Annotated in this window: 98 protein-coding genes, 1 tRNA gene and 3 pseudogenes (2 of these 102 cut by a window edge); 54 read left to right on the top strand and 48 right to left on the bottom strand. The window is 71.0% G+C overall.

Translation table 11 applies throughout. The features are described 5' to 3' along the window. The 4 genes in view from CRP56_RS11140 to CRP56_RS11125 are tightly spaced (at most 8 nt apart) and all read right to left on the bottom strand, a layout consistent with a single transcriptional unit that may run on beyond the window. On the bottom strand, nt 1-1,189 hold the 5' portion of the coding sequence (locus tag CRP56_RS11140; protein ID WP_097262792.1) for an ADP-ribosylglycohydrolase family protein. Its footprint begins 278 nt before the window's first position; the window shows 1,189 of its 1,467 coding nt (coding positions 1-1,189); it begins with the start codon at nt 1,187-1,189; its stop codon lies beyond the left edge, outside the window. Next, a complete protein-coding gene (locus CRP56_RS11135) occupies nt 1,177-2,373 on the bottom strand; it encodes an ADP-ribosylglycohydrolase family protein (RefSeq protein ID WP_097262790.1) in 1,197 nt (398 codons plus the stop codon). Before CRP56_RS11135 ends, CRP56_RS11140 begins: the two co-directional genes overlap by 13 nt. 8 nt (nt 2,374-2,381) lie before the next feature. After that, nucleotides 2,382-3,701, bottom strand: a complete 1,320-nt coding sequence (locus tag CRP56_RS11130) for an ADP-ribosylglycohydrolase family protein (protein ID WP_257040576.1) — start codon at nt 3,699-3,701, stop codon at nt 2,382-2,384. Beyond that, nucleotides 3,698-4,741 carry an ADP-ribosylglycohydrolase family protein gene (locus CRP56_RS11125; protein WP_097262788.1) on the bottom strand — a complete coding sequence of 348 codons (1,044 nt, stop codon included), beginning with the start codon at nt 4,739-4,741 and terminating at the stop codon, nt 3,698-3,700. The genes CRP56_RS11130 and CRP56_RS11125 overlap by 4 nt, the downstream gene beginning before the upstream one ends. A 274-nt stretch (nt 4,742-5,015) precedes the next feature. Between CRP56_RS11125 and CRP56_RS11120 the strand changes: the two genes are divergently transcribed. The 3 genes from CRP56_RS11120 to CRP56_RS11110 all read left to right on the top strand — a co-directional run bounded on the left by CRP56_RS11120 (nt 5,016) and on the right by CRP56_RS11110 (nt 12,164). Next, nucleotides 5,016-5,747, top strand: coding sequence for a VIT1/CCC1 transporter family protein (locus tag CRP56_RS11120; RefSeq protein WP_097262785.1), 732 nt, complete (start codon nt 5,016-5,018; stop codon nt 5,745-5,747). Nucleotides 5,748-6,118: 371 nt separating this feature from the next. Then, nucleotides 6,119-10,711, top strand: a complete 4,593-nt coding sequence (gene gltB, locus CRP56_RS11115; RefSeq protein WP_097262783.1) for a glutamate synthase large subunit — start codon at nt 6,119-6,121, stop codon at nt 10,709-10,711. Next, nucleotides 10,704-12,164: a glutamate synthase subunit beta gene (locus CRP56_RS11110; protein WP_097262782.1), complete on the top strand. Its 1,461-nt coding sequence runs from the start codon at nt 10,704-10,706 to the stop codon at nt 12,162-12,164. The genes gltB and CRP56_RS11110 overlap by 8 nt, the downstream gene beginning before the upstream one ends. Nucleotides 12,165-12,294: 130 nt before the next feature. Here the strand turns inward: CRP56_RS11110 and CRP56_RS11105 are convergent, their stop codons facing one another. The 3 genes from CRP56_RS11105 to CRP56_RS11095 all read right to left on the bottom strand — a co-directional run bounded on the left by CRP56_RS11105 (nt 12,295) and on the right by CRP56_RS11095 (nt 15,481). Continuing rightward, nucleotides 12,295-12,957, bottom strand: coding sequence for a calcium-binding protein (locus tag CRP56_RS11105; protein ID WP_179850985.1), 663 nt, complete (start codon nt 12,955-12,957; stop codon nt 12,295-12,297). Then, nucleotides 12,954-14,156: a non-hydrolyzing UDP-N-acetylglucosamine 2-epimerase gene (gene wecB, locus CRP56_RS11100; protein WP_097262777.1), complete on the bottom strand. Its 1,203-nt coding sequence runs from the start codon at nt 14,154-14,156 to the stop codon at nt 12,954-12,956. The genes CRP56_RS11105 and wecB overlap by 4 nt, the downstream gene beginning before the upstream one ends. Nucleotides 14,157-14,281: 125 nt before the next feature. After that, nucleotides 14,282-15,481, bottom strand: a complete 1,200-nt coding sequence (locus CRP56_RS11095; RefSeq protein WP_257041908.1) for a glycosyltransferase family 2 protein — start codon at nt 15,479-15,481, stop codon at nt 14,282-14,284. A 558-nt stretch (nt 15,482-16,039) separates the two neighbouring features. Between CRP56_RS11095 and CRP56_RS11090 the strand changes: the two genes are divergently transcribed. Together CRP56_RS11090 and CRP56_RS11085 are read left to right on the top strand one after the other, a co-directional pair. After that, on the top strand, nt 16,040-17,863 hold the full coding sequence (locus tag CRP56_RS11090) for a polysaccharide deacetylase family protein (protein ID WP_257040569.1): 1,824 nt from the start codon (nt 16,040-16,042) through the stop codon (nt 17,861-17,863). Next, nucleotides 17,860-18,894, top strand: a complete 1,035-nt coding sequence (locus tag CRP56_RS11085) for a glycoside hydrolase family 113 (RefSeq protein WP_097262770.1) — start codon at nt 17,860-17,862, stop codon at nt 18,892-18,894. Before CRP56_RS11090 ends, CRP56_RS11085 begins: the two co-directional genes overlap by 4 nt. Nucleotides 18,895-18,922: 28 nt before the next feature. On the opposite strand, the gene CRP56_RS11080 is transcribed toward CRP56_RS11085, so the two are convergent. Both CRP56_RS11080 and CRP56_RS11075 read right to left on the bottom strand, forming a co-directional pair. After that, on the bottom strand, nt 18,923-19,837 hold the full coding sequence (locus CRP56_RS11080; RefSeq protein ID WP_097262768.1) for a chitosanase: 915 nt from the start codon (nt 19,835-19,837) through the stop codon (nt 18,923-18,925). Continuing rightward, nucleotides 19,834-20,757, bottom strand: coding sequence for a rhomboid family intramembrane serine protease (locus CRP56_RS11075; protein ID WP_097262766.1), 924 nt, complete (start codon nt 20,755-20,757; stop codon nt 19,834-19,836). The genes CRP56_RS11080 and CRP56_RS11075 overlap by 4 nt, the downstream gene beginning before the upstream one ends. A 98-nt stretch (nt 20,758-20,855) precedes the next feature. On the opposite strand from CRP56_RS11075, the gene CRP56_RS11070 reads away from it, so the two are divergent. Next, complete coding sequence (locus CRP56_RS11070) at nt 20,856-21,584, top strand: vWA domain-containing protein (RefSeq protein ID WP_097262764.1); 729 nt, start codon at nt 20,856-20,858, stop codon at nt 21,582-21,584. On the opposite strand, the gene CRP56_RS11065 is transcribed toward CRP56_RS11070, so the two are convergent. Continuing rightward, nucleotides 21,565-22,419: an aldo/keto reductase gene (locus CRP56_RS11065; RefSeq protein WP_097262762.1), complete on the bottom strand. Its 855-nt coding sequence runs from the start codon at nt 22,417-22,419 to the stop codon at nt 21,565-21,567. The genes CRP56_RS11070 and CRP56_RS11065 overlap by 20 nt on opposite strands. Nucleotides 22,420-22,478: 59 nt before the next feature. On the opposite strand from CRP56_RS11065, the gene CRP56_RS11060 reads away from it, so the two are divergent. Together CRP56_RS11060 and qcrB are read left to right on the top strand one after the other, a co-directional pair. After that, nucleotides 22,479-22,820, top strand: coding sequence for a MerR family transcriptional regulator (locus CRP56_RS11060; RefSeq protein WP_097262760.1), 342 nt, complete (start codon nt 22,479-22,481; stop codon nt 22,818-22,820). A 49-nt stretch (nt 22,821-22,869) separates the two neighbouring features. Next, nucleotides 22,870-24,519, top strand: coding sequence for a cytochrome bc1 complex cytochrome b subunit (gene qcrB, locus CRP56_RS11055; protein WP_097262757.1), 1,650 nt, complete (start codon nt 22,870-22,872; stop codon nt 24,517-24,519). Here the strand turns inward: qcrB and CRP56_RS11050 are convergent. Both CRP56_RS11050 and CRP56_RS11045 read right to left on the bottom strand, forming a co-directional pair. Further along, the gene (locus CRP56_RS11050) at nt 24,494-25,438 is read right to left on the bottom strand and encodes an acyl-CoA dehydrogenase family protein (protein ID WP_097262756.1); all 945 of its coding nucleotides are present in this window, start codon (nt 25,436-25,438) and stop codon (nt 24,494-24,496) included. The two genes, qcrB and CRP56_RS11050, sit on opposite strands and share 26 nt — an antisense overlap. Further along, nucleotides 25,438-26,577 (bottom strand): acyl-CoA dehydrogenase family protein, encoded by a 1,140-nt coding sequence (locus CRP56_RS11045; RefSeq protein ID WP_097262753.1) that lies wholly within the window; start codon nt 26,575-26,577, stop codon nt 25,438-25,440. The genes CRP56_RS11050 and CRP56_RS11045 overlap by 1 nt, the downstream gene beginning before the upstream one ends. A 60-nt stretch (nt 26,578-26,637) precedes the next feature. Here CRP56_RS11045 and CRP56_RS11040 point away from each other — a divergent pair, with 60 nt between their 5' ends. The 3 genes from CRP56_RS11040 to CRP56_RS11030 are packed head-to-tail and all read left to right on the top strand — an operon-like array spanning nt 26,638 to nt 29,242. Beyond that, entirely contained in the window at nt 26,638-27,423 is a 786-nt protein-coding gene (locus tag CRP56_RS11040) for an SDR family oxidoreductase (protein WP_097262751.1), read from the top strand. Nucleotides 27,424-27,438: 15 nt separating this feature from the next. Continuing rightward, nucleotides 27,439-28,050 (top strand): TetR/AcrR family transcriptional regulator, encoded by a 612-nt coding sequence (locus CRP56_RS11035; protein WP_097262748.1) that lies wholly within the window; start codon nt 27,439-27,441, stop codon nt 28,048-28,050. Between the two features lie 34 nt (nt 28,051-28,084). Beyond that, nucleotides 28,085-29,242 (top strand): acetyl-CoA C-acetyltransferase, encoded by a 1,158-nt coding sequence (locus tag CRP56_RS11030; protein ID WP_097262746.1) that lies wholly within the window; start codon nt 28,085-28,087, stop codon nt 29,240-29,242. 4 nt (nt 29,243-29,246) lie between these two features. On the opposite strand, the gene CRP56_RS11025 is transcribed toward CRP56_RS11030, so the two are convergent. Genes CRP56_RS11025 through CRP56_RS11010 form a run of 4 tightly spaced genes read right to left on the bottom strand, consistent with a single transcriptional unit; the run spans nt 29,247 to nt 32,574 of the window. Beyond that, entirely contained in the window at nt 29,247-30,296 is a 1,050-nt protein-coding gene (locus CRP56_RS11025) for an NAD(P)H-dependent flavin oxidoreductase (RefSeq protein WP_097262745.1), read from the bottom strand. Beyond that, a complete protein-coding gene (locus CRP56_RS11020) occupies nt 30,296-31,012 on the bottom strand; it encodes a CoA-transferase subunit beta (protein WP_097262742.1) in 717 nt (238 codons plus the stop codon). Before CRP56_RS11020 ends, CRP56_RS11025 begins: the two co-directional genes overlap by 1 nt. Then, nucleotides 31,009-31,815, bottom strand: a complete 807-nt coding sequence (locus CRP56_RS11015) for a CoA transferase subunit A (protein WP_097262740.1) — start codon at nt 31,813-31,815, stop codon at nt 31,009-31,011. The genes CRP56_RS11020 and CRP56_RS11015 overlap by 4 nt, the downstream gene beginning before the upstream one ends. Then, nucleotides 31,816-32,574 (bottom strand): enoyl-CoA hydratase family protein, encoded by a 759-nt coding sequence (locus CRP56_RS11010; protein WP_097262738.1) that lies wholly within the window; start codon nt 32,572-32,574, stop codon nt 31,816-31,818. A 54-nt stretch (nt 32,575-32,628) separates the two neighbouring features. On the opposite strand from CRP56_RS11010, the gene CRP56_RS11005 reads away from it, so the two are divergent. Next, nucleotides 32,629-33,369, top strand: a complete 741-nt coding sequence (locus CRP56_RS11005) for an SDR family oxidoreductase (RefSeq protein ID WP_097262736.1) — start codon at nt 32,629-32,631, stop codon at nt 33,367-33,369. 43 nt (nt 33,370-33,412) lie between these two features. Continuing rightward, nucleotides 33,413-34,321: an SDR family oxidoreductase gene (locus CRP56_RS11000; protein ID WP_097262734.1), complete on the top strand. Its 909-nt coding sequence runs from the start codon at nt 33,413-33,415 to the stop codon at nt 34,319-34,321. Nucleotides 34,322-34,327: 6 nt separating this feature from the next. Here CRP56_RS11000 and CRP56_RS10995 read toward each other — a convergent pair whose 3' ends face one another. Then, nucleotides 34,328-34,858: a MarR family winged helix-turn-helix transcriptional regulator gene (locus CRP56_RS10995; protein WP_097262732.1), complete on the bottom strand. Its 531-nt coding sequence runs from the start codon at nt 34,856-34,858 to the stop codon at nt 34,328-34,330. A 116-nt stretch (nt 34,859-34,974) separates the two neighbouring features. On the opposite strand from CRP56_RS10995, the gene CRP56_RS10990 reads away from it, so the two are divergent. Next, the gene (locus tag CRP56_RS10990; RefSeq protein WP_097273923.1) at nt 34,975-36,423 is read left to right on the top strand and encodes an MFS transporter; all 1,449 of its coding nucleotides are present in this window, start codon (nt 34,975-34,977) and stop codon (nt 36,421-36,423) included. An 80-nt stretch (nt 36,424-36,503) separates the two neighbouring features. Here CRP56_RS10990 and CRP56_RS10985 read toward each other — a convergent pair whose 3' ends face one another. Further along, nucleotides 36,504-37,385 (bottom strand): hypothetical protein, encoded by an 882-nt coding sequence (locus tag CRP56_RS10985; RefSeq protein WP_097273921.1) that lies wholly within the window; start codon nt 37,383-37,385, stop codon nt 36,504-36,506. Between the two features lie 45 nt (nt 37,386-37,430). Beyond that, the gene (locus CRP56_RS10980; protein ID WP_097262730.1) at nt 37,431-39,164 is read right to left on the bottom strand and encodes a glycoside hydrolase family 35 protein; all 1,734 of its coding nucleotides are present in this window, start codon (nt 39,162-39,164) and stop codon (nt 37,431-37,433) included. Between the two features lie 162 nt (nt 39,165-39,326). Between CRP56_RS10980 and CRP56_RS10975 the strand changes: the two genes are divergently transcribed. The 6 genes from CRP56_RS10975 (at nt 39,327) to CRP56_RS10950 (ending at nt 46,740) form a co-directional block, all read left to right on the top strand. Then, the gene (locus CRP56_RS10975; RefSeq protein WP_097273919.1) at nt 39,327-40,202 is read left to right on the top strand and encodes a helix-turn-helix domain-containing protein; all 876 of its coding nucleotides are present in this window, start codon (nt 39,327-39,329) and stop codon (nt 40,200-40,202) included. Nucleotides 40,203-40,213: 11 nt separating this feature from the next. Beyond that, nucleotides 40,214-40,564, top strand: a complete 351-nt coding sequence (locus CRP56_RS10970; protein ID WP_097262728.1) for a chorismate mutase — start codon at nt 40,214-40,216, stop codon at nt 40,562-40,564. A gap of 142 nt (nt 40,565-40,706) precedes the next feature. After that, a complete protein-coding gene (locus CRP56_RS10965; RefSeq protein WP_097262726.1) occupies nt 40,707-41,258 on the top strand; it encodes a response regulator in 552 nt (183 codons plus the stop codon). A gap of 56 nt (nt 41,259-41,314) precedes the next feature. Beyond that, entirely contained in the window at nt 41,315-43,810 is a 2,496-nt protein-coding gene (gene pepN, locus CRP56_RS10960; protein WP_179850983.1) for an aminopeptidase N, read from the top strand. A 111-nt stretch (nt 43,811-43,921) separates the two neighbouring features. Next, complete coding sequence (locus tag CRP56_RS10955) at nt 43,922-45,319, top strand: pyridoxal phosphate-dependent decarboxylase family protein (RefSeq protein WP_097262722.1); 1,398 nt, start codon at nt 43,922-43,924, stop codon at nt 45,317-45,319. Further along, nucleotides 45,316-46,740 carry a lysine N(6)-hydroxylase/L-ornithine N(5)-oxygenase family protein gene (locus CRP56_RS10950; RefSeq protein WP_097262719.1) on the top strand — a complete coding sequence of 475 codons (1,425 nt, stop codon included), beginning with the start codon at nt 45,316-45,318 and terminating at the stop codon, nt 46,738-46,740. The genes CRP56_RS10955 and CRP56_RS10950 overlap by 4 nt, the downstream gene beginning before the upstream one ends. Before the next feature lie 66 nt (nt 46,741-46,806). On the opposite strand, the gene CRP56_RS10945 is transcribed toward CRP56_RS10950, so the two are convergent. Then, nucleotides 46,807-48,612, bottom strand: coding sequence for a bifunctional metallophosphatase/5'-nucleotidase (locus CRP56_RS10945; protein ID WP_097262718.1), 1,806 nt, complete (start codon nt 48,610-48,612; stop codon nt 46,807-46,809). A gap of 150 nt (nt 48,613-48,762) precedes the next feature. Here CRP56_RS10945 and CRP56_RS10940 point away from each other — a divergent pair, with 150 nt between their 5' ends. Beyond that, complete coding sequence (locus CRP56_RS10940) at nt 48,763-49,479, top strand: SIMPL domain-containing protein (RefSeq protein ID WP_097262715.1); 717 nt, start codon at nt 48,763-48,765, stop codon at nt 49,477-49,479. A gap of 101 nt (nt 49,480-49,580) precedes the next feature. Then, nucleotides 49,581-51,017, top strand: a complete 1,437-nt coding sequence (pyk, locus tag CRP56_RS10935) for a pyruvate kinase (protein ID WP_097262713.1) — start codon at nt 49,581-49,583, stop codon at nt 51,015-51,017. A 493-nt stretch (nt 51,018-51,510) separates the two neighbouring features. Here pyk and CRP56_RS10925 read toward each other — a convergent pair. After that, nucleotides 51,511-51,585: transfer RNA gene (locus tag CRP56_RS10925), tRNA-Leu, on the bottom strand. Between the two features lie 101 nt (nt 51,586-51,686). On the opposite strand from CRP56_RS10925, the gene CRP56_RS10920 reads away from it, so the two are divergent. After that, nucleotides 51,687-52,343, top strand: a complete 657-nt coding sequence (locus tag CRP56_RS10920; RefSeq protein WP_079310942.1) for an ANTAR domain-containing response regulator — start codon at nt 51,687-51,689, stop codon at nt 52,341-52,343. A 70-nt stretch (nt 52,344-52,413) separates the two neighbouring features. Here the strand turns inward: CRP56_RS10920 and CRP56_RS10915 are convergent, their stop codons facing one another. From CRP56_RS10915 to CRP56_RS10875, 9 genes and pseudogenes are all read right to left on the bottom strand, one after another. Next, nucleotides 52,414-53,130 (bottom strand): ABC transporter ATP-binding protein, encoded by a 717-nt coding sequence (locus CRP56_RS10915; protein ID WP_097262711.1) that lies wholly within the window; start codon nt 53,128-53,130, stop codon nt 52,414-52,416. After that, nucleotides 53,127-54,008, bottom strand: a complete 882-nt coding sequence (locus CRP56_RS10910; RefSeq protein WP_097262709.1) for an ABC transporter ATP-binding protein — start codon at nt 54,006-54,008, stop codon at nt 53,127-53,129. The genes CRP56_RS10915 and CRP56_RS10910 overlap by 4 nt, the downstream gene beginning before the upstream one ends. Nucleotides 54,009-54,011: 3 nt before the next feature. Beyond that, a complete protein-coding gene (locus CRP56_RS10905) occupies nt 54,012-55,838 on the bottom strand; it encodes a branched-chain amino acid ABC transporter permease (RefSeq protein ID WP_097262706.1) in 1,827 nt (608 codons plus the stop codon). Between the two features lie 5 nt (nt 55,839-55,843). Next, entirely contained in the window at nt 55,844-56,776 is a 933-nt protein-coding gene (locus CRP56_RS10900) for a branched-chain amino acid ABC transporter permease (RefSeq protein WP_097262704.1), read from the bottom strand. A 140-nt stretch (nt 56,777-56,916) separates the two neighbouring features. Then, nucleotides 56,917-58,146, bottom strand: coding sequence for a branched-chain amino acid ABC transporter substrate-binding protein (locus CRP56_RS10895; RefSeq protein ID WP_097262701.1), 1,230 nt, complete (start codon nt 58,144-58,146; stop codon nt 56,917-56,919). Between the two features lie 286 nt (nt 58,147-58,432). Further along, nucleotides 58,433-59,041, bottom strand: coding sequence for a Tat pathway signal sequence domain protein (locus tag CRP56_RS48335; RefSeq protein WP_097262699.1), 609 nt, complete (start codon nt 59,039-59,041; stop codon nt 58,433-58,435). Beyond that, the gene (locus CRP56_RS10885) at nt 59,038-59,439 is read right to left on the bottom strand and encodes a hypothetical protein (RefSeq protein WP_097262696.1); all 402 of its coding nucleotides are present in this window, start codon (nt 59,437-59,439) and stop codon (nt 59,038-59,040) included. Before CRP56_RS10885 ends, CRP56_RS48335 begins: the two co-directional genes overlap by 4 nt. A 48-nt stretch (nt 59,440-59,487) precedes the next feature. Beyond that, nucleotides 59,488-59,976 carry a hotdog fold thioesterase gene (locus CRP56_RS10880; RefSeq protein ID WP_079310936.1) on the bottom strand — a complete coding sequence of 163 codons (489 nt, stop codon included), beginning with the start codon at nt 59,974-59,976 and terminating at the stop codon, nt 59,488-59,490. Nucleotides 59,977-60,034: 58 nt separating this feature from the next. Next, nucleotides 60,035-62,313: pseudogene (locus CRP56_RS10875) on the bottom strand (FdhF/YdeP family oxidoreductase). 470 nt (nt 62,314-62,783) lie between these two features. Here CRP56_RS10875 and polA point away from each other — a divergent pair. Together polA and CRP56_RS47500 are read left to right on the top strand one after the other, a co-directional pair. Then, nucleotides 62,784-65,510: a DNA polymerase I gene (gene polA / locus CRP56_RS10870; RefSeq protein WP_097262693.1), complete on the top strand. Its 2,727-nt coding sequence runs from the start codon at nt 62,784-62,786 to the stop codon at nt 65,508-65,510. 178 nt (nt 65,511-65,688) lie between these two features. Beyond that, nucleotides 65,689-66,234 (top strand): hypothetical protein, encoded by a 546-nt coding sequence (locus CRP56_RS47500; RefSeq protein WP_179850981.1) that lies wholly within the window; start codon nt 65,689-65,691, stop codon nt 66,232-66,234. Here CRP56_RS47500 and CRP56_RS10860 read toward each other — a convergent pair. After that, a complete protein-coding gene (locus CRP56_RS10860; protein WP_097262691.1) occupies nt 66,164-67,009 on the bottom strand; it encodes a DUF4184 family protein in 846 nt (281 codons plus the stop codon). The two genes, CRP56_RS47500 and CRP56_RS10860, sit on opposite strands and share 71 nt — an antisense overlap. 299 nt (nt 67,010-67,308) lie before the next feature. Between CRP56_RS10860 and CRP56_RS10855 the strand changes: the two genes are divergently transcribed. The 3 genes from CRP56_RS10855 (at nt 67,309) to CRP56_RS10850 (ending at nt 70,335) form a co-directional block, all read left to right on the top strand. Next, nucleotides 67,309-69,033: a lytic transglycosylase domain-containing protein gene (locus CRP56_RS10855; RefSeq protein WP_097262688.1), complete on the top strand. Its 1,725-nt coding sequence runs from the start codon at nt 67,309-67,311 to the stop codon at nt 69,031-69,033. 156 nt (nt 69,034-69,189) lie between these two features. After that, entirely contained in the window at nt 69,190-69,324 is a 135-nt protein-coding gene (locus CRP56_RS47000) for an SPW_0924 family protein (protein ID WP_107484044.1), read from the top strand. Nucleotides 69,325-69,345: 21 nt separating this feature from the next. Beyond that, nucleotides 69,346-70,335, top strand: coding sequence for a DUF3068 domain-containing protein (locus CRP56_RS10850; protein ID WP_097262685.1), 990 nt, complete (start codon nt 69,346-69,348; stop codon nt 70,333-70,335). Here CRP56_RS10850 and hrpB read toward each other — a convergent pair. Then, on the bottom strand, nt 70,325-72,841 hold the full coding sequence (hrpB, locus tag CRP56_RS10845; protein WP_097262682.1) for an ATP-dependent helicase HrpB: 2,517 nt from the start codon (nt 72,839-72,841) through the stop codon (nt 70,325-70,327). The genes CRP56_RS10850 and hrpB overlap by 11 nt on opposite strands. Before the next feature lie 35 nt (nt 72,842-72,876). Here hrpB and CRP56_RS10840 point away from each other — a divergent pair, with 35 nt between their 5' ends. Beyond that, entirely contained in the window at nt 72,877-73,356 is a 480-nt protein-coding gene (locus CRP56_RS10840; protein WP_143664895.1) for a hypothetical protein, read from the top strand. A gap of 9 nt (nt 73,357-73,365) precedes the next feature. On the opposite strand, the gene CRP56_RS10835 is transcribed toward CRP56_RS10840, so the two are convergent. Continuing rightward, the gene (locus CRP56_RS10835; protein ID WP_097262678.1) at nt 73,366-74,211 is read right to left on the bottom strand and encodes a class I SAM-dependent methyltransferase; all 846 of its coding nucleotides are present in this window, start codon (nt 74,209-74,211) and stop codon (nt 73,366-73,368) included. Between the two features lie 366 nt (nt 74,212-74,577). On the opposite strand from CRP56_RS10835, the gene rpsA reads away from it, so the two are divergent. The 4 genes from rpsA (at nt 74,578) to CRP56_RS10810 (ending at nt 78,386) form a co-directional block, all read left to right on the top strand. Then, nucleotides 74,578-76,077, top strand: a complete 1,500-nt coding sequence (rpsA, locus tag CRP56_RS10825; RefSeq protein WP_097262676.1) for a 30S ribosomal protein S1 — start codon at nt 74,578-74,580, stop codon at nt 76,075-76,077. Nucleotides 76,078-76,332: 255 nt separating this feature from the next. Continuing rightward, the gene (locus CRP56_RS10820; RefSeq protein ID WP_097262674.1) at nt 76,333-77,271 is read left to right on the top strand and encodes a PAC2 family protein; all 939 of its coding nucleotides are present in this window, start codon (nt 76,333-76,335) and stop codon (nt 77,269-77,271) included. Nucleotides 77,272-77,316: 45 nt separating this feature from the next. Continuing rightward, entirely contained in the window at nt 77,317-77,955 is a 639-nt protein-coding gene (coaE, locus tag CRP56_RS10815) for a dephospho-CoA kinase (protein ID WP_097262673.1), read from the top strand. Between the two features lie 50 nt (nt 77,956-78,005). Next, the gene (locus tag CRP56_RS10810) at nt 78,006-78,386 is read left to right on the top strand and encodes a tetratricopeptide repeat protein (protein WP_097262669.1); all 381 of its coding nucleotides are present in this window, start codon (nt 78,006-78,008) and stop codon (nt 78,384-78,386) included. Nucleotides 78,387-78,465: 79 nt separating this feature from the next. Here CRP56_RS10810 and CRP56_RS10805 read toward each other — a convergent pair. After that, nucleotides 78,466-78,726 (bottom strand): annotated as a pseudogene (locus tag CRP56_RS10805) (DUF6343 family protein); the annotation flags it as partial. Between the two features lie 56 nt (nt 78,727-78,782). On the opposite strand from CRP56_RS10805, the gene CRP56_RS10800 reads away from it, so the two are divergent. The 3 genes from CRP56_RS10800 to CRP56_RS10790 all read left to right on the top strand — a co-directional run bounded on the left by CRP56_RS10800 (nt 78,783) and on the right by CRP56_RS10790 (nt 81,130). After that, entirely contained in the window at nt 78,783-79,784 is a 1,002-nt protein-coding gene (locus tag CRP56_RS10800) for an acyltransferase domain-containing protein (RefSeq protein WP_179850980.1), read from the top strand. A 61-nt stretch (nt 79,785-79,845) separates the two neighbouring features. Then, nucleotides 79,846-80,568, top strand: coding sequence for a class I SAM-dependent methyltransferase (locus CRP56_RS10795; protein WP_097262666.1), 723 nt, complete (start codon nt 79,846-79,848; stop codon nt 80,566-80,568). A 91-nt stretch (nt 80,569-80,659) separates the two neighbouring features. Beyond that, a complete protein-coding gene (locus tag CRP56_RS10790) occupies nt 80,660-81,130 on the top strand; it encodes a DoxX family protein (RefSeq protein WP_097262663.1) in 471 nt (156 codons plus the stop codon). 272 nt (nt 81,131-81,402) lie between these two features. Here the strand turns inward: CRP56_RS10790 and CRP56_RS10785 are convergent, their stop codons facing one another. Then, on the bottom strand, nt 81,403-81,996 hold the full coding sequence (locus tag CRP56_RS10785) for an RNA-binding S4 domain-containing protein (protein WP_373559751.1): 594 nt from the start codon (nt 81,994-81,996) through the stop codon (nt 81,403-81,405). Between the two features lie 212 nt (nt 81,997-82,208). Between CRP56_RS10785 and CRP56_RS10780 the strand changes: the two genes are divergently transcribed. Then, complete coding sequence (locus CRP56_RS10780) at nt 82,209-82,886, top strand: uracil-DNA glycosylase (RefSeq protein ID WP_097262661.1); 678 nt, start codon at nt 82,209-82,211, stop codon at nt 82,884-82,886. A gap of 6 nt (nt 82,887-82,892) precedes the next feature. On the opposite strand, the gene CRP56_RS10775 is transcribed toward CRP56_RS10780, so the two are convergent. Then, nucleotides 82,893-83,552 carry a GntR family transcriptional regulator gene (locus CRP56_RS10775; protein ID WP_097262658.1) on the bottom strand — a complete coding sequence of 220 codons (660 nt, stop codon included), beginning with the start codon at nt 83,550-83,552 and terminating at the stop codon, nt 82,893-82,895. A gap of 164 nt (nt 83,553-83,716) precedes the next feature. On the opposite strand from CRP56_RS10775, the gene CRP56_RS10770 reads away from it, so the two are divergent. The 3 genes from CRP56_RS10770 (at nt 83,717) to CRP56_RS10760 (ending at nt 87,337) form a co-directional block, all read left to right on the top strand. Next, nucleotides 83,717-85,180 (top strand): NCS1 family nucleobase:cation symporter-1, encoded by a 1,464-nt coding sequence (locus tag CRP56_RS10770; protein ID WP_097262656.1) that lies wholly within the window; start codon nt 83,717-83,719, stop codon nt 85,178-85,180. Nucleotides 85,181-85,185: 5 nt separating this feature from the next. After that, the gene (locus CRP56_RS10765; RefSeq protein ID WP_097262654.1) at nt 85,186-85,905 is read left to right on the top strand and encodes an aspartate/glutamate racemase family protein; all 720 of its coding nucleotides are present in this window, start codon (nt 85,186-85,188) and stop codon (nt 85,903-85,905) included. Between the two features lie 445 nt (nt 85,906-86,350). Further along, on the top strand, nt 86,351-87,337 hold the full coding sequence (locus CRP56_RS10760) for a glycoside hydrolase family 6 protein (RefSeq protein ID WP_257040536.1): 987 nt from the start codon (nt 86,351-86,353) through the stop codon (nt 87,335-87,337). A 15-nt stretch (nt 87,338-87,352) separates the two neighbouring features. Here CRP56_RS10760 and CRP56_RS10755 read toward each other — a convergent pair whose 3' ends face one another. Both CRP56_RS10755 and CRP56_RS10750 read right to left on the bottom strand, forming a co-directional pair. Then, entirely contained in the window at nt 87,353-87,826 is a 474-nt protein-coding gene (locus tag CRP56_RS10755) for a GNAT family N-acetyltransferase (protein WP_097262650.1), read from the bottom strand. After that, complete coding sequence (locus CRP56_RS10750) at nt 87,823-88,233, bottom strand: RidA family protein (RefSeq protein ID WP_097273915.1); 411 nt, start codon at nt 88,231-88,233, stop codon at nt 87,823-87,825. Before CRP56_RS10750 ends, CRP56_RS10755 begins: the two co-directional genes overlap by 4 nt. A 694-nt stretch (nt 88,234-88,927) precedes the next feature. Here CRP56_RS10750 and CRP56_RS10745 point away from each other — a divergent pair. Then, nucleotides 88,928-89,305: a hypothetical protein gene (locus CRP56_RS10745; protein ID WP_097262648.1), complete on the top strand. Its 378-nt coding sequence runs from the start codon at nt 88,928-88,930 to the stop codon at nt 89,303-89,305. Between the two features lie 33 nt (nt 89,306-89,338). Here CRP56_RS10745 and CRP56_RS10740 read toward each other — a convergent pair whose 3' ends face one another. Further along, nucleotides 89,339-89,938: a hypothetical protein gene (locus tag CRP56_RS10740; RefSeq protein WP_097262646.1), complete on the bottom strand. Its 600-nt coding sequence runs from the start codon at nt 89,936-89,938 to the stop codon at nt 89,339-89,341. 38 nt (nt 89,939-89,976) lie between these two features. On the opposite strand from CRP56_RS10740, the gene CRP56_RS10735 reads away from it, so the two are divergent. The 6 genes from CRP56_RS10735 (at nt 89,977) to CRP56_RS10710 (ending at nt 98,258) form a co-directional block, all read left to right on the top strand. Further along, the gene (locus CRP56_RS10735) at nt 89,977-91,938 is read left to right on the top strand and encodes a toll/interleukin-1 receptor domain-containing protein (protein WP_097262644.1); all 1,962 of its coding nucleotides are present in this window, start codon (nt 89,977-89,979) and stop codon (nt 91,936-91,938) included. Nucleotides 91,939-92,058: 120 nt separating this feature from the next. Next, nucleotides 92,059-92,850, top strand: coding sequence for a nucleotidyltransferase domain-containing protein (locus CRP56_RS10730; RefSeq protein WP_097262642.1), 792 nt, complete (start codon nt 92,059-92,061; stop codon nt 92,848-92,850). A 14-nt stretch (nt 92,851-92,864) separates the two neighbouring features. Then, nucleotides 92,865-93,911 carry a hypothetical protein gene (locus CRP56_RS10725; protein ID WP_097262639.1) on the top strand — a complete coding sequence of 349 codons (1,047 nt, stop codon included), beginning with the start codon at nt 92,865-92,867 and terminating at the stop codon, nt 93,909-93,911. Between the two features lie 315 nt (nt 93,912-94,226). Next, nucleotides 94,227-94,940, top strand: a complete 714-nt coding sequence (locus CRP56_RS10720; protein ID WP_097262637.1) for an ABC transporter ATP-binding protein — start codon at nt 94,227-94,229, stop codon at nt 94,938-94,940. After that, a complete protein-coding gene (locus tag CRP56_RS10715) occupies nt 94,937-96,133 on the top strand; it encodes an FtsX-like permease family protein (protein ID WP_097262635.1) in 1,197 nt (398 codons plus the stop codon). Before CRP56_RS10720 ends, CRP56_RS10715 begins: the two co-directional genes overlap by 4 nt. 262 nt (nt 96,134-96,395) lie before the next feature. Beyond that, nucleotides 96,396-98,258, top strand: coding sequence for an FUSC family protein (locus tag CRP56_RS10710; RefSeq protein WP_097262633.1), 1,863 nt, complete (start codon nt 96,396-96,398; stop codon nt 98,256-98,258). Here the strand turns inward: CRP56_RS10710 and CRP56_RS10705 are convergent. After that, a complete protein-coding gene (locus CRP56_RS10705; protein ID WP_097262630.1) occupies nt 98,255-99,205 on the bottom strand; it encodes an endonuclease/exonuclease/phosphatase family protein in 951 nt (316 codons plus the stop codon). The two genes, CRP56_RS10710 and CRP56_RS10705, sit on opposite strands and share 4 nt — an antisense overlap. A 125-nt stretch (nt 99,206-99,330) precedes the next feature. Here CRP56_RS10705 and CRP56_RS10700 point away from each other — a divergent pair, with 125 nt between their 5' ends. The 3 genes from CRP56_RS10700 (at nt 99,331) to CRP56_RS10690 (ending at nt 101,856) form a co-directional block, all read left to right on the top strand. Beyond that, nucleotides 99,331-100,686: an amidohydrolase gene (locus tag CRP56_RS10700; protein WP_097262628.1), complete on the top strand. Its 1,356-nt coding sequence runs from the start codon at nt 99,331-99,333 to the stop codon at nt 100,684-100,686. Between the two features lie 112 nt (nt 100,687-100,798). Further along, nucleotides 100,799-101,488, top strand: coding sequence for a DUF899 domain-containing protein (locus CRP56_RS10695; RefSeq protein ID WP_097262626.1), 690 nt, complete (start codon nt 100,799-100,801; stop codon nt 101,486-101,488). Nucleotides 101,489-101,664: 176 nt separating this feature from the next. Then, nucleotides 101,665-101,856 (top strand): hypothetical protein, encoded by a 192-nt coding sequence (locus CRP56_RS10690; protein ID WP_079083477.1) that lies wholly within the window; start codon nt 101,665-101,667, stop codon nt 101,854-101,856. On the opposite strand, the gene CRP56_RS10685 is transcribed toward CRP56_RS10690, so the two are convergent. The 3 genes and pseudogenes from CRP56_RS10685 to CRP56_RS10675 form a co-directional block, all read right to left on the bottom strand. Then, nucleotides 101,834-103,765: an ABC transporter ATP-binding protein gene (locus CRP56_RS10685; protein WP_097262624.1), complete on the bottom strand. Its 1,932-nt coding sequence runs from the start codon at nt 103,763-103,765 to the stop codon at nt 101,834-101,836. The genes CRP56_RS10690 and CRP56_RS10685 overlap by 23 nt on opposite strands. Nucleotides 103,766-103,918: 153 nt before the next feature. Further along, on the bottom strand, nt 103,919-104,359 hold the full coding sequence (locus CRP56_RS10680; protein ID WP_179850979.1) for a hypothetical protein: 441 nt from the start codon (nt 104,357-104,359) through the stop codon (nt 103,919-103,921). A 392-nt stretch (nt 104,360-104,751) separates the two neighbouring features. Further along, a pseudogene (locus CRP56_RS10675) lies at nt 104,752-105,354 on the bottom strand (ATP-binding protein); the annotation flags it as partial. A gap of 251 nt (nt 105,355-105,605) precedes the next feature. Here CRP56_RS10675 and CRP56_RS10670 point away from each other — a divergent pair. Then, nucleotides 105,606-106,466: a helix-turn-helix domain-containing protein gene (locus CRP56_RS10670; protein ID WP_097262621.1), complete on the top strand. Its 861-nt coding sequence runs from the start codon at nt 105,606-105,608 to the stop codon at nt 106,464-106,466. Further along, nucleotides 106,467-106,721: a DUF397 domain-containing protein gene (locus CRP56_RS10665; protein ID WP_059197394.1), complete on the top strand. Its 255-nt coding sequence runs from the start codon at nt 106,467-106,469 to the stop codon at nt 106,719-106,721. 76 nt (nt 106,722-106,797) lie between these two features. On the opposite strand, the gene pdxR is transcribed toward CRP56_RS10665, so the two are convergent. Then, nucleotides 106,798-108,228 carry a MocR-like pyridoxine biosynthesis transcription factor PdxR gene (pdxR, locus tag CRP56_RS10660; protein ID WP_097262619.1) on the bottom strand — a complete coding sequence of 477 codons (1,431 nt, stop codon included), beginning with the start codon at nt 108,226-108,228 and terminating at the stop codon, nt 106,798-106,800. 47 nt (nt 108,229-108,275) lie between these two features. On the opposite strand from pdxR, the gene CRP56_RS10655 reads away from it, so the two are divergent. Further along, on the top strand, nt 108,276-108,755 hold the full coding sequence (locus CRP56_RS10655) for a carboxymuconolactone decarboxylase family protein (RefSeq protein ID WP_097273911.1): 480 nt from the start codon (nt 108,276-108,278) through the stop codon (nt 108,753-108,755). Nucleotides 108,756-108,831: 76 nt separating this feature from the next. On the opposite strand, the gene CRP56_RS10650 is transcribed toward CRP56_RS10655, so the two are convergent. The 4 genes from CRP56_RS10650 to CRP56_RS10635 all read right to left on the bottom strand — a co-directional run bounded on the left by CRP56_RS10650 (nt 108,832) and on the right by CRP56_RS10635 (nt 112,570). Further along, nucleotides 108,832-110,319, bottom strand: a complete 1,488-nt coding sequence (locus CRP56_RS10650; protein ID WP_097262617.1) for a glutamate synthase subunit beta — start codon at nt 110,317-110,319, stop codon at nt 108,832-108,834. Nucleotides 110,320-110,468: 149 nt separating this feature from the next. Further along, nucleotides 110,469-110,948 (bottom strand): anthrone oxygenase family protein, encoded by a 480-nt coding sequence (locus CRP56_RS10645; protein WP_097262615.1) that lies wholly within the window; start codon nt 110,946-110,948, stop codon nt 110,469-110,471. Between the two features lie 156 nt (nt 110,949-111,104). Further along, entirely contained in the window at nt 111,105-111,779 is a 675-nt protein-coding gene (locus CRP56_RS10640; RefSeq protein ID WP_097262612.1) for a DUF2293 domain-containing protein, read from the bottom strand. A gap of 92 nt (nt 111,780-111,871) precedes the next feature. Next, complete coding sequence (locus CRP56_RS10635; RefSeq protein ID WP_097262610.1) at nt 111,872-112,570, bottom strand: NAD(P)-dependent oxidoreductase; 699 nt, start codon at nt 112,568-112,570, stop codon at nt 111,872-111,874. Between the two features lie 99 nt (nt 112,571-112,669). Between CRP56_RS10635 and CRP56_RS10630 the strand changes: the two genes are divergently transcribed. Then, a protein-coding gene (locus CRP56_RS10630; protein WP_097262608.1) for a winged helix-turn-helix transcriptional regulator crosses the window boundary here: on the top strand, nt 112,670-112,672 show its beginning. It continues 369 nt past the right edge of the window; 3 of the gene's 372 nt are visible here — the first part of the coding sequence; its start codon is at nt 112,670-112,672; the stop codon falls past the right edge of the window.

The raw sequence follows: 112,672 nt of genomic DNA, 5'->3' as shown, positions 1-112,672 counted from the left end.
GGGCGGTGTTGGGGATCGCGTGGACCCAGTGGTGGGTGGGGGAGTAGGTGGCGTGGAGTTCGTCCACGACCGTGTCGAAGTCGGGGGTGGAGCGGGCGAGTTGAATCGCGTGGTGGATTGCTTTTGCCAGGCGGGAGTGCGGGGGGACGACGGTCAGGCCGGTGCGGAGGCAGGCGTGGATGTCGTGGGTGCCGGTCGCCGCGGTGGCGATCGTCGCGGCCGTGAACATCGCCGCGTAGACGCCGTTGGCGGTGTGGGTGAGGGTGGCGTCCCGGTGGGCCTGTTCCGCCGCGGTGGCCGGGTCGCCGGGGTTGGTCCAGCCGTGGACGTCGGCGCGGATCAGGGCGCCGATCCATTCGCGGAAGGGGTTGCGGTGGCGGGCGGTGTGCGGGGGTTCCAGGCCGAGGAGGAGGTTGCGGTAGGCGATGCGTTCCGCTGTGAACGTGCGGCCTGCGGGGAGTTCGTCCAGCCAGAGGGTGGCCACGTCCGGGGTGGTGAAGTTCCTGCCGTGGCGTTGGAGCAGGAGGAGGTTGAGGAGGGGGTAGTTGAGGTCGTCGTCCTCGGGCATGCCGTCGATGTTCTCGGCGAGGGAGGTGGGGGCTGAGCGGCGGTTCCAGGGGTGTGATCGGAGGAGGGGTTCTGGGACTCCTCGGGCTGTGAAGTAGGTGGTCAGGGGCCAGTTGCCGGTGGACTTGGCCAGTTGGCGAATGGCGTGGAGGGGGAGTTTCTCTACCGGTTTGCCCAGGAGGCAGCCGATTGCTCGGCCTAGCCAGGCTGCTTCGTAGGCTGCGGGGGGTGGGGGTTGCCGTAGGGGGGTTTCGCTCGCCCGCGCTTGCGGGGTGCCGCTGCGCCCACCCGTGCCGCCCAAGCGGCACGACTGCCCGCAGCTGGGTGGCCGGAGGCTGACCGGCCAGGCCGGGCACACCGCCTTGATCCTCGCCAGGTCCGTCGGCTCCTGTTCCGCCAACTTGCTTGGCAGGTCCGCCAGTTCGTCCAGCAAGTCCTTTGCCAGCAGGCGGAGGTAGCGGGACGGGGGGTGGGGGGAGGCGCCTGCTCTCAGGGGGGCCTCCATGCCGCCTGCCGCCTTCCATCTTGCGGCGATCACAGCGGGTTCTCTGCCGTCCAGTGCCGCCTGGTGGAGTTCGTGGCCCACGAGGTCTTCCGGTTGGACCCAGGTCAGTCGGAGCATCTCAGGCCTCCGATCTCCGTGAACGCGGCCTCGTGGGCTCGGCGGCGGTGGATGTCGTGGTCGTGGATCTCGCGGGTCACCTCGGTGAGCGTCCTCGCCGGTTCCCACAGGTCCAGGCGGCTGGCCTCCGCGACCGTCTTGGACCAGGCCTCCGGGACCGGCGAGCCCAGGGCGCCCGCGATCGCGCCGGCCATCGTCGCGATGGAGTCGCAGTCGCGGCCGTAGTTCACGGCGCCCAGGACCGCGTCGCGGTAGTCGCCGTTCGCCACGAGCAACATGCCCAGGGCGATGGGGAGTTCCTCGATCGCGTGGAGGCGGGAGGGGCGGCGGGCGCCGAGGGAGGGGGCCCGGTACTCGGGGCCGACCGTGTCGTAGGGGGCGACCGCTTCGCGGAGGGGGGTCAGGGCCGACTCGAAGGTGGTGTGGTGCGTTGCCGCTTCGCAGACCTTCTCGATTGCTGTTCTCGTGCCGTCCTTTGCCAGGGACAGGCAGTGGGAGACCACTGTTTCCGGCGTCGCGTTCGGTGTGCAGGCCGCCGCCACGGCCGCCGCGAAGACTCCCGCCGCCTCGCGGCCGTACGACGACTGGTGGGCGCCCGCGATGTCCAGGGCCTCGGCGTAGGCGCCCCTCGGGTTCGCCGCGTTGACCAGGCCCACCGGGGCCATGTACATCGCCGCACCGCAGTTGACGATGTTGCCGACGCCGGCCTCACGAGGGTCGGCGTGGGCATAGTGGAGGCGCGTGACCAGCCATTTCTCCGCCAGGAAGAGACGGTGGAGGGGGAGTGCCTCCTGTTCGAGTTCGGGGATCCAGCGGGGGTTCGTCATCAGGTCGGGGACCAGGTGGTCGGCGACGGCGTAGGCGTCCAGGTGGTCGCGGACCTCGGCGTAGACCCTGACCAGGGCGTGCGTCATCAAGGTGTCGTCGGTGACGTGGCCGTCGCCCTTGTGGTACGGGGCGATCGGGCGGGCCGTGCGCCAGGCGTCGCCGTTCCAGGGGCCGACGATGCCGTGGACGCGGCCGGCGTGGCGTTCCAGGATCTGGTCGGGGGAGTAGCCCTCCACCGGGCCGCCGAGTGCGTCGCCGACGGCGGCGCCCACGAGGGCGCCGGTGATGCGGTCCTCCAGGCTGGGGGTGGCCGAGGTGGGGGTGTGTTGTGGGGGTTTGGGTGAGATCGGTGGCATGAACCGAATCATCCTCCTGGCAGGGGCGGTTGCGTCGCTTCCAGGAGTTCGGCGAGTTCCACCAGGTCGGTGCCGGTGAGGCGGGGGAGGGCGCAGCCGGAGAGGGTGCGGCAGGTGTCCCGCCAGGAGGCTGGGAGCGCGGCGCCGCCGGTCAGGGCTCCGGTGAGGGCGCCGGTCAGGGCGGGGGCCGAGTCCGCGACGCGGGACAGGCAGGCGGCGGCGGGTACGGCGGCCGAGATGTCGCCGTGCGCCGCGGTCGCCAACGCGAGGGCCACCGGGACCGTTTCGGCGGCCGCGATGCCGTAGCTGTAGACGTGGTCGACGATCTGGTGTTCCAGGAGGGGGATCAGGGCGAACGCGGTGGGGGTGGTGCGGGCGAGGGCCAGGGCGTGACGGGCGTTGCGGCCGATCTCCGTGGACTCCGGGAGTTCGGTGAGGGCGGCGTCGGCGCAGGTGTGTACGTCGGCTCCGGTGAGGGCGAGGGAGAGGGCCGCGGCCATGGCCCGGGCGCCGTGGACTCCGTCGCCGTCCTGGGTGTAGCGGGCGTCGAACTCGGCCAGGTCCGCGGCGAGTTGGGGGTTGCCCGGGTGGGTGATGGCCAGGACGCAGGCTCTGACGCAGGCCGCGTCGTCGAAGTAGTGGGGGTTGTCGTGGCCGGTGGCGGGCGGGCGTAGGCCGGTGGCGAGGTTGCCGAGGCCGGCGCGGACCGAGATGCGGGCGCGCAGGGGGAGTACGGCGGACTCGATCTCGGGGGCGCGGTGCGCCGCGGCGGCCACTTCGGCGGCGAGGGCGGTCCAGGTGAGGTCGATCGCGGCTCGGATACGGCGGTCTCGGCTGAGGTCGGGGAGGGCGGTGTCGTCGCCTGCGCGGAGGAGGGCTTCTGCGGTGAAGGCTGCCCATTCCGCGTCGTCGGAGGGGCCGAGGCGGAGGGGTTCGGGGGGTTGGTTGAGGGCGATGGGGACGGGGAGGGTGGTGGTGGCGTTCTGCTCGGCGAAGGTGTCCAGTTCGCGGGTGAGGCGGCGGGTCCAGTCGGGCATGCGGGCGGCTCTGTGGCGGGCGGCCGGCCAGCCGGCGGCGTCGCCTGCGGCGAGGCCCAGGAGGAGGCCTTCGATGCGATGAGGGTTTGGGGTGGGGGTGTCGGCGGTTGCTTCTTTCGCCCCCGCCGCCCCTACCCGTCCCCTCACCAGGGGCGCTGCCCCTTCGACCCCGCCAGGGGGCTCCGCCCCCTGGACCTCCGTCGGCCCCGAAAGGGCCTCGTCCTCAAACGCCGGACGGGCTGGGATGTGCGGACCGGCGTTGAGAGGTGCCGGTTCGTCCGAGATGGTCATCGCGTCGCCTCCATCTCGCCGCCCTCCGCCGCCAGTACGTACTCCCCGCCCGGCGTCAGCAGGTCCGCCACGTCCAGTACGTGATGGCCCGCCATCGACGGCAGACAGCTGCCCCTGGCCGGGCCGATCGCCGCCGCCCACTCCGTCGGGATCGCGGACGCCCCCCTCGTCGCGCCTGCCAGTGCGCCCGCCACCGCTGCCGTCGTGTCCGCGTCGCGGCCCATGTTGACGGCTGTCAGGACCGCCTCCACGAAGTCGCCGTCCGCCGCCGCGTACGCGCCGAATGCGAGGGCCACCGCCTCCGGGGCCAGGTCGGTCCAGGGGTAGCCGCCGATGACCACCGCGGAGCGGACCGCTCGTTCGCCTCGGTGGGCCACCGCCACCGCGCGGCGCAGGGAGCGGGCCGTCCAGGAGTCGTCCGGGATCACCGCCAGGGCCGAGGCGACCACCGCGACCGTGGGGGCGCCTGCCATCGCCGCCGCCACTCCTGCCGCTACCGCCTGGCCGCCGTAGATGCCCTCGCCGTCGTGGCTCACGGAGCCGTCGATCGCCGCCAGGCGCGCCGCCTCCGCCGGGCGGCCGGACGCGTAGACGCCGAAGGGGGCCGCGCGCATCGCCAGGCCGTCGCTCCAGGCGTGGCGGTGCTGGGCGGAGATGGGGGCCGCCAGGCCCCGGCGCAGGTTCTCCAGCGTGCCTCGTTCGCTGAAGCCCGCTCCCCGGAACGGACCTTCCTCGCGGTCCGCGATCCACTCGTGCCAGGCCGCCTCCACATGGGCCGGGGTGAGTGCCGAGCCGTGGCGGGCCAGGAGGAGGCCCGAGAAGATCGCGTACTCGGTGTCGTCCGTGCCGGCGGGCTTCTCCGCCACGTAGCCCGTGATGCGGCCCCAGCGGGCTCGGATCTCCGACGGTTTCAGGTTCTCCGCGGGGGCGCCCAGGGCGTCTCCCACCGCCAGGCCCAGGAGGGCGCCGCGGCCCCGCTCGCGGAGTTCGGCGGCGTTCCCGGGTGCCGGGGCCGAGGGGATGCAGGCGATCGATGCCATACGGCGGGCCTCTCCTCCGGGGGCTCCGCACAGGGCGCGGGGCCTTTGCGGATGTGTCCCACGGGGCGGTCACGACAAGAGCATCACTTGCCGCAGCATCACCCGGTCGACATTTGAGCAGGCCCGCGATCGTATGCGCATTCGGAGGTAAAGGTGCAGGTTAGCCCAGCCTTTCCTTCGTGGCGGGGCGGAATTTCTCGTCGTACAGTCTGGTTGTCGGTAATTAGAATCTGTCTAAAGTTAGCTTTGGCTTAGCTTCCTTGGGGGACCCCTGATGGCCATCATCGAGACCGAGGCGTCGCTGCACGAGGCGCACCGTGACAACCACACCCACCGCGATGTGAACGGGGGATGGCTGCGGCCCGCCGTCTTCGGGGCCATGGACGGGCTGGTCTCCAATCTCGCGCTGATGACCGGCGTCGCCGGGGGTGCCGTGGGGCAGCAGGCCATCGTGCTCACCGGGCTCGCGGGGCTTGCCGCCGGGGCCTTCTCCATGGCCGCCGGTGAGTACACCTCCGTCGCCTCCCAGCGCGAGCTCGTCGAGGCCGAGCTGGACGTCGAGCGGCGGGAGCTGCGCAAGCATCCGCAGGACGAGGAGGCCGAGCTCGCCGCCTTGTACGAGGCTCGGGGGGTCGAGCCGGCGCTCGCGCGGGAGGTCGCCAGGCAACTGTCCCGTGATCCTGAGCAGGCCCTGGAGATTCACGCCCGGGAGGAGCTGGGGATCGATCCCGGGGATCTGCCCTCGCCGCTCGTCGCCGCCGTCTCGTCCTTCGGGGCCTTCGCGCTCGGTGCGCTGCTTCCCGTACTGCCTTATCTGCTGGGGGCCAGTGCCCTGTGGCCTGCGGTTCTCGTCGCCCTCGTCGGCCTGTTCGGATGCGGTGCCGTCGTGGCCAAGGTGACGGCGCGGACCTGGTGGTTCAGCGGTCTGCGGCAGCTCGCTCTCGGTGGTGCGGCGGCCGGTGTGACGTACGCCCTGGGCAGCTTCTTCGGAACGGCCGTAGGATAGGTCGACCGCTACTTATGCGTTGGGCCGCATAAGTAGCCGTTACTCACTGGTTTCGAATGCTTAACCACTGGGCATGAGCCGTAAGCGCTGTGGGCAATGACGCCTGCCGCGCACCCGCGAGGTGAGCGACGCCGCCTGCCTTGCCCCTGGAGCGACGGACATCGATCTGTCCCGTTCGGTCCCCACACACTTCAAGCCACGTGCGCGATACCCCTGTCGCCACCGCGTGGCGTCCGCATGCTGGAACGCGGTATCCGGTTCCCGAGAACCGCTCCATCATGTAACCTGCACGAAATTTTGCGCACACGCAGAGGGCCAACGTCGTCCCTCGGCACGCAGATATGCCACTTGAGACGACGACGGGAGAGCCGATGCGTACGCCGCGCCAGCCGTCCCAGCATTCCGCGAATGGCCAGAAGTGGTCCTTCATGGATGCTCGCCCTGCTGCGCAGGGTATGTACGACCCCCGCAACGAAAAGGACGCCTGTGGCGTCGGTTTCGTGGCCACCCTCACCGGCGAGGCGAGCCATGCGCTGGTCGAGCAGGCGCTCACCGTTCTGCGCAACCTGGAGCACCGCGGTGCCACCGGCTCCGAGCCCGACTCGGGTGACGGCGCGGGCATCCTGACCCAGGTTCCGGACGCCTTCTTCCGTGAGGTGGCCGGCTTCGAGCTGCCCGAGGCCGGCGCCTACGCCGTCGGCATCGCCTTCCTCCCGGAGGACGGCACCGACGACGCCGTCTCGCGGATCGAGACGATCGCCGCCGAAGAGGGCCTCACCGTCCTCGGCTGGCGCGAGGTCCCGGTCGCGCCCGAGCTCCTCGGCGCCACCGCCCGGTCGACCATGCCCGCCTTCCGCGAGATCTTCGTCGCCGACGGCGCCGGCTCCGGCATCGAGCTCGACCGCAAGGCCTTCGTGCTGCGCAAGCGCGCCGAGCGCGAGGTCGACGTCTACTTCCCGTCGCTGTCCGCGCGGACCATCGTCTACAAGGGCATGCTGACCACCGGCCAGCTGGAGCCCTTCTTCCCGGACCTGTCCGACCGCCGCTTCGCCTCGGCCATCGCGCTCGTCCACTCGCGCTTCTCCACGAACACCTTCCCGTCGTGGCCGCTCGCGCACCCGTACCGCTTCGTCGCGCACAACGGTGAGATCAACACCGTCAAGGGCAACCGCAACTGGATGGCCGCGCGCGAGTCGCAGCTGGTCTCCGACCTCTTCGGCGACAAGGGCCTGGAGCGGGTCTTCCCGATCTGTACGCCGGACGCCTCCGACTCGGCGTCCTTCGACGAGGTGCTCGAACTCCTGCACCTGGGCGGGCGTTCGCTGCCGCACTCCGTGCTGATGATGATCCCGGAGGCGTGGGAGAACCACGACTCCATGGACCCGGCCCGGCGCGCCTTCTACCAGTTCCACTCCACGATGATGGAGCCCTGGGACGGCCCGGCCTGTGTCACCTTCACCGACGGCACCCAGGTCGGCGCGGTCCTCGACCGCAACGGTCTGCGCCCCGGCCGCTACTGGGTCACCGACGAGGGCCTCGTCGTCCTCGGCTCCGAGGTCGGCGTCCTCGACATCGACCCCGCGAAGGTCGTCCGCAAGGGCCGCCTCCAGCCCGGCAAGATGTTCCTCGTCGACACCGCCGAGCACCGCATCATCGAGGACGACGAGATCAAGGCCGGCCTCGCCGCCGAGAAGCCGTACGCCGACTGGCTGGAGGCCGGCGAGATCGAGCTGTCCGACCTGCCCGAGCGCGAGCACATCGTGCACACGCACGCCTCGGTCACCCGCCGCCAGCAGACCTTCGGCTACACCGAGGAGGAGCTGCGCGTCATCCTCGCGCCGATGGCCAAGGCCGGTGCCGAGCCCATCGGTTCGATGGGCACCGACTCGCCGATCGCCGCGCTGTCCTCGCGCCCGCGCCTGCTCTTCGACTACTTCACCCAGTTGTTCGCGCAGGTCACCAACCCGCCGCTGGACGCGATCCGCGAGGAGCTCGTGACCTCGCTGCGCTCGTCCCTCGGTCCCGCGAGCAACCTCCTGGAGCCGACGGCCGCTTCCTGCCGTAGCGTCACCCTGCCCTTCCCGGTGATCGACAACGACGAGCTGGCCAAGCTCATCCACATCAACGCCGACGGCGACATGCCCGGCTTCAAGGCCGCGACCCTGTCCGGTCTGTACCGGGTCTCCGGCGGCGGCGACGCCCTCGCCGCGCGCATCGACGAGATCTGCGCCGAGGCCGACGCCGCCATCGAGAACGGCGCCCGGCTGATCGTCCTGTCGGACCGCCACTCCGACGCCGAGCACGCGCCGATCCCGTCGCTGCTGCTCACCGCGGCCGTCCACCACCACCTCATCCGCACCAAGCAGCGCACCCAGGTGGGCCTGCTGGTCGAGGCCGGTGACGTCCGCGAGGTCCACCACGTCGCCCTGCTGATCGGCTTCGGCGCCGCGGCCGTCAACCCCTACCTGGCGATGGAGTCCGTCGAGGACCTCGTCCGCGCGGGCACCTTCCTCTCGGACATCGAGCCCGAGCAGGCCATCCGCAACCTGATCTACGCCCTGGGCAAGGGCGTTCTGAAGGTCATGTCGAAGATGGGCATCTCGACCGTCGCCTCCTACCGCGGCGCCCAGGTCTTCGAGGCCGTCGGCCTGGAGGAGACCTTCGTCGAGAAGTACTTCAACGGCACCGCCTCCAAGATCGGCGGCGTCGGCATCGACGTCGTCGCCAAGGAGGTCGCCGCCCGGCACGCCAAGGCGTACCCCGCCTCCGGCATCGCTCCCGCGCACCGCGCGCTGGACATAGGCGGCGAGTACCAGTGGCGCCGTGAGGGCGAGCCGCACCTGTTCGACCCGGAGACGGTCTTCCGCCTCCAGCACTCGACGCGTGCCAACCGCTACGACATCTTCAAGAAGTACACGGACCGCGTGAACGAGCAGTCCGAGCGGCTGATGACGCTCCGCGGGCTCTTCGGCTTCAAGTCGGACCGTCCGTCGATCTCCGTCGACGAGGTCGAGCCGGTCAGCGAGATCGTCAAGCGGTTCTCCACCGGTGCCATGTCCTACGGCTCCATCTCGCGCGAGGCCCACGAGACCCTCGCCATCGCCATGAACCAGCTGGGCGGCAAGTCCAACACCGGTGAGGGCGGCGAGGACCCGGACCGTCTGTACGACCCGGCGCGCCGGTCGTCCATCAAGCAGGTCGCCTCCGGCCGCTTCGGTGTGACCTCCGAGTACCTGGTCAACGCGGACGACATCCAGATCAAGATGGCCCAGGGCGCCAAGCCCGGCGAGGGCGGTCAGCTGCCCGGCCACAAGGTCTACCCGTGGGTCGCGAAGACGCGTCACTCGACGCCGGGCGTGGGCCTCATCTCCCCGCCGCCGCACCACGACATCTACTCCATCGAGGACCTGGCCCAGCTGATCCACGACCTGAAGAACGCGAACCCGCAGGCGCGGATTCACGTGAAGCTGGTCTCGGAGGTCGGCGTCGGCACGGTCGCGGCCGGTGTGTCGAAGGCCCACGCGGACGTCGTGCTCATCTCCGGCCACGACGGCGGTACGGGCGCCTCGCCGCTGACGTCGCTCAAGCACGCCGGCGGTCCCTGGGAGCTCGGTCTCGCCGAGACCCAGCAGACGCTGCTGCTCAACGGCCTGCGCGACCGCATCGTCGTGCAGACCGACGGCCAGCTCAAGACCGGCCGTGACGTCGTCATCGCCGCGCTGCTCGGCGCCGAGGAGTTCGGTTTCGCGACCGCGCCGCTCGTCGTCTCCGGCTGCGTCATGATGCGCGTCTGCCACCTGGACACCTGCCCGGTCGGCATCGCCACCCAGAACCCGACGCTCCGCGACCGGTTCACCGGCAAGGCCGAGTACGTCGTGAACTTCTTCAAGTTCATCGCCGAAGAGGTCCGCGAGATCCTCGCCGAGCTGGGCTTCCGCTCCATCGAGGAGGCCGTCGGCCACGCCGAGACCCTCGACGTCGAGCGGGCCGTCGACCACTGGAAGGCGCAGGGCCTGGACCTGTCCCCGCTCTTCTACGTGCCCGAGCTGCCCGAGGGCACCCCGCTGCACCAGGTCATCGAGCAGGACCACGGCCTGGAGAAGGCGCTCGACAACGAGCTCATCAAGCTCGCCGCCGACGCCCTGGCCGCCGACTCGGCGACCGACGCCCAGCCGGTGCGCGCCCAGGCCGCCATCCGCAACATCAACCGCACGGTCGGCACCATGCTCGGCCATGAGGTGACGAAGAAGTTCGGTGGCGCGGGCCTGCCCGACGACACCATCGACATCACCTTCACCGGTTCCGCGGGCCAGTCCTTCGGCGCCTTCCTCCCGCGCGGCATCACGCTGCGCCTGGAGGGCGACGCCAACGACTACGTCGGCAAGGGCCTCTCCGGCGGCCGGGTGATCGTCCGTCCCGACCGGGGCGCCGACCACCTCGCCGAGTACTCGACGATCGCGGGCAACACGATCGCGTACGGCGCGACCGGCGGCGAGCTCTTCCTGCGCGGCCGTACCGGCGAGCGGTTCTGCGTCCGCAACTCCGGTGCCCTGGTGGTCTCGGAGGGCGTGGGCGACCACGGCTGCGAGTACATGACCGGCGGTCACGCGGTGGTGCTCGGTCCGACGGGCCGCAACTTCGCGGCCGGCATGTCCGGTGGTGTCGCGTACGTCATCGACCTCGACCGGGACAACGTCAACGTCGGCAACGTGGACGCCGTGGAGGCGCTGGACGACACCGACAAGCAGTGGCTGCACGACGTGGTGCGCCGCCACGCCGAGGAGACCGCATCGACGGTCGCCGAGAAGCTGCTCGTCGACTGGGACGCGTCCGTGGAGCGCTTCAGCAAGATCATCCCCAGCACGTACAAGGCAGTGCTCGCCGCCAAGGTCGCCGCCGAGCAGGCCGGTCTCTCCGAGACCGAGATCACCGAGAAGATGATGGAGGCGGCGATCAATGGCTGACCCGAAGGGCTTCCTGAACCACGGCCGTGAGGTCGCCAAGTCCCGCCCTGTCGACGTCCGGCTGAAGGACTGGAACGAGGTCTACGTCCCCGGCTCCCTGCTGCCGATCATCAGCAAGCAGGCCAGCCGCTGCATGGACTGCGGCATCCCGTTCTGTCACAACGGCTGTCCGCTGGGGAACCTCATCCCCGAGTGGAACGACTACGCCTACCGCGAGGACTGGGCCGCCGCCAGCGAGCGGCTGCACGCGACCAACAACTTCCCGGAGTTCACCGGTCGCCTCTGCCCCGCGCCCTGCGAGGCGGCGTGCGTGCTCGGCATCAACCAGCCGCCGGTCACCATCAAGAACGTCGAGGTCTCGATCATCGACAAGGCGTGGGACACCGGTGACGTCGCGCCGCAGATCCCCGAGCGCCTGTCCGGCAAGACCGTCGCCGTCATCGGCTCAGGACCGGCCGGCCTCGCCGCCGCGCAGCAGCTCACCCGGGCCGGTCACACGGTCGCGGTGTACGAGCGCGCCGACCGCATCGGTGGTCTCCTGCGGTACGGCATCCCCGAGTTCAAGATGGAGAAGCGGCACATCAACCGCCGCATCGAGCAGATGCGCGCGGAGGGCACCCGCTTCCGCACCGGCATCGAGATCGGCCGCGACCTCAAGGCGACCGACCTGAAGAAGCGGTACGACGCGATCGTCATCGCCGCCGGTGCGACCACCGCGCGCGACCTGCCCGTCCCGGGCCGCGAGCTCAAGGGCATCTACCAGGCCATGGAGTACCTGCCCCTGGCCAACAAGGTGCAGGAGGGCGACTACGTCACCGCCCCGATCACCGCCGAAGGCAAGCACGTCGTCGTCATCGGCGGTGGCGACACCGGCGCCGACTGCGTGGGCACCGCCCACCGGCAGGGCGCGGCCTCGGTCACGCAGCTGGAGATCATGCCCCGCCCGGGCGACGAGCGGAACGCCGGCCAGCCCTGGCCGACCTTCCCGATGCTCTACAAGGTCACGTCCGCGCACGAGGAGGGCGGTGAGCGGGTCTACTCCGTCTCCACCACCCACTTCGAGGGTGACGAGGACGGCAACGTCCAGTGGCTGCACCTCACCGAGGTCGAGTTCATCGACGGCAAGCTGACCCCGAAGCCGGGCACGGAGCGCAAGATCCCCGCCCAGCTGGTCACCCTCGCCATGGGCTTCACCGGCACCGACCGGGAGAACGGCCTGGTCGACCAGTTCGGCCTGGAGCTCGACGAGCGCGGCAACATCGCCCGCGACGCCGACTTCCAGACCAACGTCCCCGGTGTCTTCGTCGCCGGTGACGCGGGCCGTGGCCAGTCGCTCATCGTGTGGGCGATCGCGGAGGGCCGCTCGGCCGCCCGCGGCACCGACCGGTTCCTGACCGGCACCAGCGACCTGCCGGCGCCGATCCGCCCGACGGACCGCGCGCTGACGGTCTGACGGCCCATCAAAGAACGTCCCGTACAACGGCGTACGGAACGCTGACGGCGCCTTCCCATCTCGTCCCCGACCGGACGATGGGGAGGCGCCGTCGCCTTTTCCCTTCAACCGGAGGGCGCCTGCGCGTCCTTCAGCCGGAGGACGCCTTCAGGCCCTCGAACTCCACCGTCGCGTCCTCCGAGTAGGCGCCCACCCGGCCCTGGCCGTACGGCAGTTCGGCGTCCGCGAACTTCACCAGCGGGGTGCCGTCGACCGCCACGGACAGCGCCGCCCCGCGCTGCTCGACCCGCACGTCGTACCAAGGACCCACTGGGTACTTCGTCCGTCCCGTCGCCAGGAAGCGCTGGCCGCCCGGGTAGGCGGGATCGCGCTTGCCGAGCTCCCAGCCGTTCGGCTTGAGGGTGATGTAGTAGAAGTGCTCCGGGTCGGTGTACGCCCAGACCAGCCACGGCACTTCCCACGGGTTCGGCTTCGGCGAGCGCAGCTGCTTCAGCGTGCGCATCCGGGCCTCGTACCGTACGTCCGTGTAGTCGGCCGTGCTCACCACCAGACCGGCGTGGGTGGTGCCCGGGTCCTCGGCGGCCTTGGGGGAGAGGGTGAGCGAGGAGTCGTCGCCGTGGTTGGCGCCCATGCCGTTGAACACCGACAGCCAGCGGCCGTGGATCGTGCCGTCGATCCAGGGCTTCGGGGGCGGGGCGTCGTCGCCCCGGCACTGGCTCACGGTGAGCGCGACGAACGCGGCGAGGGTGAGAGCCAGTGCCAGTCCGGTGACGCGGCGGCCCCTGCGTGTCATGCCGTCGAGTATGGCCCGGACGCGGTCAGCCCGACCGGGACATCGGCGGCGAAGTCCTCGGCCAGCTGGCCCAGGATGCGGCGCGCGGCCTCGCCGTCACCGAAGGGATTGCCGGCGGTCGCCATCCGCCGGTACTCGGCCGGGTCGTCCAACAGCCGTTCCGCCCAGGTGACGATCGCGTCGGGGTCCGTGCCGATCAGCCGGGCCGCGCCGGCCTCCACCGCCTCGGGCCGCTCGGTCGTCGTCCGCAGCACCAGCGAGGGCTTGGCGAGGCTCGGGGCCTCCTCCTGGATGCCGCCGGAGTCGGTGAGCACGAGGTCGCACTCGGCCAGCGTCGCCGCGAAGTCCAGGTAGTCGAGCGGCTCGACGAGCTTGATGCCCCGCTGGCCGTCGAGTTCGGGCAGCAGCGCGTCCCGTACGGCCGGACTCTTGTGCAGCGGCAGCACGATCTCCACGTCCCCGCGCCGCGCGAGCCGGGTCAGTGCCCGCCCCATGCCGCGCATCCGCTCGCCCTGGTTCTCCCGGCGGTGCAGGGTGACCAGGATGCGCTTGGGGCCTGCCCGGCGGATCATGTCGGCGTCGCGGGCGCCGGCGTCGGTGCGGAACGCGGAGGTGCCGCTGCCCTCGGCCAGCACCCACAGCAGGTTGTCGATGACCGTGTTGCCGGTGGTGAACACCTGCTCGTCCGGGACGCCCTCGTCGGTCAGATGCCGGGCGGCGGCCGGGGTCGGGGCGAAGTGCCAGCGGGCGATCCGGCCGATGAGGCTGCGGTTGAGCTCCTCCGGGAACGGGTTGTCGATGACGCCGGTGCGCAGGCCCGCCTCGACATGGGCGACCGGGATCTTCTCGTAGAAGGCGGCCAGGGCACCCGCCAGCGCGGTGGTGGTGTCCCCCTGCACCACCACCAGGTCCGGCCGCTGTTCGCGCAGTACCGTGCCGAGTTCCCGGACCAGCCGGGCGGTCAGGTCGGAGAGCTGCTGCCGGGTGCGCATCACGTCGAGGGCGATGCGGACGTCGACGCCCAGCATGCCGAGCATCTGGTGGAGCATCTCGCGGTGCTGGCCGGTGGTGACGACGATCGGCTCGAACTGCGGGCCGGCGGCCATCGCCCGTGCCACGGGCGCCAGTTTGATCGCTTCCGGCCGGGTGCCGAGCACCAGCATGGCGTGCACGGGCATGGTTGTCGCAGGTGTGGACATGGGTGCCCCCCTTGGGCATGCGTGATCGGCGCAGCGATCACGTGAGGGTGATGAGAGATGAGGCGAGGACCCGCGCCGGGACCCGGCGCGGCCTGAATGTCCTCAGTGGAGCGGTACGGGTGTCGTCAGGTGCGTGCCGTCTTCAGCCAGCCCCGCTGGCCGGTGAGCATCCGCCAGAAGCCCCACCAGCCGGCCGCGAACCAGATGTAGCCGTAGAAGACGAAGACATGGGCGAGCAGGACCGACCGCACCAGGCCCAGCTCGCGCTCCCGCTTGGCGTACACGTAGCCGTACGCGTAGGCGGCGGTGAACGACAGCAGGTACGGGCCCAGCAGCCACATGGGCGAGACCAGCGGGTGTCCGACCTGGACGGAGGCCACGGTGGTGGCGCCGACGGCGACGAGGAAGGACAGCGGCAGCAGCGAGGTGAGCAGGATCAGCACCGGGCTGGAGAGGTGGTACAGCAGGTCGACCGCGGCCTTCGTGGGGACGTCCCTGAGGATGAGCGGGACGAGTCCGGCGGACTGCAAGTGGCCCTGGAACCAGCGGGATCGCTGGCGGATCAGGCGCCGCAGGCTGAGCACGGCCTGCTGGGAGACCGCGGCGGTGGTGCAGTGCTGGTTGGTCCAGCCCTTGGCGATCAGCCGTACGCCGAGGTCGAGGTCCTCGGTGAGGCTGTCGCTCCACGGGCCGTCGCCGTCCAGGGTGTCGAGCGCCGACAGCCGCATGAACTGCCCGTTGCCGCCCATGCCGACGCTGCCGATGTAGCGGCGGGCGCTCTGGAAGACGTCGCCGTAGACGACGAACTCCATGTCCTGCATGCGGGCGAGCAGCCCGAGGTGCCGGTTGTACATCCGGACGCAGACCTGGACCGCGCCCGTCCTCGGGTCGTCGAAGTACGGGTCGACCGACTGCACGACATGCGGATCGAGCCGTCCGTCGGCGTCGACCACGCACAGGACCACGTCCGCCGGGTCGTGGCCGGCGAGCAGGCCGGACGCGCGCAGATGCCGGACCCCGTCGTTGAGGGCGGCGCCCTTGCCCTTGCGGCAGTTCGGCGGGGTACGCCGATGCACGCGGACCAGGCTCGGATGGGCGGCCCGAGCGATCTGGAAGGTGCGGTCGTCCGAGCCGTCGTCGATGACCAGTGCCATGAAATTCCGGGCGGGCAGCGAAGTGATCCGCGCCAGGCTTTCGGAAAGCACTTTCTCCTCGTTGAGGCAGGCGAGAAGAAATACGTAGAGCCGATCTCTCCGGTCGGTCCGGGAACGGCGAATTCTGCGCCTCGACAACACAAAGAGACTCGTGTTGTAGCACCCGGCCATAATGATCAGAGTGATGCTCGACCACAGGAGCAGTTCAGTGATCATGACCGCTCCCGGCGCCGACCTGCATCCTTTCTCCGGCCCGCGTTCTTTGTGCCTGGCGGCGCAGTCGTATCCGGGCCAGCAATATCAGGCAAGCCGTCAGGCAATAGAACAGAAATCCGACTCCCGCCGTTGCCTGTAGCGCTTTGGCCAAAGGTAGGCCCGGTACAGCTTCTGGCGCGGCCATCGCCCCTGCCAGGGGCAGCAGAGCCCCCAGGGCGGGTCGTCCGTACATTGTCCCCCCACATTTCACAGCGCGTCCCCATCGCGCCGAGGTGAACGTAGCAGACGTCGAGGGCGACTCAGAAGTCATTCCGAAAAAGGACAAGTCCGATCTTCCGGTAGGGTCTGCCGGCACTCGGGAATTCACCCTTCGGTCCATTGACACCGTTCTGGCCGGTCAGAAGAATCGGTGACTTCCCATTGGAAAAACCTTTGCCAAGAAAAGGCAAAGTGGGGGGAATGATCGTGAGACCGTTGATCCGTCCTCGGCGACGAGGAATCTCGAAGTTTTCCGTGCTCCTGCTGCTGATCGCCGCCCTGTTGAGCGGCACTTTCCTGGCCGCCGGCGCGCAGGCCGCGCCCAAAGGTCATGGACATGGCCATGAAAGCGTCGGCGGGAAATCCGGACTGAATCGCATCGACCTCAAAGGCTGGGCGAAGGCCCAGCTCAAGGCCGACGACGCCCGCCGTGCCAAGGCCCCCGCGAAGGCCTCTGCGACCACGCTGTCGACCACCGCGGTCTTCCCGGCCCGCACCGCCACGGCCGTCACCCGCCAGGCCGCCCTGCTCCGGGCCGCCGACGCCGACGTCGCCGCCGCGGCCGACCCGAGCACCCTCGTGCTCTATGACACGGCAGGCCCCTACGGGCAGTTGGGCGAGCTGTACGCCATGGCCGCGGCCAACCTCGCGGGCCACTTCGGCACCGTGACCGCCAAGCCGGTCCAGCAGTACACGGCCGGCCTCGTCGACTCGTACACGGCCGTGATCTACATCGGCTCGACCTACTACTGCTGCGACATCCCGGACGCCATCCCGGCCGCCTTCTACCAGGACGCCGCCACCACGACCAAGCCCGTGCTGTGGATGGGCGCCAACATCTGGAACATGGCGAACTCGGTGGGCGTAGCCCAGTTCACGCAGAAGTACGGCTGGGACCCGACGACGTCGTACTACGAGGACGGCGGATCGATCGGCACCGTGACGCAGGTGACGTACAAGAACCAGGCCCTCACCAGGAAGATCCCGGCGGGCCAGGACGGCGGAGTGCTGCGCCCCAACGTCCTCACCGGCCCCGGCTACCCCGCCGTCACCCGGCTCGCGGAGGGCCTCGACGCCTCCAACGGGCACACCTTCGGATGGGCGGTCCGCTCCTCCAACCTCACCTACATCGGTGAGATCCCGTTCGCGTACGTCTCCGAGAGCGACCGGATCATCGCCCTGGAGGACCTCCTCTTCGACGCCCTCGCCCCGGCCACCGCCGAACGGCACCGCGCGCTGCTGCGCCTGGAGGACATCAGCCCCGACTCGGACCCGACCGAGCTGCGCGCCACGGCCGACTACCTCAAGTCCCAGAACATCCCGTACGGCATCAACGTGATCCCGGTCTACAAGGACCCCAACGGCACCTACAACAACGGCGTCCCGCAGACGATCACACTCGCCCAGCGCCCGCAGGTCGTCAGCGCCCTCAAGTACATGCTCGCCAGGGGCGCGGTCCTGATGGACCACGGCTACACGCACCAGTACGGCAACGTCGCCAACCCCTACAACGGCGTCACCGGCGACGACTTCGAGTTCTACCGGGCCCACGTCGACGCCTCCGACAACGTCGTCTACGACGGCCCCGTCGCCGAGGACTCCACCGTCTGGGCGCAGGGCAGAGTGACCAGCGCGCTGGCCGCGTTCGCCGCCGTCGGACTGCCGAAGCCGACGCTGTGGACCACCCCGCACTACGCGGGCTCGGCCACCGACTACAAGGCCATCAGCGCCAACTTCGCGGCCCGCCTGGAGCGTTCGCTGTACTTCTCCGGAACGCTCAGCGGCAACTCCGCCGGACCCAACGTGTTCATCGGCCAGTTCTTCCCGTACGTCGTCAAGGACGTCTACGGCACCAAGGTGCTGCCCGAGAACATCGGCAACTACGAACCCGACGCCTTCAACAACCACCCGCCGAGGCTGCCGGCCGACCTGATCGCCTCGGCCAAGGCCAACCTGGCCGTCCGGGACGGGTTCGCCAGCTTCTTCTACCACCCGTACTACCCGACCCAGCCGCTCAAGGACACGGTCAACGGCATCAAGGCCCTGGGCTACACCTTCGTCAGCCCGACGAGCCTGTGAGGGGCACCACCATCAGGGGAAGGGTCGTCGCCGCGGCAGCGGCGGCGGCCCTCCTCGCCGCCGCGGGCTGTACCACCACCGGCGCCTCCGACCACAAGAAACCGGCGGCCGGCATGCGCGGCATCACCCTGCCCTCCTGGTACCGCACCGACTACGACAGCCCCGCCGCCCCCCGCTACCTCCAGGACATCAAGGCCACCGGCGCCCGCTGGGTCACCTTCACCCCCACCTGGTACCAGCGGCTGCGCAGCGACACGGAGATGCACCGCACCGAGGAGACCGCGAGCGACGCGAGCCTCACCCGGATCGTGCACCGTGCGCATCGGCTCGGCCTGAAGGTGATGATCAAGCCGCACGTGGACCTGCCCGGCGACGGCGACCGCGCCGAGATCCGCCCCCGCGACCGGGCCGCCTGGTTCACCTCGTACCGCCGCTTCATCGCCCACTATGCCGACCTCGCGGCGGACACCGGCGCCGAGCAGTTCGCGGTCGGCACCGAACTCGCCGGGGTCTCCGGCGACCGCGAGGACTGGACCCGCGTCATCGCGGCGGTCCGCGACCGCTACGACGGCACCCTGACCTACGCCGCCAACTACGACGAGTACGCCAAGGTCCGCTTCTGGAAGCGGCTCGACCTCATCGGCATCGACGCCTACTGGCCGCTCGCGGAGAAGCCCACCACCGACGTCGGCCGACTGCGCCGCGCCTGGCGGCCGATCACCGAGGAACTCGCCGCGTTCGCCGAACGGTACGACCGGCGCGTGCTGTTCACCGAGGCGGGTTACGTCAGCCAGCGAGGCACGACCACGGCACCGTACGCCTGGGACCTCAGCGACCACACCGGCGACGCCGAACAGGCCGCCGCCTACCGGGCGTTGCTGGACACCTTCACCGGGCGCCGCTGGTGGGCCGGCGTCTGCTGGTGGATGTGGGACGACTGGCCGGACAGCGGCGAGACACCGGCGAAGCTGGCGTATTCGCCGCACGGGAAGGCGGCGGAGGGGGTGTTGCGGGAGGAGTGGGGCTCCTGAGGCACCTTGCTCCTGAGGAACCTTGCTCCTAAGGCACCCGGTACGTCTCCCCGTACACCGCCCACGTCAACGGTGTCTCCAGCTCCAGCTTGCCCTCGCGCAGGAAGCGGCGCTGGGCGGTGTCGACGCGGGACGTGTCGATGTCCGCCTTGCGGGTCCTCATCGCGGCCTTGCGGACGTCGAGGAACGCGCTCAGGTAGGCCTCCTCGGAGCCGCCCTCGGAGGGCGGGTCGGCCTTCTTCATGGCGGCCTCGCGCAGGCCGTAGAAGCTGGTGGCGTCGGTGCCGGGGCCGTGGAAGACCATGGCGTCGTAGTAGATGAACTGGCCCAGCGCGCCCAGGCCGTCGAGCTTGGCCACGCGGACCGCGGGGTCGAAGTAGACGCGGTCGCGTTCGGCGTCCTGGGCCTCGCGGAACGCCTCGACCTTCGCCTCCGCCTTCCACGCCGCGGTGAAGCCGGGGTCCAGGCCCTCGTGCGAGTCCGTGCCGTCGACCTCGCGCAGGGCGGGGAGGTAGCGGGCGAGGCCGTTGTCCGGGTGGTCCTTCGTGTAGCGCTCGACCAGGGTGAGCAGGTCGTGCGTGCCGGTGCAGAAGCCGATGACGCCGGCCGTGTAGCCCTGGCCGTCGCCGATGTCCTCGATGTAGGCGTAGGCGGTGCGCCAGTCGAGGGTGGAGTTCTCGGCGCTGGCCACGATCTGCTGGGCCAGCTCCTTCTTGGCGGGGGCGGCGAGGCCGGGCGGGAGGGCGGCGATGGCCTTGTCGTCGGCCGAACGTTTCTCCTCGGCGCGGCCCTTGGCCGCCTCGCCGTCCTCGCCGACAGCCGACTGCGAGGTGGTGTCGGGCTCCTCCGACGAGCCGGACGAGTCCGAGGGGGACAGGAAGAAGATCCCCGCCGCGATGGCGACGGGTACGGCCGCGAGCAGCGGCACACCGATGCGTCTCACCGGGTCAGCTCCGAGACGCGCACGAGCGTCAGGACCACGAGCAGCGCCAGCAGCGCCAGACAGGCGGCCGCCTGGATCAGATCGCGCCGCGGCCCCCGCGGAGCGTACGCGTAGGCGAGCGCGACCACGCAGCCCGTGAGCAGCCCGCCGAGGTGGCCCTCCCAGGACGTGACCCAGGCCGAGCCGACCAGCCAGATCAGCATGTACGCCATGAAGCGGTTCACGCCGCTCATGTTCGAGCCCGCGCGGCGGGCCAGCACGTAGTAGGCCCCCGCGAGGCCGAAGACCGCCCCCGACGCGCCCAGCGACTCCGTGCCGGGCTCGGCGAGCAGTGCCTCGGCGACGGAGCCCCCGACCGTCGCGAGGAGGTACAGCGCCAGGTAACGGATCCGGCCCAGCGCGGGTTCCACGACCCGGCCCAGCTGCCACAGCGCGAGCATGTTCATCACGATGTGCAGCAGCCCGAAGGTGCCCTCGGTCGGCTCCTGGTGCAGGAAGCCGCTGGTCAGCAGGCGCTCCCACTGCCCGGCGACCAGGCCCACGGCGTGGAAGTCGGACGGGTAGGAGGACTGGTAGACGTAGTGGCCGCCGTCCGGGCCGTCGAGGCCCGCGGTGAGCATCGCGAAACGGTCGACGATCGCCGGGCGGACCAACTCGCCGACGTACGCGAGCACGTTCAGGCCGATCAGGACGTACGTGACCAGCGGCACCGCCGACACCCGCCCGCCGACGATCGTGCGGGCCTGCCGCACCGACTTCGCGCCCTCCTTCACGCACTCCACGCAGTGGTGGCCGACCGCCGCCTCGCGCATGCAGTCCGGGCATATGTACCGGTCACAGCGGGTGCAGCGGACATGGGACTCCACCTTGGGATGGCGGAAGCAGGTGGTGACGGCGGACTCGGTGGCGTCGGGTTCCACGGCCGGCTCCTCGGGAGATGGGACGATCTGTGAGCCGGTGGGGACGGCGGCGATCAAAATAGCCAATGCCCGTGAACAGAGAGACGGTGGGGGAACGAATGGCGGCGATCAGCCTCAGCAAGGTCGAGGAGAAGGCGCCCGCGCTGGTGAGCCTGTACAAGAGCGCCGGGGTCTCGCTGAGCAAGCACGGCCTGGACGGCCTGCGGGCCGCCGTCTACCTCGTCGTCGACTACTCCGGGTCGATGAAGCCGTATTACCAGGACGGCAGTGTGCAGGCGCTCGCCGACCGGGTGCTGGGGCTGTCCGCGCACCTCGACGACGACGGCCGTGTCCCGGTCGTCTTCTTCTCGACGGACGTCGACGCCGAGACCGAGATCGCCCTCGCCGACCACGAGGGGCGTATCGACCGGATCGTGGCCGGGCTCGGCCACATGGGCAAGACCAGCTACCACCTCGCGATGGACGCGGTCATCGACCACTACCTCGACAGCGGCTCCAAGGAACCCGCCCTCGTCGTCTTCCAGACCGACGGCGGCCCGATCAACAAGCTCGCCGCGGAACGGTACTTGTGCAAGGCGGCCCGGCTGCCGCTGTTCTGGCAGTTCATCGGGTTCGGGGACGCGCAGAGCAAGCAGTTCGACTATCTCCGCAAGCTCGACGACCTGTCCGTGCCGGACAAGCGGGTCATCGACAACGCCGGGTTCTTCCATGCCGGTTCGGAGCCGCGGAAGGTGTCCGACGCCGAGCTGTACGACCAGCTGGTCGGCGAGTTCCCGAAGTGGCTGGTGGCCGCGCGGGCGCAGGGGATCATTCCGCCAGGCGCTTGAACTGCGCCTCGGTGAGGGCGAGTTCGAGGGCGCCGGCGTTCTCCGCCAGATGGGCCGGTGACGAGGTCCCCGGGATCGGGAGGACGTTGGGGGAGCGGTGCAGCAGCCAGGCCAGCGCGGTCTGCGAGGGCGTCGCGCCCAGTTCCGCGGCGACCTCGGACAGCGCCTCCTGATCACCCCCGCTGACCGGGAAGTACGGCACGAAGGCGATCCCGCGCCCCGCGGTGTGGTCGATCACCGGGTCGTGGCCGCGCTCGGCCAGGTTGTACACGTTCTGCACGCTCGCGATCGGCACGATGCGCGCGGCCTCCTCGATCTCCGCGACGGACACCTCGGAGAGCCCGATGTGCCGCACCTTGCCCTCCTCCTGGAGCTGCCGGAGCGCGCCGATCTGGTCGGCGAGGGGATAGGCCGGGTCGATGCGGTGCAGGTACAGCAGGTCGAGGCGGTCGGTGCGCAGCCGGCGCAGGCCGAGCTCGGCCTGCTGGCGCAGATAGGCGGGGTGGCCGTGGGTGATCCACTCGGCGGGGCTCGGGCGCAGGACGCCGACCTTCGTCGCGATGACGACGTCGTCGCGGTGCGGCTGGAGGGCTTCGGCGAGCAACTCCTCGTTCGCGCCGAGGGCGTAGGCGTCGGCGGTGTCGAAGAGGTTCACGCCGAGATCGACGGCCTTGCGCAGCAGGGCGATCGACTCCGCGCGGTCGGTGGGCGCGGTCCAGATGGGGGCCGTCATGCCGGAACGCTCGTGCGGGGCGTTCGCCAGTCGCATCGCGCCGTAGCCGATGCGCCGTACCGCGAGGTCGCCGCCGAGTCGGAATACCTGGGTGTTCGTCATGGCTGCGACGCTATGAGCTCACATGGATGTGAGGTTCAAGGGCCTGTGAGGGGGGTCACATGAAGATCGGGGAGCTGGCCGGGGAGACCGGCGTCAGCGTGCGGCTGCTGCGCTACTACGAGGAGCAGGGGCTGCTCGACGCCGGGCGCACCCCGGGCGGGCAGCGGGTGTACGACGCCGGCGCGCCCGTGACCGTACGCCGGATCCGTGCCCTCCTCGACGCCGGGCTGCCCACCCGGGTGATCCGTGAGGTGCTGGACTGCGTGTGCGGCAGCGAGGCCGAGGTCGAGCCCTGCCTGACACCCCTGTTGCTGGAGCAACTCCAGGGCATCGAGGAGCGGATCGCCGATCTGGAGGGCTCACGCCGGTCGCTCACGCGACTGCTCGCCCCGTTGGCTTAGCCGTACGACCGTGCCACCCTGAGGTTGATCCGACGGGAGGCGACGACGTATGGACGGCGCGCGATCGGTGAACGGACGGGCGGGCGGCCGGAGTTCGGGGCCGCCCGGCAGCGGCGAGAAGCTCGCCGACTGGGCGGACGGGCGGCTCGGTCTGTACGGGCTGGCCAAGGCCAACATGCGCAAGCTGTTCCCGGACCATCCGTCCTTCATGCTGGGCGAGATCTGCCTCTACAGCTTCATCGTCATCATCCTGACCGGCATCTATCTCACCCTGTTCTTCGAACCGAGCGGCGTCGAGGTCGTCTACCACGGCCCCTACGAACCCCTCAACGGGGTCGTGATGACCCGGGCGTTCGAGTCCACGCTCGACATCAGCTTCGAGGTGCGCGGCGGGCTGCTGATCCGGCAGATCCACCACTGGGCCGCGCTGGTCTTCGTCACCGGCATGCTCGTGCACATGATGCGGGTGTTCTTCACCGGCGCCTTCCGCAAGCCTCGCGAGGTCAACTGGGTGTTCGGCTGGACCCTGTTGATGCTCGGCATCATCACCGGCCTCACCGGCTACTCGCTCCCCGACGACCTGCTGTCCGGCACCGGCATCCGCTTCGCGCAGGGCGCCATCCTGTCCGTGCCGATCGTCGGCACGTATCTGTCGTTCTTCCTGTTCGGCGGGGAGTTCCCGGGGCACGACATCATCCCGCGGCTGTTCCCCATCCATGTCCTGCTGCTGCCGGGAATCATGCTGGGCCTGGTGACCGCGCATCTGATCCTGGTCTTCTACCACAAGCACACACAGTTCCCGGGGCCCGGCCGCGACGAGAAGACGGTCGTCGGCATGCCGCTGCTGCCCGTCTACACCGCGAAGGCCGGCGGGTTCTTCTTCCTCGTCTTCGGCATGCTGGCGTTCATGGGCGGCATCGCCCAGATCAACCCCGTGTGGGCCTTCGGACCGTACCGCCCCGACCTCGTCACCACCGGTGCCCAGCCCGACTGGTACCTCGGCTTCTCCGAGGGACTGATCCGGGTGATGCCGGGATGGGAGATCAACGCCTGGGGCCACACACTCCAGTTGGGCGTCTTCATCCCCTTCTCGCTGTTCCCGCTGATCCTGGCCGCCATCGGCGCCTATCCGTTCATCGAGGCCTGGATCACCGGCGACAAACGCGAGCACCACATCCTGGACCGGCCGCGCAACGTCCCCGTCCGCACCGGCCTCGGCGTGGCCTGGCTGAGCCTGTACGCGGTGCTGCTGATCGGCGGCGGCAACGACGTCGTGGCCATGCATCTGCATCTGTCCATCAACGCGATCACCTGGTTCGTGCGGATCGCCGTCTTCGTGGTGCCGGTGCTGTCCTTCGTCGTCACCAAACGGGTCTGTCTGGGGCTCCAGCGCCGGGACCGGGACAAGGTGCTGCACGGCAGGGAGTCCGGCATCATCAAGCGGCTGCCGCACGGCGAGTACGTCGAGGTCCACGAGCCGCTCGGGCAGGCGCAGTTGCACACCCTCACCCAGCACGAACAGAACGGCCACTACGAGATCGGCCCGCTCGTCGACACCAACGGCGTCCGCCGCCCGGTCACCGCGTCCATGCGGGTACGGGCGCGGCTGGCGCGGGCGATGTTCGGACCGGAGACGCGGATCCCGAAGCCGACGGTGGAGGAGTACCGGCAGATCACGAGCGGGGATCACCAGCACTGAGGACCACGTTGCGGCACTCCTCGGGGCTGCCCCAGGCCGTGCGCAGGGCGCGGGCCTTGGTCAGCCACAGGGACAGGTCGTACTCCGCCGTGTAGCCGATCGCGCCGTGCAGTTGGAGGGCGGTACGGGCGGTGGCGTACGCCGCCTCGCAGGCCGTGACCTTGGCGGCGGCGACGTCGGCCGGGTCCAGGGTGACGGCGGCGGCGAGAACGAGGGGCCGGGCGAACTCCAACGCGGTCTTCGCGTCGGCCAGTTGGTGCTTGACGGCCTGGAACGAGCCGACGGGGACGCCGAACTGGGTGCGCTGCCTGACGTAGGAGACCGTCCGGTCGAGGAGGGCCAGCCCGACGCCGAGGGCCTGCGCGGCGGTGGTGAGACGGGCCAGGAGGAGGGCTTTCGCCAGGGGTGGCTCGGCGGTGAGAAGGTCGTCGGGGGTGAGGGGTGTCAGCCGTCGGGCCGGGTCGAGGGACGGGCGCACCGGGCCGTGGCCGGTGGCGGCGTGCAGGCCGTCGGGGGTGAGGACGAGACGCAGGTCGGCCGCGTCGCCGTCGAGCGCGTACGGGCCGCCGTACGCCACCGTCGCCAGGGTCTCGCCCGACACGAGCCGCTTGACGAGGTCGGGCGTGGGCAGCAGTACGGCGGCGGCTACGGTCTCGACGAGCGGGCCGGGGACGACATGACGCCCCAACGCCGAGAAGGCCAGGGCGAGTTCGACCGGGCGGACGCCGACACCGTCGTACTCCTCCGGGGCAGCCAGCGCGAACACGCCGGCCGCCGCGAGCCGGCCCCACAGCGCGCGCCCGCTCCCGTGCTCGCCGCGACTCCACTCCCGTACGACGGACGGGGTGTCCGCGCCGGTCAGCATCGCCTCCAACGAGTCGGTGAACGCCCGCTGTTCGTCGTCGAGCGCGAGCCGCATCATCGTCGCCCCTTCGGCAGGCCCAGCAGGCGCTCGGCGATGATGTCCCGCTGGATCTCGTTCGTCCCCGCGTAGATCGGACCGGCCAGCGCGAAGACGTACCGCTCCGCCCACTCCGTGTCCGCCAACTCGCCCTCCGCGCCCAGCAGATCGAGGGCCGTCTCGGTGAGCGCGATGTCGTACTCGGACCAGAAGACCTTGTTCAGGCTGGACTCCGGGCCGAGGGACGCGCCGTCGAGGAAGCGGGAGGCGGCGGCGTAGGTGAACACCTGGTAGGCGCGGGCGCCGATCAGGGCGTCGGCGACCCGGGCCCGCATGCCGTCCGGGCCGCCCTGCGTGCGCCACAGGGCGTGCAGCCGGTCCGCCGCCGCCAGATAGCGGCCGGGGGAGCGGAGCGTGAGCCCGCGTTCGTTGCCCGTCGCCGCCATCGCGATCCGCCAGCCCTGACCCGGTTCCCCGATCACGTCCGCGTCCGGCACGAACACCTCGTCCAGGAACAGCTCGGCGAACGCCGGCTTGCCGTCGAGACGGGCGATCGGACGGACCGTGACACCGGGCGCCCGCAGGTCGAACATCAGGTACGTCAGGCCCTGATGGGGCTTCGCGGCATCCGGATCGCTGCGGAACAGTCCGAAGGCGCGGTCCGCGAACGCGGCCCGGGACGACCACGTCTTCTGGCCGCTCAGCAGCCAACCCCCGTCCGTACGGACCGCCTTGGAGCGCAGTGCCGCCAGATCCGAACCCGCCTCAGGCTCGGACCACGCCTGCGCCCAGACCACCTCACCGCGAGCCATCGGCGGCAGCACCCGCGCCCGCTGCTCCTCGGTGCCGTGGTCGAAGAGCGTCGGTGCGAGCAGGCTGATCCCGTTCTGCCCGACCCGGCCCGGCGCGCCCGCCGCCCAGTACTCCTCCTCGAACAGCAGCCAGCGCACCAGCCCCGCGTCCCGCCCGCCGTACTCCATCGGCCAGTCGACCACCGACCAGCGGTCCGCGGCCAGTTCGGCCTCCCACGCGCGATGGGCCGCGAAGCCCTCCGCCGTCTCCAGGGAGGGCAGCGGAGCGGCCGGGACATGGGCCGCGAGCCACGCCCCGGCCTCCTCCCGGAACGCCTGCTCCCCGGGCGTGAACGCGAGATCCATCGCCGAACCCTCCCGCCACCGACCTTCCCTAACAAGTGTTTGGTAGGTTAGCGTGCCCCCATGACAGGCGTCGAGAGTCCGGTGTACGAGCCGGGGCACGGGCTGCTGAAGGGCCGCACCGCCGTCATCACCGCCGCGGCCGGCGCCGGCATCGGCGGGGCGACCGCGCGGCGCTTCCTGGAGGAGGGCGCCCGTGTGCTCGTCAGCGACGCGCATGTGCGCCGGCTCAAGGAGTACGAGGCCGAGCTGACCCGGGAGTTCCCGGGCGCGGTGACGGCCGTGCCGTGCGATGTCACCGACGAGACGCAGGTGACGGCGTTGTTCGAGGCCGCGGTGCGGGAGCACGGCCGGCTCGACGTCGTCGTCAACAACGCGGGGCTCGGCGGGACGTCGGACCTCGTCGACATGAGCGACGAGCAGTGGGCGCGGGTGCTGGACGTGACGCTGAACGGGACCTTCCGGTGCACGCGGGCGGCGCTGCGGCTCATGAAGGAGACCCGCAGCGGTGTCATCGTCAACAACTCCTCCGTCGTCGGCTGGCGCGCCCAGGCCGGGCAGGCGCACTACGCCGCCGCGAAGGCCGGCGTGATGGCGCTGACCCGGTGCGCGGCGATCGAGGCCGCCGGGTTCGGGGTGCGCGTCAACGCGGTCGCGCCCAGCCTCGCCATGCACCCGCACCTCGTGAAGGTGACGTCGGCGGAGCTCCTGGAGGAGCTGACCGCGCGGGAGGCGTTCGGGCGGTACGCCGAGCCCTGGGAGGTGGCCAACGTGATCGTGTTCCTGGCGTCGGGCTACTCGTCGTACATGACCGGTGAGATCGTCCCCGTCAGCTCCCAGCACCCGTAGGACGACAATGGATCTGTGCCGACCAAGAAGAAGCCCCAGGTGACCGCCGCCCCCGCCCGGCGGCGCGAACTCCTCGACACCGCCGCCGAGGTCTTCGCCGAGCAGGGCTACAACGCCACCACCGTCCGCAAGATCGCGGACCACGCGGGCATGCTCGCGGGCAGCCTCTACTACCACTTCGACTCCAAGGAGTCGATGCTGGAGGAGATCCTGCGGACCTTCCTCGACGAGCTCTGGGCGGGCTACGACACCGTCCTGGAGGCCGAGTCGGGCCCGCGCGAGACCCTCGAAGCCCTCGTCACCGAGTCCTTCCGGGAGATCGACCGGCACCGCGCCGCCGTCGCGATCTACCAGAAGGAGAGCAAGCAGCTCGTCGCGCAGGAGCGGTTCGGCTTCCTCGTCGAGTCGCAGCGCAGGTTCGAGAAGGCGTGGCTGTCCACGCTGGAACGCGGGGTCGCCGCCCGGGTCTTCCGGGCCGACCTCGACATGCGGCTGACGTACCGCTTCGTGCGCGACACCGTCTGGGTCGCCGCGTCCTGGTACCGGCCCGGCGGACAGCACAGCCCGGAGGAGATCGCCCGGCAGTACCTGTCGATGGTGCTGGACGGGATCGCCGTACGCGAGTAACCCATCAAGTGCCCTTTGATCCGAGGGAGTTGTCATGGCCGAGGCCTACATCGTCGAAGCGGTGCGGACGCCTGTCGGGCGGCGCAAGGGAGGACTGAGCGCGGTCCACCCGGCCGACCTGGGGGCGCATGTGCTCAAGGCGCTCGTCGCGCGGGCGGGCGTCGATCCGGCCGCCGTCGAGGACGTCGTCTTCGGATGTCTGGACGCGGTGGGGCCGCAGGCCGGGGACATCGCGCGGACCGCGTGGCTGGCGGCCGGGCTGCCCGAGGAGGTGCCGGGCGTGACCGTGGACCGGCAGTGCGGCTCCTCCCAGCAGGCCGTGCACTTCGCGGCGCAGGGCGTGCTGTCCGGGACGCAGGACCTCGTCGTCGCCGGTGGCGTGCAGAACATGTCGATGATCCCGATCGCCTTCGCGACCCGGCAGGCCGCCGAGCCGCTCGGGCTGACGCAGGGGCCGTTCGCGGGCAGCGAGGGCTGGCAGGCGCGGTACGCGGGCAAGCCGGTGAACCAGTTCGTCGGCGCCGAGATGATCGCCGCGAAGTGGGGGATCAGCCGGCAGGACCAGGAGGAGTTCGCGCTGCGCTCCCATCAGCGGGCGGTCCGGGCGATCGACGAGGGGCGCTTCGCGCGGGAGACCGTGGCGTACGGGGACGTCGACGTCGACGAGGGGCCGCGCCGGGACACCTCGCTGGAGAAGATGGCCGGGCTGAAGCCGGTCGTCGAGGGCGGCACCATCACGGCCGCCTGCTCGTCCCAGGTCTCCGACGGCGCCGCGGCGATGCTGCTGGCCTCCGAACGGGCGGTACGGGAACACGGGTTGCGGCCCCGCGCCCGCGTGCACCACCTGTCCGTCCGCGGCGAGGACCCCATCCGCATGCTCACCGCGCCCATCCCGGCCACCGCCCACGCCCTGAAGAAGACCGGCCTGTCCATCGACGCCATCGACCTCGTCGAGATCAACGAGGCCTTCGCGCCGGTGGTGTTGGCGTGGCTGAAGGAGACGGGCGCCGACCCGGAGAAGGTCAACGTCAACGGTGGCGCGATCGCGCTGGGGCATCCGCTGGGGGCGACGGGCGTGAAGCTGATGACGACGCTGTTGCATGAACTGGAGCGCACGGGTGGGCGGTTCGGGCTTCAGACCATGTGCGAAGGCGGCGGGCAGGCCAACGTGACGATCATCGAGAGGCTCTGAGGCTTCACGGAGTGGCGGGGAGGCCCGAGATGACCTCCTCGGCCTCCTTCATGACCCGCTCCACCAGCTCCGCGCACGACGGCAGGTCGTCGATCACCCCGGCGACCTGCCCCGAGGCCATCACGCCGAGGTCCGTACGCCCGTCCACCATCGCGGACTTGAGCAGCATCGGAGTGTTGGCGGCGAGCAGCACCTGGCTCCAGGTGAGCTCCTTGCCGTGCTTCAGGGCGAGACCGTCGCGCAGCATCCGTCGCCAGGTGAGCCCGGACAGGGCGCGAAAGCCGGCCGCGCTGCGCACCGCGCGCAGCAGCCGCCGCGAACGGCCCGACTGCTCCAGGGAGTCCACCAGGTCCGTGCGGAGCATACGGTGCGGCAGTCCGTCCACCGCGCGGGTCACCGCCACGTCCTTGACGCCGGCCGCGAGATAGCGCTGCTTCACCGCGTCCGGCACCGTCGAGTCCGACGTCAGCAGGAACCGCGTCCCCATCGCCACGCCCGCCGCCCCGTACGCCAGCGCCGCGACCAGCCCGCGCCCGTCGAAGAAGCCGCCCGCCGCGATGACCGGGATGCCGACCGCGTCGACGACCTGGGGGAGCAGCACGGTCGTCGCCACGTCGCCGGTGTGCCCGCCGCCCTCGCCGCCCTGGACGAGTACCGCGTCGGCTCCCCATGCCGCGACCTTCTCGGCATGGCGGCGGGCCCCGACGGACGGGATGACCACGACGTCCGCCGCCTTGAGCGTGGCGATCAGGTCGGGGGAGGGCGCCAGCGCGAACGACGCCACCCGGACGCCCTCGGCGAGCATGATCGACACGCGCTCCCCGGCGTCCGCCGCGTCCGCCCGCAGATTCACGCCGAAAGGTGCGTCCGTGCGGCACTTGACCTCCCGTATCGCGTCCCGCAGCTGGTCGAGTGTCATCGTCGCGGAGGCCAGGATGCCCAGCGCGCCCGCGTTCGCCGTGGCCGACACCAGGCGGGGGCCCGCGACCCAGCCCATGCCGGTCTGCACGATCGGGTGGCGGATGCCGACGAGCCGGGTCAGTGCCGTGTCCATCAGACGGCGACCTCCCGGGTGCGGGCGCCGGCCGGGTCGAGCACCTCGCGGATCAACTTCAGTTCCTGAGCGGTCGGTTCGCGGGTGGACGGCACCTCGGAGGGGAGCGTGAGCGTGAAGCCCGTCGCCTCCGTCACCTGCTCGACCGTCACCCCGGGATGCAGCGAGGCCAGCCGCATCGAGTGGTCCGGCGTCGCGAAGTCGAAGACGCCGAGATCGGAGACGACCCGCGGGACGCGGTGATGACGCGCGCCGGCGGCATGGTCGTACCCCACCCCGCACACCATGTCGACCTTCTCCACGAACACCCGCCGGGAGTGCTTCGGCACCCAGTAACTCGTCGGGTTGTTCAGGGTGTTGACCGGCGCGCCCCGCACCCCCAGCAACTGCCGTTTGGGGCGCTCCCAGTCGCCGATGCAGGAGATGTTCTGGTTGCCGTACCGGTCGATCTGGCTGGCCCCCATCATCACGTGCCTTCGGCCGCCAGTGACCAGGGTCAGATGCTGCCGGTACGGCAACCAGCCCTCGACAGTGCCCTCGGGGTCCACGATCATCGCCTCGCCGTCGGTGAGCAGCAGGTCCGGTGCGAAGGTGAGGCGGGCCAGCCGGGCGCCCACGGAGGGGATCAGGCCCATGGGGCTCGCCAGGATCTCGCCGGCGTCGCGCCAGGCCTCGGCGCAGGCGATCACACAGTACTCGGCGCGGGTCGCGGTCATGTCGTCCTCCCGGCGAGGTATTCCGCGGCGAACTCCGGCCAGGGGGTGGTCGCGTACGCGCGCTGGGCGTCCTCGTCGCGGCCGTAGTCGGGTGCGCAGGACGTGAAGTGCGCGCCGCCCGGCGCCTCGACGACTCCGCTCACCACGTTTCGTTTGAGCAGCAACGACTGGGGTGGTCCCTCCTTCGCGAACTCGGCCGTCTCGACGATCCGTTCGCAGGAGACGTACGCCGCGTCGGCCGCCTCGCAGAAGAGGTCGTCGAAGTAGGGGTCCGGGCCCAGGTACTGCCCGTTGCCCTGCCGGTCGGCGCGGTTGACGTGCACGAGGGCCGCGTCGAGCCGCAGGGCGGGCACGGCGACGAACGTCTCTCCGTCCTCGTACGGCGAAGTCACCGTCCGCAGGCCGGGGTTGACCCGCATGACATCCGAGCCGAGACCGGCCCGCACCGGCAGGAACGGCAGCCGGTTGGCGGCCGCGTGCAGTCCCCACATGAACATCGCCTCGTCGATCTCGGTCAGTGCGAAGGCGCCGCTCTCGCGGGCGGCCCGGTAGTGGGGTTCGAGGGGGATGGAGTCGAGGGTGACGAAGGGGGCGACGAGTGCGCGCAGGCGTCCGGCGGCGGCGAGCATGCCGACGTCCGGGCCGCCGTAGGAGACGACCGTGAGATCGGTGATGCCGGTGCGCAGCAGGGCTCTGACCAGCTCCATCGGCTTGCGGCGGGAACCCCAGCCGCCGATGCCCAGGGTCATGCCGCTCTCCAGCCGGGAGACGGCCTCGTCGGCGGTCATGGTCTTGTCGGTCACCTAGGAATCACCCTTCCCGAACCTGCTCCGCACCCGGTCCGCGACCCCGCTCACGCTCGCCTCGAACGTGAACCCCTGCTCGAAGCGGTAGCTGCGGCGGACGTCGACCGGGTCGATGCCGTTGATGGCGGCCTTGGCGAGGCGCAGCAGTTCCCCGTCCTTCGCGGCGATATCCCGCGCCAACTCCAGGGCCGTGTCGAGCAGTTCCGCGCGCGGCACGACCGCCCACACCGACCCGTGCGCGTGCAGCTCGGCCGCGGTGACGGTGCCCGAGGTGAAGTACAGGGCACGCATCAGGTGTTGGGGGACCAGCCGGGCCAGATGGGTGGCGGCGCCCAGGGCTCCGCGGTCCAGCTCGGGCAGCCCGAAGGTGGCGTCCTCGCTCGCCACGACCACGTCCGCGTTCCCGACCAGCCCGATGCCGCCGCCCAGGCAGAAGCCCTGCACGGCCGCGACCACCGGGACCTCGCACTCGTACACCGCCGAAAAGGCCTCGAAGCACCCGCGGTTGACCCCGACCAGTGCGTCCGGGCCCCGCGCCTGGAGCTCCTTGATGTCGACGCCCGCGTTGAACCCCCGCCCCTCGGCGGCCAGCACCACACAGCGCGTCCCCGGGTCACGGCCGGCGGCGCGCACGGCGTCGGCCAGCGCGTACCAGCCGTCCACCGGAAGGGCGTTCACCGGCGGGAAGTCGACCGTGACGACGCAGATCCCGTCTGTTCGGATCCCTTTTTCCTCGGCTGAGGTGGAGACACCCATGGAAGCATCAGCTACCTTTCCACCAAACGTTTGTTAGGTGGAGGGTAGCGGCGAATGGAGCTGAAGGGGAGGGTCGCCGTCGTCACGGGAGGAACCCGGGGCGTGGGCGCCGGGATCGCGCGCTCCTTCGCGGCGGCGGGCGCCGAGGTCGTGGTCTGCGCTCGCCGTCCGCCCGAAGTCCCTGTGAGAGGCGTGGAGTTCATGGCCCTCGACGTCCGCGACCGGGACGCCGTAGCCGCCCTCTTCGCCGCCCTGCCCCGCGTCGACGTGCTCGTCAACAACGCGGGCGGCGGCCCCTACCGGCTGCTCGCCGACGCGGACGCGGCACGGCACGCGCGCGTGATCGAGCTCAACCTCCTTGCCCCGCTGACGGTTTCCCTCGCCGCCTACGACCACCTCCGGCGCGCGAAGGGCTCCGTCGTCATGGTGGGCAGCGTCAGCGGCGGCCGCCCCTCGCCCGGATCGGCGGCGTACGGGGCGGCGAAGGCCGGGCTGGAGAACCTCGCCCGCTCGATGGCGGTGGAGTGGGCGCCGGACGTCCGCGTCAACACCCTGGTCGTCGGCATGGTCCGCACCGAACTCGCCCACCTGCACTACGGCGACGAGCGGGGGGTCGGGGCGGTCTCGCGCACGGTTCCGCTCGGGCGGCTCGCCGAGCCGGCCGACGTCGGCGCCGCGGCCGTGTTCCTCGCCTCGGACGCTGCCGCGTACATCAGCGGGGCCTCACTTCAGGTGCACGGGGGCGGGGAGCGGCCGTTGTTCCTGGACGCCGCAACTGCCCACAGGGAGACGTGATCTACCCCCGGTGAGACGTGAACGGTTCATGAGGAGGCGTGAGATGAGCGGAATCTGCGACGGCCGCGTCGTCGTCGTCACCGGCGCGGGGCGGGGACTGGGCCGCGCCCACGCGCTGGCCTTCGCGGCGGCGGGGGCGCGGGTCGTGGTCAACGACCTCGGCGTGGGGCTCGACGGCACGCCCGGCGCCGACAGCCCGGCGGCCCAGGTCGTGGCGGAGATCCGTGCGGCGGGCGGCGAGGCGGTGGCGCACGGCGGCGACATCGCGACGACCGAAGGCGCGCGGAGCCTGATTGCCGCCGCGCTGGAGACGTACGGCCGCCTCGACACCCTCGTCAACAACGCCGGTTTCCTGCGCGACCGGATGCTGGTGAACCTCGACGAGGACGACTGGGACGCGGTGCTGCGGGTCCACCTGAAAGGCCACTTCCTCCCGCTGAAGCACGCGGCGGCGCACTGGAGGAGCGAGGCGAAGGCGGGTCGTACGCCGGTGGCCCGGGTCGTCAACACCAGCAGCGGAGCAGGGCTGTCGGGATCGCTCGGGCAGGGCAACTACAGCGCCGCGAAGGCCGGGATCGTCGGGCTGACGCTGGTCGCCGCCGCCGAACTCGCCCGCTACGGCGTCCAGGTGAACGCGATCGCGCCCGCGGCCCGGACCCGGATGACGGCACGGACCTTCGCCGAGACGATGGCGGTGCCCACGGCCGGGTTCGACGCGATGGCCCCGGAGAACGTCTCGCCGCTCGTGGTCTGGCTGGGCTCGGCGGCGAGTGAGGGCGTCACCGGGCGGGTCTTCGAGACGGAGGGCGGCCGGGTGGCCGTCATGGAGGGCTGGCGGGCAGGCCCGAGCGCCGACAAGGGGGCGCGCTGGGAGCCGGACGAAGTCGGGGACGCCGTACGGAAGTTGCTGGCGCGGGCCGAGCCGCCGGGGGCGGTCCACGGGACGACGTAGGAAGTCCTACTCGGCGAGGCGTGCTGCCGCCTCCCGCTGGTGCTCCGTCATCACGTCCAGGAAACGGATCACCGTCTCCAGCTCCTCCGTGGTGAACCCCTCGCACTTCTTCGCGATCTCGACCGCGTAGTCCTCGAAGAACTCGAAGAGTTCCGCGAGCTTCTCGCGGTTCAGCTCGACGAGCACCCGGCGCTTGTCCGTGGGGTGCTTGACCCGGCGCACGATGCCCTTGGCCTCGAGCCGGTCGACCAGGCCGGTCACGGAGGCGGGGGCCAGCCGGGTCAGTTCGGCGAGCTCCTTCGCGGTGAGCGGGCCGTGCCGCTCCAGGAAGTCGAGGGCCTTCGTCTCTGTGGGGTTCAGGCCCTGCCGGGCGGCGACCGCAGCGTGGAACATCACCGTGGCCCCACTGTTCTCCCGGCCGGCCGTGAAGAGGCGCAGCAGGGTGTCGGCGCGTCGCTGGTCGTCGCTGGGGACGGCCCGCTCCAGATTCGGGACGGGGCCGTTCGAGGTGGGCCCGCTCGCCGTGTCGCTGCTCATGGCGCCAGGCTAGCAAAAAGTTCGTTCGGTCGAACTAACTACTTGCGATCAAGGTGGTGCCGATGAAAGTCTTTCGTTCGGTCGAACGAAATAAATAGCCGATGGGGGACCCCGCCATGACGACCACAAGCCTCACCACCGCCACACCACCCGCCACCGCCGAGCCGCCGCACCCCCGCCGCTGGGCCGCCGCGACGGTCATGATGATCGCCGCCCTGATGGACCTGCTCGACGTGACGATCGTGAACGTCGCGATCCCGTCCATCGGCCGGGACCTGCGCGCCACACCCACCGATCTGCAATGGCTGATCTCCGCCTACCTGCTCGGCTTCGCGGCCACGCTGATCGTCTCCGGCCACCTCGGGGACCGCTTCGGCCGCCGGGGCCTCTTCCTCGCCGGCACCGCCGGGTTCGGACTCGCCAGTCTCGGCTGCGGGATCGCCCAGACGCCCGGGCAGCTGATCGCCGCGCGCGCCGTGCAGGGCGTGATGGCGGCCGTCCTGATGCCGCAGGTGCTCGGCTCGTTCCGGACGCTGTTCCACGGCAAGGAACGCGGCGCCGCTTTCGGGATGTACGGCTCGGTGGCCGGGTTCGCCTCGGCGGTCGGCCTGCTGCTGGGCGGGCTGCTGACCGACGCCGACCTGTTCGGGCTGGGCTGGCGGTCGGTGTTCCTCGTCAACGTGCCGATCGCGATCGGGACGCTCGTGGCGGGCCTGCTGCTGGTGCCGTCGACCAAGGAGCGGTCGGCCGGGCGACCCGACGCGCTGGGCAGCGTCGTGCTGGCGGGCGGGCTCCTCGCCATCGCGCTGCCGCTGGTGCAGGGGCGCGAGAACGGGTGGCCGCTGTGGGGCTGGTTGTGCCTAGCCGCCGGGGTCTGCGCGGTCGTCGGGCTCGCCCTGTTCGAGGCGCGACGGCGCCGGGCGGGGACGACACCGCTGCTGCCGGCGCGCGCGTTCCGCTCGCCCGCCTTCTCCGTGGGGGTCGTGGTCCAACTGCTGTGCTCGGTCGGGATGCAGGGCTTCTTCCTGGTCTTCATCGTCTGGCTCCAGGGCGGCCAGGGCTACTCGCCCCTGCAGGCCGGGGTCGTCGCCGTCGCCTACTCGGCCGGGGCGTTCCTGACCGCGCCCGTCGCCGACACGCTCGCCACGAAGTACGGGCGCTGGGTCCTCGGCGCCGGAGCGCTGCTGATGGCGGCCGGCTTCGCCTGGGTGTGGGCGGCGGTCACCGGCGCCGCCGACACCCACACCGGCGCGTGGCCGCTGGTGCCGGGCCTCGTCGTCGCGGGCGCCGGGCTCGGCTTCCTCGTCGTACCGCTGGTGAACGTGGTGCTGTCCGCGGTGCCGGGGGAGCTGGCCGGCGGAGCCTCCGGCATCCTCTCCACGGCCCAGCAGTTCGGCGGCGCACTCGGCGCGGCGATCATCGGCACGGTCTTCTTCGCCCACACCGACGACGGCCTCACCCGCGCGCTCACCACCGCGATGCCCTGGGTGACCGGCGGATTCGTGGCCTGCGCGCTGCTGTGCGCGGCGCTGCCCCGCAAGGCCGTGAGCGAGTACGAGGGCTGAGGCGCCGGACGTACGAAGGTTCCCGGAGGTCCGCCTCCGGGAACCTCTACCTGTCCCTGGAGGTCCACCCCCGGGAACCTCTACGTATCGCACTCCAACACCGTCCGGCACACCCCGCACCGCGCCCGCATCCGCCCCCGCACCGGCACCCGGATCTTCTGGTGGCAGGTCGGGCACGGAAACGACACCCGCAGCTGCCCGCCCCCGTCCGGACTGAACGCGTACGGCACCCCCGCCGGCGAGGCCGCCGCCTGCCTGCGCTCCCGCGCGTACCGCCGTCGCCCCGCCCACCCCGCCGCGGTCAGCGGGGGCTGCTGCTCGTCCTCCCGCGCCCGCGCCATCCCCTTCACATACGCGGTGTAGGCCTGCGGACTGGTGAACCACACCGACGGGTCCTCCCCGAACACCAGCGACCGCTTGGCGAGGACGTACCCGAACTCCTCCGGCGTCAGATACCCCAGCTTCTGCGAGGACGCGGAGTCCTCCCGGTACGCGTCCAGCAGCAGCCACCCGGCACCCAGGTAGGTCGCCGCCGTGTCCGTGAGGATCTCGTTGTCCCGGGTCCCCGGGAAGGACAGTCCGAGGCGGTGCAGATACACATGCATCACCTCGTGCGCGAGCGCCGCCCCGATGTCCCGCCGATGGGCCCGGAACCGGTCGTTGAGTTCCACGAAGTACTCGGGCCCGGCGGCGAGTTCGACGTTCGCCGCATGCGTCATCGCACGGAAGCCGACGATCATCCGCGCATCCGGGAGCCGGTAGTGCCGCACCATCTCGCGCGCCACCCGCTGCGCCCCCAGATGGAGGTCGTCGGTGTCGCAGAACGCCACATCCGCCGGGGCCACACTGGTCGCGAAGGTCTGGACGGTGTCGTACGACAGCCGTTTCCACAGCGCGGTGATCGCGGCCCGCACCGTCTCCAGATGCGGATAGCCGTGCTCGACCGGTCCGTCGTTCGCCACGCCCATACCCCCAAGACGCCGAGAACCCGTTTCCACTCTACGAGGTCATCGGCTGCGGACGTACGGCGCCGAAGCCGCCCGCTCCAGCTCCAGGACCCACACGTCATTCAGACCGTCCCGCAGTACCGGCCCGGGCACGTACAGCGACCGCTGCGGGCCCACCGACCAGTACCGGCCGAGGTTGAAGCCGTTGATCCACACGAAGCCGCGGGTCCAGCCCGGCAGTTCCAGCAGCGCGTCCCCGGCGCCGCGCACGTCGAGGGTGCCCCGGTAGAGGCCGGGTGCGCCGTCCTCGGGAAGAGCGTGCAGCCGTACGTCCTCGACGTCGTCCAGCGCGTCCAGCCGCAGCCCCCGCGCGCGTACCCCGTGCAGAAACTGCCGCTCGTGCAGCAGCCCGCCGGTGATCCCCTTGGGCTCCCCGGTGCGCGGCCCGTAGTTGACCCGCCCCAGCGACTCCACCCACAGCTCCACGCGCGCGTGCCCGGCGACCGGCTCCTTCAGCCGCTCGTCCGCCTCCGTCAGCACCCCGGCCCGTTCCCCGTCGACGTACACGACCGCCAGATCACGCAGCCCGCGCGCCAGGAACGGGTAGGGCTGCCGCGGCCCCGGCACGGTCACCTCGTAGCGCACCAGCCCGCGGTCCACGTCGAGTTCCTCGAAGGTCGGCGGAACGGGGGAGGTGACGACCGGCCCGCCCCGCGCCTCCAGCACGTCCGGCAGGGAAGCCCACCCCGTGAGCCTGGCCTCCGCTCCTTCCGCCAACTGCGGGGGCGGCGGCGGAAGTTCGGGCAGCGGTCCGTCCGCGTACGGGGCCAACACCTCACGGAAGCGCCAGAACTTCTCCGTCGGGTGCCCGAACTCGTCGATCGGGGCGTCGTAGTCGTACGACGTCACATCCGGCTCCAGCACCCCGTCGTGCAGATCGCCGCCGCCCCGGTTCGCCCCCGCCCAGCCCGCGAAGCTCGTCCCGCCGTGCGCCATGTACAGGTTCACCGACGCACCGCACTCCAGGATCTCCCGCAGCGCCGCCGCCGCGTCCGCCGGATCCCGTACGACATGATCGGCGCCCCAGTGGTCGAACCAGCCGCACCAGAACTCCATGCACATCAACGGTCCTTCGGCGCGGTGCCGGCGCAGGGCCGCGAAGGCCTCGTGGGCCTGGGAGCCGAAGTTGACCGTGGTCAGCACGCCGGGCAGCGAGCCGCCGGTCAGCATGTGGTCCTCGGGGCCGTCCGAGGTGAACAGCGGGACGCTGACGCCCTGGGCGCGCAGCAGCTGCGCCAGCCACCGCAGGTACTCCGCGTCCGAGCCGTAGCTGCCGTACTCGTTCTCCACCTGCACCATGAGCACCGGACCGCCCCGGTCGACCTGCCGCGACACGACCTCGGGCAGCACCTGGCCGAACCACCGCTCCACCTGCCGCAGATACACCGCGTCACTCGTCCGCGCCCGCCCCGCCAGCCAGTGCGGCAGCCCGCCGTTCTCCCACTCGGCGCAGATGTACGGGCCGGGCCGCACGATCGCCCACAGACCCGCCGCCCGCGCCGCGTCCAGGAACCGGCCCAGGGCCGCCACGTCCTCGTACATCCCCGGCCGCGGCTCGTGCAGATTCCACGGGACGTACGTCTCCACACAGTTCAGGCCCATCGCCCGCAGCATCGCCAGCCGGTGCCCCCACTGCGCCTCGTGCACCCGGAAGTAGTGCAGCGCGCCGGACAGCAGCCGCACCGGCCGTCCGTCCAGCAGAAACTCCTCGTCCCCCACCGCGAACTCGCTCATGCGCCCCACCCTCACCCCTGGTGCCGATCACCGTCCATGGACAAAGATCGACGGGACTTGGACCGAAGAGCGACGGGACTTGGACCGAAGAGCGACGGGACTGGACCGAAGAGCGACGGGACGTGGACCGAAGGGAGAGACCCGTTGACGTACCACACCTGGATGAGGTTCTTCACCCCTCGCCCCGCCCACCACCGCCTCGGCCTGGTCTGTCTCGGCGTCGGCCTCCAGTACGGCGCCCTGCCCACCGTCGGCCCCCGCGTCCTCGACCACCACGTCGCTGTCGTCATCAGCACCGGCCACGGCTGGTACGACCACCCCGACGGACGCCGTACGACCATCACCGCACCCGCCCTGCTCTGGCTCACCCCCGGCACCCCGCACCACTACGCGCCCGACCCCGAAACCGGCTGGGACGAGGGCTTCGTCGACTTCACCGGGCCCGCCACCGCCTCCTACACCGAACTCGGCTACATCGAACCCGACCGCCCCGTCGTCCCCCTCTCCGACGCCTCCGCACCCCGCGCCGTCATCGGCCGCATGGCCCGCGCCGCCCGCCGCGACAACCCCCTCCTCGAAGTCGAGACCGGCGCCGCCGTCCACGAACTCCTCGTCGCCCTGCGCCGCGCCCGCGCCGACCTCACCCCCGACGGCGAACACCTCCTCAAGGCCCTCGCCCGCGACGCCTGCCTGCCCCTGTCCGTCGCCGACCACGCCGCCCGGCACGGCATGACCCTCGCCGAACTGCGCACCGCCGTCCGCCTCGGCGCCGGCTGCAGCCCCAAGGACTACCTCCTCGGCATCCGCCTCGGCCGCGCCAAGGAACTCCTCGCCACCACCGAACTCCCCGTCGCCGCCGTCGCCCGCCGGGTCGGCTACGACGACCCCGCCTACTTCTCCCGCCTGTTCACCCGCCGCGTCGGCACCCCACCCGTCCGCTTCCGCGCCCAGCAGGGCCGCGTCGTCCCCGGCGGCTGGAGCGACCGGGTGCCCGACCCCGAGGATCCGCCGATCATCCCCGGCACCCGGGCACCGTAGGGTTGACGCCCATGACCACCAGCAACCCCGGTACCGGTGCCGTCGACCCCGCCGTGCGCGAGGAACTCGCCCGGCTGCGCGACAGCATCGACAACATCGACGCGGCCGTCGTCCACATGCTCGCCGAACGCTTCAAAGCCACCCAGCAGGTCGGCCTCCTCAAGGCCCGGCACCAGCTCCCGCCCGCCGACCCGGCCCGCGAGGCCCGCCAGATCGAACGGCTGCGCAGCCTCGCCGAGAACGCCAAACTCGACCCGGCCTTCGCTGAGAAGTTCCTCAATTTCATCATCGCCGAGGTGATCCGCCACCACGAGCGCATCGCCGAGAACGCCACCAACGGCACCACGCCCACAGCGAACTGACCTCCCCGGACGTCCCCCAGGGCGTGACAGAACGCCCCCCGCAGGGGCATGCTGCGCTGTGCACTCCTTGTCAGCTGACGGGCACACACGGTCAGCGCCTCGGACATAAGCTGGTTGTCCCATGCGGGAGGGACGTCGGGCCATGCCGTCGGATGCCAAGATCCTCATCGTCGACGACCACGAGGACACGCTGTACGCGCTGGAGAGCGCCCTCGCCCCCCTGGGCTACCGGCTCGGCAGGGCCACCAGCGGCGACGAGGCCCTCAAGCAGGTCCTGCGCGGCCAGGTCGGCCTGCTCCTCCTCGACGTCCGCATGCCCGGCGTCAGCGGCCTCGACGTCGTCCGCTACATGCGCCGTGTCGAACAGACCCAGCACATCCCCGTCGTCCTGCTCACCGGCTTCGGCCCCGACCAGGAACTCACCGCCACCGCCTTCGGCCTCGGCGTCGCCGACCTCATCATGAAACCCATCGACCCCTGGACCCTGCGCACCAAGGTCCGCTACCTCTACGACACCCACCGCCGCCGGCTCGCCCTCGAAGAGGAGAACCGCGCCCTGCGCGCCCTCGTCAAGGACGGCCCCGAAGCCCCCGGCCGCCCCGCACGCCCCGCCCTGCCCCACCCGGACTCCCGAGTCCCCGTCCAACGCACACAAGGGGCGCACGCCGACAGTCTCGAACAGGACCGGACATAGGCCGCGTACCGATCCGCCCCTGTGCCACGACCCCGCCATCAGGCAGCATGTCGTGCATGTCCGTACTGACGCGCGACGAAGCGCAGACCCGTGCCACCCTCCTCGACGTCCACCGGTACACGATCGACCTCGATCTCACCGCCGGCGACGAGACCTTCGACTCGAAGACCGTCATCCGCTTCACCGCGCGCACGGACGCGGACACCTTCATCGAGGTCAAGCCCGCCGAACTGCGCTCCGTCACCCTCGACGGACAGCCCCTCGACCCCGAGACCCTCGACGGCAACCGCCTCCCCCTGAAGAACCTCACCGCCGGTGAACACGAACTGAGCGTCGACGCGAGCATGCGCTACTCCCGCACCGGCGAGGGCATGCACCGCTTCACCGACCCCACCGACGGCGAGACCTACCTCTACTCGAACCTGTGCATGGACGACGCCCAACGCGTCTTCCCCGTCTTCGACCAGCCCGACCTCAAGGCCGTCTTCGAGATCACCGCGACCGTCCCCGACAACTGGACCTTCCTCGCCAACGGCATCACCACCGCCCTCGGCGACGGCCGCTGGCAGGCCGCCCCCACCCCCCTCATCTCCACCTACCTCGTCGCCGTCGCCGCCGGCCCCTGGCACTCCGTCCGCACCGAACACCGCGGCCTGCCCTTCGGCATCCACTGCCGCCGCTCGCTCGCCCCCCACCTCGACGCGGACGCCGACGAACTCCTCACCATCACCAAGCAGTGCTACGACCGCTACCACGAGAAGTTCGAGGAGCCCTACCCCTTCGACTCCTACGACCAGGCGTTCGTCCCCGAATTCAACGCCGGCGCCATGGAGAACCCCGGACTCGTCACCTTCCGCGACGAGTTCGTCTACCGCTCCGCCGTCACCGACACCGAACGCCAGACCCGCGCCATGGTCATCGCCCACGAGATGGCCCACATGTGGTTCGGCGACCTCGTCACCCTGCGCTGGTGGGACGACATCTGGCTCAACGAGTCCTTCGCCGAGTACATGGGCTACCAGACCCTCACCGAAGCCACCCGCTTCACGGACACCTGGACCGACTTCGGCGTCGTCCGCAAGGCCTGGGGCTACGACGCCGACCAGCGCCCCTCCACCCACCCCGTCGCCCCCGACCCCGAGCTCGTCCCCGACACCGCCTCCGCGATGCTCAACTTCGACGGCATCTCCTACGCCAAGGGCGCCTCCGCACTACGGCAGCTGGTGACCTGGCTCGGCGAGAAGGACTTCCTCGCCGGCATCAACACCCACTTCGCCCGCCACAAGTTCGCCAACGCCACCCTCGCCGACTTCATCGACTCCCTCGCGAGCGTCACCGACCGCGACGTCCACGCCTGGGCCGACACCTGGCTGCGCACCACCGGCGTCGACACCCTCAAGCCCGTGATCACCCCCGGCGACGAAGGCACCTACACCCTCCACGTCGAACACGACGGCAGCCGCCCCCACCGCATCGCCGTCGGTCTCTACGACGAAGACGTCGCCGACGAAGGCCGCCACCTCGTCCTGCGCGACCGCCTCGACCTCGACATCCCGCAGAGCGACGGCCCGCTCCCCATCGGCAAACGCCCCGCCCTGCTGCTCCTCAACGACGGCGACCTCACCTACGCCAAGGTCCGCTTCGACGCCGAGTCCTTCAAAACGGTCGCCGAGCGCCTGTCCGGACTGCCCACACCGCTCACCCGCGCGGTCGTCTGGAACGCCCTGCGCGACGCCGTCCGCGACGGCGAACTCCCGCCCACCGCCTACCTCGAGGCCGCCCGCGCCCACCTCCCGTACGAGACCGACCTCGCCCTCCTCCAGGGCGTCCTCGCCTTCGCCTCCGTCCAGGTCGCCGACCGCTACGCCACCCCCGAGGAACGCCCCGCCGCCCTCGCCACCCTCAGCAGCCTGTGCCGCGACCTCATCCGCCGCACCGAGGACGGCGACCACCCCGGCCTGCGCCTCATCGCCGTACGCCACTTCATCGACGCAGCCGCCCACCCCGACACCATCGCCGCCTGGCTCGCCGACGGCACCGTCCCCGGCGGCCCCGAACTCGACCCCGAACTGCGCTGGCGCATCCTCGCCCGGCTCGCCGCCCTCGGCGCCACCGACGAGGCCGCCATCGCCGCCGAACTCGCCCGCGACCCCTCCGCCACCGGCCAGGAAGGCGCCACCCGCTGCCGCGCCGCCCTGCCCGACGCCGACACCAAGGCCAAGGCGTGGGAGGCGATGTTCACCAACGACGACCTCTCCAACTACCTGTTCATCGCCAACGCCCGCGGCTTCTGGCAGCCCGAACAGGCCGACCTCGTCCGCGAGTACGTCCCCCGCTTCTTCGAGGACGCCGTCACCCTCGCCGCCCGCCGCGGCCCCGCCATCGCCGACGCCACCGGCCGCTGGGCCTTCCCGGCCCACGCCGTCGACGCGGAGACGCTCCGCCTGGGAGAACGGTGTCTGAGCGACGCCGACCCGATCCCGGCGCTGCGCCGCAAACTCGCCGATCAACTGGACGACCTGGGACGCGCGTTGCGCGTGCGACAGGCGTAGCACACGGACGTACCCCCTTTCGGGTTTCGATCGTTGGTCTTTCCGGGCGCGATGACGCATCCGCGTACAAGCTGGAACTCCCTCTAGCCCACGCGCCCGGGAGGACCCACGATGACCACCCCACCCCTCGCGTCCGGCGACTCCGCCTCCCTGCGCCCGCTGCTGGAGACGGTCCTGGGGGCGCTGGGGGAGGGGACGCGGGCGCGCGGGGGGCCATTGCCGGAGGGCGGCCCGGAGGCGGTCGCGCAACGGCTACGGGCGGCCGTGGGCGACGTACTCCCGGAAGAGGGCGACCCGGAGGCGCTACGGCACATGGTGCGCGCGCTGGCGGAAGGGTCCGCCGACCCGGCGGACCCGTTGTGCGCGGCGCATCTGCACTGCCCGCCGCTGGCGGTCGCAGCGGCAGCGGACTTGGCTGCGAGCGTGCTTAATCCATCCCTGGATTCCTGGGACCAGGCACCAGCGGCCTCCGAGCTGGAGTCGATGGTAACCAGGGCACTGGCAAACGAGGTCTACGGTGACCCACCCAGGGGCGCGGGGAACGGCGCGACCAGCCACGATGCACCCGCAGCTCTAGTCACAACAGGTGGAACCGAATCCAATCAACTAGCCCTACTCCTGGCCAGAGAGACCCTCGGTGCCCGCGTAAGCCTCGTCTGCGGAGCCAACGCCCACCATTCACTCCCACGTAGCGCATGGCTACTGGGCCTGCCCGACCCGCTGATCGTCCCCACCCCCACCGGCACCCTCGACCCCACCGCCCTCGACGAAGCCCTCACCCGGCACCAAGGCCCCCACCTCGTCGCCGCCACCGCAGGCACCACAGACGCCGGCCTCATCGACCCCCTCCCCGAGATCGCCGCCGTCTGCGCAACCCACGGAGCCCGCCTCCACATCGACGCGGCATACGGCGGAGGGCTCCTCTTCAGCGAAACCCGGCGTCACCAACTCACCGGCATCAGCGCCGCCGACACCGTCACCCTCGACCTGCACAAGCTCGGCTGGCAACCCGTCGCGGCCGGCCTCCTCGCGGTCAAGGCCCCGCAGGACCTCGCCGCCCTCCACCAACGGGCCGACTACCTCAACGCCGACGACGACACCGAGGCCGGCCTCCCCGACCTCCTCGGCCGCTCCCTGCGCACCAGCCGCCGCCCCGACGTCCTCAAGATCGCCGTCACCCTGAAAACCCTCGGACGGACCGGACTCGGCGCCCTCGTCGACCAAGTCTGCGACCGGGCAAGCGAGTTCGCGGAGCTCCTCGACGCACACCCCCGCTTCGAGCTCTACGACCGGCCCACCATCAGCACGGTCCTGTTCCGCCCCGCACACGCGACCGACGACGACATCGCCGCCACCCGCCGGCACCTCCTCAGCACCGGCCGCGCCGTCCTGGGCCGGGCCCGCACGGACGGCCGGCTCTGGCTCAAGGTCACCCTCCTCAACCCCCACACCCGGCCCGACGACCTGGCCGCCCTCCTGAAACTCGTGGAAGGAACCACCCCCCGATGAGCCGCACCCCCGCCCCCACCCCGCCCCACGAGCCCGACGCACCCCGCGACCTGGTCGGCATCGGCATCGGCCCCTTCAACCTCTCCCTCGCCGCCCTCGCCCACCCCCTCGCCGAACTCGACACCGCCTTCTACGAGCAACGCCCCGCCTTCGACTGGCACCCGGGCCTCCTCATCGACGGCGCGCGCATCCAAGTCCCGTTCCTCGCCGACCTGGTGACCCTCGCCGACCCCGCCAGCCCCTGGAACTTCCTCAACTACCTCAAGGCCCGCGAACGGCTCTTCCCCTTCTACTTCGCCGAGCGCTTCCACATCCAGCGCGCCGAGTACGACGCCTACTGCCGCTGGGTGGCCGAGAACCTCCCCGGACTCCACTTCGGCCACCAGGTCGACGCCGTCCGCTGGAACCCCGAACGCGACATCTTCGAGGTCGACTTCACCCAGCTCGACGCGGAGGGCGAGGCCGAAGCCCTCGGACGGACGTACACCAAGAACATCGTCCTCGGCGTGGGCACCGAGCCCTACATCCCCGAACCCCTCAAGCCCCTCGTCGAAGCCGCCGGCGTGCCCGTCATCCACGCCGCCGACTACCTCGCCCACCGGGGGACCCTCGCCGCCGCCGAACACGTCACCGTCATCGGCATCGGACAGTCCGGCGCCGAGATCTTCCTCGACCTGCTCCGCGACCGCCCCGCCGGCCGCGAAGGCCTCCACTGGCTCGGCCGCACCGAGGCCTTCGCCCCCATGGAGTACTCCAAGCTCGGCCTGGAGCACTTCACCCCCGACTACACCCGCTACTTCCACGCCCTCGCCGAAGGCACCCGCGACCGCCTCGTCACCACCCAGTGGCAGCTCCACAAGGGCATCGACAACGACACCATCGCCGCCATCCACGACGAGCTCTACCAGCGCACCCTGCACGGCGGCTGGCCCGACACCACCCTCACCCCCGGCGTCCGCGTCCGCACCGCCGGCCGGGTCGCCACCACCAAGGTCGAACTCCACCTCGAACACACCGAGCAGAACACCCGCTCCCGCCTCACCACCGACGCCGTCGTCCTCGCCACCGGCTACCGCGAACGCCCCCTCGACCGCATCCTCGCCGGACTCGACCCCTACCTGCGCCGCGACAGCCGCGACCGCCCGCGCGTCGACGAACAGTTCCGGCTCGTCCTGGACCCCTCCGTCACCGGCTCGTTGTTCGTCCAGAACGCCGAACGCCACACCCACGGTGTCGGCACCCCCGACCTCGGTCTCGCCGCCTGGCGCAGCGCCGCCATCCTCAACACCGTGACCGGCAAGAACCCCTACCCCCTGCCCACCCGAACGGCCTTCACCACCTTCGGACTCGAACAGACAGCCCGAGTCCCACAGGCCCGCCAGGCCCCGGCCGCGCTCACCCCGCTGACAGACGCCCGATAAAAAAGCCGTCGCGGACCCGTACCGCCTCAAGGCCGGGTCCGCGACGGGTTCGACGCGCCGAGTCGGCTAGAACACCGGCGTACCGTTCCGCGTCAACTTCCAGTCCACCGACGCGAAGTCAGCCGGGTTCAGCACACCCTTCGCCGTCACCCACTCCGCGATCCGGGTACGGATCTCCGTCGACTCCGACCACAGCTCCTTCGCCGACGCCACATGCGGGAACGCACCGCCGCCGTTCGCACGGTAGTTGTTCACCGCGAACACGAACTGCTGCGCGTCGTCCAACGCCGCACCGTTGTACGTCAGGTTCTTGATCCGCGAACCCGCCGCCTGCGCGATGTCGATGTCGTACGACAGCCCCGACACATAGTCGTAGTTGTAGTCCGGCCGGTTGTTCGCGTTCGTCAGCTTCTCGACGTCCACCACCGCGTCCGCCGCCGTCTGCACGAAGTACTGCGCCGAGTACTCCAGGTACGCCCTGAGCTGCGCCCCGGTCATCAGCTTCGCGACCAGCGTGTTGTCGTACACGTACAGGCTCGACAGGTCGCGGATGGTGACGTCACCGGCCGGGATCTCCGACGTCCGCGAGAACGGCGACGCCTGCGCGATCACCGGCAGCGAGGCGTACTCCGTGGACGCCAGCGCCGCCTTGACGACATCCTCCTGGACCTTCGTGATCAGGTCGATGATCGGGGCGTCCTTGTACCGCGCCTCGACCGTCGTCAACGTCTCGGTCGCCGAACCGACCACCTGGTTGACGTACTTCACCACGATGTCGTGGTCGTCCTTCAGCAGCTTCGTGATCTTCGGGTCGTCCGCGACCGAGTTCGAGTTGAGGACCGACGACGCCACCGACTCGACCGTCCACTTCCCCTTCTCGAAGACCAGCTCGATGTCGAACAGCGACAACCGCTCCGCATACGCCAGCGGCTCGGACAGCACGACGGTCTTGCCGGTCGCCGTGTTGGTGACCTTCAGCTCCGGGATCTCCACGTGCGCGTGCCCGACGAGAATCGCGTCGATACCGGGCACCTGCTGCGCGACGAGCGCCGCCGAGTTCTCGACGTACGGCAGCTGGTCACCGTAGGACGACGTGCCCGACGACCCCGAGTGCGCCGACACGACCACCACGTCCGCACCCATCGACCGCAGCTTCGGCACCCACTTCGCCGCCTGCTCCTCCAGACCCGGGAACGTCAGCTTGCCCTCGACGTACGCCTTGTCCCAGATCGCGATACCCGGGTTGGTGAGCCCGAGGACCGCCACCTTCACCGGCGGCGCACCCGGCACATGGAACTTCTTGATGAAGTAGGGCGGGAACGCCGGCTTCAGCGTCTTCGCGTCCAGCGCGTTCGCCCCCAGCAGCGGGAAGTCACACTGCTCCTCGAACTTCCGCAGCGTCTCGATGCCGTAGTTGAACTCGTGGTTGCCGAGCGCCACGGCGTCGTACCCGATGGCGTTCATGGCGGCGGCCATCGGGTGCACGGGACCGCCCGGGGCCGTGATCGGGTCCACCTTCGCGTAGTAGTACGTCAGCGGCGTGCCCTGGATCGTGTCGCCCGCGTCCAGCAGCAGCGTGTTGCACCGCCCCTTCTCCGCACGCACCTGGTTCACCAGCGTCGAGATACGCGACAGACCCTGCGCGTTGCCCTTCGCGTCCGAGTACTCCGCGTCCTTGAAGTAGTCCCAGTTGAAGACATGCCCGTGCAGGTCCGTCGTGCCCATCACCGTCAGGGAGTACCGCTTCACCGGCTTCTTCCCCTTCCCGGCCTCCGCCGCCTGCGCCGCAGGAGCCCCCACGGCACTCGCCAGCGCGACCCCGGCGCCGGTCACGGCGGACTTCTCCAGGAACTTCCTGCGGTTCAACGGCATGTCTTGATCTCCTCGGGGAACGGTCAACAACGCGCGTAGATTCTGACCCGAGCATGCCGAACGGCAATAGACCCCAGAGGTTTCGATCTGGTGACCTAACCCGTCACTTCAACCGCCGACAACCAGGCAAGAAGTGACAGAGTGGGTCGTATGACCACACCTTCCCCGGACACCGCACCCGCCGTGCCCTACGGCACCCCCGACGCCCCCCGCATCGCCGTCCGCGGCGAAGCACGCCTCGAAGTCGACCCCGAGATCGCCCGCATCGGCGTCACCGTCGCGGCCCGCGGCAAAGACCGCCGCACCGCCCTCGACGACCTCACCCACCGCAACGCCACCGTCCTCGACCTCATCAAGACCTACGGCGACGCGGTCGAGAAACTGGAGACGGGCTCCTTCTCCATCACCCCGGAGCTGAAGGAGAAGGGGCGGGGAGAGAGGGTGCATGCCTACCACGGCCGCGTCCGCATCACCGCGGAACTGACGGACTTCACGGCACTGGGTGAACTCACCACCCGTCTGGCCGACTTGGACCTCACCCACGTGGACGGCCCCTGGTGGGCCCTCCGCCTCACCTCACCCGCCTACCGCGAAGCACGCCAACAGGCCGTACGAGAAGCGGTCCAGCGAGCCCGCGAGTACGCGGAAGCACTGGGTACGACGCTGGCGGCCCTGGTGGAACTCGCCGACATCGGCGCCGAGAACGCCGAGCCCCTCGCCCCCGCCGCACCCGGCAGCCGCATGCGCACCATGGCCTACGCCGCCGCGGAAGACACCGCAGCCGCCCCCCTCGACCTCGAACCCCAACGCCAACGCGTCTACGCACAGGTCAACGCCCGCTTCACCATGCACCCGCCACAGCTATGAGCCGAACACTTCAAAACTTGTCAACACCCCTTCATCGAAAGGCTGTTGGGCGGTCATGCCGCGCCAATTCGCTACCCGCCGGTAAGCCCTAAGGTCGAACCATGCGCCGAGCCAAAATCGTCTGCACCCTGGGCCCCGCCACCGACTCGTACGACCAGGTCAAAGCCCTGGTCGAAGCCGGAATGGACGTCGCCCGCTTCAACCTCAGCCACGGTGGCTACACCGAACACGAGGAGCGCTACCAGCGCGTCCGCAAGGCCTCCGACGAGACCGGCCACAGCGTCGGCCTCCTCGCCGACCTTCAGGGCCCGAAGATCCGCCTCGGTCGCTTCGCGGAAGGCCCCGTACTCCTTGAACGCGGGGATTCCTTCACCATCACGGTGGAAGAGGGCGCGAAGGGGAACCAGGGCCAGTGCGGGACGACATACGCCGGCCTGGCGCAGGACGTGACGCCGGGGGAGCGCATCCTCGTCGACGACGGCAAGGTGTGCCTCGAGGTCACGGACGTCGACGGGCCGCGCGTCCACACCACGGTCATCGAAGGCGGCATGATCTCCGACCACAAGGGCCTGAACCTGCCGGGCGTGGCGGTTTCGGTGCCGGCGTTGTCGGAGAAGGACGAAGCGGACCTGCGCTGGGCGCTGCGCACCGGCTTCGACGTCATCGCCCTCTCCTTCGTCCGCTCCGGCCGGGACATCGAGGACGTCCACCGCATCATGGACGAGGAGGGCCGCAGGCTGCCGGTGATCGCCAAGGTGGAGAAGCCGCAGGCGGTGGACGCGATCGAGGACATCGTCGCGGCCTTCGACGGCATCATGGTGGCGCGCGGTGACCTCGGCGTCGAAATGCCCCTGGAACAGGTCCCGATCGTCCAGAAGCGCGCGATCAAGCTGGCCAAGCGGAACGCCAAGCCGGTGATCGTGGCGACGCAGATGCTGGACTCGATGATCGAAAACTCCCGCCCGACGAGGGCGGAGGCGTCCGACGTCGCCAACGCGGTCATCGACGGCACGGACGCGGTGATGCTGTCGGGCGAGACGAGCGTGGGCAAGTACGCGGTGGAGACGGTCCGGACGATGGCTCGGATCGTGGAGGCGGCGGAGGAGGACATCCTCGCGAAGGGCCTGCCCCCACTGACGGACCGCAACAAGCCCCGCACCCAGGGCGGAGCGGTGGCCCGGGCGGCGGCGGAAATGGGCGACTTCCTGGGTGCGAAGTTCCTGGTGGCCTTCACCCAGTCCGGCGACACGGCGAGGCGACTGTCCCGCTACCGCTCCCCGATCCCGCTGCTGGCCTTCACGCCGGAGCCGGCGACGCGGTCGCAGCTGAATCTGACGTGGGGTGTGGAGACGTTCCTGGGGCCGCAGGTGGAGTCGACGGACGCGATGGTCGATCAGGTGGATGAGCTGCTGTTGAAGTACGGGCGGTGCGAGAAGGGTGACGTGGTGGTGATCACGGCCGGTTCGCCGCCCGGGGTTGCGGGGTCGACGAACCTGGTCCGGGTGCATCACGTGGGGGAGGACGACAGTCCCAAGTAGGGCTGTGGCGTTAGTACTTGGGCCGTGTTGCGGGAAAAGACAGGGCCGGTGCTTGCTGGTGCTCGACACCACGAAGCAGCCTTGCCGCTTCGCGCGGAACACGTTGTTGTTGGGGCGGACGGCGCGGAGCGCTTTCTCACAGGCGTCGATGACTCCGGGCCACGCCTTGTCGAGCACGATGCGCATGTAGTACACGCCTCGGCGGTGTGGGCTGATGTATCCGTCGCCGAGGTACAGCCCCAGCAGGTATGCGTACGCAGCTTGATCCTCTGGCGGGCGCGGTACGTCGTCGCAGCGAGGGCAGGGTTGGTGTTGGCTCAGTCGGGGTTGGGGCTCGATGCGGCGTTGTCAACTGCGGAGTGTCGCTCGGGAGATACCGTCGTACATACGGTCAGGCTGCGCGAGTGATCGCGACAACACGCAGCAAAAAGCGGATGTTCACGAGAACGGGAACATCCGCTTCTTGATGGCTACCTTCGAATCGAAGGAAAAGTGCCCCGGGTCGGACTCGAACCGACACTGTATGGGTTTTGAATCCATTGCCTGCTGCCAATTGGGCTACCGGGGCTCGCAGAATCAAAGGTTTCCCTCGACCCTCCGCGCACCCACCTTACCGCAGCTAGGTAGGCTCTTGGGAGCAGCACCCCTGCCCCTGAACGAGGAGCCCCCGTGACCGCCCCCGAGTCGCCCCAGCCCGTAGACGCGCCCGACGACGACAAGTCGCACGTGCCTCCGCTGACGACCCGTGTCGTCATTGCCGAGGACGAGGCATTGATCCGGCTCGACCTCAAAGAGATGCTCGAGGAAGAGGGCTACAGCGTCGTAGGCGAGGCCGGTGACGGTGAGCAGGCCATCGAGCTCGCCCGTGAGCACCAGCCCGACCTCGTCATCCTCGACGTGAAGATGCCCAAGATGGACGGCATCTCCGCCGCAGAGAAGATCGCCGAGGAGCGCATCGCCCCCGTCCTCATGCTCACCGCCTTCTCGCAGCGTGACCTCGTGGAGAGGGCTCGCGACGCCGGTGCCATGGCTTATCTCGTGAAGCCGTTCAGCAAGAGCGACGTCGTGCCCGCGATCGAGATGGCCGTTTCCCGGTTCACCGAGCTGAAGGAGCTGGAGAAGGAGGTCGCCGACCTCACGCTCCGCCTGGAGACGCGCAAGCTGGTCGACCGTGCCAAGTCCATCCTCCAGACCGAGTACGGGCTGACCGAGCCCGCCGCGTTCCGGTGGATCCAGAAGACGTCCATGGACCGGCGTATGTCGATGCAGCAGGTCGCCGAGGCCGTCATCCAGGACGCCGAGGAGAAGAAGGCGTCCAAGGGCTGACCAGCCCGGCCAAGCGTGAGGCCCGCGTCCCCGACAGGGGGCGCGGGCCTCGTCGTATCAGCGTGAGGGCTCAGTCCTCACCCAGGTACGCCTTGCGGACCGACTCGTCGTGCAGCAGGCTCTGTCCGCTGCCCGACAGGACGATCTTGCCGATCTCCATCACGTGGCCGTGGTCGGCCAGGGAGAGGGCCGCCTGGGCGTTCTGCTCGACGAGAAGGATCGTCGTGCCCTGGGACTTCAGCTCGGCGATCGTCGCCATGATCTTCTGCATCATGATCGGGGACAGGCCCATGGACGGCTCGTCCAGCATGAGCAGCTTCGGCTGGGACATGAGCGCGCGGCCCATCGCCAGCATCTGCTGCTCGCCGCCGGACAGGGTGCCCGCGGCCTGCTTACGGCGTTCGCCCAGGATGGGGAAGAGGTCGTAGGCGCGCTGGATGTCCTTCTCGATGCCTGCCTTGTCGTTGCGGAGGAAGGCGCCGAGGCGGAGGTTGTCCTCGATCGTCATGCGGGGGAAGATGTGCCGGCCCTCGGGGGAGTGGGCCAGCCCCAGCGAGACGATGTCGTGGGCGGGGACCTTCTTCAGCGACTTGCCGCCGAACTTGATCTGGCCGCCGACCGGCTTGAGGAGGCCGGACAGGGTGCGCAGGGTCGTGGTCTTGCCGGCGCCGTTGGTGCCGATGAGGGTGACGACCTCGCCGGCCTCGACCTTGAAGGAGATGCCCTTGACGGCCTCGATCTTGCCGTAGGCGACGCGGAGGTCCTCGACCTCGAGGAGTGCGGTCATCGGTCGTTCTCCTTGCCGGGCGTGGCGTCCGTGGGGGCGCTTGCTTCGGCGGCTTCGACTTCGGTTGCTTCTTCGTCGCCGGGGGTGCCTTCGAAGGGTTCGCCGAGGTAGGCGGCGATGACGCGTTCGTCGCCCTGGACGGTGGCGCTGTCGCCCTCGATGAGCTTCTCGCCCTGGACGAGGACGGCTACGCGGTCGCAGAGGTTGAAGATGAAGCGCATGTCGTGCTCGATGACGAGTACGGCGATGCCCTTGTCGCGGATGGCGAAGACCAGTTCCTCGGTGGCGCGGGTCTCCTGGGGGTTCATGCCGGCCGTGGGCTCGTCCAACAGCAGCAAGCCCGGTTCACTCGCCAGCGCCCGCGCGATCTCCAGCTTGCGCTGCTCGCCGTAGGGGAGGTTGCGGGCCAGGTGCTCGGCCTTGCTCGCGAGGCCGACGAACTCCAGGAGTTCCATGGCGCGTTCGCGGGAGGCGGCTTCGGCCTTGTGGAAGCCGGGGCCGCGCAGCAGGGCGCTCCAGAGGCCTTCCTTGGTGCGGGTGTGGCGGCCGACGAGCACGTTCTCCAGGACCGTCATGTTGGCGAACAGACGGATGTTCTGGAAGGTGCGGGCGATGCCGGCGGCGGTGACCTTGAAGGACTTGGGCGGCAGGACGTTGCCCTTGTAGCGGACCTCTCCCTCGGTGGGGATGTAGAGGCCGGTGAGGCAGTTGAAGAAGGTCGTCTTGCCGGCGCCGTTGGGGCCGATGAGGCCGACGATCTCGCCGCTGTTGACCTGGAGGTCGACGTTGCGTACGGCGGTGAGGCCGCCGAAGCGCATGGTGACGCCGCGGGCGTCGAGGACGGTGGTCCCGGTGACGGTGGTGGTGTCGGTGGTCATGTGTCAGACCCCTGTCTTGCTGAGGACTGCGGGGGCTTCGGCCTCTTCGTGGAATTCGAGCTGGCGGCGCCGGTTGGGGATGAGGCCCTCGGGGCGGAACCGCATGAGCAGGACGAGCGCGACGCCGAAGGCGAAGAGCTGGTAGTCGCCCAGGAACTGGAGCTTGGCCGGGATGAGGTAGAGCAGGGCCGCGCCGACGAGGGGGCCGGCGATGGTGCCCATGCCGCCGAGGACGACCGCCGCGAGGAGGAAGGCCGAGTTGGGCGGGACGACGTGGGCGAACTGGTACTGCTCGGGGGTCACGGTGTAGGTGACGTGGGCCTGGACGGCGCCGGCGAGGCCGGCGAGGGAGGCGCCGAGGGCGAACGCGATGAGCTTGACGCGGAAGCCGTTGATGCCCATGGCGAGGGCGGCGGTCTCGTCCTCGCGGATGGCGATCCAGGCGCGGCCGATGCGGGAGTCACTACTGCGCTTGAAGACCACCACGACGATGAGCGTGATGAGGAGCATCAGCAGGAAGTAGTTGGCGAATCGGCCGATGGTGAAGCCGAGGATGGAGTGTTCCAGGCCGAAGTCGAATCCGAGGATGTCGAGGTTCGGGATGGAGGAGATGCCGTTGGAGCCGTTGGTGATGTCGGGTCCGCTGGTGCCGTCCATGTTGAGGACGGTGATGCGGAAGATCTCACCGAAGCCGAGGGTCACGATGGCGAGGTAGTCGCCGCGCAGTCGCAGGGTGGGGGCGCCGATGAGGACGCCGAAGATCATGGCGACGGCGGCGCCGAGGAGCGCGGAGAGCCAGAACGGCAGGTGCAGGTCGAACGGTGAGGAGGGGGAGCCGGAGACCATGGCCGCGGTGTAGGCGCCGACGCCGAGGAAGGCGACGTATCCGAGGTCGAGGAGGCCGGCGAGGCCGACGACGATGTTCAGGCCGAGGGCGACGGTGGCGAAGATCAGGATGTAGACGCCGATGGTCGCGTACTGGTCGTTGGACTGGGTGAAGGGGAAGAGGGCGGCGGCGATGAAGGCGCCGGACATGGTGATGGTGCTGTGCCGGCCGGTGATCGCCGAGACCCGGGCCACGAGCCCGGCCTTGGAGAAGGCGGCGAAGAGGAACCCGACGGTGATGAGGAAGCCGACGAAGAGTTCGTCGTACTCGGTGCCGATGCCGTAGGTGAAGACGGTCAGGCCGACGGCCATGGCGGCGACGATGACGAGGATCTCGGCGTAGGCGGGGAGTTTGCGGGCCGGGGCCGGGGTGGGGGTGAAGACGGCGGACTTCAGGAGGGCGACGATGTGGCGCCAGATGCGGGCGGTGCGCTCGCCGACGCTCTCGTCCTCGTCGATGGGCTCGTCTTCCGGCCGTTCGAAGGGCAGGGAGAACGCGCCGAGGAAGGCGGCGAGGGTGACGGCCGCGGCGATGTAGCCGCCGGGTTCGAGGTTGACGACGCCGCCGAGTTCGTCGCTGATCGCGATGACGGTGTACCAGGTGGTGGCGAAGGTGCCGGTGGCGGCGAGCTTGATGGCGCCGTCGGCGCCGGCGGGGGCGAGCCAGCCGAGGCCCTTGACGCCGTAGGAGGCGAGGCCGAGGAGGGCGGTGAGGGCGCCGCCGATGAGGACGAGGACCTGGAGGCCGCCGGGGTAGCCGTAGACGGTGAGGTCGCCGGGGAAGGCGGAGGTCCAGGTCCAGGCGAGGAAGGTGGAGACGACGGTGAGGGCGCCGCCGATGGTGGCGAGGGCGCGGCCGACGTTCTCGGGGAGGCCGATGAGGCCCTTGGGCGCGTTGTCCTTGTTGCTGGGGGCGCCGGTGCTTTCGGTGGTCTGTGTCGTCATCGGTGTCACGCCCTGTCCGCGACGCGCTCGCCGAGCAGGCCTTGTGGCCTGACGAGGAGTACGACGATGAGGAGTACGAAGGCCCAGACGTTGGCCCAGGACTGGCCGCCGAGGAGGTCGAACCCGGGGACGTCGGCGATGTAGGCGGTGGCCATGGTCTCGGCGAGGCCGAGGACGAGGCCGCCGAGCATGGCGCCGTAGATGTTGCCGATGCCGCCGAGGACGGCCGCGGTGAAGGCCTTGAGGCCGAGGATGAAGCCCATGCGGAACTGGACCTGGCCGTACTTGAGGCCGTAGGCGACGGCTCCGACGGCGGCGAAGAGGGCGCCGAGGGCGAAGGCGACCACGATGATGCGGTCGGTGTTGATGCCCATGAGCTTGGCGGTGTCGGGGTCCTGCGCGGTGGCCTGCATGCCGCGGCCGGTGCGGGTCTTCATCACGAAGTAGGCGAGGATCGCCATGCTGATCGGGGCGGCGACGAACAGGAAGACGTCGCCGGTCTGGATGGTGACGCTGCCGATCTCGAAGGGTCCGCCCGGGATCTCGGGGAAGTTGATGGACTCCTTGGCGCCGGGGTACCAGGCCCAGACGGCCTGCTGGAGGGCGAGGGAGAGGCCGATGGCGGTGATGAGGGGCGCGAGGCGTGGGGCGGTGCGCAGGGGGCGGTAGGCGAACCGTTCCGCTCCGACGGCGACGAGGACGGCTGCGATGACGGCTCCCACGAGCATCAGTGGCAGTGCGATCCACATGGTGGTGCCGTCGGGCAGGACGTACAGGTAGACCGTGAGGGCTCCGAACCCTCCGATCATGAAGATCTCGCCGTGGGCGAAGTTGATGAGCTGGACAATGCCGTAGACCATTGTGTAGCCGATGGCGACAAGCCCGTACATTGCTCCTAGTAGCAGGCCGTTGACCAGCTGCTGCGGCAGTTCGTTCACCGCATGTCCTCCGAGGTTTCGGATGTTCGACGGATGTGACCGGAAGTGACCGGATGTGTGTCCGGGGCCGGATGTGAGTCCGCGCGGGGCGCCTGTGGAACAGCGCCCCGCGCGGCTCAGGTGGTGCGGGTGGGGGTGGGTCAGCCGGTGAAGGTACCGGACTTGACGGCCTTCCAGGCACCGTTCTCGACGGCGTAGACGGTGAGCTGCTTGTTGGTGGCGTCACCGAACTCGTCGAAGGAGACCTTGCCGGTCACACCGTCGAAGGAGACGTTCTGGACGGCGGCGGTGATCTTCGCGCGGGCGTCGGACGGCAGCTTGCCGTTGTTGTCGTCGACGACCTTCTTCACGGCCTGGATGATCGCCCAGGCGGCGTCGTAGGAGTAACCGCCGTAGGCCGCGTACTCGTCCTTGTAGCCGGCCGCCTTGTAGTCCGCGACGAACTGCTTGGCGGAGTCGAGGGTCTCGACCGGGGCGCCGACGGAGGTGGCGAGGTCACCGGCGCTGTTGGCACCGGCCAGCTGGATGAAGGTCGGGTCGTAGATGCCGTCACCGCCGACGAGCGGGATCTTGGCACCGGCGGCCTTGATCTGCTTGCTCAGCGGGCCGGCCTGCGGGTACTCGCCGCCGTAGTAGACGACGTCGGCGCCGGAGTTCTTGACCTTGGTGGCGACCGCGGAGAAGTCCTTGGTGTCCGGGTCGATGTGGTCGGTGCCGACGACCTTGCCGCCGATCTTCTTGAACTCGGCGGTGAAGGTGGCGGCGAGACCGGCGCCGTAGGTCTTCTTGTCGTCGATGACGAAGACCTTCTTCTTCTTGGCGTCGTTGTAGACGTACTGCGCGGCGAACGGGCCCTGGATGGCGTCCGTGGTCGCGGTGCGGAAGTACGACTTGTACGTGCGGACCTTCTTGGTCTGCCAGTCGACACCCTGCGTGAGGGCCGGGCCGGTGTTGGCCGGGGAGATCTCGACGAGCTTGGCGTCGTCGAAGACCTTCTGCATGGACTCGGCGACCGAGGAGTTCAGCGGGCCGACGACGCCGAGGACCTTGTCGTCACTGACGAAGGTCGAGGCGTTGGCCTGGCCCGAGGAGGGCTGGGCCTGGTCGTCGAGGGCCTTGATCTCGAAGGTGACGCCGTCGACGAGCTTCTGCTTGTTGGCGGTCTTCGCGGCGAGGTCGACGGAGTTCTTGATGCCGAGGCCGAGGGCGGAGAGGTCACCCGTCAGCGGGGCGTCGACACCGATGACGACCTTGGTGCCGCCGCTACCGGAGTCCGAGCCGCCGTCGTCGTCGCGCGAGCCGCAGGCGGTGAGGGTGAGTGCTCCCGCCGCCAGCGCGGCGGTGATGGTGATGAGCGAACGTTGACGCACGATTCGTCCTTTCACTGGCGCGGCGCTCCCCCTGGAAGCGGCCGAGTCTCTGCGCTGGTCCGTAGGTGAGATTCCATGGCGCGGTGACTGGGCGTGACTCTAAGCGCGTGCAGGGAGGTGGAGGAGGGTCTGACAGAGGCTGTGACGCTCTTGTTATGACACGTCGTAATGCAGAGCGGTACTGAGTGGGTGGAACAGCGGAATTCAGACCGATTCGCCCTGTCCACATTTTGAGAACCCGCAGGACTCGACGCAGCTTGTTCAGGCGTCTCGGGCGTTTTGGTAATTACCGAAAGCCGTTGCTGCAGGCGACTTGTAGCGCCTCTGACAGGTGTTGGGCGTATCGCTGTCCGAGGATGAAACTGTGGACTTCTATTGCGCGCGTATTACGTAGGGTTACGTCAAGGAAAGGGAGCCCGGCGTTCCATGGCACTTTCCTGCATTGCGCCACATGCATCGTGATGACGACCTTGCGGCTCGTCCCCGCGCTCGTCCGGAAAGGGACCTTTGGTGTGGAGGTCACTGACATGCCCGCGTACGGCTGGGACACGCGGGTCACGGTGACCGGCGGCCCGGCGAGCACGCTCAGTTCCACCCCGAAGCTGAAGCTGTGCGGCCCGGCGCCCGCGGGGGTGGCCTCGCCGCTGAGGTAGTGCAGGTCCGTCACTTGAGACGGGTACGGCGGGTCGGGAGGTGCCGGCGGCCGGGGCCGGGTCGCGTAGAGGTACGTTCCGCCCGCGAGGAGGGCCGCGGCGGTCACGGTGGCGAGGGCGGCGCGCCGGTGTCGGTCGTACCACTCGCCGAGGCGGCCGCGAGGCCGGGGCGGGGCGGGGGCGTCCAGGACGTCCCAGGCGTGCGTGCCCTCGCCCGGTTCGACCGGTCCGACGCCGCTCACTGCCAGGGCCCCTTGCCGGGGCCGCCGTCGCGGTACCAGCGCACGCAGCCGCTGCGGGCCTGACGGTCGATCAACTGGTCGGCGGCCGCGGCGCCTTGCTTCTTCTTCGCGGCGCGGGCGGCGTCGACGACCTTGATGAGGATGTCGTACTGGCCGTTGGACAGGCCCATCGACTGGTAGTCGCCGTAGGTGTTCTCGTCCAGCACTTCGCGGGACCAGTGGGCGACGAGGCGGGTGCAGAGGTCTTCGGGGGGTGTGGAGGGTGGGGCCGTGCTGGAGGTCGTGGACGTCGCTGGGGCGCTGGCGGCGGAGCCGGACCCTCCGCATCCGCCGAGGGTCAGCAGGACCGCCAAGAACCCGACCCCGGCCCCGAACACCGGGGCTCCTCCCGTTCGCATGCCCCGACGCTAGGCCTTGTGGCACGGTCGGGGCCAGAGGCCCTGCCGTCAGGCGCGGGCCCCGACGTGGGCGCCGTCGCCCGGGTTGACGTCGCGCAGCAGACAGGTCAGCCGCGCGGTGCACACCCGCCGCCCCTCCTCGTCGCTGATCACGATCTCGTACGTCGCCGTCGAGCGCCCCCGGTGCACGGGCGTGGCCACGCCGGTCACCAGGCCCGAGCGGGCGCCCCGGTGGTGGGTGCAGTTCAGGTCGACGCCCACGGCGATCTTCGAGCTGCCGCCGTGCAGCATCGAGCCGACCGAGCCGAGGGTCTCGGCGAGGACGGCGGACGCGCCGCCGTGCAGCAGTCCGTACGGCTGGGTGTTGCCCTCCACGGGCATGGTCCCGACGACCTTCTCCGCCGAGGCCTCGACGATCTGGACGCCCATGCGGGTGCCGAGGTGTCCGGCGGAGAACAGGGCCGGGAGGTCCACGCCGAGCGCGGCGTACTCGTCGATGACCTCTTGCGGGAACTTCACGTGCTGCTGCTCGCCCATGGGGCCCGGCTCCGTTCGTCGGGAACTCTCACTCGAACTCACGTCACTGAGCAAACGCTCAGTCGGTGGCCGATTGTTCCAGACGGACGACGACGGACTTGCTGGCCGGGGTGTTGCTGGTGTCCGCGGTGGCGTCCAGCGGGACGAGGACGTTGGTCTCGGGGTAGTAGGCGGCCGCGCAGCCGCGTGCCGTCGGGTAGTGCACGACGCGGAATCCGGGGGCCCGGCGCTCGACGCCGTCCTTCCACTCGCTGACGAGGTCCACGTAGGAGCCGTCGGCGAGCTTCAGCCCGGCCGCGTCCTCGGGGTTGACCAGGACGACCCGGCGGCCGTTCCTGATGCCGCGGTAGCGGTCGTCGAGGCCGTAGATCGTGGTGTTGTACTGGTCGTGCGAGCGCAGGGTCTGCAACAGCAGCCGGCCCTCGGGGAGCGCCGGGTACTCGACGGGCGCGGCGGTGAAGTTGGCCTTGCCGGTGGCGGTCGGGAAGCGGCGCTCGTCGCGCGGGGCGTGGGGGAGGGCGAAGCCGCCCGGGTGGGCCACCCGCGCGTTGAAGTCCGCGAAGCCGGGGATCACGCGCGCGATGCGGTCCCGGATCGTGGCGTAGTCCTTCTCGAACTCCTCCCAAGGGGTGCGGGAGGCGTCGCCGAGGACGCGGCGGGCGAGGCGGGCCACGATGGCGGGCTCGGACAGCAGGTGGGTGCTCGCGGGCTCCAGGCGGCCCTGGGAGGCGTGCACCATGCCCATCGAGTCCTCGACGGTCACGAACTGCTCGCCGCTGCCCTGGAGGTCGCGCTCGGTGCGGCCCAGGGTCGGCAGGATCAGGGCACGCGCGCCCGTGACGGCGTGCGAGCGGTTGAGCTTCGTCGACACGTGCACGGTCAGCCGGGCGCGCCGCATGGCCGCCTCGGTGACGTCGGTGTCGGGCGAGGCGGAGACGAAGTTGCCGCCCATGGCGAAGAAGACCTTCGCCCTGCCGTCGCGCAGCGCCTCGATGGCCCGTACGACGTCGTAGCCGTGCTCGCGCGGGGGCGCGAAGCCGAACTCCTTCTCCAGGGCGTCCAGGAAGGCCGGGGCGGGGCGTTCGAAGATGCCCATGGTCCGGTCGCCCTGCACGTTGGAGTGACCGCGCACTGGGCACACACCCGCGCCCGGGCGGCCGATGTTGCCGCGCAGGAGCAGGAAGTTGACCACCTCGCGGATGGTCGCCACGGAGTGCTTGTGCTGGGTCAGGCCCATCGCCCAGCAGACGATGGTGCGCTTCGACGCGAGCACCAGGGAGAGGGCTTCCTCGATCTGCGCGCGCGTGAGGCCGGTCGCGGTGAGCGTCTCGTCCCAGTCGGCGGCGCGGGCGGCCGCGGCGAACTCCTCGAAGCCGTGGGTGTGTTCGGCGACGAAGGCCTGGTCGACGGCGTCCTCGGTCTCCAGGATGAGCTTGTTGAGGAGGCGGAAGAGGGCCTGGTCGCCGCCGATGCGGATCTGGAGGAACAGGTCGTTGAGGGCGGCGCCCTTGAGCATGCCCTGGGCGGTCTGCGGGTTCTTGAACCGCTCCATGCCCGCCTCGGGCAGCGGGTTGACGCTGACGATCTTCGCCCCGTTGGCCTTGGCCTTCTCCAGGGCGGAGAGCATGCGCGGGTGGTTGGTGCCCGGGTTCTGACCGGCGACGATGATCAGGTCGGCCTTGTAGAGGTCCTCCAGCAGGACGCTGCCCTTGCCGATGCCGATGGTCTCCGTCAGAGCCGAGCCGGAGGACTCGTGGCACATGTTGGAGCAGTCCGGCAGGTTGTTGGTGCCGAGCTCACGCGCGAAGAGCTGGTACAGGAAGGCGGCCTCGTTGCTGGTGCGTCCCGAGGTGTAGAAGAGGGCCTCGTCGGGGGAGTCGAGGGCGGCGATCTCCTCGGCGACGATGTCGAAGGCGCGCTCCCAGGTCACCGGCTCGTAGTGCGTGCCGCCCTCGGGAGGTACATGGGGTGGGTGAGCCGTCCCTGCTGGCCCAGCCAGTAGCCGCTGCGCGTCGCGAGGTCGCTGACGGGATGCGCGGCGAAGAACTCCGGGGTGACCCGGCGCAGGGTGGCCTCCTCGGCCACGGCCTTCGCGCCGTTCTCGCAGAACTCGAAGGTGTGCCGGTGGTCCGGCTCCGGCCAGGCGCAGCCGGGACAGTCGAAGCCCTCTTTCTGGTTCACCCGCAGCAGCGTCAGCGCGGTCCGCTTCAGTCCCATCTGCTGCTGCGAGACGCGCAGGCTGTGGCCCACGGCCGGCAACCCCGCCGCCGCGTGCTTCGGCCCGGCGACCTGCGGAGCGTCCTGGACCGGATCACCCTTGGGCGGCTTCGTTGCCATCGCGGCGCTCTCCTTCGCATGCACATGTGAACTACGTCTCCGATCCTCGCACGCACCACCGACAGTGACGGTCGCCGGGGCGTGGGGAGGACGGAGACCATGGTTGCGTATTGAGCAATGGTTGCGGAAGGGGGAACAGGGTGGTTCGGGGGCCTCGGCTGGGGCTTGCTTGTCCGGGGCTACGGCCCGCTGCGAGGGCGCGAGTCCTGGGCGTTGGGGCGGGCGCCCTGCGCCCCGCCCCCGGGGTGGCCCGAGCACCCTGACCGCCCGCCCCCGCCTGTCCCGCTGTCGCCCCTGGCACCGTCCGCCTGCCCCGCTGCCGCCCCCGGGCAAGGCCCGCCTCCCGCTCCTCTGTCACTCCTCGGCAAGGCCCGTGTCCCTCCCTCTGGGCCGACCTGACGTGCCAGCCGTCCGCGGCGGCCTTCCGCGGCTGGGCACGACTGTCAGTGGGGCGTGGCAGGATCGGGGGCGTGGCAGAGACAGCATCGAAGAAGACCGACAACAGCCCCGGCGGCAGCCGCCCGCGCCTGATGCTCATGGACGGGCACTCCTTGGCGTACCGCGCGTTCTTCGCGCTGCCCGCGGAGAACTTCACGACCGCGACGGGCCAGCCGACGAACGCGATCTACGGCTTCGCCTCGATGCTGGCCAACACGCTGCGCGACGAGGCGCCCACGCACTTCGCGGTGGCCTTCGACGTGTCGCGCAAGACCTGGCGCTCCGAGGAGTTCACGGAGTACAAGGCCAACCGCTCCAAGACCCCGGACGAGTTCAAGGGGCAGGTCGAGCTGATCGGCGAGCTGCTCGACGCGATGCACGTCTCGCGGTTCGCCGTCGACGGCTTCGAGGCCGACGACATCATCGCCACGCTCGCCACCCAGGCCGAGGCCGCCGGCTTCGAGGTGCTGATCGTCACCGGCGACCGCGACTCCTTCCAGCTCGTCAGCGAGCACACCACCGTGCTCTATCCGACGAAGGGTGTCTCCGAGCTGACCCGGTTCACCCCGGAGAAGGTGTTCGAGAAGTACGGCCTGACCCCCGCCCAGTACCCCGACTTCGCGGCCCTGCGCGGCGACCCGTCCGACAACCTCCCGGGCATCCCGGGCGTCGGTGAGAAGACCGCCGCGAAGTGGATCAATCAGTTCGGCTCGTTCGCGGACCTCGTCGAGCGCGTCGAGGAGGTCAAGGGCAAGGCCGGGCAGAACCTGCGCGAGCACCTGGAGGCGGTCAAGCTCAACCGCCGCCTCACCGAGATGGTCCGCACCGTCGAGCTGCCGAAGACGGTCGCCGACCTGGAGCGCGCCCCGTACGACCGCAAGACGCTCGCGATGATCCTCGACACCCTCGAGATCCGAAACCCCTCCCTGCGCGAGCGCCTCCTGGCCGTCGACCCGGGCGCCGAGGAGGCCGAGTCGACACCGGTCGTGACGGCCGGCGTGGAACTCGACGGCACCGTTCTCGGCACCGGCGAGCTGTCCGCCTGGCTCACCGAGCACGGCACCCAGACCCTCGGCGTCGCCACGGTCGACACCTGGGGCCTGGGCACCGGCTCGGTCGCCGAGCTCGCCCTCGCGGCAGCCGGGGGACCGGCCGCCTGGATCGACCCCACCCAGCTCGACGAGGCCGACGAGAAGGCCCTCACCGGCTGGCTGGCCGACGCCGCCCGGCCCAAGGTCTTCCACAACGCCAAGGGCGCGATGCGCGTCTTCGCCGAGCACGGCTGGAGCATCGTCGGCGTCTCCATGGACACCGCGCTCGCCGCCTACCTCGTCAAGCCGGGCCGCCGCTCCTTCGACCTGGACGCCCTGTCCCTGGAGTACCTCGGCCGCGAGCTCGCCCCCGCCGCCGCGGCCGACGGCCAGCTCGCCTTCGGGGCGGACGACGGCGCCGAGGCCGAGGCCCTCATGGTGCAGGCCCGCGCGATCCTCGACCTCGGCGAGGCCTTCGAGGCCCGGCTGACGGAGGTCGGCGCCGCGGACCTGCTGCGCGACATGGAGCTGCCCACCTCCGCGCTGCTGGCCCGCATGGAGCGGCACGGCATCGCCGCCGACCGGGCGCATCTGGAAGCCATGGAGCAGATGTTCGCGGGCGCCGTCCAGCAGGCCGTCAAGGAGGCCCACGCGGCCGCCGGGCACGAGTTCAACCTGGGCTCGCCCAAGCAGCTCCAGGAAGTCCTCTTCGGCGAGCTGGGCCTGCCCAGGACGAAGAAGACCAAGACCGGCTACACCACGGACGCGGACGCCCTGGCCTGGCTCGCCACCCAGACGGACAACGAACTGCCGGTGATCATGCTCCGCCACCGCGAGCAGGCCAAGCTGCGCGTGACGGTCGAGGGCCTGATCAAGACCATCGCGGCGGACGGCCGTATCCACACCACGTTCAACCAGACGGTCGCGGCCACGGGACGCCTCTCCTCCACCGACCCCAACCTCCAGAACATCCCCGTGCGCACGGACGAGGGCCGGGCCATCCGCCGCGGTTTCGTGGTCGGCGAGGGCTACGAGTCGCTGATGACGGCCGACTACAGCCAGATCGAACTGCGCGTCATGGCCCACCTGTCGGAGGACGAGGGCCTCATCGAGGCGTTCACCTCCGGCGAGGACCTGCACACCACGGTCGCCTCCCAGGTCTTCTCGGTCGAGCGCGACGCCGTGGACGCGGAGATGCGCCGCAAGATCAAGGCCATGTCGTACGGCCTCGCCTACGGCCTGTCCGCCTTCGGTCTCTCCCAGCAGCTGAACATCGAGGCGGGCGAGGCGCGTGCCCTGATGGACACGTACTTCGAGCGCTTCGGCGGCGTCCAGGACTATCTGCGCCGCGTGGTCGACGAGGCGCGGGCGACGGGGTACACGGCGACCCTCTTCGGCCGCCGCCGCTACCTCCCCGACCTCAACAGCGACAACCGCCAGCGCCGCGAGGCCGCCGAGCGGATGGCCCTCAACGCGCCGATCCAGGGCACGGCCGCCGACATCGTCAAGATCGCGATGCTCAACGTGGGCAAGGCGCTGAGCGAGGCGGAGCTGACCTCCCGCATGCTGCTCCAGGTCCACGACGAAATCGTCCTGGAGATCGCCCCCGGCGAGCGCGACCGCGTCGAGGAGATCGTCCGCCGCGAGATGGCGGGCGCGGTCCAGCTGCGCGCCCCGCTGGACGTCTCGGTGGGCGTGGGCCCGGACTGGGAGTCGGCAGCGCACTAGCCTCCGGCGGTGGAGCAGTGGTCTGCGGCGGAGGGAGTCGTCACCCGACTCCCTCCGCCGCAGCCGTAGGCAGGCAGGTCCGAGCCTTCGCTGTCGCGGGTGCCGCCCTCGGAAAGCCGTCACTCAGGTGGCCCCCGCGAAAACGCCCTCACCCACCCCCGCCCGTAAAGATGCGGACATGGGTATACGCACGCTCCACCGCCAGACGGCTCCGGCGCAGGCGACCACCGATGCGACCGCGTCCACCCCAGCCGTGCACGTCCCGCCCTTCTCGGCAGCGGCCAGTAGCCCCCGCATCCCCACGGACCTCGCCACCACCCTCCGCAAGGCGGCCACAGACGTCCGTCACCGCCTCACCCGGAGGGACTGGCTCAACCGCAGGGACCTCCGCCTGTGGGCCGACCAGGCCCGCGGCTACCTCGCACTGCTCCTCAGCGCGGTCCCCCGCTCCCGCCCGATGCGGACCGTGACCGTGTTCATCGCCACCGTCGGCACGGCCAACGCCCCCTCGGACGGCTCGACCTTCGGCAGGACCGCTGCCGATCTCTCCGGCGGTTCGGCCCCCGGCAGGACCGCCACCGACCCCTCCGGCGACCCGACCCCGGGCAGAACCGCCACCGCCCCCTCCGCCGGCCCGGCCCCCGGCAGGACCGTCACCGACGCCCCGGGCGGCTCGGCTCCCGCCCCGCAGGCTCCCGCGCCCGGACCGGACGCCACGCCCTGATCGCCACGGCGTACCCGAGCATCCCCACCACCAGCCCCGCGCCCACGCCGAAGCACAGCGTCGGGATCAGTTCCCACGGCTTCGCGGAGGCCCCCCAGTAGGCCCACCACCGCGACGCCCGCTGTACCGCCGCGACGAGCACACAGCCGCCGATGCCGACGGCGGCCCAGCACCGGTCGCGCACCGAGAGCGCGGGCACGCCCGCCGGCTCGCTCACCGGCGCCCGCCGTAGCGCGTACACAAGGAACCCGGCGATCACCACCGCGGCCGCCGCCGAACTGCCGTACTGCAGGTACCAGTACAGCGGTGACCCGGCGATCGTCTCGCCCAGCACCGGGAAGAGCCGCATCCCCCACCGGTCGTGGTGCGTGAACGCGTCCCACACCACATGCGTCAACGCCCCGAGCGCCGCCGACACATACCACCGCGCCACCAGCACCGACCGCACCCGCGCGCGGGGCGCCCCGCAGCGCAGCAGCGTCGCCACCCGCCCCTGCCGCGCCCTCGGCAGCAGTGCGACCAGCGGCTCCCGCACGAGCAGCCAGAGCCAAACCAGCGCCCACGCGATGAGCACGTCGACGGTGAAGACGCCCGCGAACGAATGGGTGAAGTCGCCGAACTCCATCGCCCCGGAGAACGCGCTCGCCGCGAAATAGGTCATGTCGGGAGCGAAGGAACCGGCCACGAGAACGGCCGGAACCAGCCGCCCCCGCCCGGTTCCGTCGGCACGCACACCAGGTAACACCGCGGCCGCGTGACTGAGGGTGAAGGGCAAGAGGCCTCCCAAGGCAGGAAACGGACCGGCCCAGTATGGCCAACTGGTGAAAACCGGGCACGAACGGGTGCCCGAGCAAAGGAAGTTGCCGTAGGGTCGCCTGGGCCGCTCCGCCGGGTAGCGGGGTCGAACCGACATCGAACGGCAGAACCAAACAGTAGAAAACAGTAGAACCGAACAGCAGAACAACGCAGAGAAAAGCTCCACGAGGGCAACCCGCGACGCGGGTCGATCGTCACACCATGACGAGCACGTCGGACGGAGACGGGCGCTCGGCGTCCACGGGAGGGGTTCACTTTATGTCGGCGCAATTCGGCAGGCGGCTGCGCAAGGGGGCGGTGGCCACCACCGTCGCCGCCGCGGCGGTCGCGGCACTGTCCGCGTCCCAGGCACCCGGCGTGTCGGTCGACGACAACGGCAGATCGACCACCGCCGACGCCCAGCCCACTCCCGATCTGACCACCGACGACGACGGCGCGACCGGCGGCTCGCCGTTCTACATGGACCTGCCGCCCCTCAACAGCCCGAGCCCCGTCCCGAGCGCGAGCAGCGGCGGCACCGGCGTGACGGGCACCGGCGAGGCCGGCATCCCCGCGACCGTCCTCGACGCCTATCAGAAGGCCGCGGCGGCCCTTCAGGAGTCCAAGCCCGGCTGCAACCTGCCCTGGCAGCTCCTCGCCGCCATCGGCAAGGTCGAGTCCGGCCAGGCCCGCGGCGGCCGCGTCACCGCCGACGGCACCACGATCACCCCGATCCTCGGCCCCCAGCTCGACGGCAACGGCTTCGCCCTCATCCCGGACACCGACCACGGCGTCTACGACGGCAACAGCACCTACGACCAGGCCGTCGGCCCCATGCAGTTCATCCCCTCCACCTGGGAGTGGGCCGGCCGCGACGGCAACGGCGACGGCAAGAAGGACCCCAACAACGTCTACGACGCGGCCCTCGCCGCCGGCCATTACCTGTGCCGCAACGGCTGGGACCTGTCCGTGCAGGCCGACCTGAACCGCGCGATCCTCAGCTACAACAACTCCCAGGACTACCTGCACACGGTCCTGTCGTGGCTGGAGTACTACCGCAAGGGCACTCACGAGATCCCCGACGGCACCGGCAGCCTGCCCGGCCACCGCAGCGACGACAACGACCCGCCGAGCCCTTCGCCGTCGCCGACCTCGCCGTCGACGCCCAGCACCCCCGGTACGCCCAGCACGCCCACCACTCCGAGCAGCCCGCCCCCGTCGGGCGGCCCCTCCACGCCCGGCACCCCCACGCCCACGCCGACCCCCACCCCGACCGACACGGTGGACCACCTGGAGGACGCGGGCACCGCGAAGCTCACGGCGCAGGCCGGGGACACGTTCAGCAAGCGGATCAGCACCCGCGCCGAGACCTCGGCCGGCAAGGCCGTCGGAAAGGTCCGCATCCGCTTCACGATCGTGGGTGACACCGACACCACCTTCACCGGCGGCGAGAGCGTCGCCACGATCGTCACCAACGGCTCCGGCGTCGCCGTGGCGCCCGCGCTCAAGGCCGGTGAGAAGACGGGCGACTTCACCGTCCGCGCCACTGTCGTGGGCCGCGCGGTCGGCGGCCTCGACTACAAGGCCTCCGTCACCGAGCGCGTCGCCGACACCCTCGCCCGCACCAGCGACACCGCGCTGACCTGCACCCCGGGCGGCGAGTTCGCCGACCAGGTCGAGGTCAAGGCGACGTACGACGGCGCCGTTGCGGACGGCGTCGCCGCCACCGCCACCCTGATCACCTCGGCGGACGACCCCACCGAGAACACCAAGGGCCCCTACTTCAAGGACGCGGACGGCAAGACCGTACGCACCCTGAAGGGCCTGGAGACGGACGCGAACGGCGTGCTGAAGCTGCCGAAGCTGTACGCCGACGACACGACCGGCACGTTCCTGCTCCGCATCGACACCGCGGGCGGCGCGTCCCTGACCGTCGAACTGACGGTGGCGGCGGCCGCGGAGCCGACCGAGTCCCCGAGCCCCTCGGCCAGCCCCAGCGCGTGAGTTCGCGTCCTTTCCCGTACGACGTCGACGGCGTCCTTCTCCGGAAGGGCGCCGTCGTCGTGTGCGACGTGTTCTCATCTCGGCCGCCCGTTGCTACCGTGCCGGACCTGACGATGTATCAGTTCCGGGCTCACGGGGTCCGGTCGGGAGGCCGTCATGCGTGCCCTCATCGCTGCCGGGATCGGCCTGGCCGTCGCGTTCGCGCTGGTGTTCACGATCACCGCGATGGGCGCGCCGACCGGTAAGACATCGCCGAAGCCGCTGCTCACGACTGTGCCGTCACACCCGTAACCGCCCGGGAGGGAGGCCGAGATGCGCCGCAAGGCCAGCCTGATCCTGCTCGCCCTCGCCGTGTTCTTCGCGGCACTGTCCCCGCTGCTGCGCTGGTACGCCTTCCCGCGCCTGGCGAAGATCCCGGCGAGCCAGTACCAGGACATGGTCCTGGAGGCCAAGGACGCCACCCTCGTCGACAACTCCCTCCAGGAGAAGAAGGTCTCCAAGATCACCATCGTGCAGACCCTCAAGGGCAACGTGGAGGCCTCGGAGAAGATCGAGAAGACGCTCGGCCGGGACGTCGTCGTCTGGGACAGCCTGTCGTACGCCCAGGACCCCGACGGCAAGATGGTCGCCTACATCCCCGAGCGCTACATCTTCGACGCCCACAGCCAGGACCCCGTCCACGCCACCGGCGAGATGGTCGACGGCGACCCGGTCAAACGCGAGGGCATCGAGTTCAAGTGGCCCTTCCGGACGGAGAAGCGGGACTACGAGTACTTCGACGCGCAGACCCGCACCAGCAACCCCATCCACTACAAGGGGACGCAGAACTTCCGCGGCCTGGAGGTCTACTACTTCGAGCAGACCATCCCGTGGACCCAGGTGAAGTTCCCCAAGAAGCTGCCCGTCGCCGGCATCACCCCCGAGCAGATCGCCAAGACCGGCATGACCCGCTGGTACACCACCGTCCGCAAGTTCTGGGTCGAGCCCGTCACCGGCGCCCCCGTCTACGGCGAGGAGATCCACAAGGAGGAACTCCGCGGCGGCACCCTCCTGGGCGACCGCGAGAAGGTCACGGCGTTCGCCGGGCACGTGAAGATGCGCGAGGACTACATCGAGCACACGGTCGACCTGGTCAAGTCCAACCGCCTGCTGATCCTGCTGATGACGACGTACCTCCCCTGGGGCTTCCTCACCCTCGGAGTCCTGCTCCTCGCCCTCTCCTTGTGGCTGGAGGCGCGCGGCCGCCGCCCGGACGACCCGGTGCCCGCCGACGCCGACGCACCGGAACCGGTCACCGCCTGAGCCGTGCGTTGGTGTGCCGCGTCGGCTCGGCGGTCGCCGGGTCCTCCGGCCACGGGTGCTTCGGGTACCGGCCGCGCAGCTCCGCCCGTACGCCCTTGTAGCCGTCCTTCCAGAAGGAGGCGAGGTCGGCGGTGACGGCCGCGGGCCGCCCGGCGGGGGAGAGGAGATGGACGAGCAGCGGCACCCCGGCGACCCGCGGCGACTCCTGCAGCCCGAACATCTCCTGCAACTTGACGGCGAGAACGGGCTGTTCGGGCTCGGAGTAGTCGATCCGGATCCTGGACCCGCTCGGCACCGCGATCCGCTCGGGCGCGAGCTCGTCGAGCCGCCCCGCCTCACCCGAGGCCCAGGGAAGCAGCCGGTTCAGCCCCGCCCCGGCATCGATGCGCGCCAGATCGGCCCGCCGTCGCGCCCGCCCGAGCTCCGGCTCCAACCACTCGTCCACGCGCGCGTGGAGCGCGTCGTCGGAGACGTCCGGCCAGGGGTCGCCGACACGCAGCCGCAGAAAGGCGAGCCGCTGCCGCAGTACGCCGGCCTCCGGCGACCAGCGCAACAACCCGAGCCCCTCCAGCCGCAGCCCTTCGAGAAGCGCCTCGCGTACGAGGCCGGCGTCGGCGTCCTGCAAGGGCCGTGAGGTCAGCTCGATCGCCCCGAGCCGCTCGACGCGCCGCGCGACGACGTCCCCGTCGGCCCAGTGGACCTCCTGCGCCTCGGAGTACATCGAGGCCGCGGCCGACCGCGCCGTGTCCTCGTCGACGACCGCCGCGAGCTGCACACGCGCGTGCCCCTTCCCGACGGGCCGATCAGCGACGGCCACGGCGACCCAGGGGGCGCCGCGCAACGCGGAACCCTCCGGCAGCTCGGCCCGCGTACCGGAGGCCATGAGGTAGGAACCCCCGTCGACTTTGGCGACGCGTTCGGGAAAGGCGAGAGCGGCGACAACGCCGACGAGCCGCTCATCGCCGCCAGTGCGCCCCTGTCCGGCGACAGCCCCTTCCGTGCCGTTGGCGGCATCGGCCGTCGAGACGGCCCGCAGCCGCCGTACCTCCGCGCGCCACCGCCCCGCATACGCGTCACCCCCACGCCGAGCAGCCCGAAGAGCCGCCGCGAGGTCATCCCCGTACTCCCGCGGAACGTCCTCCGACAGCAGCGCCACCACCTCGGCCGCGTCCCCCGGCGCGTCCAGCAGCGCCCGCCCCAGCCGCGGATGCAACCCCAGCCGAGCCAACCGCACCCCCCGCTCCGTGGCCCGCCCGGCGGAGTCCACCGCCTCCACCGCCACGAGTGCGGCCCGCGCCGCCGCCATCGCCCCGCCCGGCGGCGGATCCAGCAACGCCAGCCCGGACGCGTCGGGATCGCCCCAGCAGGCCACCTGGAGCGCGAACGCCGTCAGGTCGGCCACCTTGATCTCCGGCGACGGGAACAGCGGCAGCCGCGCGTCCTCGGCCTCCGCCCAGCACCGGTACACCGCCCCCGGCGCCTCCCGCCCGGCCCGCCCCGCCCGCTGCCGTCCGGCAGCCCGCGAGGCCCGCACGGTCGTCAGCGCGCTCAACCCGCGCGCGTGATCCACCCGAGGCTCCCGGGCCAGCCCGGAGTCCACGACCACCCGCACCCCGGGCACCGTCAGCGAGGACTCGGCGACGGACGTCGCCAGCACCACCCGCCGCCGCTGCGCGGGAGCCAGCACCGCGTCCTGTACGGCCGCCGGAGCCCTTCCGTGCACCTGGAGCACCTCGACGTCACCCAGGCCGCCGAGCTGTCCGGCCACCCGCGCGATCTCCCCGACGCCCGGCAGGAAGCACAGCACGTCCCCAGCCCGCTCGGCGAGCGCCCGCCGCACCACCGACGCCACATGCGCCAGCAGCGCCGGGTCGACCCGCATCCCGTGCGGCGGCCGCACCGGCCGTACCGGCGGCGCCCACACCACCTCCACCGGATGCGAGACCCCCGCCGCCTCGACGACCGGCGCCCCGCCCAGCAGCCGGGCCCAGCCCTCGGCGTCCGTCGTCGCCGACGCGGCCACCAGCCGCAGCTCCGGCCGCAGGGCCTGTCGTACGTCCCACAGGAAGGCGGCAGACGTGTCCGCGTCGAGATGGCGTTCGTGGCACTCGTCGAGGATCACGACGTCCACGCCGGGCAGCTCCTGGTCGCGCTGCAGCCGCTGGAGCAGCACACCGGTCGTGACGACCTCCACGCGCGTGTGCCGCCCGACGACCCGCTCGCCGCGCACGGTGTAGCCGACGCTCTCCCCGGCCCTCTCGCCGAGCAGCCATGCCATGCGCCGGGCGGCGGCGCGGGCGGCGATGCGGCGCGGTTCGGCCACGAGCACGCGCCGCGCGGGGGCGTCGGCGTCCAGGAGACCCGCCAGCGCCAGCGGCACCAGGGTCGTCTTGCCGGTGCCGGGCGGCGCGACGAGGACGGCGGTGCCGTGGTCGTCGAGCGCCGCGCACAGGTCGGGCAGGGCGGAACGTACGGGCAACCGGTCGAGAGCGTCGCTGCGGATCACCGGTCCAGTCTCGGGCACGCGGCTATGGTCACCGCATGCCACTGCCTGACGAAGACATGCCACTGCCGGACGAGGACGCGACGCTCGCGCACCACTTGGGCGCCGCCGCGCAGGCCGTGGGCGCGCAGGGAAAGCTCACCCGCCTTGTGGCCGGGAGGCTGAAAAAGGATGTGCTGGAGATCCGCCTCGGCACCGGCCTGGCCCCGGAGGCGGCGCTGGCGCTGGCGGAGCAGATGGTGGTGGGCTGTGTGCCGCCGTTGGCCGTCGTCGCCCTGCCGAACGGCGGCACCGCCGTCCGCGCGGTGATGGGGACCGGGTTCGGTGGGATGAACCCGGCCGTCGTCACGCTCACCGTCACCGCCGCCGACGACGCGGGCAGCACGGTCCTCGTCCGGGGCGCCGCCAAGGAGGGGCTGATCAAGCAGCGTGGCGGTCAGCGGGTCGTCGAGGGGATCGTGTCCCGGTGGCTGGCCGCGGACCCCACCGCCGGCCCCGAGACCGAACTGCCGGACTAAGGGCCCCGGTCAGCCCCTGTCGTCCCGCTCGCAGACGAAGATCGCCGTCCCTGGGATCAGGTTCCCGCGCAGGGGCGACCAGCCGCCCCACTCCGAGGTGTTCCAGGCCGGCCACTCCGGCTCGACGAGATCCACGAGGCGGAAGCCCGACGCCGCGATGTCCCGCACCCGGTCGCCGATCGTCCTGTGGTGCTCGACGTACACCGCGCGGCCCTGCTCGTCCTGCTCGACGTACGGCGTGCGGTCGAAGTAGGAGGCGGACACCGACAGCCCCTCGGGGCCCGGCTCGTCCGGGAACGCCCAGCGGATCGGGTGGGTCACCGAGAAGACGAACCGGCCGCCCGGGCGCAGCACCCGGCGCACCTCCGTCAGGACCCGCACCGGGTCGGCGACGAAGGGCAGCGCCCCGTACGCCGAGCAGGCCAGGTCGAAGGAGGCGTCCGCGAAGGGGAGGGCGCCGGCGTCGGCGCAGACCAGAGGGAAGGAGCCGCCGATGCGCAGGGCGTGCTGGAGCTGGCGGTGCGAGATGTCGAGCGCGACCGGGCGGGCGCCCTGCGCGGCCAGCCAGCGCGAGCACTGGGCCGCGCCGGCGCCGATCTCCAGCACGCGCCGGTCCTTGAGGTCCTCCGGCGGGCCGAGCAGCTCGGCCTCCACCTCGTCCAGACCCTCGGGGCCCCACACGAAGCGGTCGTCGCCGAGGAACGTGCCGTGTTCCACCTGGTACTCGTCGGCGTTCCGGTCCCACCAGCCCCGGTTCGCCCGGGAGCTCTCGGCGGCTCCCGCGTCGCGCCGCGTGGCCTCCGACTCGGAGTCGGACTGGGCCGCGGACTCGGAAGAAGTGGGCTCTTGGATGATCGGCTCCCTCGTCGTACTCTTCCCTCCAACCCGTCCCCACGGGTGTCACGGGAGAGGTGTCTCAGGCCTGCTTGGCCTCCAGAGACAGTTCTTGTGCCGGGTATGCGGCGATCCGCCCCGGGTGTGCGCCTTCGCGCATTGACCCTGCCCGGCTGCCCCCGTATGCTACAAGTTGCGCTGCGGGCCTGCGCACCTCAGACGTAGCAGGCTGCGCTCGCATCTGTTGTATGTCCCCTCGGTTGTCGAGGCGCCATCACCAGTTTCTGGTTTGGCGCTTCCTTGGCTGTCCGGCTTCATCAGAGCGATACGGGCTCCCGGCGTAGCAGTACCTACGACTTTCTGTCCGTAACCGGAGCCCTTTCCCACATGACGAGCAGCACCGAGACCACCGCCACCACCCCGCAGGTTGCGGTCAACGACATCGGTAACGAGGAAGCCTTCCTCGCCGCGATCGACGAGACGATCAAGTACTTCAACGACGGCGACATCGTCGACGGCGTCATCGTGAAGGTCGACCGGGACGAGGTCCTGCTCGACATCGGTTACAAGACCGAAGGTGTCATCCCGAGCCGCGAGCTCTCGATCAAGCACGATGTCGACCCCAACGAGGTCGTCGCCGTCGGTGACGAGATCGAAGCCCTTGTTCTCCAGAAGGAGGACAAGGAAGGCCGCCTGATCCTCTCGAAGAAGCGCGCCCAGTACGAGCGTGCCTGGGGCACCATCGAGAAGATCAAGGAAGAGGACGGCATCGTCACCGGTACCGTCATCGAGGTCGTCAAGGGTGGTCTCATCCTCGACATCGGCCTCCGCGGCTTCCTCCCGGCCTCCCTGGTCGAGATGCGCCGTGTCCGCGACCTCCAGCCCTACGTGGGCAAGGAGCTCGAGGCGAAGATCATCGAGCTGGACAAGAACCGCAACAACGTGGTCCTGTCCCGCCGTGCCTGGCTGGAGCAGACCCAGTCCGAGGTCCGCCAGACGTTCCTCACGACCCTGCAGAAGGGTCAGGTCCGTTCCGGTGTGGTCTCCTCGATCGTCAACTTCGGTGCCTTCGTGGACCTGGGTGGCGTCGACGGTCTGGTCCACGTCTCCGAGCTGTCCTGGAAGCACATCGACCACCCGTCCGAGGTTGTCGAGGTCGGCCAGGAAGTCACCGTCGAGGTCCTCGACGTCGACATGGACCGCGAGCGTGTCTCCCTGTCGCTGAAGGCGACGCAGGAGGACCCGTGGCAGCAGTTCGCCCGGACCCACCAGATCGGTCAGGTCGTCCCGGGTAAGGTCACCAAGCTGGTTCCGTTCGGTGCGTTCGTCCGCGTGGACGAGGGCATCGAGGGTCTGGTCCACATCTCCGAGCTGGCCGAGCGCCACGTGGAGATCCCGGAGCAGGTCGTCCAGGTCAACGACGAGATCTTCGTCAAGGTCATCGACATCGACCTCGAGCGTCGTCGCATCAGCCTCTCGCTGAAGCAGGCCAACGAGTCCTTCGGTGCCGACCCGGCCTCGGTCGAGTTCGACCCGACCCTGTACGGCATGGCTGCCTCGTACGACGACCAGGGCAACTACATCTACCCCGAGGGCTTCGACCCCGAGACCAACGACTGGCTCGAGGGCTACGAGAAGCAGCGCGAGGAGTGGGAGCGCCAGTACGCCGAGGCGCAGACCCGCTTCGAGCAGCACCAGCAGCAGGTCATCAAGAGCCGCGAGGCCGACGCTGCCGCTGCCGCCGAGGGTGGCGACGCCGCCGGTGCGGCTCCGGCCGCGGGCGGTGGCGGTTCGTACTCCTCCGAGGGTGCGGACACCTCCGGTGCGCTGGCTTCCGACGAGGCGCTCGCCGCGCTTCGCGAGAAGCTCGCGGGTGGCCAGAGCTGAACGCTGGCTCGCTGAGGCTTAGCGGGTAACTGAGGGGCCGTACCTTTCGAGGTACGGCCCCTCAGCGCTGCCCGGGCTCGTTCTTCGGCTGCGGGGCGGCGGGGGCTGGTCGCGCAGTTCCCCGCGCCCCTAGAAGCCATGGCCCTTCCCCCTGCCATGAAAAGAGCTTGAGAGATGGCTGATCAGCCCTGCTCGTGGGAATGCCCCTGCTTCAGGGGGCGTTGAAGCGTATGAACACGAGGAGGAGCGGTCACTGTGCTTGATCCGCAGGGTTTGTACGCATGGGAGCCGAAGGGCCTGGCCGTCGTCGACATGGCGCTCGCCCAGGAGTCGGCCGGTCTTGTCATGCTCTACCACTTCGACGGATACATCGACGCGGGCGAGACCGGCGACCAGATCGTCGACCGGGTGCTCGACTCGCTGCCCCACCAGGTCGTGGCCCGTTTCGACCACGACCGGCTCGTGGACTACCGCGCCCGCCGTCCGCTGCTCACCTTCAAGCGCGACCGCTGGAGCGACTACGAGGTCCCCTCGATCGAGGTGCGACTCGTCCAGGACGCCACCGGGGCGCCCTTCCTGCTGCTGTCGGGGCCCGAGCCGGACGTGGAGTGGGAGCGCTTCGCGGCGGCCGTCCAGCAGATCGTGGAGCGGCTCGGCGTCCGTCTCTCCGTGAACTTCCACGGCATCCCCATGGGTGTCCCGCACACTCGCCCCGTCGGCCTCACCCCGCACGGCAACCGCGTCGACCTCGTGCCCGGCCACACCAGCCCCTTCGACGAGGCGCAGGTCCCCGGCAGCGCCGAGTCGCTCGTCGAGTACCGGCTCATCGAGGCCGGCCACGACGTCCTGGGCGTCGCCGCGCACGTCCCGCACTACATCGCGCGCTCCCCGTACCCGGACGCCGCCCTGACCGTGCTGGAGTCCATCACGGCGGCCACCGGCCTGGTGCTGCCGGGCATCGCGCACGCGCTGCGCACCGACGCGCACCGCACGCAGACCGAGATCGACCGCCAGATCCAGGAGGGCGACGAGGACCTCGTGGCCCTCGTCCAGGGCCTTGAGCACCAGTTCGACGCGGCGGCGGGCGCCGAGACCCGCGGCAACATGCTCGCCGAGTCCACCGACATCCCGTCCGCCGACGAGATCGGGCGCGAGTTCGAGCGCTTCCTGGCGGAGCGGGAGGGCGACAACTGAGCCCGATGGGGTGCGTTGTCAGCGGCACCGCCTAAGCTGCGGCTCATGCTGAAAGTGGGCCTGACCGGTGGGATCGGTGCCGGTAAGAGTGAGGTGTCGCGGCTGCTCGTGGAGCGGGGGGCCGTGCTGATCGACGCGGACCGTATCGCGCGCGAGGTCGTCGCGCCCGGTACGCCCGGGCTGGCCGCGGTCGTGGAGGCCTTCGGGGCCGGCGTGCTCGCCGAGGACGGCAGCCTGGACCGGCCCAAGCTCGGGTCGATCGTGTTCGCCGACCCCGAGAAGCTCGCCGTGCTGAACTCGATCGTGCACCCCTTGGTGGGCGCCCGCTCCCGCGCCCTCGAATCCGCCGCCGACGACGACGCGGTCGTCATCCATGACGTGCCGCTCCTCACCGAGAACGGCCTCGCCCCGCTCTACGACGTCGTGGTCGTCGTCGACGTCGCCCCCGAGACCCAGCTCGACCGCCTCGTCAGCCTGCGCGGCATGACCGAGGACGACGCACGCGCGCGGATGGCCGCCCAGGCGACGCGGGAGAAGCGCCGGGAGATCGCGGACATCGTCATCGACAACGACGTACCCCTGGAAGACCTGCGGCGACGCGTGGCGGACGTATGGGACGAGCTCGTACGAAGAGCCCGCGCGCCCCACGTGGCCGGGGACTCGCCCCGGGCGCCCCAGGAATAGCGGCCCCCTGTCCGGGCGTTGAACCCTTCCAGTGAGGGAAGGACTCTGCCGTGCCCGAGACCAGCGGTTGGACCGGACGTACTCCGGAGACGCATGTCATCGACTTCCGTGCCGCCGAGCAGTTGCTCGCCGCACGGGACCCGCAGGGCGCGGTGAAGCTGCTCGACCAGGTGATCGCCGCGCACCCCGAGAACACCGCCGCCCGCCTGCTGCGCGCGCGTGCGTTCTTCGCGGCCGCCCAACTGCGGCCCGCGGAGCTGGAGTTCACCATCGTCCTGGAGCGCGAGCCGGACAACGCGTTCGCGCACTTCGCGCTCGCCCGCACCTACGAGCGCCAAGCCCGCCCCGACCAGGCCAAACGCCACTTCCGGCTGGCCGCCGCACTGGACCCCAACCCGCAGTACCTGAAGGCGGCGCGGTTCGACGCGTGACGGCTCACGGCGCGGGCCGGTCCGGAGGCCGGTCCTCCGGTCGCCGGTACGACGGCCGCTGCCCTGGTGACCCGCGCGGTGGCCGCTGCTCCGCCGGCCGGTACGGTGGGACGTCCGGGCCCGGCTGATAGTGCGGGCCTTGTCGGATGTGCCGGAGGATCAGGGTCAGATCGACGGTGACGACCAGCCAGAGCACCCCGCAGGCGGCGGCCCACCCGGGGCGGCCCGCGAGGGCGAACGCGGCTGTCCCGAAGATCGCCCAGACCAGCCCCCACACGCTCAGCCAGAACCGGGCCCGCAGCGCACTGCGCGCGGTCGACGGCTCACTGCCCGTACGCATCGGGATCACCACTCCTCACTGCCAACGTACTCCTCGTACCCCTTGCTGGAGGGCGCGTGCTGCCGGACACCGATGAGCTCGCCGAGGCGCTGCTCGACCTCGCGGTACCCCATGAGGACATCAACGAGCTCGTCGCCAGGTGGCGGACGCTGACGGCCGATGCCGGAGCGATGCGGCTGCTGGCGGAGTGCGTCGAGGCGCTGGTGCGCGACATGGGGGAGATCGTCGAGTACGGCGACGGCCTGCAGCTGACCGCGCGGACCGCCGAGGCACCGCCGGCGCTGCGCCGGATCTTCCCCGCGTACGTGCTCGTCGCGGCGCTTCCGCACACGCGCGCGTACCACCGGGCACTAGGTGTCCCCGCCGACGTCTCCCGGCGCACCCTCACCGACCTCGGCCGGAACATGGCCGTCCACCGCAGGCGGCACGGGACGGCGGGAGTCCAGTCCCCGCAGTGGCTGGTGCTCCATTTCCGCGGTGAGATCTACCAGTTGGGGAGACTGCACTTCCAACGGGAGCGGCTCTGGGCGAGTTCGGCGCGGGGGCTCGCGGCGGCGGGGATGCGGGCGACCACCGGCACGCTCTGTCTGGGCCTGCACATCCCCGACTTCCTCGGCCCGCTGACGCCGGCCGCGTGCGACCGGGCGGTGGCGCTGGCGGGCGAGTTCTTCGCCAAGCACTACCCCGAGGAGGAGTACCGGGCGGTGATGTGTCACTCCTGGCTGCTGGACCCGCAGTTGAAGCGGTACCTGCCCGCCGACTCCAACATCGTCCGCTTCCAGGAGCGGTTCCGGCTCGCGCCGCGAGACGCCGAGTCGGCCGACACCGAGCCGGTCCAGTTCGTGTTCGGGGACCCGGAGCTGCCGGTGGCCGGGCTGCCTCGGCGTACGTCGGTGGAGCGGGCGGTGGGCGATCATCTGCGGGCCGGTGGGCACTGGTACATCGGGCAAGGGTGGTTTCCGCTGCCCGAGGCGGGGGTCGAGGCAGGGTCCGAGGCGGGACCCGCGAAGGTTCCCGAGAAGGTTCCCGAGGAAAGGCTCCGCCCCTCGAACGGGTGAAGTTGTTCGAGGGAGGAACGGGCGTGCGGATGCGGGCCGTTGGACGGGCATGGAACTGAAAATGCGTGAGGGGTACGAGGGGACGGGACCCGGGGCGATCACCCCGGACGGCTGTGCGGTGGAGCTGTACTCACGGCTCCCGGTGTACGACGAGCCGGACATCATCGCCGCGGCCGTGCCGGCGGGGGCGCACATCCTGGAACTGGGCTGCGGTGTGGGCCGGATGACCCACCCGCTGCTGGAGCGGGGCTTCTCGGTCACGGCGGTGGACGAGTCCCCGGAGATGCTGGCCCGCGTCCGGGGAGCGCGCACGATACGCAGCAAGGTCGAGGAACTCGACCTGGGCGAGACGTTCGACGTGGTGATGCTCGCGTCGTTCCTCGTGCACGCCGGCGACGTCGAGGTGCGACGCGGATTGCTGCGCGCCTGCGCCCGGCATGTGGCGGAGAGCGGGTGCGTACTGATCCAGCGGGAGGGCGAGGACTACCACACCAACCTGCCACGCGAACGCGTCGACCCCAGTGGCTTCACCCTCCGCATGGTGTCGGCGGAGCCGGTCGGCGACGGGGTGAACTCGGTGCGCGCGGAGTACGAGTTCCCGGACGCGGTATGGACCCAGACGTTCCTGGCCCGGCCGCTGACGAAGGAACAGTTCGAGGAGGCGTTGGGGGAGGCGGGCCTCCGGGTGGACAAGTACCTGACCGAGGACCGGATATGGGTACGCGCGGTGCGGGCGGTGGATGAGGAGAGGGCGGGGGCTGCCTGGACGGCCCCACGGACGTGAGGGGATGTTCGCCTGGCGGCGATGAGTTTCCGTGCGGGGGCCGGTCTATCTCTGTGACAGCACAACGGACCGCATCCCACAGGAGCCCCCGATGTCCGAGACCACCGTATCCGTCACCGCCGCCGCGTCCGCCAACTCCGGTACCGGCACGGTCGTCGCCGAGTCCGCGACCGCCCGTGGGCGCCGCGCCAGGATCGCCCTGCGCACCATTCAGGTGCTGCTCGCCCTGTTCTACGCGTTCGCGAGCGCGCTGCCCAAGCTGATCGCGCACCCCACGGCCGCCGACGCCTTCGCCGAGATGGGCTGGGGCAACGCGGGGATGTACACCATCGGCGCGCTCGAACTCGCCGGTGCGATCGCGTTGTTGGTGCCGGTGCTGCAGTCGGTGGCGGCGGTGGCGCTGAGCGGGCTGATGGTGGGCGCGTTCGTGGTCCAGATCTCCTACTTCGACGGGGAGAACGCCGCGACGCCGCTGATCCTGATCATCCCGCTGGCCCTGATCGCCTGGGCCCGCCGCGGCCAGAACGCCCAGCTGCTGCGGATACTGCGACGCCGGGCGTGACAGCGGCATCGGCGCCCCGCAAACCCCGGTCGGACTGGGTTGGCCATTCCGACCGGGGTTTGCGGGGCATCGGCGCTGGCTCACGTCGGTCCGTGTGTTTCTGAAGCGCCGGTTCAGTCAATCTCAGCCCGTCCGGCGTTTGAGGACGAGGCCCGTTCAGGGCCGAAGCGGGGGTCTGGGGGCGGCAGCCCCCAGGGAGGCGGGGTCGAAGGGGCGGCAGCCCCTGGAGGATGGGACGGGTAGGGGCGGCGGGGGCGAGAAAAACCCGCCGGTCACCGCCCGCCCGCGCGACCCCCCGCGCCTCCACCCTTACGTCCCCCCGACACCCCAGGCACCCCCGGCACCCCACCCATCCCCCGCAACCGCTCCATCTCCCGCCGATCCCGTTTGGTCGGCCGCCCAGCACCCCGGTCACGGATCCCCGCCGGAGCAACCGCCTCACGAGGCGGAGGCGGCGGACTGTTGTCGACATAGCACTGCACCGCGACAGGAGCCCCCACCCGCTTCCGGATGAGGCGCTTGACGACGACGATCCGCTCCCGCCCCTCATGCACCAGACGGACTTCGTCACCGACCCGCACGGAGTGGGCCGGCTTGACCCGCTCACCGTTCACCCGGACATGACCGCCCTTGCAGGCGGCGGCCCCGGCGGACCGGGTCTTGATCAGCCGCACGGACCAGATCCAGCTGTCGACGCGAACGGTCTCGCCCTGCTGCGGCCCAGCGGCCTCGGCGGCAGCCACGGCGGCGGCGACCTCCGAATCCGACCCACCACCCTCACGCCCGGCCGGCCCAGCTCCACCAGAGCCCGACTCCGCTTCGGCAGGGCCCGACTCTGCCTTGGCGGCGGGTGCCGGTTGCGACATCGCCCCTATAGCCGTCGGCGTGCTCTCGGCCCCGTTCCGAGCGGCTGCGACGGCGTCCATGCCCTCGCCCGCCCCGCCTTCCCCACGTTCAGCAGCCATGCCTCGACCTTAGCCGCCCGCCCCCGCCCACCCCGACGCCATTTCCCCACTGACCGCCCCGCCCCACCGCTCGCGAATCCGGGGCGGCGAGGGCACGGCCGTACGGTGGTGACGTGAAAGCTCTCGACGACCTGGACCGGCGTATCGCGGGCTGCCGCGCCTGCCCCCGCCTGGTCGACTGGCGGGAGGAAGTGGCCCGTACGAAACGGGCCGCGTTCGCCGACCAGACGTACTGGGGCCGCCCGGTGCCGGGATTCGGGCCGTCGGATGCCCGGATGCTGATCGTCGGCCTCGCCCCCGCCGCGCACGGCGGCAACCGCACCGGCCGGATGTTCACCGGAGACCGCTCCGGAGACGTGCTGTACCAGGCGCTGTACGACGTCGGCCTGGCCTCGCAGCCCACCGCGGTGAGCATCGACGACGGCCTTGAGCTGCACGGCGTCCGCGTCACCTCGCCCGTGCACTGCGCCCCGCCCGCCAACAAGCCCACCCCGGGCGAGCGGGACACCTGCCGCCCCTGGCTGGTGCAGGAGCTGAGGCTGCTGCGGCCGACGCTGCGGTCGGTGGTGGTGCTGGGCGCCTTCGGCTGGCAGGCCACGCTGCCCGCGCTGATGGCGGCGGGGTGGGACGTGCCCCGGCCGCGGCCCGCCTTCGGGCACGGGGTGCGCGTACCGCTCGACGGGATCGAGCTGTTCGGCTGCTTCCACGTCAGCCAGCGCAACACCTTCACCGGCCGGCTGACCCCGCAGATGCTCCGGGACGTGCTGCGCACGGCGGCGGCCGTTCACTGACGGGAATCAGCTGGGTTCCCCGAACAGCTGTCGTACCGTCGACTCGTAGTTGGTCCGCACGTGCGCGAGGGCGTGGGCGCGGGCCCGCTCCGGGTCGCCGGAGGCGATCGCCTCGTACAACTCGCGGTGCTCTATGAGGAGTTGGGGCCATTCCTCGTTCCGCCGGGTCATCCAGCGCAGTCGGCCGGCGACCGGTTCGAGGGCTTCGACCAGCAGGGTGTTGTCGGCCATGGCCACGATGCGGTCGTGCAGCCGGCTGTTGATGTCCGTGATCGTCTCCGCGTCGCCCGCCTCGGTCGCGGTCGCCGCCTCGTCGAGGAGCCGCTCGACCTCGGCGAGATCCTGCGGCGTTGCGCGGGCCGCGGCCAGCCCCGCCGCGTAGACCTCCAGTGCCTCGCGCAGTTCGAAGAGCTCCTTGACGTCCTGCGGGTTCAGCCGCCGTACGACGGTCCGACGAGGGGTCTCGAAGTGGACGAAGCCCTCGGCGACCAGGGCACGGATCGCCTCACGGACCGGTACCCGGGAGACGCCGAAGCGCTCGGCGAGCTCCCGTTCGACCAGTCGGTCACCGGGACGCAGTCCGCCCGCGATGATCTCCTGCCGTAGCGAGGTCAGGACGCGTTCGCGGATGGCACCCAGGGGCTCGATCTTCGTCGTGGAGCTCATGGGGCCATCTTCGCCGACTCCGAAGGTGTTTTACCGAGCGTTAACAGACGCGACATCGGTCGGAACGCTTGACGGGAGGACCATGACGGCAGTTTGGTATACCAAACGGCGTTCCGGGCGGCCGTATCCGCCACCCTCCTCCGTCCCCGGCTCATGGAGGCTCCGTGTCCCTCGCCGACCGCGCCACAGCCACCGGCGCCCCAGCGTTCGTCCCCGATCCCCGCCTCACCAACGAAGACCTCGCGCCCGCCGAGAAGCGGAACTGGAAGGTCTTCGACCTCTTCGCGATGTGGATGTCCGACGTCCACAACCTGGGCAACTACACCTTCGCCGCCGGTCTGCTGGTCCTCGGCATGAACGTGTGGCAGGTCTTCACCTCGCTGCTCGTCGGCTTCGTGCTCATCTACATCGGCATGAACTGGATGGGGAAGATCGGCCAGCGGCACGGCGTACCCTTCCCGGTCGTCAGCCGCATCAGCTTCGGCATCTGGGGCGCCAACATCCCGGCCCTCATCCGGGCCGTGATCGCCATCATGTGGTACGGCATCCAGACGTATCTGGCCTCGGTCGCGGTGAACGTGATGCTGCTCGCCGCCTGGCCGGGCCTGGAGTCCTGGACGCACAGCTCCTTCCTGGGACTTGACGCGCTGGGCTGGGTCTCCTTCCTCTCCCTGTGGCTGATCCAGGCGCTGATCATCAGCCAGGGCATGGAGTCGGTACGGAAGTTCCAGGACTTCTGCGGTCCGGCGATCTGGATCGTCATGATCGCGCTCGCGGTCTGGGTGCTGGCCAAGGCCGACTGGACCATCTCCCTCACCACCACCCCGCACCCGGTGTCGGTCGGCGAGCAGTGGCGCCAGTGGTTCGGTGCGATCGGCCTGATCCTCGCCACCTACGGCACGCTGATGCTCAACTTCTGCGACTTCTCCCGCTTCGCCCCGGACTACAAGACCGTCCGCCGCGGCAACTTCTGGGGCCTGCCCATCAACTCCACGGCCTTCGTGGTCGTCTCGGTGATCGTCACGGCCGGTTCGCTGGAGGTGTTCGGCGAGGCCATCACCGACCCGGCGGAACTGGTGGCCAAGGTCGGCAACACCTGGGTCCTGGTCGTCGCCGCGCTCACCTTCGCCGTCGCCACCATGGGCGTCAACATCGTCGCCAACTTCGTCTCGCCGGCCTACGACCTCGCCAACGTCTGGCCGCAGAAGATCAGCTTCAAGGTCGGCGGAATGATCAGCACGGTCGCCGCGCTGGTCGTCACCCCCTGGAACCTCTTCTCCAACCCGACCGTCGTCAACTACTTCCTCGGCGGCCTCGGCGCCTTCCTGGGCCCGCTGTTCGGCGTGATCATGCTCGACTACTACTGGATCAAGAAGGGCCGCGTGGACGTCGAAGAACTGTTCTCCGGCGCCCCCGGCTCCCGCTACTACTACAAGAAGGGCGTCAACCCCAAGGCACTGTGGGCGTTCCTGCCGTCGGCGGGCGTCGCGGCCGTGCTCGCCCTCGTGAAGACGTTCAGCGACGTGGCGCCGTACTCCTGGTTCATCGGCACGGCGCTGGCGGCCGGACTGTACGCGCTGCTGTGCCGGGACGAGCGCACCGCCGCCACCAAGGCCGTGGAGGTCTGACGGACGTGCGGATCGTCGTCACCAACTGCAACACCACGCAGGAGATGACCGAGGAGATCGTACGAGGTGCCCGGGCCGCGGCAGGCCCGGGCACCGCCGTGACCGGGCTGACGCCCGAGTGGGGGCCCGAGTCGGCCGAGGGCTGGCTCGACAGCTACCTGTCGGCGGCCGCGGTGATCGACCTCCTGCGGACCTACGAGGGCCCCGCGTACGACGCGGTCGTCATGGCCGGGTTCGGCGAACACGGACGGGAAGGCGTCCGGGAGCTGGTCGACGTCCCTGTCGTCGACATCACCGAGGCCGCCGCCCATCTGGCCTGTCTGCTCGGCCGGCGCTACGGGGTGGTCACCACCCTGGAACGCTCCTGCGGCCAGATCGAGGACAGCCTGGAACTCGCCGGCGTGGGCCGCAACTGCGCCGCGGTGGTCGGAACGGGGCTGAACGTCCTCGAACTCGGCGACGCGGAGCGCACGGAGGCCGCCTTCGTGGCCGCCGCGGAGCGGGCCATCGCCGCGGGCGCCGAGGTGCTGGTGCTGGGCTGCGCCGGGATGACGGGGCTGCAACGGGCGGTGGGGGAGAAGCTCGGGCTGCCGGTGGTCGACGGGGTGGGAGCCGCGGTGAAGCTGGCGGAGTCGCTGGTGGGGTTGGGGCTGGGGACGAGCCGGGTGGGCGGGTACGCGCGACCGTTGCCCAAGGGGCGGGTTTGGGGGAGGGGGGTGGGGTGAGGGGGCGCGGTCCAGGTAGTGGGGCGAGGGGTTCGTGGCTTTGTGGGTTCGCGGCCGTCCCGGTGGGGTGAAGGATCCGCAGTCCTGTGGGTTCCCCGGCCTTCCCGGTGAGGTGAAGGGTTCGCGGCCCTGTGGGTTCCCCGGCCTTCCCAGCGAGGTGAAGGGTTCGCGGCCCTGGCAATGGGTCAGGGGCGCGGTCCTATGAGGTTCGCGGCTCTTGCCGGTGGGGTGTGGGGTTCGTGGCCCTTCCAGTGCGGCGAGGCCGGCGGTGCCGCGGCGCACCGAGCCGGTGAGAGGCCGCCGTCGGGGTGATCCTGGCAGGGGTCGGTCGGCGGTGCGCCAGGGGCGGAGGCGGTACGACCGCACACTTCCGTCGGGACGTGGCGCCGCCCCCGCGTCTCCCCCCACCTCCTCATGCTCGGCGGCGGCGGGACGGGAGTCGCCGGTGTTCAGGTGGTCGTCGGTGGCGGGTGGCCGGGCTCCGTGCACCGTGCTCGCCGCGCTGCTGCTCGCCGCGCTGCTGCTCGCCGGGTTGTGCTGCACCGGCGCCTCGGGAGACGAGGCCGAGCCGTTCTGGACGAACCCCGACTCCCGGGCCGCACAGCAGGCCGCCGAGTGGAGGCTGGCGGGGCGGGACACGGACGCCGCGTTGATGGACCGCATCGCGACGCGTCCCCAGGCCGAGTGGATGACCGGTCCGAACCCCGGCCCGGTGGTCCGCGCCCGCACCACCGACGCCGCCCTGGCCGGCCGGACCGCCGTACTCGTGGCGTACTACATCCCCCACCGCGACTGCGGCCTGTACTCCAGCGGAGGCGCGCCGAGCGCGGACGACTACCGCGCGTGGGTCGACGAGTTCGCCGACGCCCTCGGCGACCGCGGCGCCTATGTGATCGTCGAACCCGACGCCGTCGCCCAGGTGGTGGCGGGCTGCACCGAGGTGGTGGCGGACGACCGCTACGCCCTGCTCGCCTACGCCGTCGACCGCTTCACGAGCAGCCCGCACACCCACGTGTACCTCGACGCGGGCAACTCCGGCTGGATTCCGGAGGCCTGGCGCCTGGTCGACGCGCTCGCGGCAGCGGGCATCGCCCAAGCCGACGGCTTCGCGCTGAACGTCTCCAACTTCCAGACCAACGAGGCCAGTTCCGCGTACGGCGACTGGCTGTCGGCGGACCTCGGCGGCAAGCACTACGTCATCGACACCAGCCGCAACGGCAACGGCCCGTACTCCGGAACCGACAGCTGGTGCAACCCGCCCGGCCGAGCCCTCGGCGAACCCCCGACGACGCACACGGGCAACCCCCGCCTGGACGCCTACCTCTGGATCAAGCGCCCCGGCGAGTCCGACGGCACCTGCCGGAGCGGCCCGGCGGCGGGCAGCTGGTGGCCGTCGTACGCACTGGAGCTGGCCCGAAACGCCCTCCGCTGAAGCACCCCGGATCGCTCACGGCCGCCATACGTACCGCACGTCCGGCTCCCGCTCCTCGTTCCCCCTCCCGTCCGTGTGCTCGACCGCGACGAAGCCATGCCGCTCGTAGAAGCGGTGGGCGGGCTTGTTGACCTGGAAGGTCCACAGCTGCAGCCCCTGTGGACTGCGCTCCTTGGCGAGCGCGACGAACCGGTCCCCGATGCCCTGTCCGCGCCGGTCCGGGGCGAGATAGAGCTGGGAGAGCAGGTCGCCGTTGAGCACCATGATCCCCACGATCTCCCGCTGCCCGGGGTCGGTCGTCTCCGCTACCCAGGTCTCCCGCAGCGGCACGACCACGTCCCGGATGTAGTTCCGCACCTCGTCGTCGGACCGCGGCCTGACGACCGTCGGCAGTGCGGCGTCGAACGACCGCAGCCACACGTCGGCCGCCGCGGCGGCGTCGGCGGGGGTGGCGCGCCGAATCGTGACGCCCGCGGTGTCGTCGTTCATCGCGCCTCCTCCGGGATCGCGGCCGTCGCCGTGATCTCCACCAACTGCCCGCTGTATCCGAGGCAGGCCACCCCTATCAGCGTCGACGAGTGCGGCCCGGTGCTGAGTCCGGACGCCTCGACCACCTCCCAGACGGCGGAGAGGACCGAGGTCTCCTGACTCACGACGTACACGTCGGTGGCGAGCACATGGGCCAAGTCGCTGCCGATCGCTCGCAGTTGCTCCTCCAGATTCGCGATCACCTGCTCGGCCTGCCGCACCGGATCCCCTTCGCCGACGAGGCTTCCCTGGGCGTCCAGCGGCACGGACCCGGCGAGGAACGCCAGCTTCGTGCCGGCCTCGACGACGGAGGCGTGGGAGTAGGTGGGTGGCGGGAAGAGGGCGGGGGCGGTGACGCGCCGGATCATGGGGGCTCCCGAGGTGCTGGACGGGCGACGGACGACCTGTCGGACAACCTGGCGATCATCCAAGGGGCGGTTGGGCAGCGCATCCGATTTTTGCGGCACGGCCGTCGGCCCGGGCCGCAGCCCGCGCCCCCGCTCCGCCGCCTCGACCCGCTCGACGCGATAGAGCCGCACCGGGGGTGCCGCTCTGACCCGCGGATTCACACTCAGCCGGTCCGGCGGCCCGAGCAGCCGGTGCACCATGCCACCGGCCCAGCCCCGCATGCGCAGTCCGGCCAAGGAGACGTACCGCCGCCCGTCCTCTTCATGCTCTCCGCGACCCGAACTCGCCATCGCTGCCTCCCCCATGGCACACCGCGGCCTTCCGGCCACAGCCCGCCGTCACGCTCTGTGACAACACATCCCATTGAAGCGCGTCCCACTGACAATCGCCCGGGGCAGCGGCCTCCTGTGGATAACCGGAGCCAGTCGCTTCCTGCGGATGGCCGGAGGCAGTCGCTTCCCGCGGATGACCGGAGGCAGTCGCCTCCCGCAGATGACCGACGGCAGTCGCCTCCCGCGGATAACCGAAGGCAGCCGTCTCCCGCGGATAACCGCTCGACGGGACGGAGCGGCGGCTGTCAGCCTTCGTCGGACGGCGCTTCGCGCGACGGGCGTCGGCAGCCGCAAGGTGCGCTCGGTCCCAGGAGGCTCATGCGTGTCCCGCACCGCCCATCACGTCCCCAGCCGGCACCGCACCCTCCCCGCGTTCTGGTCGCTGGGCCTGCCAGGCCCCTGGACCGGCAACGCCGTCCCTGAACTCCGCTACACGTCCGCGGAGTTGACCCGCGCCCGCCGAGAGGGCCGTCGCCCCCTGCCGCGACGAGTCGTGCGGAGCTTCACCTCGTACACGTACCCCCGGGCGATCAACGACCGGCCGAGCAGCCCGTACGAGCGCCGCGCCCGCGCCGCGCTCCAGGCCTTCCGGTCCGCCGCCCGTCTCGAGTTGCGTGCCGCTCCCGCGGAAGCGCTGCTCCAGTGGGCCGAGGAGCTCGACCACCCACCCACTCGGCATCGGCATCAGGACCTCTGGTGAGCCCCCGAAGGGCGACTTCACCCCTCTGAACCGTCAGGACCCCTCTGACCTGCGGGGGGGGTTACCCGCCCCCGAGGACCGAGGAGTAGGCAGGTCGATGAGATCGCTGACGTCCGCCACCTCCTGAAGGGTCCGCGCCAGCGAGACCAGGGTCTGGCGGACCTCGCCGATTCGCTCGCGCAGCGCGGCCGCGTGTTCCCACTCCCGCTCCCACGCCACCGGATCGTGCCCCTCCGGCCGCTGCGACTCGTACGCCGTGAGCCGCGGATGCCACGACGCGAGCAGCGGCCGCAGGACGCGGTTGAGGACCGTCACCGCGAGGACGCCGAAGCTGACATGGCCGGGGGCCAGGGGAGGGGCGACGTCGGGGCCGTAGCGGCGCAGTATCTCGCGGGTCGTGTTGAAGAAGGTGTAGAGGGAGGACAGCGCCTCGCGCAGGAAGCCCTCGTCCAGGTCGAGTTCCTCGACCGACACGCGCGTGACGAGTTCCAGGTACAGCTCCCAGGCCGCACTGCGTTCCGCGTCCGCCGGCTCCCACGTACCCGAGATCTCGCCAACGAACGGAATCGTCAGCTTGGCCGTGACCTGAGCCGGGCCGCCCGGTCGGCGCCGCCTGCGCTGCCTGTTTGCCATGATCGACCTCCCCGGTACCCACAGTAAGGTAAGTCGCCGTGTGGGACGTCTTCCTCAGCTACAGCCGCAGTGATGTGGAGCGGGTCCGTCCGCTCGCGCGGGCGTTGCGCGGCGGGGGCCTTCGGGTGTTCACGGACGAGACGGGAGTCGCGTCCTTCGCGGGCATCAGCGACACCATCCGCCGTGAACTGGCCCGTTCCAAGGCCCTGCTGGCGTACTACTCCGCCGGCTACCCCGAACGCGAGGCCTGCCAGTGGGAGCTGATCACCGCGTATCTGGCGGGACTCGGTGAAGGCGACCCGCGGCGCCGGGTCATGGTCGTCAACCCGGAGCGGGGAACCGGCCATATCCACCCCGTCGAACTCCGGGACGCCCGGCACGCCTCGGACGACGACCTCGCCACGCTCGTCGACGCCGTACGCGCGCATGTCGCCGGCCTCGACGGCCCCATGCCCGTCCGCGAGTTCGGCGTACGGCGTCGGCGACCGGGCACACCGCAGCCGTTCGGCGTACGACCTCGGCAGCCGGGCACACCGCAGCCGCACCCCGGATTCCTGGGCCGGCTCTCCGAACTGTGGCAGGTACACTCCGCGCTGCACGCCCACGCCGCGCCCCTCGTCACCGGCCGCGCCGCCGCCCACGCCGTCCAGATCCGCGGCGCGGCCGGCATCGGCAAGACCGCCCTCGCCCAGGAGTACGCGCTCCGTTTCGAGGCGGCGTACCCGGGCGGGGTCTTCTGGCTGAACGGGGAGGCGTACGACGACTCGTTGCGCGCGCTGGGCATCGCCGAGCCGTACGACCACTTCGAGCACTTCGAGGCGCTCGGCGAACCGTTCCTCTGGATCGTCGACGCCGTCCCCGCCGGCCGGCTCCCCGCGCGCGAGATCCTCGGCATGGCGGCCCCGCACCCCCTGGGCCACACCCTCTTCACGCTGCGCAGCAGGGCGTACGGCGGACTCGGCACCGCCGTGGACCTCGGCCCCCTCGACCCGCCCCACGCGCGCGTGCTCGTCGGCGGCGACGACACGCTCGCGGAGGCCATGGGCGGCCACCCCCTCGCCCTCACGCTCCTCGGCCGGGCCGTCGCCGCAGGCCACGACGCCCGTGCGCTCTACGACCGGCTGCACGCGCGCGGTGGCTCACTCCTCGACACACTGGCGGGCGAGGACGTGACCGCCGCTCTCGTACGCGACGTGGACACACGGGACGCCGCCGACGCGCTCCGGTGCGCCGCGGCGCTGCATCCGCTGCCGCTGACCGCCGAGGACGCGGAGCAGGCGCTGGCCGCCGCCGATCGGGTACCGAGAGCCGTCGCCCACCGCCGCGCCGACAACGGCATCGCCGAACTGCGCGTGCGCGGGCTGCTCACCCCGGTCGCCGACGGCGGCTGGCAGCTCCACCCGGTCACCCTGCACGCCTGGCACCACCACGACCCGGCCCCCGCCCGCACGGAGACCCTGCGCCGAGCCGCCCTGCGCACCCTGTGCGCCCGCCGCGACCCGGTTACGCTGGCCTTCCCCGGTGGCCGAAGGGAGGCACCCATGACAGCGCCCAGCGAGTCGGAGCGGATGGCCGCCTTCGACATCCAGGTCGAGCTCGTCACACGGATCGGGGTGCAGGAACTGGCGCCGGGGACGGGGAGCCTGCGGGAGGCGCTGACGTCCCTGAAGTCACTGATCGACTTCACGCGCGCGACGCTGCACACGTACAGCATCGGTCTGGAACGGGGTTCGGCCGGCGGCGCGCCCACGGTCCAGACCCTCGCGTACGGCCTGATCAACGACGTCATCCGCCCCTTCACGTCGACCTGGCACCCACGCCTGGCCGCGTACGAGGCCCGCTGCCCGACGGACACGGCCCCTCTCGACCACGAGACGGCTTGGCCGGAGGCGGAAACGATGCGATCCGAACTGTCGTCCCTGCAAGGTCCGTTGCGTACGATCGCCGACCGTCTGGGCGGGATCTCGGGGGCGGACTTCGGGGTGGCGACGGGCGCGTGAGGGCGGGGTCGGCCGGCGCTGGGCTCCGGGGTGTGGGCGGGGCGGCCGACGCCGGGCTCGGGGGTGGTGGCGGCGCGTAATCGCGTGGAAGTGCGTCACCCGGCTTCGTACGCTGCACTCATGCCCACCACCCTCTCCGACGCCGCGTTCCTCGACACCACCGCCGACCGCCTCGCCGAGCTGCCCACCGTCCAGGCCGTGGCCCTCGGCGGCTCGCGCGCGCAGGGCACGCATCGCCCGGACAGCGACTGGGACCTGGCGGTGTACTACCGCGGCCCCTTCAACCCCGCCGACCTCCGTGCCGTCGGCTGGGAGGGCGAGGTGTCGGACGTCGGCGGCTGGGGCGGGGGCGTCTTCAACGGCGGCGCGTGGCTGACCGTCGACGGGCGCCGCGTCGACGTCCACTACCGCGATCTCGACGTCGTGGAACACGAGTTGGCGGAGGCGGAGGAGGGACGCTTCCATGTGGAGCCGTTGCTCTTCCATCTGGCGGGGATTCCCAGCTACTTGGTGGTGGCCGAGTTGGCGATCAATGAGGTGCTGCGGGGTGATCTGCCGCGCCTGGACGGCTACCCCGCGAAGTTGCGCCGCACGGCGAGCGACCGTTGGTACGGCACCGCCCGCGCCACCCTCTCCTACGCCAAGGCCGCCCACGCCACCGCCGGCCGCGTCACCGAACTCGCCGGCGCGATCGCCACGGCCGCCGTACAGACGGCACACGGGGTGATGGCGTCCCGGGGCGAGTGGGTGACCAACGAGAAGCGGCTCCTGGAAAGAGCCGGGATGCGAACCGTGGACGGCGTCGTCGCGTCACTCTCCCAGGAAGCGACCCCGGATTCCCTGATCCAGGCGGTCACCCGGGCCGAGGCGATCATCGAGGCAGCGAGCCGGGGCAGCGCCGCGGATCTCTAGGAGGGCAGGAAAGCATGGTGCGGGTGCTCATCTCCCCGTCGTACGGAAGCACCGAGACACGGCGCCACTGGGCGGACACGATCGACCGGCAGGTGGACTTCACGGCGCCACGCCACGACCGCCTGCTCACCCCGGAACAACGGGAACAGCTCCAGTCACTTCACCCGGACGGCCGGGCGAGGTTCTGGGGAGCTACCCCCGCCCACGACAGGAAATTCGCGGACGTCGCCACCGGCGACGTCGTGCTGTTCACGGGGCAGGGGCAGGTGCGTGCCATAGGAGAGGTCGGAGCGATCTTCCGCAACCGAGACCTCGCCGATGCGCTGTGGCCGCCCCGGGCCGACGCGCCGAGCTGGCACACCGTCTACAGCCTTCTCGACGTGGTGCCGTCCGGCATCACTTACGAGGAACTGAACGCGTCGATCGGATACCGGGCCGCCCACAACTTTCCCGGCCAGATGGTCCTGCGGGGCGACAAGGCCAGGTCGGTCCTCGAAGACTTCATGATCGTGCCGAGTGCGACGAACGAGCCGTCGCCGCCGCCGCCGTCGGCGGTCGCAGGAAGCGTGGATCCTGTGCGTATCGCCGCGCTTGAGGAACTGCGTACTCATCGGACCGGTTACCGGCGGAGCCGACGCCTGATCGTCGTCGATCGGCGCGAAGCCCGACTCGTGCGTGAGTACCGGCAGTTCCTCGCCGATCGCGGACTGACGGCCGGCCGGTTCTTCTGCCCGGCCGGCATCAGCGACATGTACGTCGAGCACACCGGCGAGCCCGAGGTGATCGAGGTGAAGAGCGCCGCCGACCACGGTCATGTACGGCAGGCGCTGGCCCAGCTCCTCGACTACGCCCCCCACAGCCCGGCCCCGGCGCACACCCTCACGGCGCTGTTCCCCGAGGCACCGGACCCCGACGACATCGCACTCCTGCACCGCTACGGCATCGACTGCGTCCACCAGGAGTCCGCCCGCGGCTTTCGGCGTGTACCCGCGTCGAGAGAGCGTCGGGCCCTCATGCGGGAGGTGTGGTCGGAGAAGCCTGCGACAGCGGCGGCGGGATGACGCCGGCCGCCACCGCTCCCCTGTGGCTGTCCGCTCACGCTTCGGTGTGAACTCGACCGTCCCTGACTGGCCGGAACACGCCTTGCGGTGAACCCGCTTCGCACTCACCCGAGCCGCCGAGGCTCGCGGTGCACGCTGCCGAACCCGAGAGATCGGAACCGCGATCGGTCAACAGAGCAGACGACAGTGGGCTCTTTCAGCCGATCTTGAACCGGTGCGCAACTTGTACGGTCCGTGGGCCGGTTGGGGCCCGACGGGGCTGCTGGACTGCCTCCTTCCTGCCCGGCGTCCGACCACCGAAGGAGCAGTTCACCCGTGACCACCTCGCCCCAAGTCGCCCTGGTCGCCAAGGAGCTGGCCTTCACCCACGCATCCGGCGGCGGACTGGCCCATGCCGACCTCGCCCTGGCGCCAGGAGAGACGGCCGCCGTAGAAGGCCCCTCAGGCTCCGGCAAGAGCACCCTGCTCGCCCTTCTCGGGCTGATCCTCACGCCGAGCGCCGGTTCCCTGCGCATCGGAGGGACGAACACCGGCTTGCTCACGCCTAGCGAGCGGGATCTGCTGCGGCGGCGGGAGATCGGGGTCGTTCTTCAGGATCTCGGGCTCCTGAGCTTTCTCAACGCCTGGGAGAACGTCGCCGCCGCCTTCGGGCCGCGGTTCGGGCGGCATCGTGGTGTGGCTCGGGATCTGCTCGGTGACCTCGGCATGGGGGAGCTGGCCGACCGTCCGGTCGCCGAGCTCTCCGGTGGGCAGCGGCAGCGGGTCGCCGTCGCTCGGGCCGCTGTGAAGCAACCCGTGCTGGTCCTGGCCGACGAGCCGACCTCGGGACTCGACCCTAAGAACGCCGACCTCGTGAGGGGAGCGCTGCGTTCGTGCGCCGCGCAGGGCGCCGCCGTCCTTCTCGTCACCCACGATCGCGGCGTCGCCGAGACCTGCGAGCGGCGGTACGCCCTCGACGCCGGAGTGCTCTGCGACGTGTCCATGGAGAACGCCCGCACCGGCAACACCCGCAAGGAGGACCCCGCATGAGCCGCTGGAGCCTCCACACCTGGAAGCGGGACCCGCGTTCCCTGCGCAGGGCGCTGCCCACCCTCGCCGTCATGGCCGCGCTCCTCACCACCGCCGCCGGCGTGGCCGCCGGTGCCGCCGGGGCCGTGCAGCGGGACGTGCTCGGCTCGGGTGGGCTCACCCAGGTCGAGTTGTCGTCGTTCGAAGGGGACGACTCCGTTCGGCCGCTCACCGACTCCGCTCTTCGGGAGGTCAGGAGCGTGCCCGGGGTCCGGCATGTCGTCGCCGACTACCCCGCCACGCTCTACGCCGAGGACGAAGGGACGTACGACCTCACCGGCCACACCCTCACCCCGGGCGACGACCTGCCCGTGACGAAGGGTGCTCTCCCCGCCGAACTCGGTCGGGAGCAGGTGGTGTTGCCCGCCACCGCCCAGGGCACCGACTTCGCTCCGCTCCTCGGTCGTACCGTCGCCTTCGGATACACCCAGGCGACCGGAGCCGGGGCCGGTACCACCGCTGTCATCAAGCTGAGGATCGTCGCGCTGTACGACCCGAGTTGGCAGGCCGACGGACCCGGAGTCGCGTATCTCTCCGAGGACACCGCCGCCCTGCTCGCCGCGGCACGCGCCGGGCAGGCCGTGGATGTCTTCCGGGGCAAGGAGGGTGCCCGGTCCGCCGTCGTCGTGGTCGGGCATCAGGGGCAGGTCGCCGGTGTCGTCAAGTCCCTTCAGGGCGGCGGGTTTTCCGCCTCCGCCGTGTCCGACCGGGTACGGAACCTGCCGGGTCTCTTCGGCGCCGCCGATCTCGCGATGCGTGTCGGTGTGCTCGTCCTGGCCCTCGGTGCCGTCTGGCTGGGTGCCGTCCGGGCCGCGGACAGTGCGCGGGCGCGGATCGGGCAGTTCGCGATTCTGCGGATTCTGGGGTCCGGCCGGGGCGAGCTGCGGCGGATTCTGCTCGGTGAGGCCGCGTTGTCCGGGGGAGTGGCGGGGGCGGTCGGGGCGGTGGTCGGTACGGGGGTGTCCGTCGTGCTGGCCGGTCCGCTCAGTGATGTTCTCGGTCTGCCCATCACCGTTCCTGATGCCCTGCCGGGGCCGGTCTGGGGCGCCGCGGCGTTTCTGCTGCCCGGCATCGGACTGGCCGCCGGGACTCTTCTCGGCAGCCGGGACGTTCTTCGCCGGGATCCCTATCTCGCCGCCCGCGCGCACAGCTGAGGGTGCGACGTCGTCCGGAAACGCCGAACAACCCTTGGGTTGGACGGCATCAAACAGGGCCCGGGGGCAGGCCACGCCCGCGGGCTCGCTCCGCCCGCTCCCGGTTGCGTTCATAAAGAAAACGGACATCCGGCCAACCGTCACATCCCCGCAATACGACCGCCCCATCTCCGCCCACCCCGCGATCTACCGTGGACACGTACCGCCCGGCCACCGTCGCCCGAAGGCACACCCCCGCCCTCGACCAGCCGACAGGAGCCCAGTGTCACGCCCGCTCGACCTCCCGCCCTGGCTCGCCCACACCCTTCGCACCCAGCGCGGCCCCGTCCCCTGGAACGCCGTCCTGCGCGGTGCCCTCTCCGCCGGACCCCTGCTGCTCGCCGCCGTGCTCGCCGACCGCACCTCCCTCGGTGTCGTCGCCGCCATCGCCGCGATGCTCGCCGGGATCAACGACCGGCCCGGCAGCCGGCGGGCCTCCGTCCAGCGGATCGGGGTCCCGGCGGTGGCCGGGGCGCTGGGGATGCTCGTCGGGACGTACGCCGGACAGCACGTCTCCGCTCTGCCCCTCACCCTTCTCCTCACCGGGCTCGGGCTGGTCGCCGGCGGCATGAGTGCCATCGGGCCGGTCGCCTCCGGGGCGGGGACGCAGCTGCTCGTCGCCGCCGCGATCGGCGCCGGGATGCCGCTGCCGGAGGCGGGCTGGCAAAGGGCGCTCGGCTATCTCGCGGGGGCAGGATGGCTGCTCGCGCTGCGGCTTGCCCTGCCCACGCCCGGCTCGCTCGCCGGTGACTTCCGGTTCGACGGGGAGCGGGAGGCGGTCGCACGGGTGTACGACGCCGTCGCCGACCTTCTCGACGCCGTAGGTGCCGCCCACGCCACCGCCCGCCGCGCCTCTCTGACCGCCGCTCTCGACCACGCCCAGGACGCCCTCGCCGGGCCCCGACTGCGGCGTTACGCCAGCTCCGCCGCCGAGCGGCGGCTGCACGCCCAGTACGCTGCCGCGCTCCCGCTCGCCGAGGCGGCCACCGCGCTCGCCTGGGCGGGGGAGGCCACCACCGCCAGGGCCGGTGAAGGGCCCCGCCGGCTCGCCACCGCCGTACGCGAGAACACGCACACCGGGCCGCTGCCCGCCCCCATCCGGTCCGCCCCCGCCCTGCGCGCGCTCGACGACGCCCTGCTGCACGCCGCCGAGGCCTTCGACCGCGGCAAGGGCGGGGATCTGCACACCCGCCGGCGGGCCGCCGGGGATCTGCTGCGGGCCGCGTTCGGCAGCGGCGGACGGGAGTACGGGCTGCGGGTCGCCCTCAGCTTCGGCGCCAGCGCCGCCATCGCCCAGGGCCTGCACCACTCCCACTGGTACGGGCAGCACCAGCACTGGTACTGGCTGCCCGCCACCGCCGTCTTCCTCGTCAAGCCGGATCTCGGGCCGCTGGTCTCGCGGGTGCTGTGCCGGGCTGCGGGGACGGTGCTCGGCGCGCTCGTGTTCGCCGCCTTCGCCGCCGTACTGCCCCGGCCCGAAGGGCTCATCGCGCTCGTCGCCGTGAGCGGGGCGCTCATCCCCGTCGCCACCCGGCACTTCGCCGCCCAGACCGCCGTGGTCACCGTCCTGGTGCTCGCCCTGGTGATGGTCGGCGGCGAACCGCAGGCCTCCCTGAGCCGGATCGGCGAGACGCTGCTGGCGTGCGCGCTCGTGCTCGTCGTCGGTCATCTGCCGATGCCGGGGCAGCGCGGCGGCGGAGTCCGGGCCCGGCTCGGCGCGGCGAGCGAGGCCGCCCAGGCCTACCTCTCCCACGTCCTGCACGAGACGGACCCGGACGCCGACAGCCGTCGCGTCCGCTGGAGGCTGCGCCGCGAGGCCTATCGCACGCTCGCCGAGGCCCGTACCGCCATCGCCCTGGCCGCCGCCGAACTCCCGCCGCTCGCCCGGCACTCGGCGGGCGCGGGCGATGTCGTCGCCGTACTCGAAGAGCTCGTCGACACGACTACCGCGTGCGCCGTACACCTCGATGATTCGGGCCGGCTCACGCCCCTGCACACCGAGCGGCTGGCCGAGCTGCTGGACCAACTGGCCGAAGAGCGCGGTCACTTGCGGGTGCGTCTGCCCGAACTCCCGCTGGCTGTCTAGTCGATCCGTGCCCACACCGGCGCGTGGTCCGACCCCGGCGCCCCTCGCCGTGCCGCCGGATTCGCGTCCACGGACGGCAGCTCGGGTGCCGCCTCGTCCGGCAGGCCGGTGCCCGCCGCCGTCACCCGGTGGACCAGGTGGTGGCTCGGCAGAATGTGGTCGATCAGTTCGCGGCGCCCGGAGTTGACGCGGGAGAAGCGCTGCTCGGCGGGGATGAGGGGGGCCACGTCCCACAGGCGCAGCGCGTCGCCTCCGTCCGGCCGGTCGAAGCCGGGCGTGCCGATCTCCGAGCCGGGCGGCCCCAGCAGGATCTGCGTGGTCGCCGCCTGCACCTCGTCGTTCAGATCACCCAGCACGACCACGTCCCGCTCCCGGCCGTCCCCCGCCAGCAGCACATCGGCCAGCGCGCGCAACGCCGTCGCCTCCGCCGCCCGCCGGTACAGCGCGTACGCCCCGTAGCGTGCCCGTTCGCCCTCGTCGTGGGGCAGGAACCGGCCGCCCGGATACGACAGCAGCTTCGACTTCAGATGGCAGACCGCGGCCCGCAGCGGGCCGGCCTCCGTCGCCGCCTCCACCGCCAGGAAGCCGCGGCCCGCCTCCGCGGCCACGCCTCCCTCGTCGTCCGCCTGCACCGCACGCAGCCGTGCCGGGAACGCGTTCGTGTCGGCCAGCACCTCGAACGGGACCCGGCTGAGGAAGCCGACCCGGATGCCCCGGCCGTCCGGGTGGCTGGAGAGGGCGGTGTGCCAGTCGCCCTCCAGCATGCCGACCAGGTCCCCGAGCGCCTCCGGTTCACCGACCTCCTGCACGCCCAGCAGCGTCGGGTTCAGCTCCGTGATCGTGCCGGCCAGAGCGGCCAGCTTCGTCTCGTACGCGGCCTTGTCGGGCGGGCCGAACTGGCCGCCGGGGCGGTACAGGTTCTCCAGGTTCCAGGTGCCGATGAGCATGCCGGTCCCCCTTCCGGGCGGTGTCATGAGGCAAGCGTGCGCGTCCGGACGGCGCCGCGACAGAGCCGGGACGCGATGCGCGGTTCGGCTCACGCGACCCGACGACCACGCCGTACGTTGGCGTGATGACCGACTCTCCCGCCGACCTCGTCATCACCGGATGCACCGCCCTCGTCCACGACGACGAGGAGGCCGTCGGGTTCGAGGAGAACGTCACCATCGTCGTACGGGGCGGTGTCATCGAGTCCCTCACGGCGACCGAACCTTCGACCGAACCTCCGCCCGCCGCCGCACACATCGACGCGCGGGGGCAGGTGGCCCTGCCCGGGCTCGTCAACTGCCACACCCACGCCCCGATGGTCGCCCTGCGCGGGGTCGCCGAGGACCTGCCGACCGAGGAGTGGTTCAACGACGTCGTCTGGCCGGTCGAGTCCAACCTCACCGAGGAGCTGGTGGAGTTGGGCGCCCGGCTCGCCTGCGCGGAGATGATCCGCGGGGGCGTCACCTGCTTCGCCGACCACTACTTCGCGATGGACGCCGTCGCCTCCGTCGTCGAGGAGTGCGGCATCCGGGCGCACCTCGGGGAGGCCTACTTCTCCTCCCAGGGGCCCCAAGGGCGGGAGAGATCACTGGAGTTCGCGCTCCGGCACCGCGGCGGCGCCGCCGGCCGCATCACCACCGCCCTCGCCCCGCACGCCCCCTACACCGTGGACGACGCCGACCTCGCCGCCACCGCCGAACTGGCCCGCGCCCACGGCCTCCCCGTCCACCTCCACGCCGCCGAGAACCGCGACCAGGCCGACGCCAGCCTCGAACGCCACGGCGTCACCCCCATCGAGGTGCTGGCCCGCACCGGCATCCTCGACACCGACGTCCTCATCGCCCACGGCACCGGCATCCTCGACCGCGACCTGCCCGTCCTCGCCGGTGCCACCGGCCGTGTCTCCGTCGCCACCGCACCCCGCGGCTACCTCAAGTTCGCCTGGCCCACCACCACCCCGATCCGCGCCCTGCACGACCTCGGCATCCCCGTCGGCCTCGCCACCGACGGCGCCGCCTCCAACAACTCCCTCGACGTGTGGGAGTCGATGGCGCTCACCGCGCTCATCCAGAAGTCCACGACCGGCGACCCCCGTTGGCTGACCTCCCGCCAGGCCCTGCACCATGCCACCCTCCAGAGCGCCCGCGCGGTCGGACTCGGCGACACTCTCGGCACCCTCGTCCCCGGCCGCCGCGCCGACCTCGTCCTCGTCGACCTCACCGGCCCGCACACCCAGCCCGTCCACGACCTCGCCGCCACCCTCGTCCACAGCGCCCGCTCCTCCGACGTCCGCACGACGATCGTCGACGGACGGGTCCTGATGCGCGACCGGGAGCTGCTGACCATCGATGTGCCCGGTGTCGTCAGGGAGTTGGGGGAGCGGATGCCCGCGCTCCTGGACCGGAGTCACGGCGGGCGGATCCAGGACTACGACACCTGAGAGCCGCCGGAAGCCGCCGGAAAACCACGACGAAAAAATTCTCCGGCCCAGCGATGAGTTCCGCCGCCGCCCACGGTCACCACCCCGAACGGACCGTTGCACAGGAGGGCTCATGTCGCTTCCGGAGGTCGTCTCGCGCGAGGAGTGGCGCGCGGCGCGCGGGGAACTGCTGGTCAGGGAGAAGGCGGCCACACGGGCGCGGGACGCGCTCAACGCCGAGCGGCGTCGGCTGCCCATGGTGGAGATCGAGGAGGAGTACCTCTTCGAGGGCGGCGACGGCAAGGCGACGCTGCTCGACCTCTTCGAAGGACGGTCCCAGCTCGTCGTCCACCACTTCATGTTCGCGCCGGAGTGGGACGCGGGCTGCCGCGGCTGCTCCGCGTTCCTGGACCAGATCGGGCATCTGGCGCATCTGAAGGCACGGGACACCACGTTCGCGGCGGTGTCCCGGGCGCCGTACACGAAGATCCTGCCGTTCAAGGCGCGGATGGGATGGACCGTGCCCTGGTACTCGTCGTACGGCGACGCCTTCAACCGCGACTTCGAGGCGACCCTCGTGCACGAGGGGGAGCTCGTCGAGCGGCCCGGCATCAGCTGCTTCCTGCGGGAGTGGGACCGCGTCTTCCACACGTACTCGACGTACGAGCGCGGCCTGGACGGGCTCGGCTCCACGACCAGCCTCCTGGACCTGACCGCGCTGGGCCGGCAGGAGGGGTGGGAGGAGCCCGAGGGGCGTGCGTCGGCACTGGGGGCGCCCGCGGGGAGTGAGCGCGTCCGCTACCACGACGAGTACGAGGATTGACGCGGAACGTACAGGGACTGACACGAGCGGTAACGGAAGTGACCGTTCGGTAACCAACTTCTCACGCTGCGCGCTGAACCGGTGTCAACTACGTCTCAGTAGCGCAACTCAGCGAGCCGTTTCGGCCCTCCAGAGCGTTAACTCCTCATAGAAGGACGCTTGATCGGAGGTGCAGGATGGTGAACGGGCGAAAGGTGCTCGAACGCTTTCCCGCCGGTGGCCCGCGTGGCTCCTGGCCCGCGGAGGAGTTCGCGCACGCACGGCGTATGGAGGGCACGCCCGCCGAGGTCGTGATGGACCTCGCGACGGACGCGTTCCTGGTCGTCGTCCCCGCGGACGGCGCGGTCAGCTCGCCTTCGGTGCCGTGAACTGGTCCGCCTGGAGCGAGTACAGCTCGGCGTAGACACCGCCGGTCGCCAGCAGCTCCTCGGGGGTGCCCGACTCGACGAGCCGGCCCTGCTCCAGGACGTGCACCAGGTCGGCATGGCGCACGGACGCCAGCCGGTGGGTGATCAGGACGACCGTCTGCCCATTGCCCGCCAGGGCGCGGATCTTCTCGAAGACCTCCAGTTCGGCCCGTGCGTCCAGCGCCGCCGTCGGCTCGTCCACGATCAGGATGCGGCCGCGCCGGTAGGCCGCCCGCGCGATGCCCAGGCGCTGCCACTGCCCGCCGGACAGCTCGTGCCCACCGCTGAAATGGCGGGCCAGCAGCGTGTCCAGGCCGCGCGGCAGATCCGCCACCACGTCCTGGGCGCCGGCCTCGGCGATCGAGTCGGCCATCCGCTCCTCGGTCAGCGGCGCCGCCGACCGGCCGACCGCCACATTGACCCGGGCCGTGAACGGCCAGCGCTTGAAATCCTGCGCCACCATCGCGATCCGCTCGGCGAGCAGATGCCGGTCCGCGTCGGCCGCGTCCACGCCGTCCCACAGGATGCGGCCCCGGTCCGGCTTGTAGAGCCCGGCCAGCAGCTTCACCAGGGTCGTCTTGCCCGAGCCGTTCTCGCCGACCAGCGCCACGATCCGGCCGAGCGGGAGCGTGAGGGTCACGTCGTCCAGGGCCGGGTGCGTGGACTCACCCGGATAGCTGAAGGTGACGTTCTCGAAGCGGATCTCCCGCGGATCCTCGGGCAGCTCCCGTCCGCCGACCGGGATCGTCCGCTGCTCGGCCTCGACGTACAGCCGTTGCAGATCGCCGACGAAGAGGGCCTCCTGGTGGAGCTGGTTCATCTCCAGGACCAGGCTGTCCAGGCTGGCGGAGCCCGAGCGGATCGCGATCACCGCCGTGCCCGCCACCGACAGCGCCATCGCCCCGGCGAGCAGCAGCCCGCCCAGCGTCGCGTACGTCGCCACCGTCGCGAGCCCCGTCCAGAACGCCGCGATCAGCCCGGTACGGGCCGCGAGCCGGGCCAGCCGGGCCTGTTCCGCCTCCGCGACCTCCGACATGGCCCGGTAGTGGTGCAGCAGGAACGGACCGACGCCGTGCACCCGGATCTCCGGTGCCGCGGTTGGTTCGGTGAGCATTTCGCTGAGCAGATGACCGGCCCGGGCGTGCTGCACCCAGGTGTGGAAGGACTCGTACCGGCGCCGGGCGATCGTCAGGGCGCTCCACGCGCTGGGCAGGGTCATGGTGACCAGCAGTGGCAGCAGGGCCGGGTGCAGCACGGTCAGGACGCCGGCCGCTGCGATCAGCGAGATCGCCGCGTTCATGACCCGGGTGGCGTAGGAGATCATGCGGCGGGCGGACGAGGCGCCGTACTTGGCGGTGTCCAGCAGTTTGTGGAAGGCGTGGTCCTCGATCGCGGCCAGCTCCACGGCGGCCGCCCGCTCCAGGTAGCGCTCGGTCGCCACCCGCTCCACCTTCGGTTCGAGGCGTCCGGTGGCGTACGTCGACGCGGCCCGCAGCAGCGCGGCCACCAGCATGACCGAGGCCATCGCGACGAGGGCGGGGACGGCACCCCGTAACCGCTCCTCGATCGTGCCACCGCCGATCAGCCGCCCCAGCACGCTGTTCACGGCCAGCAGACTCACCGCCTGCGCCGCGCCCCGGCCCGCCTCGGCGCCGAGCACGACCTTCGCTGCCCGCCGGTCGGCCTGCCAGGCGAGCCGGAAACTGAGCGAGAGCAGCGCGGGCAGCTGCCGCAGCAGCTCCCGGAAGTTCAGCCGGAGACTGGCGTCGGAGTGGCTGTTCCAGCCCATGTCGTAGCGCAGCGGCCCACCGAAGAGCAGCCGCTCCGACTCCGACACCTCAGGCTCTTCGGCGTCGCGCTTCTTCCCCACCGCTGACCTCCCCCGATCGTGGACGGAGGGCCCACTATCGCGGGAGGGGGTCGCCGGGGGCAGGGCGCGGAGACCGGCCGGGGTTGCGCGCGGGCGTACGCCTGCACGGGCGTGAGGGGGTGCGGGGGCTCAGGCGCGCGGAGAGACGCAGGCTCAGGCGCTGACCGGTCGGGACCAGGCGGGTGTCGTGCCCGTCAGCCGGCACAGGGCCAGATAGAGGGGGATCGGCGGGGTGTAGGGGACCGTGCCCTCCGGCTTGTGGATCAGGCCGGGGACGCCCGGGGCGTCGGGGACGATCGCACCGGTGGCGTAGCGCGCGGGGGCGGGCCAGTCCAGGGCGTAGTCGGAGTCCGACGGAACGATCCACCACCAGTGCGCCTCATCGGCGTACACACATCCGACGCGAGGCAGCCGGGGCATCACCAGTGGGCCGAAGCGGGCGGGTACCGCCACCGCGTCGCAGCCCAGCGGGGCCGTCATGCCGTCGGGTACGGGGAGCCGTCGGGGGGCGACCGGCGTGTGCAGTCCCCGCCGGAGGCGGACCAGCGTGTCCAGGGTCATGACCTGGCCGCCGGTCGCAGCCCTCAGAGCCATGGGCCCCCCGTCCCGTGGTGCGGCGCCGATCCGTGGTGCCGGGATGTGCCGTGGTGGCGGGCTTCCGCCCCGTCGTACCGGACTTCCGTGCCGTCGTGCCAGGGCGCCCCGTAGTGCAGGTGCGGGGCCTCGCTGCCGTCGCGGCGGGGCCTTCCGAGGTGCCAGGTCTCGGCGCCGGGGGGCCAGGGTTCGTTGGCGGTGTGCCGGGGGGTGCCGTCATGCCGGGTGGGCGCGTCATGCCGGGGCGTCGCGTCGTGGCGGGCGGCTCTCGACCCTTCGGGGCGGGGTGGGCCGACGCGGTGGTCGGGGATCGCGTCGCTGTGCCCTGCTGCGGTGCCGGGGCCGGGTATCGCGTGGTGGTGCGCGTCGGTGTCGTACCGTGCGTCCGCCTTGTGCAGGGCGTCCGCCTCGTCGTCCTCGCCGCCCGAGCCGCCGGCCGGGCCGGGCTTGGGGCGGGCTCCCCAGCCGAGGTCGTTGTGGGGGCCGGTGTCCGTTCCCGCGGTGTCGCTCTCGCGGGGCAGGTCCGCCCAGACCAGGAGGCCCGGGCCGTGCTCGTGGGTGCCCCAGGAGTGACACAGGGCGTCGACGAGAAGCAGTCCCCTCCCGTGCTCCTCCTCGCCCCGCGGCGCGCACGGGTGCGGCTCGCCCGGGGCGCAGCCCTCGTCACGCACGGCTATGCGCACCAGGTCGTCGCCGTCGTGCAGCTCGCAGACTATGTGTCTGCTCGCGGTGTGCACGATGGCGTTGGTGACGAGCTCGGAGACCACCAGGGCCGCCGTGTCGCAGGTGTCCTCACAGACCGCCCAGCCGTTCAACCGGGCGCGCGTCAGCCGTCTGGCCTGCGCGGCGGAACCCGGATGTGCGGCCAGCTCGAACCGGAACCGGCGCTCGGCAGCGGGCCCGGCAGAGCGGCCTGCTCCCGATGCGGCACCGAGGCTGTGGGGGCCTGCGGCGGCGTCTGTTCCTAAGGGCGCGGACGGAATCACGCTTGCCACTATCTCCCCGCCGTGAACACTTGGCAAGTGTCACTCTGAAAATTGCAGAGTGCTGTGTGACGGTCTGGAAGGCCGTGGCACACTGCTCGCAACAAGCATGTCGAGCGGCGCCAGTTGAGATCACCGGAGATCCGACCAGGTCTTCGAATAGGTCTTCGAATGGCGCCGTCGGGCTGCCAGGATTCTTTTGCGCAGGTTTCTGTACAGGTTTCCACGGGTCCCCGGACCCCGGGACGTCCAGGAGGTGGAGGGTGAGCGAGCCGCGGTCCGCGCCGACGGTCGGCCAGGTCGTGCTCGGCCGGCGCCTGCTGGACCTGCGTGAGCGCGCCGGTCTCAAGCGCGAGGAGGCCGCCAAGGTCCTCCGCGTCGCCCCGGCCACCGTCCGCCGCATGGAGATGGCCGAGGTCGGCCTCAAGATCCCGTACCTCCAGCTGCTCCTGAAGTCCTACGGCGTCTCCGACGAGGAGGCCGACGCCTTCGTGCAGCTGGCCGAGGAGGCCAACAAACCCGGCTGGTGGCAGCGGTACCACGACATCCTGCCCGGCTGGTTCTCGATGTACGTCAGCCTCGAAGGCGCCGCCAGCCTCATCCGGTCCTACGACCCCCACTTCGTGCCCGGGCTGCTCCAGACCGAGGAGTACGCCCGCGGTGTGCTGAAGTCCGGAGCCATCGGCCAGACCCGGCCGGAGGACATCGAGCGGCACGTCGCTCTGCGAGTACAACGCCAGGAACTGCTCACCCGTCCCGATGCCCCCCGTTTCTGGGCGGTCATCGACGAGACCGCGCTGCGCCGCCCGGTGGGCGGCCCGGAGGTGATGCGTGCCCAGATCGACCGACTGCTCGAGGCCACGAAGCTGCCCAACGTGACGCTGCAGGTCGCCCCGTTCGCCAACGGGCCGCACCCCGGCACGTACGGGCCCTTCGTGCTGTTCCGATTCGCCGTGCCGGAGCTTCCGGACATGGTGTACAGCGAGTACCTGACCGGCGCCGTCTACCTGGACGCGCGTGCGGAGGTGGCGACCCACCTCGAGGTCATGGACCGCACGGCGGCGCAGGCCGCTACGGCACATCGCACGAAGGAGATCCTCCGGGATCTCCGCAAGGAGCTGTGAATGGATCGCATCAAGCCGCGCATACCGGTCTACAACGGCATGCCCGCGCGGGAGTTGGGCAGCGAGGGCTGGCACAAGCCGTGGAGCGGCGGCAATGGCGGCAACTGCCTGGAGGCGATGAAGCTGGCCGACGGCCGGATCGCCGTCCGCCAGTCGACCGATCCGGACGGCCCGGCGCTGATCTACACCACGGACGAGATGACGGCGTTCATCGAGGGCGCGAAGGCGGGGGAGGCGGACTTCCTGCTGTCGTGACGTGTTGGTCCGACGCCGGCTTGAACTTCCTTGTCGCAGTGCCTAAGCGAAGCAAGTGATGAGAACAGTGCCTCCGCTAACTCGGGGGCAGCGACGCGCACAGTGCCTCCAGGGCCGCTCCGTACGCGGCCTCGGACGGCGTCGCGTACCCGACCACCAGGCCGTCCCGGGCGGGCATGTCCGCCGCCGAGGCGTCCGGATGCCGGAACTCCGCAAGGCCGTCGAGCGCGACACCTTGCCAGACGGCCGCCTTGACGGCCGACCGCTCGGTGCCGGGCGGCAGCCTCAGCACCGCGTGCAGCCCGGCCGCGACACCGCTGACCTCGACATGCGGCGCGTGCGCGGCGAGCGCCGCGACGAGCCGGTCGCGGCGGCTCCGGTACCGCTGCCGCATGCGCCGCACGTGACGGTCGTACGACCCGCAGACGAGGAAGTCGGCGAGGGCGAGCTGATCGAGGACGCTCGCCCAGGCCTCCCGCTCGCCCTTGGCCGTGAGCACGCCGTCGACGTACCGCTCCGGCAGCACCATCCATCCCAGCCGCACCGCGGGCGACAGGCTCTTGCTCACCGAGCCGAGGTAGATCACCCGCTCCGGATCGAGCCCCTGGACCGCCCCGACGGGCTTGCGGTCGTAGCGGAACTCGCCGTCGTAGTCGTCCTCCAGCACCACACCGTCACGCGCGCGTGCCCAGTCGACGGCCGCGGCCCGCCGCTCGGCGTGCAGCGGGCCGCCGGTCGGGAACTGGTGCGCCGGGGTGAGCAGCACGGCCCGCTCGCGCGTCAACCGCCCCACGTCGGCGCCCTGTTCGTCCAGCGGCAGCGGTACGGTCCGCACGCCGGCGCCCGCGAGCAGCTCCCGGTGGAACGGCAGGCCGTACGCCTCCACGGCCAGCGGTCCCTTGAGGACTTGGGCGCTCTGGAAGAGCAGCCGCAGGGCGTGCGCGAAGCCGGAGCAGATCACGATCCGCCCCGGCTCGGTACGCACTCCACGCGCGCGTGCCAGATACTCCGCGAGCGCCTCCCGCAGCTCCACGCGCCCGGCGGGGTCACCGGGCCCGAACGCCTCGTCGGGCGCCTGCTGAAGAGCCCGCCGGTAGGAGGCCAGCCAGGCCGCCCGCGGGAACGTCGACCGGTCCGGCGTGCCCTGCCGCAGATCGTGCCGCGGTCCACGCGCGCGTGGCGGCGCCTTCCGGGGGACGCGCGCGTGCCCGGCGGCCCGCAACGGCTCGGTCCGCTCCGCCACCCGCGTCCCCGAGCCCTGGCGCGCGGTGAGCCATCCCTCCGCGACGAGTTCGGCGTAGGCGTCGGCCACCGTGTTGCGGGCCACGCCGAGGTCGGCGGCGAGCGACCGGTAGGGCGGCAGCCGGGTGCCGGGGGCGAGCCGGCCGCTCCGTACGGCCTCCCGCAGGGCATCGCCGAGCGCGGCCCGTCTGCCGCCCGGACCGGTGAGCTCCAGGTGGAGGTCGGAGCCGAGTCCTTCGGCGGAATTGACCCACGATTTCACCATGGAAATGAACCCTACAGCCGGTCTTTCCCGACCGTAGGTTGGAGGACATGACGACGAACACGATCGCTTCCGCCCAGACGACCCGCCTGAACTTCGCCAAGGCCGCCCCGAAGGTCTTTCGCGCGCTCATCGGCTTCGACGCCGCCGCCCGCCAGGGCCTCGACCCGGCCCTGGTCGAGCTGATCCAGATCCGCGCCTCGCACCTCAACCACTGCGCCTACTGCCTCCACATGCACACCAACGACGCCCGCAAGGCCGGCGAGAGCGAGGACCGGCTGCACATGGTCGCCGTCTGGCGCGAGGCCCGGCACTTCTTCACGGAGAAGGAGCAGGCGGCGCTGGCGCTGACCGAGGCCGTGACGCTGGTCGCCGACGGGGGAGTCCCGGACGAGGTGTACGCGCAGGCCGCCGCTCAGTTCGAGGAGCAGGAGCTGGCCCAGGTGCTGGCGCTGATCTTCGCGATCAACACCTGGAACCGGGTGGCCCTGGCGACGAAGAAGGTGGCGGGGACGGACGAACGAGGCTGACGCCGCTTGGTTCCTGCGGCGGGCGGTGTGTCAGACGGTGATCGGGCGGTGCCCGCGGTGCGCGGTGCACGGTGTGTCAGACGGTCATCGGGCGGTCGTACGGTCCGATCGGTGCCGGCAGTCGTGAACTCCCCGTCAGATGGCGGTCGACGGCCGCCGCCACCGCCCGCCCCTCGGCGATCGCCCACACGATCAGCGACTGCCCGCGCGCGGCGTCCCCCGCGGCGAACACGCCGGGGGCGCTCGTCGCGAACCCGGCGTCCCGTGAGATCGTGCCGCGCGGCTCCATGGCCAGCCCGAGCTGGTCCACGAGGCCGTCCGCGCGGTCGGGGCCGGAGAAGCCGAGGGCGAGCAGGACGAGGTCGGCGGGGAGCGTCCGCCCGGTCCCCGACACGGGCCGCCGCTCGGCGTCGACCTCGACCAGATGCAGCGAGCGGACCTGACCCTCGGCGTCACCGGTGAAGCGGAGCGTGGACGCCGCGAACAGCCGCGCGTCCGCGTCCGCCGCCGGGGCGGTCCGCAGCGCACCGGCCTCCTCGTGCGCGGCCGACAGCCGGTAGATCTTCGGGTACGTCGGCCAGGGCTCGGCATCCTCGTCGCGCTCGGCGCCGGGCTGGGCGTAGATGTCCAACTGCGTGACGGACGCGGCGCCTTCACGCACCGCGGTGCCCAGACAGTCGGCGCCCGTGTCACCGCCGCCGACGATGACGACGTGCTTCCCGGCGGCGGACATCGGGGAGACCTCCAGATCCCCCTCGCACACCCGGTTGGCCAGCGGCAGATACTCCATGGCCTGGTGGATTCCGGTCAACTCCCGCCCCGGCACGTCCAGTTCACGCCAGGCGGTGGCGCCGGTGGCGATGACGACCGCGTCGTAGCGCGACCGCAGCTCGGCCGCCCCGATGTCCCGCCCGACCGTCGTGGACGTACGGAACTTAGTCCCCTCAGCCTGCATCTGGGCGATGCGGCGCTCCAGATGGCGCTTCTCCATCTTGAACTCGGGGATGCCGTACCGCATCAGCCCGCCGAGCCGGTCGTCCTTCTCGAACACGGCGACCGTGTGGCCCGCCCGGGTCAGCTGCTGTGCCGCGGCCAGTCCCGTCGGTCCCGAGCCGATGACGGCGACGGTCCGCCCGGACAGCCGGTCCGGCGGTCGCGGTGGCGCGAAACCGAGCTCCCAGGCCCGGTCGGCGATGGCCACCTCGACGTTCTTGATGGTGACCGCGGGCTGGTTGATGGCGAGCACACACCCCGCCTCGCACGGCGCCGGGCACAACCGGCCGGTGAACTCGGGGAAGTTGTTGGTGGCGTGCAGCCGGTCGGCGGCGGCCCGCCAGTCGTCCCGGGAGACGAGGTCGTTCCACTCGGGGATGAGGTTCCCGAGCGGACAGGCGTCGTGGCAGAACGGGATGCCGCAGTCCATGCACCGGTCCGCCTGCTTGTTGATGATGGGCAGCAACGCCCCGGGGACGTACACCTCGTCCCAGTCCCGGACCCGCTCCTCGACCGGCCGACGGGCCCAGTCCTGGCGAGGGGTGGTCATGAATCCCTTGGGATCGGCCATGGCCGTCTTCCTTGCGTTGGCATCGACGGGCCGTGCGTCATCGGGCGGCACTCTTTCCGGCCACGATACGTCGCCCGGCCCGCACCCGCAGAGTGGGGGACAGCGCTTTCTCGGCGGGCTCTCGCCGACCTCGGGGGGCCGTCCTGCGGTTATGTCAGGGCCAGTACGTACGCCACCGCCGCCGCACCCGAGGCGACCATGCGGACGTGGTTCCACATCGTCCACTCGCGCACGTACGTCGGCCAGTACTCGGCCGCCTCGGGAGTGCCGGCGTCCAGCTTGAGCAGGGCCTCGTTGCGCGGCACGTTCGCCACCATCGTCACCCCGAACGAGCCGACCAGATACAGCGCGCTGCCCACCAGCAGCTCCACCGTGCCGTCGTCCGGCAGCAGCACGAACGTCACCACCGCGAGCACCGCGCTCAGCACCGCCGAGCCGACGAACACGAGCATGAACGCCGGCCGCAGCGCCGCCACGTTGATCGCGTTCATCGCCGCGACGCCCTGCGCGGGCGGCAGCGCGGCGAGTCCCTTCATCACGAAGGTCGAGAACGCGCAGAACACCCCGGCCACCAGTCCGGTCCCCAGCACGCCCAGCACCGTCAGTACGAAGTACGGTCCAGCGATCATCTCAACGTCAACTCCCGCATCGAGCCGAGATCCTGCCCGGCACCCACCGTCACCACAAGTGAATTCCCGTACGGGACGCGTCACCATGGCCGATCGACGCGGGCGCATACGCGGGCGTCCAGCGGGTACGCCCCTTTTCTTCGCCGCGCCGGCGCGTCACCGCCAGCCGTCCAGCACTCCCGCCACCGCGTCCGCGATCCTCCGCCGGGCCTCATGGCGGGGCACCCCGCTCATCAGCAACTGGTCGTACGGCGTGTCCAGATGCCGTACGGACGCCACCACCGCCGAGACGACGGCCCCCTCCGACAACGCCCGCCCCGCCGCACTCCGCCCCACCCGCCCACTGCCCCGCAGCGACGCGTGCGCGGCGATGCCGCGGGCCCGATCGGCCGGGCAGCCGGGAAACAGCCGGCGGATCTCCGCCGCGAACGCCTCCGTGAACCGCACGTCCTCCACCGCCCGGCGCCGGGCATCCCGCACCCGGCGCCGCCGCCGAGCCTCGGCGTCCGCCAGGCACCGTGCCTCCGCCCGGGCCAGCGCCCCTTCCTCGACGAGGACGCCCTGCCGCTCGTACCGCCCCTTGCGCCGGTTGAACCGCACGACCACCGCCGACAGCCCGCTCTCCTCCCGTGACCTGCGCGTCAGCGCGGTGTCGCCGCGCGGCAGGAACACCAGATGACCGAGGTCGGCGCAGTCCAGGCACCGGGGCGCCCCGTCCTCCAGGACGAGCAACGCCAATGGCCCGCCCCGGCACTCGGCGCACTGCTTCCGCTTGACGGGCTGGAAGACGAGAAGTTCAGTGCGGTGCGGGGGAGTTGCCAGGTGCGCCATAGGGGGTTCATTCCCGTGCACGGGCCACGAACCACCCCGCCGGCCTTACTCCGCAACCCCCGTCGGCCCTACTCAGCACCCCCCTGTCGCCCCTATTCCCCGCCTGACTCCGCGCCTGTCACCGACACCCGCGTCCGATGCCGCGTCGGCCGCTCGATCTCGTCGACCACCGCCACCGCGAGGTCCGCGTACGACAGCGTCGGCCCCGCCCCCTCGGGCACCCGCTCACCACCGATCGCATAACGCCCGGTGCGCGGCGCGTCCTGCTCCAGTCCTCCTCCCGGGGTGAGCATCACCCAGTCGACCGTGTCCTCCGAGGCCGCGTGTGCGCGCAGCCGGTCCAGCCCCGCCGTGTGCGCCCGGGCGAACGGCCGGATCTCCGGCGGGAACACCGCGGGGTCGTCCATCACCGGCCGTCCGTCCGCCCCGAGCAGGTTCGCGAACAGCCCCACGGCCACCAGCCGCCGCACACCCGCCGCGGTCAGCCCGCCCAGCAGCGCGTCCGCCGCTGTCACGAAGAAGTCCGGATCGAGCGCGTCGAAACCCTGCTCCGGCCCGCTGAACGGCGACACCGCGTGCACGGCGGCCACATGCCCGCCCGCCACAGCACGGACGGAGCCCGGATCGGTCACATCACCCCGGACGACCGACACCCCCTCCGCGTGCAGCTCCGGATACCGGGCCGGCTCCCGCACCACGGCCGTCACCCCGTACCCGCGCCGCCGCGCCTCCGCAGTGACCGCCCGCCCCGCACGCCCACCACCGCCGAAGACGACGATCCCGCCACCCATGGCCAACCTCCTTGCCGGACACCGACGTTCGGTGCCTGACCTGGACGTTAGAGACACAAGCCCCGGTTACTTCAACGGTATCGGCGCTAGCCTCGACCGATG

This window comes from Streptomyces sp. TLI_55, assembly GCF_900206255.1.
GTDB lineage: Bacteria > Actinomycetota > Actinomycetes > Streptomycetales > Streptomycetaceae > Streptomyces > Streptomyces aquilus.
Note: the sequence above shows the minus strand (reverse complement) of the source record. Positions and strands in the feature narration are given on the sequence as shown.

What these genes read in the sequence shown, in the direction of transcription:
- CRP56_RS11120 (WP_097262785.1), top strand. Translation starts at nt 5,016, where the DNA reads ATGGCCATCATCGAGACCGAGGCGTCGCTGCACGAGGCGCACCGTGAC.
- CRP56_RS10705 (WP_097262630.1), bottom strand. Translation starts at nt 99,205, where the DNA reads ATGCTCATCGGCACCTGGAACCTGGAGAACCTGTACCGCCCCGGCGGC.
- CRP56_RS11110 (WP_097262782.1), top strand. Translation starts at nt 10,704, where the DNA reads ATGGCTGACCCGAAGGGCTTCCTGAACCACGGCCGTGAGGTCGCCAAG.
- gltB (WP_097262783.1), top strand. Translation starts at nt 6,119, where the DNA reads ATGCGTACGCCGCGCCAGCCGTCCCAGCATTCCGCGAATGGCCAGAAG.
- CRP56_RS10955 (WP_097262722.1), top strand. Translation starts at nt 43,922, where the DNA reads ATGACCACCCCACCCCTCGCGTCCGGCGACTCCGCCTCCCTGCGCCCG.
- CRP56_RS10965 (WP_097262726.1), top strand. Translation starts at nt 40,707, where the DNA reads ATGCCGTCGGATGCCAAGATCCTCATCGTCGACGACCACGAGGACACG.
- CRP56_RS11005 (WP_097262736.1), top strand. Translation starts at nt 32,629, where the DNA reads ATGGAGCTGAAGGGGAGGGTCGCCGTCGTCACGGGAGGAACCCGGGGC.
- qcrB (WP_097262757.1), top strand. Translation starts at nt 22,870, where the DNA reads ATGGACGGCGCGCGATCGGTGAACGGACGGGCGGGCGGCCGGAGTTCG.
- CRP56_RS10885 (WP_097262696.1), bottom strand. Translation starts at nt 59,439, where the DNA reads ATGCGAACGGGAGGAGCCCCGGTGTTCGGGGCCGGGGTCGGGTTCTTG.
- CRP56_RS10905 (WP_097262706.1), bottom strand. Translation starts at nt 55,838, where the DNA reads ATGACGACACAGACCACCGAAAGCACCGGCGCCCCCAGCAACAAGGAC.
- CRP56_RS11095 (WP_257041908.1), bottom strand. Translation starts at nt 15,481, where the DNA reads ATGGCCGGGTGCTACAACACGAGTCTCTTTGTGTTGTCGAGGCGCAGA.
- CRP56_RS10680 (WP_179850979.1), bottom strand. Translation starts at nt 104,359, where the DNA reads ATGGCTCTGAGGGCTGCGACCGGCGGCCAGGTCATGACCCTGGACACG.
- CRP56_RS10880 (WP_079310936.1), bottom strand. Translation starts at nt 59,976, where the DNA reads ATGGGCGAGCAGCAGCACGTGAAGTTCCCGCAAGAGGTCATCGACGAG.
- pyk (WP_097262713.1), top strand. Translation starts at nt 49,581, where the DNA reads ATGCGCCGAGCCAAAATCGTCTGCACCCTGGGCCCCGCCACCGACTCG.
- CRP56_RS10690 (WP_079083477.1), top strand. Translation starts at nt 101,665, where the DNA reads ATGGTGAACGGGCGAAAGGTGCTCGAACGCTTTCCCGCCGGTGGCCCG.
- CRP56_RS11040 (WP_097262751.1), top strand. Translation starts at nt 26,638, where the DNA reads ATGACAGGCGTCGAGAGTCCGGTGTACGAGCCGGGGCACGGGCTGCTG.
- CRP56_RS10975 (WP_097273919.1), top strand. Translation starts at nt 39,327, where the DNA reads ATGAGGTTCTTCACCCCTCGCCCCGCCCACCACCGCCTCGGCCTGGTC.
- CRP56_RS10640 (WP_097262612.1), bottom strand. Translation starts at nt 111,779, where the DNA reads ATGGCGCACCTGGCAACTCCCCCGCACCGCACTGAACTTCTCGTCTTC.
- CRP56_RS10790 (WP_097262663.1), top strand. Translation starts at nt 80,660, where the DNA reads ATGTCCGAGACCACCGTATCCGTCACCGCCGCCGCGTCCGCCAACTCC.
- CRP56_RS10785 (WP_373559751.1), bottom strand. Translation starts at nt 81,996, where the DNA reads ATGTCGCAACCGGCACCCGCCGCCAAGGCAGAGTCGGGCCCTGCCGAA.
- CRP56_RS10655 (WP_097273911.1), top strand. Translation starts at nt 108,276, where the DNA reads ATGACGACGAACACGATCGCTTCCGCCCAGACGACCCGCCTGAACTTC.
- CRP56_RS11105 (WP_179850985.1), bottom strand. Translation starts at nt 12,957, where the DNA reads ATGACACGCAGGGGCCGCCGCGTCACCGGACTGGCACTGGCTCTCACC.
- CRP56_RS10940 (WP_097262715.1), top strand. Translation starts at nt 48,763, where the DNA reads ATGACCACACCTTCCCCGGACACCGCACCCGCCGTGCCCTACGGCACC.
- CRP56_RS11050 (WP_097262756.1), bottom strand. Translation starts at nt 25,438, where the DNA reads ATGCGGCTCGCGCTCGACGACGAACAGCGGGCGTTCACCGACTCGTTG.
- CRP56_RS10755 (WP_097262650.1), bottom strand. Translation starts at nt 87,826, where the DNA reads ATGAACGACGACACCGCGGGCGTCACGATTCGGCGCGCCACCCCCGCC.
- CRP56_RS10695 (WP_097262626.1), top strand. Translation starts at nt 100,799, where the DNA reads ATGTCGCTTCCGGAGGTCGTCTCGCGCGAGGAGTGGCGCGCGGCGCGC.
- CRP56_RS10665 (WP_059197394.1), top strand. Translation starts at nt 106,467, where the DNA reads ATGGATCGCATCAAGCCGCGCATACCGGTCTACAACGGCATGCCCGCG.
- CRP56_RS10910 (WP_097262709.1), bottom strand. Translation starts at nt 54,008, where the DNA reads ATGACCACCGACACCACCACCGTCACCGGGACCACCGTCCTCGACGCC.
- CRP56_RS10915 (WP_097262711.1), bottom strand. Translation starts at nt 53,130, where the DNA reads ATGACCGCACTCCTCGAGGTCGAGGACCTCCGCGTCGCCTACGGCAAG.
- CRP56_RS10725 (WP_097262639.1), top strand. Translation starts at nt 92,865, where the DNA reads ATGGTGCGGGTGCTCATCTCCCCGTCGTACGGAAGCACCGAGACACGG.
- CRP56_RS11070 (WP_097262764.1), top strand. Translation starts at nt 20,856, where the DNA reads ATGGCGGCGATCAGCCTCAGCAAGGTCGAGGAGAAGGCGCCCGCGCTG.
- CRP56_RS10700 (WP_097262628.1), top strand. Translation starts at nt 99,331, where the DNA reads ATGACCGACTCTCCCGCCGACCTCGTCATCACCGGATGCACCGCCCTC.
- pdxR (WP_097262619.1), bottom strand. Translation starts at nt 108,228, where the DNA reads ATGGTGAAATCGTGGGTCAATTCCGCCGAAGGACTCGGCTCCGACCTC.
- CRP56_RS10980 (WP_097262730.1), bottom strand. Translation starts at nt 39,164, where the DNA reads ATGAGCGAGTTCGCGGTGGGGGACGAGGAGTTTCTGCTGGACGGACGG.
- CRP56_RS10650 (WP_097262617.1), bottom strand. Translation starts at nt 110,319, where the DNA reads ATGGCCGATCCCAAGGGATTCATGACCACCCCTCGCCAGGACTGGGCC.
- CRP56_RS10635 (WP_097262610.1), bottom strand. Translation starts at nt 112,570, where the DNA reads ATGGGTGGCGGGATCGTCGTCTTCGGCGGTGGTGGGCGTGCGGGGCGG.
- CRP56_RS11130 (WP_257040576.1), bottom strand. Translation starts at nt 3,701, where the DNA reads ATGACCATCTCGGACGAACCGGCACCTCTCAACGCCGGTCCGCACATC.
- CRP56_RS10850 (WP_097262685.1), top strand. Translation starts at nt 69,346, where the DNA reads ATGCGCCGCAAGGCCAGCCTGATCCTGCTCGCCCTCGCCGTGTTCTTC.
- pepN (WP_179850983.1), top strand. Translation starts at nt 41,315, where the DNA reads ATGTCCGTACTGACGCGCGACGAAGCGCAGACCCGTGCCACCCTCCTC.
- rpsA (WP_097262676.1), top strand. Translation starts at nt 74,578, where the DNA reads ATGACGAGCAGCACCGAGACCACCGCCACCACCCCGCAGGTTGCGGTC.
- coaE (WP_097262673.1), top strand. Translation starts at nt 77,317, where the DNA reads ATGCTGAAAGTGGGCCTGACCGGTGGGATCGGTGCCGGTAAGAGTGAG.
- CRP56_RS11135 (WP_097262790.1), bottom strand. Translation starts at nt 2,373, where the DNA reads ATGCCACCGATCTCACCCAAACCCCCACAACACACCCCCACCTCGGCC.
- CRP56_RS10990 (WP_097273923.1), top strand. Translation starts at nt 34,975, where the DNA reads ATGACGACCACAAGCCTCACCACCGCCACACCACCCGCCACCGCCGAG.
- CRP56_RS10750 (WP_097273915.1), bottom strand. Translation starts at nt 88,233, where the DNA reads ATGATCCGGCGCGTCACCGCCCCCGCCCTCTTCCCGCCACCCACCTAC.
- CRP56_RS11060 (WP_097262760.1), top strand. Translation starts at nt 22,479, where the DNA reads ATGAAGATCGGGGAGCTGGCCGGGGAGACCGGCGTCAGCGTGCGGCTG.
- CRP56_RS11020 (WP_097262742.1), bottom strand. Translation starts at nt 31,012, where the DNA reads ATGACCGCGACCCGCGCCGAGTACTGTGTGATCGCCTGCGCCGAGGCC.
- CRP56_RS11065 (WP_097262762.1), bottom strand. Translation starts at nt 22,419, where the DNA reads ATGACGAACACCCAGGTATTCCGACTCGGCGGCGACCTCGCGGTACGG.
- CRP56_RS11045 (WP_097262753.1), bottom strand. Translation starts at nt 26,577, where the DNA reads ATGGATCTCGCGTTCACGCCCGGGGAGCAGGCGTTCCGGGAGGAGGCC.
- CRP56_RS10945 (WP_097262718.1), bottom strand. Translation starts at nt 48,612, where the DNA reads ATGCCGTTGAACCGCAGGAAGTTCCTGGAGAAGTCCGCCGTGACCGGC.
- CRP56_RS10730 (WP_097262642.1), top strand. Translation starts at nt 92,059, where the DNA reads ATGCCCACCACCCTCTCCGACGCCGCGTTCCTCGACACCACCGCCGAC.
- CRP56_RS47000 (WP_107484044.1), top strand. Translation starts at nt 69,190, where the DNA reads ATGCGTGCCCTCATCGCTGCCGGGATCGGCCTGGCCGTCGCGTTCGCG.
- wecB (WP_097262777.1), bottom strand. Translation starts at nt 14,156, where the DNA reads ATGTCCACACCTGCGACAACCATGCCCGTGCACGCCATGCTGGTGCTC.
- CRP56_RS10950 (WP_097262719.1), top strand. Translation starts at nt 45,316, where the DNA reads ATGAGCCGCACCCCCGCCCCCACCCCGCCCCACGAGCCCGACGCACCC.
- CRP56_RS10775 (WP_097262658.1), bottom strand. Translation starts at nt 83,552, where the DNA reads ATGAGCTCCACGACGAAGATCGAGCCCCTGGGTGCCATCCGCGAACGC.
- CRP56_RS10840 (WP_143664895.1), top strand. Translation starts at nt 72,877, where the DNA reads ATGCCACTGCCTGACGAAGACATGCCACTGCCGGACGAGGACGCGACG.
- CRP56_RS10645 (WP_097262615.1), bottom strand. Translation starts at nt 110,948, where the DNA reads ATGATCGCTGGACCGTACTTCGTACTGACGGTGCTGGGCGTGCTGGGG.
- CRP56_RS11000 (WP_097262734.1), top strand. Translation starts at nt 33,413, where the DNA reads ATGAGCGGAATCTGCGACGGCCGCGTCGTCGTCGTCACCGGCGCGGGG.
- CRP56_RS10970 (WP_097262728.1), top strand. Translation starts at nt 40,214, where the DNA reads ATGACCACCAGCAACCCCGGTACCGGTGCCGTCGACCCCGCCGTGCGC.
- CRP56_RS10740 (WP_097262646.1), bottom strand. Translation starts at nt 89,938, where the DNA reads ATGGCAAACAGGCAGCGCAGGCGGCGCCGACCGGGCGGCCCGGCTCAG.
- CRP56_RS11030 (WP_097262746.1), top strand. Translation starts at nt 28,085, where the DNA reads ATGGCCGAGGCCTACATCGTCGAAGCGGTGCGGACGCCTGTCGGGCGG.
- CRP56_RS10795 (WP_097262666.1), top strand. Translation starts at nt 79,846, where the DNA reads ATGCGTGAGGGGTACGAGGGGACGGGACCCGGGGCGATCACCCCGGAC.
- CRP56_RS47500 (WP_179850981.1), top strand. Translation starts at nt 65,689, where the DNA reads ATGGGTATACGCACGCTCCACCGCCAGACGGCTCCGGCGCAGGCGACC.
- CRP56_RS11125 (WP_097262788.1), bottom strand. Translation starts at nt 4,741, where the DNA reads ATGGCATCGATCGCCTGCATCCCCTCGGCCCCGGCACCCGGGAACGCC.
- CRP56_RS10995 (WP_097262732.1), bottom strand. Translation starts at nt 34,858, where the DNA reads ATGAGCAGCGACACGGCGAGCGGGCCCACCTCGAACGGCCCCGTCCCG.
- CRP56_RS10715 (WP_097262635.1), top strand. Translation starts at nt 94,937, where the DNA reads ATGAGCCGCTGGAGCCTCCACACCTGGAAGCGGGACCCGCGTTCCCTG.
- CRP56_RS11025 (WP_097262745.1), bottom strand. Translation starts at nt 30,296, where the DNA reads ATGGACACGGCACTGACCCGGCTCGTCGGCATCCGCCACCCGATCGTG.
- CRP56_RS11010 (WP_097262738.1), bottom strand. Translation starts at nt 32,574, where the DNA reads ATGGGTGTCTCCACCTCAGCCGAGGAAAAAGGGATCCGAACAGACGGG.
- CRP56_RS10855 (WP_097262688.1), top strand. Translation starts at nt 67,309, where the DNA reads ATGTCGGCGCAATTCGGCAGGCGGCTGCGCAAGGGGGCGGTGGCCACC.